Origin of the sequence: Halomonas citrativorans (genome assembly GCF_900163645.1) — a bacterium.
GTDB lineage: Bacteria > Pseudomonadota > Gammaproteobacteria > Pseudomonadales > Halomonadaceae > Vreelandella > Vreelandella citrativorans.
The window spans coordinates 172,474-285,860 of the sequence record NZ_FUKM01000046.1 but is presented as its reverse complement, the minus strand read 5'-3'; the positions used below and the strand labels follow the sequence as shown (position 1 = coordinate 285,860).

Genomic DNA, 113,387 nt, shown 5'->3' with positions numbered 1-113,387 from the left:
CCGATGGTAGTGTGGGGTCTCCCCATGCGAGAGTAGGTCATCGTCAGGCACTTATTGTGAAAAATCCCCCGGGGCTTGCGCCTCGGGGGATTTTTTTTTGCGTGTAAGAAAAGTAGAACCCATCACTATTCAATAGATTTTCTTTCCTAATCCTAAAAAGCTACCAGTATCGGCAGGCGTGAAAGCATTTACGTGCATGAGCGCCTAGATGGGGGGAGGTTACGCAGTTAACCGTTAACAAGCGTGGTGCGGTTGAGGCTAAAAGCCCATTCATTACGGCATGACCGGTGCTGCCGTTGGCCCTGGCAATTGGAGCGGTATAACGTTCGGACAACTGAGCCAGTAATAAAAAGGTAGGCTTTTATTGAAGTTGTAGAAGGGATACTTGTCTAAAGGGGATAAACTAGGCGGATGCGTTGATTCTTCCCGACTGCGCGCTATTACGCCCATCAGGTTTATAGAGTGTTTTTTCCGCAATTTGGCGTATATAGTCCAGCATTTCCTGATTGTGCTTCATGCGTACCGACAGCATTTGACCGGTTAGTTCGTTCATACGCGCAACACGCTCGCTCTTTTCGAGTAGCGTTTCCCAAGCCGTTTGACAGCCAGCATCACGAGCAGCCAAGCGTGCCCCATTGGCGTTGTCTTCATAGCCAAGTCGCTTTTGAACATTGCGGCGTAGCGTTTCAATGCGCTCTATATCGGCCAGCAGCGCTTGTTTACCTTCTGCTGTATCGGTAAGCGCTTTTCCGTCAATGTCACCCTGCGTTAAGAGTGTTTGCTCACTCGATAATAGCGCCACTAGCTCATCAATACGTTGCTGCTGGTCGGAAAGCAAATGGGCAAGGCTCATAATACGCTACCTTATAACTCTGAAAGATTGGCAATCAAGCCATCTGCAATACGGTCAGCTCGAATTTCAAGACGGCCCTCACGAATAGCGTCGCGAATCTCTTGAACTTTTGCCATATCGATATCCTGCGTATCATCGAAATGAGAATGGCTAAGCTGAGTAGATTCACGCGTTTGACCAGCGACTTCAGTCGCCTTGGGGCCGCCCATCTTTTGTGTTTCATCACGTTGCTGCGCTTGGTTCGAGCGTAACAATGAATTGAGGTTATCAATGTTCACGTTGTGTGCCTTATGGTCAACGTCTGTGTATTCGGCGTCAGTGATAACAACTATCGGCCCTGGTGGTTAAAACTTTAGACCAGATCTAAAAATCCACCACTAAAATGCCTTGTTCATTAATTCGTGCCGTTACTATTTCACGGGTATCAAAGCGCACGCGAACCTGGTCTCCTACCCCTCCGCTTTCCAGCACTTCTCCCTCGCGTGAAACGCGAAAAGCATTGCCTTGAGCGATGACCGTAACCCGCTGACCGCGCTCAACAACCGAAGGCGTTTGTAAGAAGTGGGTTAAAAAGGTACTGCCACTTCGAATCTGCCGCTGAGCAACCTTGCCAACAATTTCTTCTTCATTGGTTAGGGCCTGCGACGAAAGCTCCCCCAAATTACCACTTTGCTCAACGAGCATATCAGGGGTAATCAGCGTGCCGCGATTAATATCGTGTTGGGCTACCCAATAGTTGCCAATAACATCAATTTGGGCCTGCAAATAGCGCACTTGCTGATGTGTTTCACCGCAGCGAACACCTACCGAAACACGTCCTAGTGGTGATTGACCCGCATTGGGCAAAAAAGGTTCCGGCTGAACGCAGAGCGGTAAGTGAGGAGAAGGAGGGCGCACATCAATGACCACCTCCTCTCCTAGAGGCTGCGTTTGTTGATACAAAAACTGATGCACTTCCTGCATGAGCGCATCGTCTGCCTGTGCGCTTGAGAAACACGCCAAACAGGCCACCAGTGAAAAATAGCGCGTGAGCAGTGCTGAGAAGCAACGTTTTATGTGCAGCGGATGTGACATGGCGGGGCAGCTCAGCAGGCGGGGGATAACGAGATTTAGTCAGTAAGTGTAGCGAAAAAGAAGTAGATGAAACAGACGAAATGCTGGTGTAAACGCTAGCTGTTCCATGCTTTGGGCTGACAGCCGTAAGCGTATTCTTCACCATCGATAAATTTAATTTTTTTGCCTCCCGGCGAGCGAGGGCGCGGCATGCTTGATCAACTAGAATCTGCCTTTAACTACCACCAGCAGGCATTAGGCTTGCGTCAATCGCGTCATGAAGTGCTGGCCGCTAATATTGCGAATGCCGACACGCCAAATTATAAGGCGCGGGACATTGATTTTGCCAACGAGCTTAAAAAAGCCGTTGACGGTGGCGTTTCACAACAGGGCAGCCAAGGGGGGTTAACGCTCGCTCGGACGTCTGGACAGCATTTGGCCGGTGCCGGGCCTGCTTGGCAAGGCGCCGGTAATGCGGCGTTACTGTACCGAATTCCTTCCCAGCCGAGTCTGGACGGCAATACGGTTGAGATGGATCGCGAGCGTACTCAGTTTGCTGATAATGCCGTGCGTTACCAAGCGGCGCTTACGATCATGAATCGCCGTATCCAGGGTCTAAAAAACGCAATGCAGCCTGAGTAGGCCAGCAAACTGCGTAGGAGATAACTAATGTCGATGTTTTCAGCGTTTGATGTTGCTGGCTCTGCCATGAGTGCTCAATCCCAGCGAATGAACGTCACCGCCAGCAATATGGCCAACGCCGATAGTATTGCCGGGCCTGATGGTGAAACATACCGCGCGAAACACGTGATGTTTGAAGCGCAGGCACAAAACACCCGTTTTGGTATTGGTGGCGTGAGAGTCTCCGATATTGTGGAAGACGACTCACCGCTGCGTCTGGAATACATGCCCAATCATCCCGCAGCTGATGAAGAGGGCTATGTGGCCAAGCCCAATGTAGAGCCTGTGCATGAAATGGTGAATATGATTTCCGCGTCCCGCTCTTATCAGGCGAACGTAGAGGTATTCAATACCACAAAACAGATGATGATGCAGACGCTGTCACTGGGTGAGGGATAAGCATGAGTACTATCGATGCAAATGTCGTTAACGCTGTGAATAGTGGTGGCTCCAACGGTCTATCGGCTCGCCAGTCAGACGAGCTTCGCAATAGCTTTATGACCCTGCTGGTCACCCAGTTACAGAACCAGGATCCGCTGAATCCAATGGAAAACGCGGAAATGACCTCGCAGCTGGCGCAAATCAACACGGTAAGTGGCATTGAAGAGCTGAATAGCACACTTGAAGGTATTACCAGCCAAATGGATGCCAATCAGGCGTTACAGGCCGCAGGATTGATTGATAAGGCTGTATTGGTGCCTGGCAATAACGTGATGGTCAGTGTTGACGAAGAAAGTGGCTCTTACGCGACACCATTTGGTATTGAGCTGGATAGCGCTGCTGAAAATGTTGAGGTAACCGTAGTCAGCAAAGCAGGCGAGGTAGTTTATACCAAGGATCTCGGTGCTGTTGCTGCAGGTGTCGAATCCTTTAGCTGGGGTGGCTTAACCAACGATGGCGTGGCAGTGCCGGAAGGTGCCTACCGCGTTAACTTCAAGGCGATGAATGCAGACGGTGAACTTCTTGAGTCACGAGCGCTTAACTATGCGCTGGTACAAGGGGTATCGCCAGGAGCTGGTGGCAGTGATGTTCGCCTGGATTTGGGAGCTGTTTATGGCCAAGTGGCTCTTGATCAAATTAAACAAATTCTTTGATTATTCGCTAAACAATATCTTTTTCAGGGGAACATCATGAGCTTTTCACAAGCACTTAGTGGTCTGAACGCTCAGCGTGAGAAATTAGGCGCGATCGGTAACAACATTGCTAACTCGCAGACAGTCGGTTTTAAAAGTTCAAATGTACAATTTGCCGACGTATTTGCTGAATCACGCATAGGGCTTGGTGTACGCACATCTGCCGTATTGCAAGATTTTACCCAAGGCAATGTTGAGTCTTCATCACGTAATATGGACTTGGCCATTTCAGGGGAAGGATTCTTCCGCTTTCAGCAGCCCAATGGTGAAGTGGGTTACTCACGTAACGGCCAACTAACCATGACGGCGGACGGACGTTTAGTAAATGCCCAAGGCGCGCAAATCATGGGGTACGCAGCAGACGCTGAAGGCAATGTACAGGCAGGTGGCGCTGTGCAAGCATTGGCAGTAGATGCGGGGAACTTGGCTGCTAATGCGACTACTTCTGCATCTACCTCTCTTAATTTGGATTCACGAGTGCAGGCCGGTACTGGACTACAGCAAGTACAAGTAACTACTGATTTGATGAACCCTGATAATCCAACGAGCCAAGAAGACCTGAGCTATAACTTTAGCTCTAACTTTACCGTCTATGACTCATTGGGTAATCCAAGAAATATGACAGTTTATTACGAAAAGCGCCCAGAAGCTGAAAATAGCTGGTTGGGAAAAGTAGTAATGGATGGGTACTACAGTACGAACTCGGATCCTGTTGGCTTGGCCGCAGGCAGTGTGGTTGAGGGAGTTGTTGATGCTCAAGAAGTTGTTAAAGACTCGTACGATAACCTGCTAAGTAGCATGTCCGATGTTCAAACTGATTTGCAAAGTTTGCAAACAGCCATTGAAAATGCCGCTACCACAGCAAATACTAATGGGGCTACTCAAGAGCAGGTTATTGCAGCTGTAAACAGTGCCGCACAGAGTTTTGCCTCAAGCGCAGGTTTTTCTCTGAGTGAGGTTTTGGATAAATACCTAAATGGTCAGCAAGTAACACCTGGGGCTAATGCTGTCTACGCAGCTTACATTGCTGAAGTTCAAGCGCAGATGGATGGCGCTACCGACGCAGATGGCGTTGTTACTGCAGCAACATCTATTGATCCATTAAATGACCCTTCAACAGTTGGAGCATTTAATAACTTCATTGCAACTCGTCAAACAGCGATTGTAGGTGAAGCGCCTGTGCAGTTGGCTTCTGCAGTTCAGAGTGCAACCGACCTTATTGTTAATGCAGCTACAGGCGGTGATATCGCTGCTCAAAATAACGCAGCTCAAGCGACAGATTTGGAGGCAGACGCAAATACTATTGCGGAGATCCAAGCAGTTGCAAACAATCTCGCACAACAAGCTTTAGTTGGTGTTAATGATCCGGACGTTGCTGACGCTGTGAATAACGTAATAGCCGCTACAGCATCCGCAACAGGGTCAATTTCGGCAGTCGTGCAAGCTGCACAAGCTGCAGATCCGGGAGAAGCTTTTGAGGCCTATGGTGTTAACGATTTTGTTATTGAATTTAATCAAAACGGTACCTTAAAGCGAGTAGGGCAGCCGCAGCTGGCTGACGGTGGTGGTGTAGAGTACGTAGATGTAGCCAATAACCGCCCAAATATTAATTATGCCAGCGACCCTTCTACTCCACTTGGGGGAGCAACTGAAGCGCTTAGCTTTGATATAAACTTGGCGGGTAGCACTCAGTTTGGTAATGCCTCGGTAGCCAATGATGTATCTCAAGATGGGTATGCATCCGGCTCTTTAGTTGGCGTTACTATCCAGGATGATGGCACCATTATGCGCAATTACTCTAATGAGCAATCGCTTGCTGCGGGCCAAGTAGCTATGGCGAGTTTTCGTAATCCAGAAGGGTTGAAGCCAGGCGGCGATAACCTTTGGACGGCCACAGCCTCCTCTGGTCAGGAACTGGTGGGCGCTCCAGGGACAGGAATGCGAGGCTTAATACAAGCTGGCGCCACTGAAACCTCCAACGTTGATATGGCCCAGGAACTGGTGAGTATGATTGTCGCTCAGCGCGCCTATCAAGCCAACTCACAAACCATCAGCACCCAGGATGAGCTCCTGCAAACCATTATTAACCTTTAATAATGGGCTTTTCGTGTAAGGAGTAAATCACTTGGATCGGATGCTATATACCGCCATGAGCGGTGCTAAAAACGCCATGGATCAGCAGTCGGTGGTCAGCAATAACCTAGCGAACGTGACCACCACCGGCTTTCGTGGGCAGCTTCAGGCGGCGCGCTCGGTGCCTGTGCAAGGCGAAGCGTTCTTGGCAACGCGTACGTCTGTCATGACCACTACGCCAGGAAGTGATTTTTCACAAGGCCCGGTTGAGTTTACCGGGCGTGCACTGGATATCGCGATGCAGGGTGATGCCTGGATGGCGGTGTTAGCCGATGACGGTACGGAAACCTACACACGCCGTGGCGACCTGCAACTGGATAGTGATGGCGTCCTGCTAAACGTAGGGCGTCCAGTGATGGGCGATGGTGGTCCTATTGCGGTGCCTCAAGGAGCGCAGGTATCCATCGGCGCTGACGGTACGATCAGCGCTATTCCTGAAGGCGAGGGCCCAGAAGCGCTCGTTGATGTTGGCCGGATCAAATTGGTAACGCCTGACGAGCAGGCTCTGACACGCGGTGACGATGGCTTATTTCGTGCTCCGCTCAATGACGAGGGAGCACCTGGTGTGCTGCCAGCAAACGAGGATGCTCGTTTGGTCAGCGGTGCGCTTGAAGGCAGTAATGTCAGCGCGGTGGATGCCATGGTCGCGATGATTGATGTCGCGCGACGTTACGATATGCAAATGAAAGTGCTCAGCACCGTTGATGAGAATGCTCAGCGGGCCAACAGCATGCTCTCTATTCAGGGCTGATAGCAGCCGCCTAACAAGGGAACACGAACACTCATGATTACTTCTTTGTGGACTGCTAAAACCGGGCTTGAGTCTCAGCAAACGAAATTGGATGTTATATCCAATAACCTGGCCAACGTTAGTACCAATGGCTTTAAGCGTTCGCGCCCCGTGTTTGAAGACTTGCTGTACCAAAATATGCGTCAGCCAGGTGCACAGAACAATATCCAGGACCGACTGCCTTCAGGTATGCAGGTCGGTACCGGCGTTCGCGCCGTGGCCACCGAGCGTTTACATACTCAAGGTGGCCTGGAGCAAACCGAAAACTCGCGTGACCTTGCTATCAACGGCGAAGGTTTTTTCCAAGTGCTGTTGCCTGATGGTACAAGTGGCTATACCCGGGACGGAAGCTTCCAGCTCAACGAAAATGGTCAGATGGTAACGGCGAACGGCTACCCGCTGGAGCCAGCTATTTTTGTGCCGGAAAATGCCTTGGCTGTGACTATCGCTGAAGATGGTACGGTAAGTGTTCGTCAGCCAGGCGTTGCGGTAGACAACGACATTGGCCAAGTTACGCTGACATCGTTTATTAATCCCGCTGGTTTAGAAAGCATAGGTGGAAACCTTTACTTGGAAACCGGTGCCTCCGGTGCTCCCAATGAAAATATACCGGGTATTAACGGTGCCGGGCGCTTGTTCCAAGGCTACGTCGAGACCTCGAACGTGAACGTTGTGGAAGAGATGGTTAGCATGATCCAAACCCAGCGCGCGTATGAGATTAACAGCAAAGCCGTATCTACCAGCGATGAAATGTTGGCACGTTTGAGCCAGCTATAAAGAGCGCGTTGAGGTTTATTGAACCATGCGGGATTTTTACCATGTTAGCCGTCGGCTAAGCGTTATTGCTTTGCTGTTTTTTACCTTACTGGCGGCCGGCTGTGCCCAGATACCCCGCGCCTCAGTAGTGGGTGAACAAGAGCAGATTGAAATTGTGGATCGCCCACCGCCTATTCCCAATGGCTCAATTTACCAAGCCCGGCAAGGCTATCAGCCGCTGTTTGAAGACCGTCGACCAAGAGCAATGGGGGATATCCTCACCATCGTGTTGGATGAGCAGGTAAGCGCCAGCAAAAATGCGCGTACCAATGCGTCGCGTAACGGCAGCGCATCGCTGGATCTTGCCCAGTTGCCTGATGTACTCGACACCCTGGCTGAATATGGTTTCGATATTGCCGGGGCCAGCGATTTTAACGGCGGCGGCGGTGCGCAAGCGAACAACTCGTTTACCGGCACTATTACCGTCTCGGTTTTAGAAGTCATGAATAACGGTAACTTGCGCGTTAGGGGCGAAAAGCAGATCGGTATTAACCAAGGGACCGAGTTCATACGTTTTTCAGGCGTCGTGAATCCACGCACGATTACCACCCAGAATACGGTGCCCTCCACGCAAGTAGCGGATGCGCGCATAGAGTATGTTGGGGATGGCTATATTAATGAAGCTCAGCACATGGGATGGCTGCAACGCTTTTTCTTGAATATTTCGCCCTTCTAATGGTACCTGGAATGGCTAAACAACTTAGTGGCCTAGAGTGATCGTCATGCAGCTAAACGGTTTTCGATTAATTAAAATGCGGCTGGCGCAACTGGGTGCTCTGCTACTTATGTGCCTACTTGCTTTACCCGTTTATGCCGAGCGCGTGATTGAGCTAGCCAGTTTTGCAGGCGTGCGCGATAACCAATTGGTGGGTTATGGTTTGGTGGTCGGGCTGGATAACACGGGTGACCAAACAACCCAGGCCCCCTTTACCAGCCAAAGCCTCTCCAACATGCTGTCTCAGCTCGGCGTGACTATTCCACCAGGCACCAATATGCAGCTACGTAACGTTGCGGCGGTAATGGTGACCGCAGATCTACCGCCTTTTGCGCGACCAGGGCAGCGTGTGGATATTGTGGTTTCATCTATTGCCAACGCGCGTAGCCTACGCGGGGGGACGCTATTGATGACACCGTTAAAAGGTGCGGATGGCGATACCTACGCGATTGCTCAAGGCAATATGCTGGTAGGCGGTGCGGGTGCCCAGGCAGGCGGTAGCAGCGTACAGATTAACCAGCAGGCTGCAGGCCGAATCCCTGGGGGCGCACTGGTTGAGCGTGAAGTAGCACTTAATCTGGGCGGCAACGGCGGGATGCTTGAACTGCAATTAAATGAAGCGGACTTCGGTACCGTGCAGCGTATGGTGACCGCGATTAATAACGAATTTGGCCAATCGGTGGCCTATGCCCGTAATGGACGTGTCATTGCGCTGGATGGTCCTGTCGATGCTAACGCACGGGTCAACTTTATGGCGCGCGTAGAGAACGTTCAGATAACGCCCACTGAAGCGCCGGCCAGAGTGGTATTGAATTCGCGTACTGGTTCCGTGGTAATGAACAGTGCCGTGACGTTACGCCAGGCGGCGGTCGCCCACGGGAGCCTATCAATCACCATTGATAGGAACCTGGGTGTGAGCCAGCCAGGCCCGTTTAGCCAAGGCCAAACCGTTGTGGTGCCAGATACGGATATCGATATTGAGCAGCAGGAAGCATATCTACAAATCGTAGAGGGTGCTCAGCTTACGGACGTGGTTAATGCGCTGAATGCCTTGGGGGCGACACCTCAGGATTTGATGACGATTCTTGAGGCGTTAAAAGCGTCTGGGTCGCTGCGTGCCGAGCTGGAGGTGATTTAATGAGCGTCTCTAATGATATGACCGGCCAGTTTGCGTTAGACGTTCAGGGTTTTCAGCGATTGCAGCATACGGCACGCGTCGACCCGGAAGCGGGGGTAGACTCAGCCGCCCAACAGTTTGAAGCGCTCTTTGTGCATATGATGATGAAGAGTATGCGTGACGCTATTCCCTCTTCAGATCTGATGAGTAGCACGACGACGGATACCTATCAGCAGATGCTGGACCAGCAGTGGTCGCAGGTCATTGCATCCAAAGGAATAGGCCTGGCGGATGTACTGGTCGAGCAGCTTCAGCGCCAAGGTGTGGTGGGCGAAGAAAATGTAGCTGATCAAGAACTACAAGCGCTCATTGCTGGTATTCCACGCGGCACTCCACGTGTGCTGGATGGCGCCATACAGCCGCAAGGAGAGCACCCTTCTAACTCTCCGGGAAGCGGTGGTCGTTTTCTGTCAGAGCTGGATGCGATACGCAAGCGTGCTGACGTTGGTGAGCAGGCATCACTTCGCATGTCTGGCGCTAATAACAACGCGCCAGAGCATGTGCAGCGCTTTCTCGATAAATTGGCGATTCCCGCGCAAGCTGCCAGTAAAGCAAGCGGTGTTCCCGCCGAGTTGATATTAGCCCAGGCAGCCCTGGAAACCGGCTGGGGGCAGCATGAAATAGCCACCCGCCAGGGAGGCAACAGCCATAACCTGTTCGGGATTAAAGCGGGTAGCCATTGGCAGGGTAAAACCACCGATATTGTGACGCATGAATATATTAACGGGCGCCGCACACAGGTGGTTGATACGTTCCGTGTCTATGATTCATTTGAGCATTCGCTTACTGATTATGCCAACCTGATCGGCAAAAATTCGCGTTACGCAGCGGTGGTGCAGGCGCCCAATGCCGAGCAAGCCGCGCATGCGTTGCAGCGAGGCGGCTATGCCACAGACCCGCGCTACGCCCAAAAGCTGATCGCCGTGATGAATACCATGGGGTCGCTAACAACAGAGAGCACCTACCTGGCGGATTCACGCTAGGTAGGGCTCAAGTTTTTTAGGGTGCTGCCGATATATTAGGTATCGGCCTAAGGATATCAACCATGAGCATGTTTTCTGTTGGCTTAAGCGGCCTTAATGCTGCCCAGAATGCCTTAAACACCACCAGTAATAACATCAGCAATGTTTACACGCCGGGCTACAACCGCGAACTCACTCAGCTGGGTGAGGGCAATGTAGGCGGTGGTGTGAAAGTGGATGCCATTGAGCGACAGTTTAATACCTACGTCGCTAATCAGCTTAATAGCGCGAAGACACAATCGAGTGCGCTTGAGACCTATAACAATCAGGTCTCGCAAATCGATAACCTGCTGGCCGACCGAGCCGCTGGCTTGGCGCCGTTGATGCAGGGGTTCTTTTCTTCGCTTGAAGACTTGGCAAGCGCACCGTCTGACCCGGCCGCTCGTCAAGGGGTGCTTGGAACAGCAAGTACATTAAGCGCTCAGTTTCGCTCCTTTGATGGCTATCTGCAGGATATGCAGAGCAATATTAATAGCCAAATCAAGGATGAAGTGACCCAAATTAATAACTCGCTTGAGCAGATTGCGGGGCTGAATAAAGAAATTTCTCTGGCGCGTGCGCGTACGGGTGACGCGCCTAATAGCCTGCTTAACCAGCGCGATCATCTGGTTTCTGAGCTTAACGAGCGAATGGATCTACGCCTGAATATTCAGGACGGTAAAACCTATAACATTAGCCTTCCTAACGGCCAGCCGCTCGTGACGGGTACAGACTCTTTTAAACTGGAGGCTGTACAGGCTGACAACGACCCACAACGCACCATCGTCGGCTATCGTGATGGTAGTGGTAACGTCGTAAAGTTAAATGAGTCAACGATAAAAGGCGGTACGTTGGGTGGGCTAATGTCGTTCCGTTCTGAGACGCTGGATAAAACCCAGAATCAGATTGGTCAGCTGGCTGTTTCGCTCTCGGTTGCTTTTAACGATCAGCATAAAAAGGGCGTGGACCTGGATGGCGAATTGGGTGGGGACTTCTTTGAACTAAGTAAGCCTCTAGGATACAGCTATAAAGGCAATGCCTCTGAAATAGCATCCGTTGAATTCGATACTGATAATATTGATGAGCTACGCGCTACAGACTACACCATCAGTTATCGCAATGACGCGTATAGCGTGACACGTAATGACAGTGGTGACGAGGTGGACTTCACATTGGATGGCGGAGTACTGTCCTTTGGTGGCGTTAATGTTGCCTTTGAGAGTACGCCACAGAATGGCGATAAGTTCGAAATTCAGCCTGTTCGTCGCGCCGGCCAGGATATGAAGGTGGCGATTACGGACGGGGATAAAATAGCCGCAGGTGATGCAGGCTTAGACGGTGAAGAAGGCAGTTCTCTTACTTCATTTAAACACTCGGGTGATTTAGCCGTTGATGACCTGAAGATGTCGCCAGGGGCGTTCTCGGACCATAAAGAGTATACGTTAACGCTGGATTCAGAGGGTGCGCTAAAGGTAGAACCAGCGGGGGCAACGGTCCTCGTTGGTAATCAACCGTTTGGTGTGGATAGTGATCCTTTGGAAGGTGGCGAAACGGTTGAAATTGATGGAATGAGCTTTACGCTTTCTTCACTCCCTACTAACGGAGAGGCGACGTTAACGGTTGCTCAAAACATTATCGCGGCCTCGGGTGATAACCGTAACGCATTAGCCTTGCAAAAGTTGCAGAGTGAGGCTGTAGTAGGAGGCTCAGCCTCGGTCAGTTCTGCTTACGCCTCCATTGTGAGCGATGTCGGTAACCGCGCTAATATTACCCAGGTTAACCTGGACGCGCGTCAAGGACTAACCGATCAGCTGCGCGCGGTGCAGCAGTCTGAGTCTGGTGTAAACCTGGACGAAGAGGCTGCCAATCTGATTCGCTACCAGCAGTACTATATGGCCAATGCGCGTGTCATCGATACGGCGGGCTCTATTATGGACACCATCTTGAACCTGCGCGGTTAATCCAGGAGTCTAGGCTATGCGTATTAGCAGCGTGACGATGTTTGAGCAAAGCACGGCGTCCATGAATCGCCAGCAAAGTGATTTCTTAAAGGTGAGTCAGCAACTTGCCAGTGGTCGCCGAGTGGTCAACCCCTCGGATGACCCGCAGGCGGCCTCACGTGCGGTGGGCGTTGATCAGTCGATCTCTATTACTGAGCAATACGCTGATTCGCGTGTCTCGGCTCGCAACTCAGTAGCACAAACAGAGAGTATCCTCAATAGCGTGAGCGATGCGGTAATCCGCGCAAAAGAGCTGCTCATCCAGGCGTCCAGCGATACGCTTAGCGATGTAGACCGTGAGTCGGTCGCTAGTGAGCTAAAAGGGGTTTACGAAACGCTCATCGGTCAGGCAAATGCGACCGATGGTAATGGGCGTTATCTATTTGGCGGTTACGAGGACAATGCGCCTCCGTTTGCTAAAAATGCAGAAGGCAGCGTTGAATATAATGGTGATGCGAATAGTCGCCAGCAGCAGGTTGATTCCTCCCGGTTAATGCCGGTGACTGAGAATGGTAAAACTATTTTCCAGAGTGTGCCAAGCAGTGCTAGTTATGTGGCGAAAGCAGCGCCGGGAAATGATGGCAGTGTGACTTTTTCGGGCCCTAACATTAAAGATGTCACCAATGATGATTATGGGCAGGCATTCACCATCAAATTCAACGTCGATGATGATAGCGGTGATATTACTTATAATGTAACTGGGACTGATGGCGACATCATCCCCGATGGTCAAACGACACCAGGTCCGTTTGCTTATGCGGGTGATGGACAACAGCTATCGTTTGGCGGCATCAGCATTACCCTTACAGGGGAACCGGCAGACGGCGACGAAATTTCCATGGCCCGCCCAGGAACTCCAGAGCAGCCTGCAGATCTCTTTAAGACCCTGGAAGCGGCGATTGGCGTGCTTGAAAATCCCGCACAAACGGATACTGAAAAAGCAGCTATGCGTAACACCTTAAATAGCTCGATGCGCGAACTGGATAACGCATTGGATAACGTGCTGACCGTGCGTGCCTCTGCAGGCGCACGTCTTAATGAGTTGGACGTTATTGATGCGGTGGGCAGTAACCGCATGATGAACTATACGCAAACGCTGTCGGATCTAGTAGATCTGGATTATGTGGAGGCTATTTCCGAGTATAGCCTGCGCCAAGTGGGCATGCAGGCCGCGCAGAAGACGTTTGTCGATGTGAAGGGGTTATCACTGTTTAACTATATGTAAAAACAGATAAGAGCATGATATTAGCCCTGTCACGGTTATTTACCGTAACAGGGCTTTTTAGTTTAAAGGAGCCATCGCCTCTATCAGATTTTGCATCATTCCCAGCCCTTGGCTAAAGAGGGCCTGTAGAAAACGGTCAATACGCGTCATTAAGACCATCAAGAGCGTTAGCCCGACGGTGAGTGAGGTGGGAAAGCCAATATTGAACACGGTGAGCTGTGGGGCAGAGCGATTAAGAATACCGAGACATAGGTTGATAATCAGTAACGCGCCCACAACGGGTAGTGCTAGCAGCATACCTGCGGCGAAAATAGTGCCTGCGTAGCGGGCCAGAAGATCGAAGGCCCCCGGGTTCAAACCGGCTATCCCGATGGGCAATGTCTCAAAACTCATGATCAGCGTTTCAAGTACCATTAGGTGGCCGTTAAATGCTAAAAACATGAGCAATGTGATCATATATAAAATGCGTGATAGCACCATAATGTTGGTGCCACTAGAAGCATCAAAGAACGTGGCAAACGCGAGCCCCATTTGTAAGCCAATATACTCACCTGCCGCCTGAACAACCGCAAATATAATATGCATGACCAGCCCTATGGCTAGTCCGATCACTATTTGCTCTACCATGATCCCTATGCCTGCCCAGGACATAATGGCGACGTTCGGCATGGCTGGGAGAATCGGTGCAATCACAATGGTCACTAACGCGGCGATTCCCACTTTTGCCTGGTTAGGGATGCTGGAATGTCCCCACAGCGGGGAAACGGCCATAAATGCTGTAATGCGCGCAAAGGGCCATAAAAAGGCTATCAACCAGCCTTGCAACTGAGCAAAGGTGATTTCCACCATGGCACTACATCACCATGTTGGGAATGTTAGTAAACAGTCGTGTCGTAAAATCCGTAATCAAGCTAATCAACCACGGGCCCGCCAAAACCAGAACGGCAAACACCGCCAGGATTTTAGGGATAAAGGTGAGCGTCATTTCGTTAATTTGCGTGGCCGCTTGAAAAAGGCTAACAAGTAAACCGGTAAAAAGCGCCGCCAGCAGTATGGGGCCTGCTAGAAATAGTGTGACGCGCATGCCTTGATACGCCATGCTCATTACCACCTCAGGGGTCATGCTTGCTCCTTGCCGCTGGCGCGGCACCTAGGTAACGTAAAAGCTTTGGGCGAGTGAGCCAACGATTAACTGCCAACCGTCAACCAGTATAAAAAGCATTAATTTGAACGGTAATGAAATTGTCACGGGCGGCACCATCATCATTCCCAACGCCATTAACGTGCTGGCGACCACCAGGTCGATAATCAAAAAGGGAATGAAAATAGTAAAACCGATTTGAAAGGCAGTTTTAAGCTCGCTGGTGACAAAGGCAGGCAATAACACGCGCATGGGGAGCTCTTCAGGACCTTGCAAAGGTCCTACGTCTGCCAAGCGGACGAATAGGGCTAAATCAGGCTCCCGCGTTTGGGCAAGCATAAACTCACGAAACGGTAGCTGGGCACGCAGCAAAAACTCTTCAAAATTAATCGTCTCGTTCGATAGAGGCTGCCAGGCTGTGTCATACACCTGAGAAAGAACGGGTGACATGATAAAAAAGGTTAGGAACAGCGCGATACCCAGCAGCACCTGGTTGGGTGGTGTTGCCTGCGTGCCCATCGCGGTTCGCAGCAGGCTCAGCACAATAATGATCCGTGTAAAGCTGGTCATCATCAGTAGCATCGCTGGCAGGAACGCCAGCGAGCTTAAAAGCAGCAGTGTTTGAAGCGATAGCGACCACTGCTGACCGCCATCCTCAAGCGGTTGAGAGATAATGCCTGGCAATTGTTGTGCATGCACGGGGTTAGTCAACATACAAAGTGCGACAGCAACGCCAAACAGCAGCCAAAGCTGCCAGTAGGACCTAACGGAGTGCATCCTATGCCTCATGGTGTTTGATGTGGGTCGGTATCGGAGCCTTTACGCCGACGCTTTGCCAGCGCCTGAGAAAGCCGTTGTGCAAAAGGCGGCGAATCAGAACGAGGGGAAGGAGCAGGTCTGTCGTCAGGTGCCGGGCGCTCATGCAGCTTGGTGACTCGGCCATTGCCTACTCCAAGAACCAGCCAAGTGTCTTCAATTTCGACGACGACGACACGCTCGCGGTTGCCGACCGCCGTGCTCGTAATGACGCGTAGGTGGGCCCCCAGTTGCGGGCGAGCATTCTGCCAGCGCTTTAAGAGCGCTGTGCAGAGTAGAATCATGGCTATAACCAATGCCAAGGCAGCGGCGGTTTTACCGAACATGGCCATGCCGATAAACGCATCACCGCTGCTGCCTAGCGCATCGATAGTTCCATCTTGCAATGGAGAGGTGTCAGCACTCATCGGTTAAGCTTGTGAATGCGCTCAGAGGGTGTGATGATTTCGGTAATACGAATACCGTATTTGTCTTCGATAACAACGACTTCACCCTGCGCGATCAAGTAGCCGTTAATGAGAATATCCATCGGCTCGCCTGCCAAGCCTTCGAGCTCAATCACTGACCCTTGGGCAAGCTCAAGCAGTTGCTTGATCGTAAGCTTCGTCCGGCCAAGTTCCACGGTCAGTTTTACCGGGATATCCATGACCATTTCAAGGTCGCGTGTCTGCTTGCTTTCGTCAGCGGGACTTAGAGGCCTAAATATTTCATCGCTGGCGGGTTTCGCGGCTGAAGTGTCTGGCGCGGCATCCTCAGGGGGTAGGGCCTCCTCCTCGGCGGCTTCTTGTTCAGCCATTGCGGCTGCCCAGGGATCTTCCTCGCTGGCCGTATCGGCAGTGTTTGTCGTCTCCTCTTGTTCAGCCATTGCTGCTGCCCAAGGATCTTCCTCGCTAGCCGTATCGGCAGCGTTTGGCGTCTCTTCTTGCTCAGACATGGCGTCCGCCCAATCGTCATCGGAGACATTTTGATCGGGTTTATTAGGATCAGTCATGCTTTGGATTCCTTGGCTTGCTGTCGCTTCGAACCTTTAATAAAGTCCAGTGACGATACGTTATTCATAGCGGCATGGTCGATCATATGGAGAACGCGCAGCGCATGCTGCTGGCGCTGGCTACCATACTCGCACTCCATGACCGGGACTCCATCAACACGAGCGGTAATCGTATCGGGAATATCCAGCGGCAATACATCGCCTTTCTTTAGCCCCATTACCTGTGCAATACGGCTAGGTATTTGAGCAAACTCTGCCACCAGCTCTACTTCTGATTGGCGTATCTCGCTGGCCATGCGTCGGGACCAGGTGCCGTCATGGTCCTGATTACTGTCGTTAATAGGATTGGCGAGCAGATCCCGCAGAGGCTCAATCATGGCGTAGGGCATGCAAATCTGGAAATTACTTGAGAGATTGCCCACTTCAATATTGAACTTGGTGTTGACGACAATTTCGTTCGGTGAATTGGTGATATTAGCAAACTTGGCCTGGACTTCAGAGCGCACAAAATTAACGTCGACCGGATACACGACCTTCCATGCTTCCTGGTAGGCATCAATTGCCAAGTTCAGAAGACGGTAAATAATACGCTGTTCTGTATTGGTAAATTCACGGCCGTCTGATTTGGTAACAAAACGGCCATCGCCACCAAACAGGTTGTCTACCACCATAAAAACAAGGTTAGGTGGGAAAACCACCAATGCCGAGCCACGCAGTGGCTTCATTGCTACCAGGTTTAAGTTGGTAGGTACCGGCACGTTACGCGAAAACTCGCTAAAGCTTTGGTAACGGACGGACTCCACCGTGATGTCAGCGCTACGCCGAATCAAGTTAAACAAGCCGTTTCGGAAATAGCGGGCAAATCGCTCATTAATAAAGTCGAATGCATGCAAGCGCTCACGGATGACCCTGTGTTGTGTTGAAGGGTCATAAGGGCGAATGCGCGTCTCGCTAGCTGGCTGCGAAGAGGAGGGCGATGGTTCTTCATCACCACTGACGCCTTTTAGTAAGGCATCAATTTCTTCCTGGGACAGTAGATCGTCCTGCGACATGAACGGCTCCAGTGCCCGGGTTATTGCACAATAAATTCAGTAAACAGCACTTCGCGTAGATCAAGCGGCGGCTGATTTTCCGTCAGGGGTACGCCAAGGCGACTGATAATCGCTTGTGCTAGCTGCTCCTTACCTTCTGTGGAGGTAAGTTCACTGGCTTGCTTGCCTGAGAGTAAAATCAGCAGACGGCTACGCACTTGAGGCATGTGCTCTTCGATAATCGCTTTGCTCTCTTCATTGCCAACACGCAGCGTAATTCCTGTATACAAGAGGCGAGAACCATAGCGATCATCTGCAAGGTTGACCGTAAAAGGATCAATTCGCGTAAATACAGGCGTTTCACGCTCTGCTGGTAGCTGTGATTCGCCATCAGCACTCTGTTCATTACGCTGGTCAAGCACCATATAAATGGCTGCTGCTGCCCCTGCTGAGGAAAGGAGCACCAGAACAATCATTATCCAGAGCAGTTTTTTGGATCCGCCACTTTTTTCAGCCATTAGTCGTTCCGTTCCCATAATCGCCACACACCACTGATTACGCATTATGCCTAATATGGTGGGCGGTGATGAAATGAACAGGCTCGCTTGGCGAGCCTATCTTTTGGTTTTGCGCACCTGGGCGCGTGAGTCGCTACTCGTACAACGAATATTTAAGCGTAAAGATCAACCCGCCCATCAAGGGGGTGTGAAATATTCTCCGCAACGGGCGCTAGCGTGTCCTGATCACTGTCCGTTACGCTACTGCCCACCTGCGCACCAGCGTTATTGCCTTTTTCAGCAAAGGCCTGTTCATTGGAATTATGCTGCTCGCCAACGGAGGTTTCGCCTAACGAAATACCCTGCTCTGCTAGTGCTTCACGGAGCTGAGGAATCGCTTGTTCAACCACTTGGCGAACCTGCATGTGCGACGATAAGAAGTGTGCTTGTGCCCCTTGCTCACTGACTTTCAAGGTAATTGACAGTGGCCCAAGCTCAGCAGGGTGTAGTTGCATCTTAATCTGTTGCTCGCCTCCGCGCTGAGCGAACTGAACCAACTGCTGACCAAGCTGTGAAGACCAGGCAGGACTGCTGACTGGTGTTCCCAGCGAAGCGTGTGAAGATGGCATCGACGAGGACGCTGCTACAGGGGCATTACCGACGGAGGCTGAGTTCGGGAACCCAGCAGCGGCTGGTTGGCCACCACGTAAAAGCGGTTCAAGCTCGTCTGGCGTTGCCAGCGGCGCTGAAGGCGTCAATGGGCCAATTTTTGTCAAAACATCCTGGCTGTTGGCAACGGTTGGTTGGCCGTTAGCGGTGTCCAGCTTTGTCGCAATAGCGTTGGTTATAGAAAGAGTGCTTGAGGCATCGTGACGATAGGCGCCACTGCTCAACGGTTGGCTCTGCGGCCCTTTGTGATTAGCTAATGCCCCAGTACTGCTTTGTGTCGTAGCGGTAAGCATGACACTTAACGCGCTAACAAGCTGACCCGCTTCCTCTTCGCTAAGATGCGAGAGTAATTCAATGGCGTTGTCTGAGTGCTCTAACGCCATACCCGGCTGGGGGTCTATGCCGAGTGCACTGAGCAATTCAGCGGTCTGCTCTTGGCTCAGGTCGAGCTGTTGGAGCAGTGCCTCAAGCTCAGGCGCTACCCCTTGAAGCGCTTCAGCCGGCTCGGCTGGTTCTGCAAAGGAAGCAAGCAGGTTCATGCGGGCAGCAATTTCATCAAGAAACGTTAATGGCTCGCTGTTGGACGGATCAATCGCTAGCTCTGGCGTTAACATATCGCTCGTTGCGACCTCATCAAGAGGCGTTAATGACTCGCTGTTTAATGGATCAACCGGCTGCTGTGACGCTAACGTGTCGCTTGTTGCGAGTGATAACCTGGCCTGTAATGAGGCAAGCTGCTCTTGAGACTCTACTGGCGTTTGGCTGTCTACTTCCGTAGCACGTAATGGCGCATTAGTTGATGGCAAATTAGCTGCTTGAGATAACGCTTGGCGAAAAAGATCCGGCGTGTTTACAGACGCGGAGAGAGGCGAGCTGGCCATTGAGGCAGAACCCTGATTCTGTGCACCTGACAGCAATAGCTGTATGTTCATTTATCGTTCCTCAGTGCCACTAATGCGGTTTTTCATTGTGTTGGCGAGCCAAGCGGCTGGTCACCAAGTCATCATTGGTTTTTTGCTCATGGCGTTCAAGACGACGGTGCTCTTCTGATAGACGGCGGGTGGCCAGTGTATCGTAGGAAGAGAGCTTGCGCTGCTCTTGTTGCCAGTGCTGTTGACTCTGCTGAACGCGCTGCTGTTGAGCGATTAATGCTTGGCGAGCACGACTTAACGCAGCGTCAAGTGAGGCCAGAAACTGCTGATAGTTGTACATGGTAGCGGGGTCAATACCTTCACGCATGGCCTTTTGCAGACGCTCGGCATACTCCGTGCGATACTGGCTAAGCGACTGCAACTGAGCGGCCGTCTGCTGCTCGGTTTGTCGCTCATGTGCAAGCAATTGACCTGCCTGGTCGCGAGCATCCTTGGCTAAACCCGTTAACATTTCTAGCTGTGAATGGCTCATGTTCGACCTCCCACTACGGAATGCAGTGCCTGGCGTGAATCCTCAAGCGTTGCACACTCGCTAATGTTTTGTTGAAGAAAGCGCTCAAGCGCGGGAAAAAGGTTCACCGCTTCGTCAAGCCTTGCGTCGTGGCCTGGGCTATAAGCACCGACGCTAATCAAATCCCGATTACGCTGATAGCGAGAAAACATTTGCTTAAAAGCGCGGGCTTCCTGCAGTTGTTCCGGTGTGGCAATTGCTGTCATCGCACGGCTAATGGAGGCTTCAATATCAATAGCCGGGTAGTGGCCCGCTTCAGCAAGGCTGCGAGATAGCACAATATGGCCATCCAGAATTGCTCGAGCAGAGTCGGCAATCGGGTCTTGCTGATCATCACCTTCGGTAAGCACGGTATAAAATGCGGTAATGGATCCGCCGCCACGCTCAGCATTGCCTGCCCGTTCAACAAGGCCTGGTAGCTTGGCAAATACGGAGGGTGGATACCCTTTGGTTGCTGGTGGCTCACCAATGGCGAGGGCGATTTCACGCTGGGCCATAGCATAACGAGTTAACGAGTCCATAATCAGCAACACATTGCGCCCAGCATCGCGAAACCCTTCGGCCAGCCGTGTCGCATAAGCGGCCCCCTGGAGGCGCTGCAGCGGCGAGGTGTCGGCTGGCGCAGCGACGACTACAGAACGACGTCGGCCCTCCGGCCCTAGAATGTGATCAATAAAATCTTGTACTTCTCGACCACGTTCACCAATTAAGCCCACCACGATAACATCGGCTTGGGTATAGCGAGCCATCATGCCCAGTAGCACCGATTTACCGACACCGGAGCCTGCAAACAGGCCCATTCGCTGGCCTCTACCGACACTTAAAAGCGCATTGATGGCACGAATGCCAACATCAATCTGATCTTCAATCGGCGCGCGGGATAGCGGATTCAGTGGCGCCGAGCTAAGCGTTGCATGGGTTACCTCCTCAACGCTTTCACGATCATCCAAAGGGTTGCCGTTGCCGTCTAAAACGCGGCCCAATAATTCATCTCCGATGGGGAAACGGCGTGCGCTGTGCCCGCTTCCATCGCCAAGTGGAGAGACTCTGGCGCCAGGCATCAGCCCGGAAATTTCTTCCAGCGGCATAAGGAAGAGTTTGTCGCCCGCAAAGCCGACCACTTCGGCTTCTGCATGTTTGTCGCTGTCGGTAAGGCGCCCATCAGGGCCAGGAAGCTCTATACGGCAGGCGCTGCCAACGGCTACGCGCAGCCCAACGACCTCAATCACCATGCCGGTTGCGCGTGTTACGCGGCCGCTACTGCGCTGGTGCGGTAAGCGGCTTATCCGCTGCGTGGTGCGGCGTATTGCTTTATGCCAGCGGTGTTGATGAGGACATGTTGAGTCAGACATGCGCGGTCCGCCTATGAAGACGTAGTATGGGGTAAATGACGCTTACGGGCCTGGGACTGGATCGCCTGCCAGCGGCTTTCAAAGGTGGCATCTAATTCACCTTGAGCGCTGGTGACGCGACAGCCACCTCGCGCCAACTGGTCGTCAGGCTGTAATTTCCAGTTAGCGGCGCTAAGCTCATTACCTAGGTGAGTTTCTACCAGAGTATGGTCTTCAGGGTTTAGCCACAGACGCTGCTGCCCAACCAGCGGTGGCTCCGTATGTAGAAGCTCACGGACAATATTCAGAATTTGTTCGGGTGTTTCTTGCAGGGCTTCCCCAGCTAACTGCTTGCCTGTCGCCAATGACAGCGCCACAAGATCGTGAGCAACGATTTCATCAATACGCTCCAAGGCATCTGCAAACTGTTTAGCCAACGTATGCAAGGGCGTAACCGCTTGATGAATCTGTTCCTGGAGCTCTTCTTTTGCCTGGGCGCGACCCTCTTCCAGACCTTTTGCTAACCCTTCTTCATGACCCTGTTGTAACCCGGCCTGATAGCCCGCCTCTTCAGCCTCCTGGCGAAGACGTTCATAAAGCTCCTCGCGCTCCTGCTGTTCGCGCTGATGTGCCTGTTCGGCTGCTTTTTGTGCAGCCAGCACTTTGCGCTGGTGCGCAGACGGCACCGCAGGCGCCTGGTTGGCCTCTTTGTGTTGCGGGACAAGCTCATCCATTTGCCAGCGTTGCCAGCTACGATGACGGTCAAACTCAGGAGACGACGAATTAGACATATTCGTCATCTCCTCCGGCCAGCACGATCTCACCTGAATCGGCTAAGCGGCGCACCACTTGTAGAATGGCTTTTTGCTCCGTTTCAACTTGTGAAACACGAATGGGTCCGCGTGCTTCCATGTCTTCGCGAACGAGCTCTGAGGCGCGCTGGGACATGTTGCGCAAGAACTTGTCGACCAATGCATCCTGTGCACCTTTGAGCGCCACCACCAGCGAATTGGTTTCGACTTCCTGAAGCACCATTTGGATAGCGCGGTTGTCCAGGTCGAGCAGATTTTCGAACAGAAACATTTCGTCGATAATCTTTTGAGCCAGGTCTTCGTTGTGCGCGCGAACGGTTTCGATGGCTGTCTCTTCCTGAGAAGAGTTCATCAGGTTGAGGATTTCGGCTGCGGTTCTCACGCCGCCCATCTTGCTGCGCTTAAGGTTCTGACCATCCAGCATGCTGGTGAGCACTTCGGTGAGTTCCTGCAGTGCGGCGGGCTGAACACCGCTAAACGTGGCGATCCGCAAGACGACATCGTTACGCAGTTTTTCTTCAAAGTGCTCAAGAATATCTGCCGCTTGATGGCGGTCAAGGTGAACCAGAACCGTCGCGATAATCTGCGGATGCTCATCGCGGATCAGCTCTGCAACCATGGTGGCTTCCATCAGGTTGAGCGCATCAATACCTGAGTTGCCGCCGGTTGTCTCCATGATATCTTCAATCAGGCTGGTCGCGCGTTCGCTACCCAATGCCTTGGTGAGCACAGAACGGATATGTTCGCTGGAGTTAAGATTGAGCGCGACAAACTCTTCTGTCTCTTTGTGGAACGCTTCAAGTACGGCCTTCATATCCTCGTGGGATACTTGATTTAGGCGCGCCATTTCCATACTGATATCTTGTACTTCGCTGGCGCTTAGGTACTTGAACACCTCTGCCGCGCTGTCTTCATCAAGAGCGAGCAGAAGAATGGCGCTTTTGCGAGCGCCGCTCATGTCGGCTAGTTCGCTACTCATTGGCATTCATCCAGCTGCGAATAATCATGGCGATCATGCGTGGGTCATCCTGTGCCATGTCACGCAGGTCATTAAGATTGTGTTCGTATAGCGACGTTTTGCGGTTTCGCTTGGGCTTATTGCTATAGGTGTTGCCTTCCTCATCAAGCGCTTCACCCTCAGCCCCAGCCTCGTCTTCCACATCGCCACCCACGCTGGTCGCAAGCGTTTGTCCTGGAAGGACCGGCGCCACAGCGGGTGTCTGCGTATAACGCTTGATCAAGGGACGTAAAATAAGTAGATAAAGCAATAAGGCAGCAAGCGCGACAAACAGATAGCGCCCCAGGGTGCTGGCAATCGCGAGTGTGCCGGGGTCTTTCCACCAATCGGTTTCAGCCGCATCCTCGCGGGTATCGGCAAAGGGTGAATTCACCACTTCAATTTGATCCCCGCGCACTTCAGAGAAGCCCATTGCCTGGCGTACCAGGCGCTCGATTTGGGCAACCTCAATGTCCGTTAGCGCGACGCGCTCAAGTTCACCTTCGGCATTAACGGTGTCGCGGTAATTAACTACGACGGCCGCAGAAAGCCGCTGAATTTGCCCCAGCCGATGCTGTACATGCTCAACGCTGCGGTCGACTTCATAATTGACCACATCTTCCTGACGCAGACTACGCAGTGCTTCAGGCGGAACGTCATCAGCTTCTTCCTCGTCACCCTCTGCACCTTCTGGCTGGTTAATGGGAGAAGGGGCTGTGCCGGGCGGCGTATTGCTGAGTGCCCCAGGAATGCCGCTTGCCAAGGGGTCGTCACCGTCAAAGGAGAGGCTCAACTGGCGGCTGCGTACGGCCGCTTCATTGGGCGGCTGGTTCGGGCCATAGCGCTCGGAGGTTTGTTCTCGGCTTGAGAAGTCGATTTGTGCGGCGACCTGAGCGCGCACATTGGCCTGGCCCAGGATAGGCGTAAGAATATGCTCGATGCGCTGCTGATAAGAGCGCTCTACTTCCGCGATATACTCAAGCTGGGAGCCGTCAAGATCATTACCTTTCGAGGAATTAGCTGACAGAAGGCGGCCATTTTGATCAACAACCGTGACATCCTCTGCGGCAAGCTCGGGAACACTGCTGGATACCATATGGATAATGGCGCTTACCTGCCCCTCGCCCAGCACGCGGCCGGGTAGCAGCGTCAATATAACGGAGGCCTTGGCCGGTTCGCGGTCACGAATAAACACGGATGGCTTGGCCAGCGAAAGGTGAACGCGAGCCCGCTCAACAGGCCCTAGCGACTCAATTGAGCGGGCCAGCTCACCCTCCAGGCCGCGCTGGTAATTAACCTGTTCAGCAAACTGACTAATACCAAACGCCTGGGTATCCATTAACTCAAGGCCGAGATTGCCGCCCCGAGGCAGCCCTTGCTCGGCAAGCTGCAACCTCAGTGTATATATCTGATCACTTGGTACCAGCAGAGCTTGGCCGCCTTGGCTAAACTGATAGGGCACGGAGCGGCTATCAAGCTCTGCAATAATTTGACCACCATCCGCCTCGGTAAGATTGCTGTATAAAACGCGGTACTCGGGGCTGCTTGCCCACATGAACAGTGCGGCGACAAGAGCAATAGAGGCTGCTCCTGCAATTAGCAGCACTACCAGCGGGCTACCACGTAACTGTTTTAACAGGCGCTCAACCATAGGACTGCTTTTTACATCGCTGTCTGTTGGACCATTGCGGAGAGTGCTTTGTGTCGTGCTGTTTTGACGGCCTGCCGTTGCACCGGTTTCACTCATGCATCCCTCCAAAGGGGTAAGCAAAACAGATGCCGGCCCAGGCGCATCACCAAAGAAGGCATAGGCTATATCCGTCAATCGCGGTTATCCGCCTGGAGGAAAAGGCGGAATTGTGATGGGCGCCATTATCCCGAGGTGTGTCGAGCATAAATGAACGAAAAGCTTGGCTTTTAGTGCGCAATTGTACGTATGAGCGCAGCGACAGCAGTGTTAGGCTTTGCCCATTACTTTATTTAAAGCTGATGAGGCTTATGTATGAGTACGCCGGCAATACAAGCAGCGCTTCAACAAATGCAAGGGCTCGCGACGCAAGCGGCAGCGCAACCGTTAAAAGGTGAGCATGTCTCGACGGCAGTAGGGCAGGGCGGTTTTGGTAGCGAGCTGCAGGCATCAATTCAGCGTATTAATCGTCTTCAAAAAGCGGCTGATGCAAAAGCCATGGCGTTTCAGGCAGGAGAGCCGAACGTTGAGCTAAACGACGTTATGGTGGATATGCAAAAAGCGAGCGTTGCCTTCCAGATGGGGCTCCAGGTGCGTAACCGTGTGGTGACTGCGTATCGCGACGTAATGAATATGCAAGTGTAGTGGCTTGAAGCTTACTTCAAACAAGGCGCCAGAAATAAGTAAGTGTTGCGTTAGCTGGCGCTTGTTTGAAGAAAGCTTTGCCGAGCCTTTATACCTCTAGTGAAATAAGGCGTCCTTGCATTTCTTCCAGACGCTCAGCAATCGCCAGCACTTCTTCTGAAGGGATTTGGCGAATGACATCCCCAGACTCCCGGTCAATAACGCGTGTCACAATGCGTGATGACTCATCGCTAACATCGAACTCTATTCCATGCGCTTGCATTGCCGCGTTAATGCGCTGGATGGGTTCAATCAGCTCGCCTTTTGTTACGGCGGTAGTTCCTGAGGCAGCTCCTGAGCCAGTTTGAGCGCCGCTATTGTCTGTCATTGACAGCTGGGCAAGCGTGCTGTCCAGGCGTTGTTGCGGCGTTAGGCGGGGTGTTGGTGTGGCTGATAGTGTTGTTATGGTATCCGTTAGCGGTGATGTCATGACAGCCGTTCCTTGTAAAGATAAGGGCTAAATAGTAGCGATTCAGTAGTAACAACCCATGGATAAGTCGGTTTGGATAAAGCATCAGCCCTGCCTCTATAGCTGAGCCTCCTTACTATTATCGGCTGATACGCCACAAACTTTATAATGGGTTGGTCAGGTATTCTTTTTGTTGCAAAGAAAGTTGGCTGCGCCATTAAAGTCTGGCGCCATTGCGCCGATATCATTTTATAGATGAGCATGGTGTGCTCGTATTAAATGAGAAAAGGCGGGCGGCGGTTACCGTGTTGTCTGACCAGTAACCGGTATCAATTAGGAGTTCAAGCTAGTGACATACTCTCGCGGCAGTGCTGCCTACGGAAGAGGTGCTAACGCTTATGCGCGCGTTGGTGTCGAAAGTGGCGTGATGTCAGCTGATCCGCATAGGCTTATTGTCTTGTTGTTTGAGGGAGCGCAAACATCTATTCGTGCTGCGCGTATCCACATGCAAAGCGGCAACACGAGTGAGAAAGGCAAAGCAATATCCAAAGCGTTGGATATTATCAATAACGGCCTTGGCGCCGCCCTTGACCAAGAAAAAGGTGGCGATATTGCTGAGCGATTGGCGTCACTTTATGACTACATCGCTCGCTTATTACTCACCGCCAATTTGCGAAATGACGAGGAAAGCTTAAACCAAGCGGAGCAACTGCTTGAAAATATTGCCTCTGCATGGCGTGAAATTGGACAACAGCAAAGCGTATGAGGCCCTCATGGCAGCTTCCATAAATGCCCACGATCACGCACCGCACGTACTGTTAGATGCGTATGAGGGGCTGCTGGTTCATGTTACTCAAATGCATGAGCTGGTCAGCGCCGAGCAGTGGGTAGAACTGATTGAGCAGCGCACCCATTATGTCTTGCTGGTCGAGGAGGTGCGCAAGCTCGATAGCGTGGTGGTGCTGGATGATCCCGCCAAGCAGCGTAAGGCAGAGTTACTTGAGCGCATTTTAGAATATGATGTGGAAATTCGGCGTCGCTTGATGGCAAGGCGAGATGAGTTAGGCAAGCTAATTGGTGTTTCTCAGCGTCAGCGAGATCTTCATCGTGCCTACGCACCCCAGCAGGGCGCTTCTTTTAGTGCCTTGGGCTCTGACGATGGAGAAGCGGCCAAGTGAGTGGTATCACACCGTTGATTGATACGCTTATGCATCAAGTGCTGGGTCGACAGGGGGAGGTGTCGTTAAAGCATGCGCTGAGCGAACCTGTTAAGCCGATTCCTCCTGGTGAGGGGCCGCGCGCTCTACAGGGCGATTCACGCCTTGATGGACGTACTGAACCGGCATTGCTGAATGATTTAAAGCGCGCGCCGGGGTCACTTAACGGTGACAGGCTATTGGCGCGAGGTGATACGCAGGGTGCGCCGCCGGGGTCAACACAGACCCATTTCAGTCCAGCAGCGCGCAGTATTGCGGATGTGTTACTGCGCTTCCCTGCGCCACCTGCCGTCATTCGGCCACCCGCGCCCTTGTTGGCTGCGCAAGAGGCGCCAGCGGCGACGGTTGTTGCGGAACGTTTGGAGTCCAGCATACGCGATAGCGGGCTGTTTTATGAGTCCCATTTAAAGCGTTGGTTTCAAGGCGATATGGCACGTCAGCAACTGCTACGAGAGCCGCAAATGCAGCCCGGCCCTCGCCCACTCGCACTGCCCTCAGGCGCTGCGCTACAGCCTAGTGCATCACTGCCAAGTGTACCGCTGCAGCTCCATGCGCCGTTACAGCCCGCCGAGCCGTTATCGCCTAATGTGCCGTTTTTATTAAAGGCGTCTTTTTCCGAGTCGCCTTTGACCAAAGCAATAGTGCCCGGCAGCGCTTTGCAGTATGTATCCAACGATCAGACTGCCGCCACGCGTGCAGCCCCAATGCCGAATACAGCAGCTTTTACGCAAAGTGCGCCGCCCAGTATGGAGGATAATGCCAGGTTGACGCGCGATGCCATGGCCTATGAGCGCGGCATGGAAGCTCTCAGCAGTCGTGGGCACCGTGAAGTGGTCCATGAAAGTTTGCAAAGTATCGTACGTCAGCAGTTGGACATGCTGGTCATGCCTGTGGTTCGTTGGGAGGGTGACGTTTGGGCAGGCATTTTTATGGCACTTGTGATCCATCTGCCTGCTCAAGAAAAAAATGGGGGCGGTGAGGGTGATAATAAGGAGGAGGATGGGTGGCGCTCTGAGATGCAGTTGGATGTGCCTAATTTAGGAGCCTTTAGCGTCTCATTGTGGTTTTATCGAGCGGTGTTAAGTATTGATTTAACAACGGCCGATAAAGCCACGCATCAGTATCTTGAGCAAGGTATCCCTACTTTAGAGCAGCGTTTGAATGCGCTGGATTTGGACAAAGTGCAGGTGCGTGCGCGGTATATACCGCTGGAGAGTAGTGATGTCCGTGCCGAATGAGCGTAACCGCCAGGCGGTTGCGCTTGCTTACCAGGAAAGCGAACGCGCACCACGTGTTGTCGCAAAGGGATATGGCGAGCTTGCCGAGCGCATTATGGCGGAAGCCCACCGGCAAGGGATTTATGTGCATGATGCACCTGAGATCGTAGCACTTTTAATGCAGCTGGATTTAGACGCAGAGATACCCCCGCGCCTCTATCAAGTAGTGGCAGAGCTGCTGGTGTGGGTATTTGAGCTGTCAGACGAGGGCCTAAAACGCCATGATTGAGCCAAGTAGCCAATATATAGATAGTGTGCAACCATGGCGAAGGGGCAGAAAAGTCATCAAGGCGTCCGCATAACGGTTACAAGATAGCGCCTGTGTCATTTGATGGAACACTATGAGTCACACCAACTATCTCGATGAAATTGAAGAAATTAATTTAGCCTATTTGCTTCTCGCGCAGCGCCTGTTAAGTGAAGACCGCGAAACAGCACTATTTCGTTTAAAAATAGATAATGACGTTGCTGAACTGCTGTCTTCGCTGAGTGCTCGCCAATTGACGAAATTGGCGCGTACTAACCAGCTGATATGTCGATTCAGTCAGCCGAGTGCTCAGCGGCTACGTCAGATCACTGAGAATCCGCGCGATCAGGGGCTCGCTGGTCTACACGCTTCGCTACTGTTAGCTGGCGATACATTTGAGTCATTATCAGGAGATAAGGGGTGACCCAGAAAAGCCTGGTGGATGAAATGCACCAAGTGCAGCTGGCAATTGAGCTGATTGAGCTAGGCGCACGCTTGCAGGTGCTGGAAACGGAAACCGAATTAAGCCGTACGCGACTGATCAAGCTTTATAAAGAAGTCTGTGGAATGTCGCCGCCTAAGGGCATGCTGCCGTTTTCGACCGATTGGTTTATTACCTGGCTGCCCAATGTTCATTCATCGCTTTTTTACAATATCTACGCCAGCCTGCTGCGAGACACCTGCTGCGAGAGGATCGAGGCGTTTGTAAAAGCCTATCGACTTTACAATGAGCAGATGATGTTGGAGGGCGCCGAGCCCGTATTGGGTTTGACGCGTGCCTGGACGTTAGTGCGCTTTTTTGAAAGCGACCTGCTTGAGTTTAGCCGTTGCACGCGCTGTGGTGGGCAGTTTGTGGCTCATGCTCATAGTCCGTCTCACGACTATATCTGTGGTATTTGTCAGCCGCCATCGCGGGCAGGCAAAACCCGTAAGGCGCAGCAAGCCAAGGAAGATAGCCACGGCATCAGTGAAGGGTAAAAGAATTATCAAATGCGCCTTTAACGAATAGATAGCGTTAAAAGGCGGCGTTACTTTTTAATTAGACTGTACATTAGCCCTGGTATGATAAAGCTAATTTGTACTTGAGCCGGAACGCCACTCAACCATCTGAACAGATGGCTAAGTTTTGGTTCCCTACTTAATACTGAAACACCGCAAGGACCCTGCTTGTGCTGATACTTTTAGGCTATGTAGTCGTTTTGTTATGTGTATTTGGTGGCTATGTGCTGGCAGGTGGCAGTCTAGGCCCTATGTACCAACCACTTGAGCTAGTCATTATCGGCGGTGCTGGTGTTGGCTCATTTATCGCTGCCAACAACATCAAAGCGATTAAAGCCACCTTCAAGCTACTGCCCAGGCTCAGGGGAGCAAAAAAATATAACAAAGTATTTTACATGGAAGTGATGGCAATGCAGTACAAGCTATTGTCAAAAATCCGCCGTGAAGGAATGCTGGGCATAGAGCGAGATATTGATAACCCTCAAGAAAGTCCCCTTTTTCAAGAACATCCTGCTGTATTAGCTGATCCGCATGTCATGACGTTCTTGACGGACTACCTGCGCTTGATGGTGAGTGGCGGCATGGAGCCTATGGAAATTGATGAGCTGATGCTGCACGAAATCGAAGTATTTGAACAAGAGGCTCATGTCCCCGTCGATGCGATTGCAAAAGTGGGCGATGCCATGCCCGCCTTCGGCATCGTGGCGGCAGTAATGGGGGTCATCAAGGCATTGACCTATGCGGATGCCACTGCGCAACAGATGGGTGAAATGATTGCCCACGCGCTGGTGGGAACCTTCCTGGGTATTTTGTTGGGTTACGGCTTTATTAACCCCATTGCCAGCTTCGCCGGTCGGCAAGCCCAGGAAGCAGAAAAGATGATGCAATGCATTCGGATAACATTATTGGCAAGTTTGCACGGCTACGCACCTCAGCTGGCCGTTGAGTTTGGCCGTAAAGCGCTGTATACCGCCGAGCGTCCAACTTTTTTCGAGCTTGAAGAGTATGTGAAAAATGCCAAGAAGAGCGGTACTGCATGAGTAAGGGCGGTGAAAAGCGCCCGATTATCATCCGGCGTAAAAAGGTGGTGCATGCGCATCACGGCGGCGCCTGGAAAATTGCTCTAGCGGATTTCATGACCGCACTGATGGCGCTGTTCCTGGTAATGTGGATTTTAAGTGTCTCCAGTGAAGAAACGCGGCGCGGCGTGGCAGAATATTTCAGTACGCCTCTGGTGACGGCGATCACTGGTGGTGATCAATCAGGCAGTACCAGAGTTATCCCTGGCGGTGGCCCAGACCCGACACACAGTGATGGTGAAAGAGCGCGCATCGATACCATGCAGCAGACCCGGCCAAGCATGCAGGAGCGACGTTTCTTTACCGATCTACAGGAGCGCATCGAACGCGCAATTGAGGCAGACCCCGAGCTGCGTCAGCTACGCAGGCAAATGCGCTTTGATTTAACCCGTGAAGGGCTTCGTATCCAACTGCTGGATACCGAGCAACGCCCAATGTTTGAGTTGGGCAGTGATCAGGTGGCCCCGTATATGCGCAATTTACTGCGCACGATTGCGCCGTTGCTTAACGAATTGCCTAACGATCTTAGTATTAGTGGACATACCGATAACGTGCCCTATGCCGGAGGATATCGGGGCTATAGCAACTGGGAGCTCTCTAATGATCGTGCCAATGCCTCGCGCCGCGAGCTGGTGACCGGGGGGCTTGACCCTGATCAACTGCTGCGCGTATCAGGCTTTGCTAACCGTGTCGTGTTACCCGATACGGATCCTCGAGATCCGGTTAATCGCCGTATTGAACTTGTCGTCTTGCTACCCGAAATCGCAGAGGCGATTCGCAACCCGGGAACGATGAGTTCTGATGCCACGCTGCCTGCTTCTGCGGATGACCTGGTCGAAGACTTAACGCAAGAGCCCCTGCCGACAAATGCGTCGGATTAGCGTTGGCTTGTGACAAAAATATGACGTTAGAGTGGAGTGGTGCATGGATATAGCGGATTTTTTTGACACCTTTTTTGAAGAGGCTGAAGAGTTGCTTGCTGATATGGAGCAGCACTTGCTGGAGCTTAATGTCGATAATCCCGACATTGAGCAGCTAAACGCTATTTTCCGCGCGGCGCACTCGATCAAAGGTGGAGCAGGTACCTTCGGCTTTAGCGTGCTACAAAAGACAACGCATATACTCGAAAATCTGCTGGATCATGCACGTAAAGGGGAGCTTGTACTGCGTGCCGAGCTCGTGGATACCTTTTTAGAGGCTAAAGACATCATGCATGAGCAACTCGATGCCTATCGCAACGAGGAAGCGCCCAATCAAGAGGCGTACGAAAGAATTTGCCAAGTATTACAGCAGATAGCCCTGGAAGAAATTGGTCAAACATTGGATGCGCCGGTGGAGGCAGCGGCACCGGTCGTCCAGGCTGAAGAACCAGCGAAAGCCTCAGTCGGTCAAAACCAGCTGATTGTCGCCCTGCTTAATGTGGTTGAAAAAGAGCGTACGTTGCTGGTTGAAGAGCTTGAGCAGCTGGGCGATGTTCAGTCGCAGTCTGGCGATGAGAAATGTTACGAAGTCATACTGAGTGGCGATGTCAGCGCTGACGATATTGAAGCCGTCATGTGTTTCATCATTGAACCAGAGCAGATTGAGATTCGTGTAGCGAGTGGTGCCCCTGCAACTGCACAAGAGGAGGCTAAAAGCACGCCGCCGCCTGCTCCTGCTCCAGTAACACCGGAGCCTACAACGCCTGCACCAGAAGCTGCGCGCCCACCTGCAGAGGCCAAAAAGACGCCCGATAGCAGTGCTAAGTCGAAAAAGGCGGCCGCCGAGTCCTCTTCCATTCGCGTTTCGGTGGATAAAGTCGACCAGATTATCAATCTGGTGGGCGAGCTAATCATTACCCAATCGATGCTTGATCAAACGGTTAGCGATTTGGACGATCAGTCGGTGGGCAACAGCTCGCTTCAAAATGGCATGAGCCTTTTGCAGCGTAATGCCCGAGACTTGCAAGAAGCGGTCATGTCGATCCGCATGATTCCCATGGAATTCGTGTTTAGCCGTTTTCCGCGTGTTGTACGCGATACCGCGGGCAAGCTGGGTAAAGAGATAGAGCTTGTGACCGAGGGTAAGTCCACGGAGCTTGATAAGAGTTTGGTTGAGCGGATTACCGATCCCTTAACTCACCTGGTGCGTAATAGCCTTGATCACGGCATTGAAATGCCGGATAAGCGCGAAGCGCTTGGCAAGCCCCGTATTGGCAAGCTCGTACTTTCTGCTCGCCATCAGGGCGGTAACATCCTGATTGAGGTGCGCGATGATGGCGCCGGAATGGATCGTGAGCGACTGCTAGCCAAGGCACGTGAAAATGGCCTTAGCGTCTCTGACACCATGAGCGACGAAGACGTTTACCAACTTATTTTTGCGCCAGGCTTTTCAACCGCTGAGGCCGTGACCGATGTCTCCGGACGTGGTGTGGGCATGGATGTGGTTAAACGTAATATTCAGGGAATGGGCGGTCGTGTTGAGATCCAGTCCAAAAAAGGCGAAGGCACCAACACGCGGATAGTGCTGCCGTTAACGCTTGCGATACTGGATGGCATGTCGATTAAGGTCGGTGGGGAGACGTTTATTCTGCCGCTTTCTACCGTGCTTGAATCGTTACAGCCAACCAAGGGCGAGATGTACGCGATGGCCGGAGACGACGTTGTCTTAAAGGTACGCGACGAGTATTTGCCTGTTATTGCGATTCATGAAGTTCTGGATGTGGAAAACGCCATTACGGATCCTACCCAGAGTATCGCGGTCATCGTGCAGGGCGAAGGACGCCGTTATGCCATGCTGGTTGATGAACTGGTTGGGCAGCAGCAGGTAGTGGTGAAAAACCTTGAAGACAATTACCGCAAGGTGCCGGGGATTTCGGCGGCAACCATCCTGGGGGATGGCAGCGTAGCGCTAATTTTGGATATCACAGGACTGCATCGCTTGAGCAGGGTCAAGAAAGAAGCGAGCAAAGTGATTAATAATCAACCTATCTCTTTTTATAAGGAGGCTGAGCCGTCATGAGTCAAGCAAATAATGAGGCGGTTCTCGCCGCGGATGAAGCTGAAAACCGTGAGTTTTTAGTATTTTCATTAGGCGAAGAAGAGTACGCCATTGATATTTTGAAGGTACAGGAGATTCGCGGTTACGAAAATGTAACGCGTATTGCTAATGCGCCTGACTTTATTAAAGGGGTTACCAATCTGCGCGGCGTGATTGTGCCGATTGTCGATCTGCGTATCAAATTCCATCTTGAAAACGTGGAGTACGGCGGCCAGACCGTGGTGATTGTGGTTAACGTTGCCGATCGCGTCGTGGGTATCGTGGTCGACGGCGTTTCTGACGTCATGACGTTAAACCCTGAGCAAATTAAACCGGCGCCTGAATTTGGTGTCACCCTGTCTTCTGATTTCCTGAGCGGTCTTGGCAGCCTGGATGACCGCATGCTGGTACTTGTCGATATCGATAAGCTGCTTACCAGTGAAGAGATGGCATTGGTGGATAGCACCAGCAATCGTTAAGGCGACTGCCGCTACTTTGTACTAAAAAGGCCACACGGAACGTGTCTTCCCAAGTTGAACGGCCCCTCTAGCGCCAAGGAATGCGCCTGCGAGTGACGTTGTGTTTGGAGAAAACATTGTGACACAGCTAATGCGGCAGATGTTGGGAAACATGACCGTGCGGCTCAGTTGGGGGCTGGTGCTTGCTTCCTTTTCGTTACTGGTGATTGTGGCCTGTGGCATCGGTTTTTATGCTCTTCAGCATGGGGCAGCCATCATGCAGGCCGCCAGTGATGGCAGCGTTCAACAGGCTGAATTCTCGGACTTTACCGGCCGCATTCGCTGGGCGCTTATCGCCATTGTGGTGATCACAGTGACGACCGTCGTGGTGGTGATTTGGGGCGTGACGGTCAATGTACTTAAGCCACTGGATCGTTTGGTTGGCTATTTCGAACGCATGGCTCAGGGCGATTTAAGCCAGCAGATCTCGGCACCGGGCAATAATGAAATAGGTCGGCTATACGTTGCGATGGCGCATATGCAGGCTTCTTTATCAGAAACAGTGAGCGTTGTGCGTGGCAGTGGGTCGTCCATTTATGCGCGCTCTCAACAGATTGCCAGCGGTAATAACGACCTCTCCTCGCGTACTGAACAGCAGGCCTCTTCGCTTGAAGAGACCGCCTCCAGTATGGAACAGCTTGCCTCAACGGTGGGCCACAATGCCGATAACGCACGTCAGGCTAGCCAGCTTGCGCAAAATGCTACGTTAACAGCGAGGCGAAGCGGTGAAGAAGTGAGCGGCATTGTTGAAACCATGCAGGATATCAATGCCAGCTCTCATCAAGTGGCCGATATCATCACGTTGATTGATAATATTGCGTTTCAAACCAATATCCTGGCGCTTAACGCATCGGTAGAGGCTGCCCGTGCGGGTGAGCATGGCAAGGGGTTTGCTGTGGTCGCTCAGGAAGTGCGTAGCCTGGCCAGTCGCAGCGCTAACGCGGCGAAGGAGATTCGTACGCTCATTGATACCTCGTTGGGTAAAGTAGAGACCGGCACGCAGCGGGTCAATCAGGCAGGTGAGACCATGCAAGCGCTGGTTGATGCAGTGCAGCGGGTCAACGATATCATGGATGAAATTGCTGCAGCCTCCGAAGAGCAGAGCAACGGTATTGCTCAGGTTAATCAAGCGGTTGCACAAATGGACCAAGTGGTTCAGCAAAATGCCCAGCTTGTTCAGCATGCCGCTCATAACGCCAATGAGCTTGAAGATGAAGCGGCGCGGTTAAGAAATACCGTTGAGCGTTTTCAGGTTGCTCATAACCCAACGCCTGTATCCGCCTCATCCACGGCGGGGCCTGTCGAGTCCGTCACTTCCAAGCCTCTTTCTATCGGCACTGCTTCAAGAAAGGTGGAAACAGAAGCCTGGGAAGCATTTTAATAGCAAACGCTATAAACAACGATAGTTTAAGAACTGAACAATAAGGCCCCTAAATGCGCAATAACCAACCCATTTCGCAGCGTGAAGTCGAGCTAAAAGAAGACGATTTTCTGGTCTCACGGACGGATTTAAAAGGTCGTATTACGTACACGAACCCGACATTTATTGAGATAAGTGGCTACACGCATGACGAGTTGATAGGTGCTCCGCATAATCTGGTTCGCCATCCGGATATGCCGCCTGCCGCGTTTGATAATTTGTGGAAAACCGTACAGAACGGGGATACCTGGCGTGGGTTGGTTAAAAATCGCTGTAAAAATGGTGATCACTACTGGGTGGACGCCAGCGTAACGCCAATCATTGAAAATGAGCAGGTGGTGGGTTACGCCTCGGTGCGCGTTCAAGCCTCACGTGAGGCCATAAAGCATGCTGAACAGGCTTATGCTGAGATACGGGAAGGACGTAACAAGCATTTCTACCTGGATAAAGGGCGTCTACGACAGCGTGGTGTCGGCCAGTGGCTGAAAAGGATTCAGTTGAATACCATCCGCGCCAAACTGGTTGGCATGATTGTGGTCGCTGCGGCGTTGCTGTTGATTAGCGGGGGCTTGGGTCTTTACGGTCTTAACGCGTCAAGTGAGCGGCTTGAGAGGCTTAATAGCGATGGTTTGCGCGACGTCGTCAGGCTGCAACAAATTGACCAAATGATCGCCAATACGCGCCAGGGAATGATTGAACCAGAGCGTATGGAGTTGATTAATCAGCGTTTTGAAATAGGTGAAACCATTGAGCAGCGTGCTGAAGAAGTAGCCACCGTATGGCAAGGCTATTACACCCGTGCGATCAATAATACGCCGCTCGCCAGTGCGTTTAGCGATCAACTTCAGGCCTTTCTAGAGGAGGGAATGGGTCAGGCGGCTCGCGTGCTGCAAGCCGAAGAGACCTATCAGGCGTTTACCGGGCTGGATGCCGTCATCAGCGTCATGTCTGATGAGGGGCGGGCGCTTTCTGAAAGTGTGAGTCAGCTCATTGGGCAAAAACAGCAAGCGGCTGAACAAATGGCGGCTGATGCCCAGCAAGCGCAGAACACTATTATCGCAACGCAAGCGGTGGTGTTGGGAGTTGGGTTGGCGCTGCTGATAGTGATTGGTTGGTTAACCTTCCGCGCAATTATACGTCCCCTAAAGGGCGCATCACGTTTTACGCTGCAAATCGCGGGCGGTAACCTGGCGGCTTCCGCGCCCAAGCGTCAGCACGATGAAGTGGGCCAGCTACTTGATGGGCTTAATGCCATGCGTAAAAGCTTAAGCAGCATTATTGGCGACGTAAAAGGCGGGATAGATATCGTAACGCCTGCCGCACAAGATATTGCAACAGGTAATGAAGCGCTCTCTTCACGTACCGAGCAACAGGCTGCTTCGCTACAGCAAACGGCCTCCAGCATGGAGGAGATGACGGCTACCGTACGCCAGAATAGCGACAACGCTCAAGAAGCCCGCCGACTCGCCGATAATAACTCTACTCGGGTTTCTCAAACGGGTGAGCTAATGACGCAGTTGGTAGACAATATGCAACGCATTACCCAAAGCTCTCAAAAGATGGCCGATATCATCAATACCATCGACTCGATAGCTTTCCAAACCAACATCTTGGCGCTGAATGCCTCGGTGGAGGCGGCGCGCGCCGGCGAACATGGGCGTGGCTTTGCCGTGGTTGCCGAAGAAGTGCGTAATTTAGCCGGACGAAGCGCTGGCGCTGCCCAGGAAATTCGAGGGTTGATTGACGGTTCTAACAAGGAAGTCAATGCGGGCGCTGGGCTGGTTGAAAAAGCAGAAACCGCGATCAGTGAGGTCGCTGAGGCGGCACGCAGTATTACCAATATCATGCACGAAATTTCGGCAGCGTCTGAAGAGCAAAGCAGTGGTATTGCGGAGGTAAACCAGGCAGTCGCCGAAATGGATCAAGCAACGCAGCAAAATGCTGTTCGAGTCCAGGAGACCGCCCGCGCGGCTGCCGCGTTAGAGCAACAAGCAAGCCTGCTGGCGTTATCGGTTGAAGCCGTTCGGCTTAACCAGAAGAGCCCAGAACGCCCTCTTGCCTTGGCGAACACGTTACCTGCTAAACAAGCAACAACGCTTGCCAGCCCCACAGCGCGCAACAAAGTAGCCGCGCCTGCTGTGCAGCGACAAGCGACACCTGTAGAGGAATGGGAAGAATTTTGAGCGAACAACGCGAACCAGGTGTCGACGCCAATCAGTGGGCGTCTAGTCATCAGATTGAACGAGATCTGATGCTCACGGATGCGGATTTCTTACGAATACGAGAGCTTATTTACCAGCGTGCTGGCATCGTGTTGGCCGAGCACAAACGCGAGATGGTTTATAGCCGGTTAGCCAAGCGTCTTCGACATCATGGTTTGACACGTTTTAGCGATTACTTATTGCGCCTGGAGCGTCAGCCTGATGCAAAAGAGTGGGAGGCGTTTACCAATGCGCTGACCACTAATCTGACCGCGTTTTTTCGTGAGGCGCACCATTTTCCCCTATTGGCAGAGCATCTTCGCCATAAACAGAGCCCGGTCACTATTTGGTGTTCGGCCGCTTCAACGGGCGAAGAGCCCTATTCACTGGCCATGACGCTTTTGGAAACCCTGGGGCCCAAAGCGGCGCAGGCGAAAATCGTTGCCACCGATATCGATACCGATGCCCTAAGCCGCGCGCGCGCCGGTATTTATCCACAAGAGCAGGTGCGCAAGTTAGATGAAGCCCGTGTGAAACGCTTTTTTCAGAAGGGTACAGGGCAGCAACAGGGTCTCGCTCGTGTGCGCCCGGAAGTTTCCGAGCTGGTTGAGTTTATGCCACTTAATCTGCTGTCGACACAGTGGCCGATTAAAGGCCCGTTTGATGCCATTTTTTGTCGAAATATCATGATCTATTTCGATAAAGAGACGCAGGCAAAGATTCTTAAGCGGTTTGCGCCCCTTATGAAGCCGGATGGCCTGCTGTTTGCCGGTCACTCTGAAAACTTTTCGTATATTAGTGATGCGTTCAAGCTGCGGGGCCAGACGGTATACACGCGGGCTTAATGGAACCATTTTCGTGTTTTTATACGCCTAATGCGTGGTTATCCGTGCAAACAAGGCAGTATACCCGGCATTAACTGCAAAGGAGGCGTGCATTGAGCGCTGCCAAGATCAAAGTATTGTGTGTCGATGACTCGGCGCTGATTCGTGATTTGTTAACTGAAATTATCAACTCGCAGCCGGACATGGAAGTGGTTGCCGTGGCGCCTGATCCACTGGTTGCCAGGGATTTAATTAAGCAACACAACCCTGATGTGCTCACGCTTGACGTTGAAATGCCGCGCATGGATGGGCTCGATTTTCTGGAACGCCTGATGCGCCTGCGGCCCATGCCGGTCTTGATGGTGTCATCGCTCACGCAAAGCGGTTCGGAAATTACGCTGCGTGCACTTGAGCTTGGCGCGCTGGACTTTGTGGCCAAACCAAGCCTGGGTATTCGGCATGGCATGATGGAGTACGCCAATGAAATCGCCGAAAAGCTGCGTGCGGCCGCACGTTCACGGCCGCGTCAGGCGCGCCATAAAAATGCTCCACCGCCTGCACAGTTAAAAGCGCCGTTAGTCTCAAGCGAAAAACTGATTATCATCGGAGCATCCACGGGCGGCACGGAAGCCATCCGTGCGGTATTAGAGCCGTTGCCTGCCAACTCCCCTGCCATTTTGATCACCCAGCATATGCCGGGGGGGTTTACGCGCTCGTTTGCCGAGCGCCTGGATCGGTTGTGTCGAATAACCGTCAAAGAGGCGACCGATGGTGAACGTGTGCTGCCGGGCCACGCCTACATTGCCCCTGGCGACCAGCACTTAAAGCTCGTACGCAGCGGAGCAAACTATGTGGCACGCCTGGACAGCGGGCCGCCGGTCAACCGGCACCGGCCATCCGTCGATGTACTGTTTCATTCCGCCGCTGAACAGGCTGGGCGTAACGCCATCGGGGTGATCCTGACCGGCATGGGCAAAGATGGGGCTGCGGGGCTTTTGGAAATGCGCCAAGCAGGCGCGCCTACCGTTGCCCAAAACGAGGCGACGTGTGTGGTCTTTGGTATGCCGCGTGAAGCGATAGCCATGGGTGGCGCTGTCGAAGTTGCCGCACTCGATGATATTCCCGCCCGTTTGATGGCAATGGTAGCTGCCTCCGGTCGCTCCCAGCGGGTATAAACCGTTTTACTATAAAAAATGCTTGGTCAAGGGGATGATCTAATGATGCGTTTACTACGTAACCTGAGTATCCATGCAGCCGTAGTGGCTGCATTGGTGTGTTTTGCTGTGCTGATTATCATGCTGGCGAGCATCAGCTTTCTATCGGAGAGCCGGTCAGAGGAAAACCTGGCGACTTACGGTCGTATCAGTAGCGACCAGCTTAATCAGATTAATCGCGCCGATTCGCTACTCAACCAGGCCATGTTGGCCATGGAGGTCGCCTCGAATCACCTAATGGTCGGCCAGATGAGCCGAGCCAACGAGCAGTTGGAGATTGCCTCCGACCTTATTGAGCGTTCCGAGATCCGTTTTGAGAACTTTGTGGCGACTCCTCGTACAACCCAAGGCGAAGTGTTAGGAAGTGAGTTAATCGACAACTTCCGTGCCGTGATGACGCTAGTAAAACAGCAGCACGAAAGCTTTGCACAGATGGATATCAATACCTATAACGACCTGCGCGAAGCGTTAAGTGAACCGCTGATGAGTCTTGCCGCTAGCACGACGGCGTTCGTTGAATATGGCTTTCAGCGAGTTAACAATATCGCCGAAGAAGCGCACGCCCAAGGCAACCTTTTTAAACTGGTTAGCGCCATTGCATTGGGTATAGCGTTGCTGGTTACGCTTGCCATTTATATTGGCTTACGCCGCACCGTGACGACGCCCTTAAACGATGCGGTTAAACGGTTAAATAAAATTGCCGAAGCGGATCTTACCCAACCACTACCTGAGGCGGGCAATAACGAGATTGGTCGCCTGTTTTCGGCGATGGCCACCATGCAGCAAAACCTGACGGGGATTGTTGCTCGGGTCCGAGAGGGCAGTTCTGAAATCCACTATGGCACGCGGGAAATCGCTAGCGGCAATGCCGACCTTTCCTCACGTACGGAGCAGCAAGCGGCGGCCATTGAGGAAACCGCAGCCAGCATGGAAGAGATGACGGCCACCGTGAAGCAGAACGCAGATAACTCGCGTCAAGCCAGCACGCTGGCGGCAGATGCCTCGACAACTGCTGAGCACGGTGGCCAAGTGGTCAGCCAAGTGGTTCAAACGATGCATGGTATATCGACAAGTTCGCAAAAAGTGGCCGATATCACCAGTGTTATTGACTCCATTGCGTTTCAAACCAATATCCTCGCACTGAATGCCTCGGTGGAGGCTGCACGTGCCGGTGAACAGGGTCGTGGCTTTGCGGTGGTGGCGGGTGAAGTGCGCAATCTTGCTAGTCGTAGTGCCGATGCTGCCAAGGAAATCAGAACGCTAATTGATGCCTCGGTGAGCCAGATTAAGCAAGGCTCAACGCTCGTGGAGCAAGCGGGCTCTACCATGTCAGACGTTGTCACTGCCGTGCGCCGTGTGACTGACATCATGGATGAGATATCGGCCGCTTCACAGGAGCAAAGCGATGGCATTGAGCAGGTGAGCCATGCGGTTGGGCAGATGGATCAGGTCACCCAGCAAAACGCTGCCCTTGTCCAGGAAGCTTCCTCGGCTGCCGCCTCATTGGAAGAGCAGGCCAATCAGTTAGAGCAGGCGGTTGCCGTATTTAAGTTGCTAGGATCTCAGACGCCTCAGCGTACTTCATTGCCACCGCGCACTTCACTGCCTAAGCAAGCGAGCTCTACGCCGCCTCGTGCTGCAGAAAAAAGTTTACCGGCGGCCTCCGCGCCACGATCAACGCCAACCCACAGCGACCACGCAGAGTGGGAAGCTTTTTAACCCTGACTATATAACTCGTCATCAAGACGTGAATTGATAAGAGGATGAACAATGGCCGACAAGAACATGAGCTTTTTGGTAGTCGACGACTTTCCTACCATGCGCCGGATTGTACGTAGCCTGCTTAAAGAGCTGGGTTTTACCAATGTCGATGAAGCAGAAGATGGTCAGGACGCGCTTAATAAGCTGCGTGCAGGTGATTTTGAATTTGTTGTTTCTGACTGGAATATGCCTAACCTGGACGGTTTGGAAATGCTCAAGGAGATTCGTGAGGATGACGGCTTGAAGCATTTGCCGGTATTGATGGTAACGGCAGAAGCCAAGAAAGAAAATATTATCGCAGCCGCTCAAGCGGGTGCTAACGGCTACGTCGTTAAGCCATTTACCGCGGCTACCCTTGAAGAGAAGCTTAATAAAATCTTCGAAAAAATGGGTAAATAAAGCGGCTGGGCCGAAGGGCCTGGTGAGCGAGGAGATAATACCATGAGTCAGAATGAGCAGGTCGACTCTAACCCGCTATCCGAGGAAGGCGCTGAAGAGCTAATTCATCGCATCGGCAAGCTTACTCGCATGCTGCGCGATAATATGCGCGAGCTGGGATTGGATAAAGAGATCGAAAAAGCGGCTGAAGCCATTCCTGATGCGCGAGATCGGCTGCACTATGTTGCCACGATGACCGAGCAGGCAGCCGACCGCGCATTGAATGCGATTGATCGTGCTCAGCCACTTCAGGATGAACTCTCTGAGCGTGCTGAAGGGCTTGATAAGCAGTGGGCTGAGTGGTTTGAAGCGCCCAAGGATCTGGAAGATGCCAAGGCGCTCGTTAAGGATACGCGCAGCTACTTAAGCGATGTGCCTACGATGACGGCGGCGACGAGTAAAGAGCTTCTTGAAATCATGATGGCTCAGGACTTCCAGGATCTGACCGGCCAGGTGATCAAGAAAATGATGGACGTGATCCGTGAGATCGAACATCAGCTTGTTCAGGTGCTGATCGACAACGTACCGGGTGCTCAGGTACGCGAATCGATGCAGCGCAAGGCCGAAGATCAGTGGAAAAACGACAGTGCACGACGTAAAGAGGATTTGTTGAACGGCCCGCAAATCAAGGAGAGTGCGCCCGATATCGTCACTGGTCAGGATCAGGTGGACGACTTATTGGACGAATTGGGCTTTTAATGCCGCGTTATTAGAGCATTGTAAAAAGCCGTATCTGGCAATATAAGCGTTTTGTTCAGCCGTCCCTTGGGGCGGCTGACTTTATGGTGCGCCACGCACGCTAAGCCGGATGTAGCATGGCAGATAACGATAGCGATCAGGAAAAGACCGAAGAGGCCACGCCCAGGCGCAAAAGCAAAGCGCGTGAAGAGGGGCAGGTGCCTCGATCGCGTGAGCTAACCACGTTTTTGCTGCTGCTGGGCGGTGTCGGTGGGTTATGGGGCATGGGGCAGATTTTTTATGACCAGTTGGGAATGGTCATGGAGCAGGCTTTCATGTTTGACCGGCGCCAGGCCATGGAAGAGATGCCCATGCTGGTCAATGCGCTAAACCTGGGGCAGCGGACGCTGTTTACCATGATGCCGCTATTTCTACTGCTGGCGGTCATTGCGTTAACGGCTCCTGCCTTACTGGGGGGATGGCTGATATCCGCAAAGTCCATGCAGCCCAAGCTCTCCAAGCTAAACCCTATCGCAGGGGTTAAGCGGATATTTTCGACCCAAGCGTTGATTGAGCTGGCGAAAGCGATTGCCAAGTCGGTGCTGGTGGGTAGCGTGGCCGGGACGTTTTTGTATCTCAACCTGGGTAAGTTTTTAGCGCTAATGGATCAGCCCGTGCATCAAGCACTGGTCAGTGCGCTTAATATGGCGGCCCAGGCGGCTGGTTTGGTCGTATTGTCGCTAATGATCGTCATTCTTATCGATGTGCCTTTTCAGCTGTGGAGTAACGCCAAGAAGCTGCGCATGAGTAAAGAAGAGGTGAAGCGCGAGCATAAAGAGTCAGAAGGTGACCCCCATGTTAAAGGGCGCATTCGTCAACAGCAGCAGACGATGGCTCGGGGTAGAATGATGAGCAAGGTGCCAGAGGCCGACGTTATTATTACCAACCCAACGCATTATGCCGTGGCCTTGATGTATCAAGAGGGCAGCATGGGAGCACCGCGACTGGTGGCCAAAGGGGCGGATGCCGTTGCGGCAAAAATACGCGAGCTGGGCATAGAGGCAGGCGTTCCTCGCTTGGAGGCTGCACCGCTGGCGCGCGCCCTTTATCATCATGTGGATCTAGAGGCCGAAGTGCCTGCCGAGCTTTATACAGCGGTGGCAGAAGTGATGGCGTGGGCTTACCGCTTAAAGCATGTTGGACAACAAGGAGGCGAGGTGCCCCCAACTCCCGATAATCTGCCGGTACCCCCGGAAATGCAAACCCCTGGCCGTCAGGCCAGTGGCAATGAGGCACCGCCATGAAAGGTTTAAACCAACTGGTCTCTCAGCGTGGCTGGATGGGCGAGGTACGCATGAAGCTGCTTGCCGGGCCGGTGCTGATTTTAATGATTTTGGGCATGATGATCCTGCCCTTGCCGCCCTTTGCGCTGGATATGCTGTTCACCTTTAACATCGCCTTGGCCATCATGGTGTTGTTGGTCAGCATGTTTGCCGAAAAGCCTTTGGATTTTGCTGCGTTTCCTGCTGTTTTGCTATTTACCACGCTACTGCGTCTTTCGCTTAACGTCGCCTCAACGCGGGTAGTATTGATGGATGGCTACGCGGGCGGCGCATCGGCCGGTAAGGTCATCGAAGCGTTTGGTACCTTTCTGGTAGGGGGTAATTTTGCCGTTGGCCTAGTGGTCTTCTTGATACTGGTCATTATCAATTTCATGGTGATCACCAAGGGCGCTGGGCGAATTGCCGAGGTCGGGGCACGTTTTACGCTGGATGCAATGCCTGGCAAGCAGATGGCCATTGATGCCGATTTAAATGCTGGCTTGATTGGTGAAGAAGAAGCCAAAAAGCGTCGTTCAGAAGTCGCCCAGGAAGCCGACTTTTATGGCTCTATGGACGGTGCCAGTAAATTTGTACGCGGTGATGCCATGGCGGGCCTGGTCATCATGGTGGTTAACATTATCGGTGGCCTGTTGATTGGTATGATGCAGCACGATATGAGCTTCGCCGATGCGGGCCGTACGTATACGCTGCTAACGATTGGCGACGGCCTGGTTGCCCAGATTCCGGCGCTGGTCATTTCCACTGCGGCTGGTGTAACGGTATCGCGCGTTAATACCGAGCAGGATGTTGGTCAGCAAATGATCAGCCAGCTGTTCGTGAACCCTCAGGTGATGGTTCTGGCAGCTGCGGTTATGGGCCTGCTGGGTCTGGTGCCGGGCATGCCGAACTTTGTCTTTCTGTTTTTTACCGCACTGCTGGGCGGTTTGGCTTGGCTCTTGATGCTTCACAAGCAGAAAGCCCAAGTGCAAGAGGAGATCGCTACAGAAGCACCTGTTACCCAGGAAACTCCTGAGGCCAGCTGGGAAGATGTCCATCTGGTCGATACCCTTGGACTTGAAGTGGGCCATCGTTTAATCCCACTGGTCGATGCCCGCCAAAAAGGCGAGCTTCTGGGGCGTATTAAAAGCGTGCGTAAAAAGTTTGCTCAGGAGGTCGGTTTCCTGCCACCGGTGGTGCATATCCGCGACAACCTGGAACTGCCGCCTAATACCTACGTGCTCTCCATGAAAGGCGCTGAAATAGGTCGCGCCGAAGCGCAGACAGGCAAGTGGCTCGCCATTGACCCGGGGCAGGTCTCTGGGGAACTGCAAGGGACTGCCACTCACGACCCTGCCTTTGGTCTACCCGCGGTTTGGATCGACACCAATCAGCGTGAGCACGCCCAGGTGTATGGCTATACTGTGGTCGATGCCAGTACCGTTATTGCGACTCACCTTAATCATTTGCTACATCGACATTCACCCGAAATGCTGGGCCGCCAGGAGGTCCAGAAGCTGCTCGACAAGCTGGGCGAAGAGCAGAAATCACTGGTAGAAGAAGTGGTGCCCAAGGCAATTTCTCTGACCATTCTGCAACGTATTTTGCAGAATCTGCTGGAAGAGGATGTGTCTATTCGTGACATGCGCACGATTCTGGACACCCTGGCAGAGCATGCCGGTCATCAAAAAGATCCTAATGAGCTTACCGCGCTGGTGCGTATTGCATTAGGCCGGGCCATTACGCAGCAGTGGTTTGCCGGACAGGAAACCCTCAATGTGATGGGGCTGGATGCCCAACTGGAGCAGGTACTGATACAGGCGATGAACGGGAATGGCGCGATGGAGCCAGGCCTGGCTGAAACCTTGATGGATCAGGCGCAGCAGGCTCTGGAGCAGCATGAAAGTAGCGGGGAAGCACCGGTATTGGTGGTTCAGCACTCGCTGCGTGGCGTGTTATCACGCTTTTTGCGCCGTCGTTTGCGCCATCTTGTGGTCATGTCACAAGCAGAAATTCCGGATGACCGCACGCTGCGTGTGACCACCACAGTGGGTGGCCGCTAACCATGACCGCAAGCAGCGAACGTGTCAGCTATGTGTACAAACAAAAGGTAAGACATGAGCGTTAGGCGTTTTACGGGAGCAAACAGTCGTGATGTCATGCGCCAGGTGCGTGAAACGCTGGGAGATGATGCGCTAATTTTGGCGAACCGCCGTACTGATGACGGCGTTGAAATCATGGCGATGGCCGATGAGGCTGTCGAGCCTGTCGACGCCGCGTTAGAGGTAACCGCAAGTACGGTAGAACCCGCTACAGCGACGGACCCTCTTCAGGCCATGAGTGAGCGCCTACTGCGTGAAATGCAAGATATGCGCGCGCTTTTAACTAACCAACAGGTAACGAGCCAACAGGTGCCTCGGCCCACCGGGACGGTGCAACAAGCCGCCGACACGCACGCACGGCTTTCTCAGTTGTTGACGCGTGTTGGCTTTAGCGCCGAGCTTGGTGATGAAGTGCTCGCGGGTCTGCCAGCGTCATTGAAAGCGCTTGGCCCTGAAAGTGAGCAACCGCTTGATTGGCTGCGCCAGCAGCTGACAAGCAGGCTTCATGTGTTAAATGACGAGGCCAGTTTTTTTGACCAAACGGGCATCGTCGCCTTGGTCGGTCCTACCGGAATAGGCAAAACCACGACCACCGCAAAGCTTGCGGCGCGCTTTGTAATGCGGCATGGCACACGCCCCGTCGCGCTGGTCACCACGGATAGCTTTCGTATCGGCGCCCATGAGCAGCTCAGGATTTACGCACGCCTGTTGGATACCCCCATGTACGCCCTTGATGCTGAGCAACCGGTCGATGATCTGTTGGGCCGCCTTCACGGCAAGCAGTGGGTCATGATTGATACGGTTGGGATGAGCCAGCGTGACCAGCGTGTGATTGATCAAATTGCGCATTTGCAGGACGGAAGTTCCACGGTAAGACTGGTACTGCTGTTGAACGCGGCTAGCCAGCCAGAAACCCTGGAAGAAGTCGTGCTGCGTTATCGTCAGGCCGCGCGGGCGGCAGGCGCTGAGCTTGATGACTGTATTATTACCAAGCAGGATGAAGCTGGCCGACTAGCCCCCGTGCTGGATATTGTTATCCGTCATGGTATGCGCGTGCTGTTTAGCTCTCATGGGCAGCAAGTACCCGAAGATATGAGCGTGGCGCTGCCGGATGCGCTGATCAACCAGGCGTTGGAAAGCCAGGCGAAAGCAGCGCCGCAGCCTGGCTTCACGGCACCGGCTAGCATGCCTCGCTGGTCGCGAGATGTGCTTGGCCAAGGGCGGAGGCTGTCACTACTACTGACGCGGCTGCGCCAGCGTTTGGCAGGCTTCGCCACGCTGGAAGCCATGTGGGATGTTAGCGCTTTGCCGAGCGAGCTACAGAGCGCGCAGCTTACTCGTCTGTTGCCGCACGCGTTACCCACCCCCGGTGTGGTATGGGCGGCACGCCGTAACGAGCGTGGCTGTGATTGGTCGATGCCGGATATCAGCATGGACGAACGGGGCGCTTGGCATGCCGTCCCCATGCTTCAACATCGCCAACCTGCGGGTTGGCAGGCCAGGCTTGAGACACGAATGGAGGCGGGCGCCACGGTGCATCTATTGCCCGTGCTGCCTCCGGCAGAAACCGTGCAGTGGCTGAATGAGCAACAGCTGACTTGGGTCAGCCTTGTGACATCTGCACAGCGCGTATACTTTCATGGCGAGCGTTCTGCGCTACGTGGACTATTTGAACAAAGCACGCTCAGCCATCATGTCAGCGTGCGGTTTCGTGGCCAGTCCATGCAGTTATGGACCGCCTATGCCGAAGTGCAAAATGAGGCGGGCAGTGTACTGCTTGCGTGGTATGGGGAGGTTCGTGACCCCGAAAGTGCCAAGGTCGTTGCCCGGCGCTACTGGTTGACGCCGGCTCGTTTAGGCGCCGATGTACTTTTCCAACTGGTCATTCAGCTGCAAAGTGAGGGCTTGGCAGCGCTCACCAAACGCGTGTTGCAGCAGTTTAAAGAGGCCGATAGCGGGGACGTGGATCCAGAAGTACGTCTACTGTTAGCCAGCGGCGTCGCGTCAGTGGTCGGGCATTTGGATAACGCGGATGATGATGAGGCGTCCAGTCTGCGTAGCGATCTACTCAGCCTGTTGGGCACGCGCCGAAAACGCCGCGATACGGCCATGCTGGATGCGTTGATGTACGCCTTTATGGCGCGCGACGCCATTCGCCAATTGGGCAGCGTTAGCCGAGAGGTGAATGTATGAGTCAGGATCAGGCGGCGGGCTTGCGCCAATGGGCCGACAGCCAGCGTCAGAAGCAGGCACCCAGCCAGCTTGATGCGCCGTTAGCAAGTGATACGGAGGTGATGAGCGAAACACCAGCGCCCGCGCTAGGTGCAGTTTCGCCCACCCCCACGATTGACGAGCAGCCGGTCGCGAAAGCCCCTTCGCGACCTAAAAAGCCCTTGTATATTATTGGTTTGCCCGGACAGGGCGCGCAGGCTGTCAAACAGGCTCAACATCGCCTGGCTCAATGGTCTGCGCTGGGCCGTCACTGGGCAGGATCACCTGACGATTGGGATATACAGGCGGTTAGCGTTAATGCGCCTGATCTGGCTCAGCTAAGTGCTCGGCATGCGCGTTGGGCGCTCTGGGTTAACAGCGATGCGGACGCATTTGCCGAGATGTACCGGCTACTTCGCCAGGCGCGTGACAATGGCGGGCCGCGCCGATTATTGGCACTGCACGAGCCCTCTTTGTCGCGCCAAGGCTTGCTGGAAAACCTGCGTGAAGCCGCTAGCCACTATTTGGCCACCGACCTTCTGGTGTTGGCGCGCTGATAAGGAAATATTCGACATGTTAAGCAAGCTATTCAAGATGATGGGTGTTTGCGGGTTGATAGGTCTCATCAGTAGCGCTCAGGCGGCGGGCAGCTGGAGTACCTCGGTGCCGGGCGTGATGGTGGCCATGAGTGACCGGGAAACCCGTAGCCAGTCAATGACGCCACCCGATTCTGTACAGGTGCACAATCGTGTGATTGATCGGATACACTGGCAGCTTGAGGCGCCGCCGGGCAGCGCTATCAACGCATGGCTATGCCATCCGGAGCAGTGTGTGGCTCTCTCGGGAGGGCGCGGAACGGTCACCGAGCTGGCGGGAAGGCAGGTAAGTGCTCCTTTGCAGTTTCGTTTTAAGTTACTGCCTGGACAGCGGCCAGTTCGCGTTCAGGGTCTGCAAGTCATTGTGAACTATCAGTAAAAGTTGTATAGCCGCGAGGCAAAAAGATGTACACAGCACAAGGCAGAATCAAGCAAGGCGAGCTATTCACACAATACATGCCACTGGTAAGACGTCATGCCTTAACACTGCAGGTCAGGTTGCCAGCCAGCATTGAACTTGATGATCTTATTCAGGCGGGCACGGTAGGGCTTTTAGAAGCACTGGGCCGTTTTGATGCCGCTCATGGGGCCAGCTTTGCGACGTTTGCCAGCCAGCGTATCCGTGGGGCGATGGTCGATGAACTGCGTACGCGAGATTGGTTGCCACGCAGCGTGCGCCGCGCTGCGCGCGCTGTGGACGACGCGATCCGGCGGCTAGAGCAGCAGCTCGGGCGCTCGCCGGAAGAGAGTGAAATTGCCTTGGCGCTTGAGATGCCGCTGGGTGATTACCAACAACTGCTCAACGACACCAATAGCGGTCAGCTATTGCCGTTTGAAGAGTTGGTTGCCGATGGTGGTGAGCCGGTAAGTTTTGATGTGAGCAACTTGCCGTTTGAAAAGCTGCTGGATGAGCAGCAGCGCCAAACATTGGTTGCTGCCATTGAGGCGTTGCCAGAGCGCGAGAAACTGCTCATGGCACTTTATTACCAGGAAGAGCTGAATTTAAAAGAAGTGGGCGCCGTGCTGGGCGTGACCGAGTCGCGTGTGTCTCAGTTGCATAGCCAAGCCATTAGCCGTCTGCGTGCCCGGTTGCATGATTCAGCCTAAACAACCGATACGTTAACTCACAATAACCGGCGAGGAGCCGTTGATGAACCCGTCCACGTTGATAGGTATATTCGCCAGTATGCTGCTGCTAGTCAGTGTGCTGTTCTTTACTGCGGAGTCCCCTGAAAGTTTTATCAATCTGCCGGGCCTGGCGATTGTTATAACCGGTACGCTGGCCGCTACTTTTATAAGCTATCCGCTAAAAGAGGTGTTACGCGTTGTACGCCTGGTAGGGCTTGTCTTTCGGCGTGAAAATACCTATATACGCGACGATATCAACGAGCTGGTCGCCATGTCCCGGCTATGGTTTAAAGGCGATGTGCGTGCAGTCGAACAAGAGTTGGAGCATACGCGCAATCCGTTTTTACGTACCGGTATTCAGTTAGTCATTGCCAATACCAAAGAAGATGAGATCTTCGACATGCTGCGTTGGCGGATTGCCCGGCTCAAGGCTCGCGAGCACGCAGAAGCTCAGATTTTTCGCACCATGGCGACCTATGCGCCAGCGTTTGGCATGATTGGCACGCTGGTGGGATTGGTTAATATGCTGGAAGTCATGGATGCCGGTGACCTGGATGTCATTGGCCCCCGTATGGCGGTGGCGCTGCTCACCACCTTCTACGGTATTTTGCTGGCGAATCTGGTGTTTAAACCCATCGCGGTGAAGCTAGAACGACGTACGGAAGAGCGCCTGATTACCATGAACATGGTGCTGGAAGGTATTTCACTGATCACCAAGCGCCGCCTGCCCTCTTTTATTGAGGAAACGCTAAATTCATTTATCGCCAACTATAACGATGAGATTCGCGATGCCACTATAAAGCCCCGGCCTGATACACCAAGCGCGACGGCAAAGGGCTAAGGCGATGCTGGATAGCAATACGCGCCATGCGCTGGAGCTTCCCGCCGGGCAGGGTGAAAGCGATGAGAGCTGGCTGACCAGTTATCTGGACGTGCTCACCCTGCTGATTACGCTGTTTGTTTTGTTGCTGGCTTTGGCTCCCCCCGGTGGTAATGAAGCACTTGAGGGGGAGGAAGCGTCCATGGCCAGCGTGATTAGCTCTCTGCCCCTGGCAACGCTTGCCACCGGCATTCACCCGCGCCATAGCGGGTTGCAGCCCCAAATGGCGGCATTGGATATTCCCGGTGTCAGCGTATCGCAGGGCCAGGAGGGCGTAAGGCTACGCATTGATGATAGCCTTTTATTTTCCAGTGGTGAGGCAGTGCTAACCTCTCTAGGCCAGGAGGTGATAGAAAGCCTTATTGATGTGTTCGCGGCCTTTGATGGTCAGGTTTCCGTTGAAGGACACACTGACAATCTTCCTATTGCGACCACTCGCTTCCCTTCCAACTGGGAACTCTCCGCCGGACGTGCGATTGCTGTTATGCGCCACCTGGAAGGTCAGGGCATCGCGATTTCTCGCATGCGGGCCGTTGGTTATGCGGATACTCAACCTATGGAGAGCAACGCAACACCTGAAGGGCGAGCTGCTAACCGGCGCGTTGAACTGTTGTTACGACAACAGCCAGAAGGGTGAGTGGACTACTCAAGGCTGGGGTTGTGTCTAAGCATTCCCTTCTGCTGCAGTCGTATGCTGCCCTGTTGGTGCTTAATGTCGATCGTCGGCGCATCCAGGCGACCAGTACAAACCTGGCCGCGCTGATGGGACTCTCACGCCAATCGGTAACGTTAACCCAATTGCTGGGGACGCGTTTAATCCAGCGGCTTTCAGGGCGACGCGGTTTCACATAGCGTTTGCATGCGCTCAATCGCTTGATCGGCGCCTTCAAGCTGAAACGTCATGTACCAGGGGGGCTGTTCGCCTCGATCAAACCCCAGGAAAAGTTGCTCGCCTTGTTCCATCTGATGCATTAGCGTCTGCATATCAGCAAGATAAAAGTGTACGTAAAAGCCGTTATCGCCTCGCTCGGTGATGAATTCTGCCATGGTATCTACCGCGGGCTGCTCGTCGATACGCAGCCGGGTCGGCACCAGGTTGACGGTTTTACTTTCGCCTTGCTGCTCCTCCAGCGTGACACGCACTTCAAGCCACGGTAAATCACACACGTTTTGGGTGGCATTCAGGCTGAGTGTCGCGTCGGAATAACTATGGGGTTCAACGGCGCGAAAGTGGTGCTCATTACCCAGCGTTAACGCCATTGATTGCCACTGGCCGTGCGACTGTATGTCCTCCATATTAAAGTTCGCCGCCTGTGTTAACGGGGCAATAAGTAGAAGGGTGGCGCTTGCCAAGGCTGTTGAATAGGGTGTCATATCAGCACATCAAGGTTGGGTAAGAAAAGCCCAGCGTTTATGACGGGTTTGCCCGCAGCAAAGGCGCCGGGTGCTTTCTATAAACCACTACCGTCCGTAGGCAGCACGTGGTAATGGTAGTGGTCACTAGGCAGAAAGTTCGAATAATGGCCTAACGTCGTCATTAAGATAACAGTCATCAAACTCGCCGACTGCCGCCAGTGCTTGAAGATCAGGAATCGTAACGTTGTGACGATCACGAAATACCAGACCTTCTTCGCTCAGCAAGCTAAAGGTGCGGCTAACATGTACAGGGCTTAAGCCCAGAATGTCAGCCAGCTGCTCTTGGGAGAGCGGGAGTCGAAGCTGCCCGTCGGTATGGCGATTGGTCTGGCGCAGTCTCAAATACATTTCGTACAGGAAGTGCGCTGTTTTTTGCCGAGCACTGCGTCGGGCAAGCGTTACTAATCGTTCGGTGAGCAGTGCCTGGTGACGGCTGGTGATCGCAAATACCACCGAGGTTAGTGGCACCGACTGACGAAATACGTCAAGCAGGCGTTTGTGCGGAAAATGACAGATTACGCCATCGGTAATCATGCGAACACTTTCCAGACGTTGCGAAAACGCGAACTCACGCAGGCCAATAATATCGCCAGGCAAATAAATTTCCAGAATCTGTCGATCACCGTTTTCAAGGTGGCGATAGGAGTAGGCCCAGCCACTTTTCAAGGTACAAAATTCGCCAGCCGGATCACCGAGTTCCCATAGCAGTGAGCCCGCTGTGATATCCGTAGGGCTCTCTTCCAGGGACGCTAACAGGGCTTTATCTGCCGTGCTTAATGAGCAGTAGTGGCTAAAGTGGTGAAGAATGCAGCTTTGATCTTCGCTCACAGCTTGATCTCCATGAGTATTGCCTAACAAATATCAAGTTATTTGGCGAATGACGATAAGCAATTAATCGCGCACTGCACTGCCCGATGACCTTGATACAGGGGCGAATCGGCTAAATTATGGCATAAAATCACGTTCAGGGTGGGCGCATGCCCACCCTGAAACGCCCGATTACGAAGCGGCGCGGTTGCCGCGTTCAAGTAGCGGAGAGAGAAAGCGTCCGGTATGTGAAGCGTGCTGCTTGACGATCTGTTCCGGGGTGCCTTCGGCGATGATTTGCCCGCCGCCGGAGCCGCCTTCCGGGCCCAGGTCGACAATCCAGTCAGCCGTCTTGATCACATCCAGGTTGTGCTCGATGACCACGATGGTATTGCCGTGGTCGCGCAAACGATGCAATACGGTCAGTAGCTGACGAATATCTTCAAAATGAAGCCCGGTTGTAGGTTCATCCAGGATATACAGCGTCTTGCCGGTGTCACGTTTGGCAAGCTCACGAGCAAGTTTGACCCGCTGCGCCTCGCCACCTGACAGTGTGGTGGCGCTCTGGCCCAAGCGGATGTAGGAAAGCCCTACATCCAGTAACGTTTGCAGGCGGCGCGCGATCGCTGGTACCGGGCTAAAGAACTCAAGCGCATCCTCAACCGTCATCTCCAACACTTCGTGGATCGTTTTACCCTTGTAGTGGATATCCAGTGTCTCGCGGTTATAGCGCTTGCCTTTACAAACGTCACACGGCACATAGATATCCGGTAAGAAGTGCATCTCGACCTTGATCATGCCTTCGCCCTGGCACGCCTCGCAGCGGCCACCCTTAACGTTGAAGCTAAAGCGGCCTGGCTTGTAGCCACGCGAGCGAGCTTCCTGGGTACCGGCAAACAGCTCACGGATAGGTGTGAAAATGCCGGTATAGGTGGCGGGGTTGGAGCGTGGTGTGCGGCCAATTGGGCTTTGATCAATATCGATCACTTTATCAAGCTGATCGAGTCCTTCGATTTTCTCGTAAGGCGCCGCCGTCAACGTTGTTGCGCGATTAAGCTCCCGCGCGGCAATCGGCATTAGCGTGCCGTTGATCAGTGTGGATTTACCCGACCCTGACACGCCGGTAATTGCAATGAACAGCCCCAGTGGCAGGCTGAGCGTTACATCCTGCAGGTTATTGCCAGTGGCACCACGTAGCACCAGCTGTTTTTCGGGGTTGCCGGGAATGCGGTAGGGCGGCACGCTGATCTCGCGGGTCCCCGTCAGGTACTGGCCGGTCAGCGAGTTGGGGTTGTCCATAACGTCCTGAGGCGTGCCTTGGGCGACAATCTCTCCACCGTGCACACCGGCGCCTGGGCCAATGTCCAGTACGTGGTCAGCGGCGCGAATGGCATCTTCGTCATGCTCTACCACAATCACGGTATTGCCCAAGTCGCGCAGGCGCTCCAGGGTTTTCAATAGCCGGTCGTTGTCGCGCTGGTGTAAGCCTATTGAGGGTTCATCAAGAATGTACATGACGCCCACCAACCCCGCGCCAATCTGGCTTGCCAAGCGAATCCGCTGGGCTTCGCCGCCGGAAAGGGTGTCGGCGCTACGCTCAAGATTCAGGTAATCAAGCCCCACGTTAACCAGAAACTCCAGGCGGACCTGGATCTCGTTAACAATCTTGTCGGCAATTTCGCCTTTGCGGCCAGGCAGGCTAAGCGTTGCAAAGTAGCGCTGCGCCTCGCCAATCGGTGTGCGCACTACGTCGGCGATATTTCGGTCATCCACAAACACATGACGCGACTCTTTGCGCAGGCGCGTACCGTTACACGTGGCGCAGGGCTGCATGGCAATGTACTTGGCCAGGTCTTCGCGCACCATGTTGGACTCGGTTTCCCGATAACGGCGCTGCATATTGGGCAGAACACCCTCAAAGGCATGCTCGCGAGTGACCTTGCGCCCTCGGTCGCCTACATAGGCAAAGGGAATCTGTTCATCACCGCTGCCGCTAAGAATGATGTCACGTTCGTGACGCGCCAAATCTTTCCAGGGCGTTTCCAGCTCAAACTGATAGTGCTTGGCGAGCGCTTGTAACTGAGTGAAATAATAAATATTGCGCCGATCCCAGCCTTTAATGACGCCTTCTGCTAACGAGAGCTCAGGATGGCTAATCAGCTTTTCAGGGTCGAAATACTGCTGTATGCCTAAACCATCACAGGTCGGACAGGCACCTGCGGGGTTATTGAACGAGAACATGCGAGGTTCAAGTTCTGACAAGGAATAGCCGCAGACCGGGCAGGCAAAGCGTGATGAGAACGTCATGTCTTCCTGCTCGCCGTCCATAAAATGAATCATGGCGGTGCCATCGGCGAGATTGATGGCCGTCTCAAAAGATTCTGCTAGGCGCTGGGCGATATCGTCGCGCACTTTAAAACGATCAACCACGACGCTGATATCGTGTTTTTTACGTTTATCCAGCGGTGCGATATCGTCAAGTTCCAGCACTTGGCCGTCGATTAACGCACGCACAAACCCTTGGGCACGTAGCTCGGCAAGCAGCTGTAAGTGTTCTCCCTTGCGGCCTTTTACCACAGGCGCCAACAGCATCAGCTTGGTACCCTCGGCCAGATTCATTACCTGGTCGACCATCTGCGAAATGGTTTGGGCTTCAAGCTCTTCGCCGTGCTCCGGGCAGCGTGGGGTGCCCGCGCGGGCAAACAGCAAGCGCAGGTAGTCGTAAATTTCGGTGATGGTGCCCACGGTTGAGCGCGGGTTGTGAGAGGTGGATTTCTGCTCAATGGAGATAGCAGGCGAAAGCCCCTCGATGTGATCCACATCGGGCTTTTCCATTATCGACAGGAACTGGCGCGCATAGGTAGAGAGCGACTCCACATAGCGCCGCTGCCCTTCGGCATAAAGCGTATCGAACGCTAGCGACGATTTTCCCGAACCTGATAGGCCGGTAATCACAATCAGCTTGTCGCGGGGCAGTTCCACATCGATCTGCTTGAGGTTGTGGGTGCGTGCACCCCTGACCAGAATGCTGTCCATCAACACCTCGACTCGCGCGGCAAAAAAGTAATTATACGTTTGCCACCCCCTCTCGGCAAAAGCGCTTTGTTATCCGTTAACGCAGGACGGCGTTTCCAGCGTGGTTGCAAACCGCTAGAATGGGGGGTTATCCGAGAAAATTACCTTATCCACCATACACAAGGGCATTATGCGCAAGGTTTCTGCACTGCTAATGGCCTCTGAGCGTCGTGCAATCAGCGGCTTGGCTGGGCTTTATGCGTCTCGTATGTTGGGGCTTTTCATGGTGTTGCCGGTACTGGCACTCTATGCCGATGCGCTTGAAGGGTCGACACCCTTGCTGGTGGGCTTTGCATTAGGTGTTTACGGGCTTACCCAAGCTGTACTGCAAATCCCCTTTGGTTTGCTGTCAGACCGCATTGGGCGTAAACGGGTTATCGCCTTTGGGCTGCTTGTTTTCGCCATAGGCAGTGTGGTGGCCGCGATGGCCGACTCCATCGGTGGGGTTATTATTGGGCGAGCCTTGCAGGGCGGCGGCGCGGTGGCGGCGGCCATCATGGCACTGCTTGCCGACCAAACGCGCGAACAGGTTCGTACGGCGGCAATGGCAATCATCGGGCTGTCGATTGGCGTCTCGTTTGGAATTGCCATGGTCGTGGGGCCTTGGCTTGCTTCTTGGGCGGGGCTTTCCGGCGTGTTCTGGTTTACGGCGCTGCTAACGCTTTTAGGGCTAGTAGTTCTGTGGCGCTGGGTGCCGCCCGCTCCTCGGCGGCTGCGCCACCGAGATGTGGGGATGGATCGTCAGCAGGTTAAAAGCGTGATCACGCGCCCTGATCTGTGGCGTCTGGATCTGTCGATTTTTACACTACATCTGGTGCTGATGGCTATTTTTGTCGCGGTGCCCTTTCGGTTGCAGGAAGCCGGCATACCGCTGGCGCGCCACGGTTTGGCGTACTTGGGCATTATGGGGCTTTCATTTGTCGCCATGGTGCCGCTCATGATAGTGGCCGAGAAAAAGCAGCAGATTAAAGTCGTATGCCTGTTGGCTATTGGCGCCATTACGGTAAGCCTGGGCGGGCTTGGGTCGCCGTTCTCCCATGGCCACTGGCTGTTTGTTGGGCTGTTTGTTTTCTTTACCGGTTTTAATCTGCTGGAGGCGACGCTGCCATCAATGCTCAGTAAGCTTGCTCCCGCTGGCGCTAAAGGCACCGCCATGGGCGTGTACTCTACAAGCCAGTTTTTGGGGGCTTTTCTGGGCGGTACGCTGGGAGGGCTATTGGCGAATGTGTGGGGCCTTGATGCCGTTTTTATCGGCTGTGCGGCACTGGCTCTGCTATGGTGGCTTGCGATGTGGAAAATGCCCTCACCACCGCCGCTCTCCAGCGAGGTGGTGGACTTAAATGATGCGCCGCCGGATACGCTGGATGTATTGATGGAGCGGCTGGCAGATGTTGTGGGCGTCGAAGATGTCATGGTGGTGCCCGAAGAACATCTGGTCTATTTAAAAGTGAATCGTCAGCAGCTTGATAGGGCGGCACTGGCCAGGCTGATTCCCCCCAAATCCTAGTGCGGCTGGCTGCCAGCCGTAGGCAATAATCAGTGACATCGGCAATGTAGGCATGATCGCGTCGATGCTTATCTATACGTAACACAATGGAAGGAGCGCCTTATGGCTCGCGGTATCAACAAAGTGATTCTGATCGGTAACCTCGGGCAAGACCCTGAGATGCGCTTTACGCCCAGCGGTACGGCAGTGGCCAACTTGAATCTGGCCACCTCTGATACGTGGATGGACCGCCAAAGCGGCCAGCGCCAAGAGCGTACGGAGTGGCACCGAATCGTGCTGTTTAATAAAACGGCTGAAATTGCCCAGCAGTATCTGAAAAAAGGCTCCAAGGTCTATATCGAAGGGCGCTTGCAAACCCGTAAATGGCAGGATCAAAACGGCCAGGACCGTTACAGCACTGAAATCGTTGCCAACGATATGCAGATGCTGGATGGGCGTACTGGCGACTTCCAAGGCGGCAGCGCACCGCAGAATAATTACGCTGGCAACCAGGGCGGTATGGCTCAAGGCGCGGCGCCTCAAGGGGGATACCCCCAGCAAGGCGGTGCTCCACAGGGCAATAACTTTGGTGGCCAAGGGAGTGGCAATAACAACCCGGGCAACCTGGGACAGGGCAACCCCCAGCAGGGCGGCCAGCCGGCTCCTCGCCCCCAACCTGCGCCGCAGCAGGGCCAGCCGCCCGCCCACCAGGGAAATGCTGCCCCTCAGCAAGGCCAACAGAACAGCAACTATGGCGCGCCTGATCCGGGCAGCTTTGACGATTTCGACGACGAAATCCCGTTCTAAAGCGGCCGATCAAGCCCATTACGCTATGTTCGTTGATAGAAGGGGTCTGTCTTGAAACTGCTAATACTGAATTCCGGGCACTGCTTAAGTTTGGCACTGGCCCGGGAAGTAAGCCGTCGTGCGGATATGGAGCTGGTGATTGAGCAGGACACCACCATAACGGCGGCGCAGTTACACGAGATTGCCCCGGATGCGGTGGTTATTCCACCGCTGGCGCAGCCGCTGAACATGACACCCGCCGAGGTAGGCGCACATGCCGATGCGGTTGACCGCTGCCTGGAGGCATGTCTTGCGCAGTCGGTGCCGCTGGTGTGGTGTGTTTCAGACCAGCTCTATGAGGATGGCTTTGATGAGCCTATCGACGAGCACGTAGTACCTACTCCGCGTGATGAGTGTTTGCGGCGCCTGGTTGCCACTGGTGACCGTATTCGGGCAGCGCACCAGCGCCATCTGATCATTCGTCTGGGCCCCTTGTTTGCGCTTGAAGGTAGCCACGCCTGGTTGAATGAAATGCTGGATAGCCTGGTGACAGGGCAAAGTGTGCGGGCCGCAGAAGATATCGTGTGCTGCCCAACGTCAGTCGATGCGGTCGCTATGGCACTGGTAGGTATGCTTCAGCAGCAGGCGTGTGGCGCCAACGCGTGGGGTGCCTACCATTTGGCAGGCACTGAACCTGTCAGTGTGTTTACGTTTAGCTCCATGGTGCGTACTCAGTTGGCAACGCATCTGGAAGGCCGCGGTGAGCAAATTGAGCTTGGCGAAGTCACGGCCCTTAATCATCATCACGATGCAAAACTGCGGCGTGTTTTAAATTGTCGCCGGGTATTGGATGTCTTTGGTGTGCATCAAAAGCCGTGGCGGTTAGAGGTGGGGCGTATGCTGGATGCCTGGTGTTTAACGCGTGATGGCCAGCAAGACGCTAGTACAGGAGAGTCCGTTTGACCAATGTGGTTCGTAGCCTGGTGTTTTATGCCGGGTACTTTCTTGCCATGCTGATTATTGGCGTGCTGTTTCTACCCATCGCCCCTTTTTTACCGTTGGCAGGCCGATACCGGCTGTTGAACCTGTATAACCACTTTTTAGTGGCCTGGTTTCAACTAGCCTGTGGGGTTCGCTACGATATTCAGGGGCGCGAGCGCATTCCGGATGGGCCTTGTGTGATTCAGGCGAACCATCAGTGCGAGTGGGAAACGGTTTTTCTTCAAGTCATGAAACCGCCGGTATGCACGGTGCTTAAGCAAGAGCTTCTGCATATCCCGATTTTTGGCTGGGGGCTGCGTCTGCTAAAACCGATTAGCCTGGACCGCTCCAAACCCGCGCGTGCCTTGAAACAGGTGCTAACTCAAGGTGTGGAGCGGCTAGGAACGGGTCTTTCAGTGCTGATTTTCCCGGAAGGAACGCGAGTCGACCCCGGTGTGCGTAAGCGCTATAACAAGAGCGGCAGCGTGGTGGCTTGCCGCGCAGGCGTGCCGGTGCTACCGATCGCACATAATGCAGGCGAACGCTGGCCAGGGCGCCACTGGGTGAAGCAGCCTGGGGTACTGCGGGTACGCATTGGTCCGCCAATTGAGACCGAGGGGCGTACACCCGATGAGGTGCTGGCCGACGTTGAAGCCTGGATAGAGGCGCAGTTGCAGGAGATTTCAGAGGTGCCGCGCCCGTCGACTAGCCAAAGATCCTGAGCCGATACAGGGCGGATAGCTCGCAATGAATAACGGCAAACGCTAACAGCAAAAACGGCGCCTTGACAAGGCGCCGTTTTTATTACTACTACAACGACTCAGCCGTTATAGCGCTGGAATACCAGGCAGGCGTTAGTGCCGCCAAAACCAAAGCTATTCGACAGGATGCGTTCAAGCGTCACATCGTCACGCCGTGTTGTCACAATGTCAAAACCGTCTGCCTGCTCGTCGAGGTGTTCAACATTGGCAGAGGCGGCAACAAAGTTGTGTTGCATCATCAGCAGTGAATAGATGGCTTCCTGAACACCGGTAGCGCCCAGTGAGTGGCCCGTAAGCGACTTGGTTGAGCTCATCGCAGGCGTGGAGTTACCAAACACGGTACGTACCGCTTTTAGCTCAGCTACATCGCCAACAGGCGTTGAGGTGCCGTGAGTGTTGATATAGTCAATATCCCCACTGACCGTGGCCATTGCCTGATGCATGCAGCGTACCGCGCCTTCGCCGGAAGGAGCGACCATGTCATGGCCGTCAGAGGTGGCGCCATAGCCTACTAACTCACCATATATTTTAGCGCCGCGGGCCTTGGCATGCTCCAGCTCTTCTAATACCAGCATGCCGCCGCCGCCAGCGATAACAAAGCCGTCGCGTGCCTGATCGTAGGGGCGTGAGGCTTTTTCAGGCGTATCATTGTAATGGGTAGAGAGCGCTCCCATGGCATCAAACAGGCACGAGAGGGTCCAGTGCTCCTCTTCACCGCCGCCGGCAAAAACCACGTCTTGCTTACCGAGCTGAATCTGCTCCATCGCGCTGCCGATACAGTGTGCCGAGGTGGCACAGGCAGATGAGATTGAGTAGTTCACGCCTTTTATTTTAAACGGAGTAGCTAAACAGGCTGAGACCGTGCTGCCCATTGTGCGGGTAACGCGATAAGGGCCAACGCGGCGCAAGCCTTTCTCGCGCATGGCGTCAGCAGCTTCGACCTGATTAGCGCTAGAGGCGCCGCCAGAGCCTGCAATAAGGCCGGTACGCTCGTTGGAGACCTGTTCTTCGGAAAGCCCTGAGTCTTCAATGGCCTGGGCCATGGACACATAGGCATACGCCGCAGCATCGCCCATAAAGCGGCGCAGTTTACGGTCGATAAGGGTGTCAAGATCGATATCGACACTGCCCGCGACATGGCTACGAAAGCCACGCTCAGCGTACTCATCCTTGAAACGAATACCGCTGCGCCCGTTTTGGAGCGAGTCCAGGACCTGTTGCTGGTCGTTGCCTAAGCACGACACAATGCCAAGGCCGGTGACTACCACTCGTCGCATGGGAGCCTCCTGTTAGAAATTCGCAGTAGAGGTGAATAGGCCAACGCGTAAATCATTAGCCTGATATATATCGCGTCCGTCGACCGAAACGGTGCCGTCAGCAATGCCCAAAATAAGTCGACGGGTAATAATACGCTTTATATTAATACGGTAAGTTACTTTTTTCGCATTTGGCATGATCTGGCCACTGAATTTTACCTCGCCACAGCCAAGCGCGCGCCCACGCCCCGGGTGACCCAGCCAACCCAGGTAGAAACCCACTAACTGCCACATGGCATCCAGGCCCAGGCAGCCGGGCATCACCGGATCACCTGGAAAGTGGCAGTCAAAAAACCACAGGTCAGGAGAGATATCCAGCTCGGCGATCAGCTCGCCTTTGCCGTACTCACCGCCTTCTTCATGAATGTGTGCGATACGGTCGAGCATTAGCATGTTGGGAGCTGGCAGCTGCGCATTACCAGGTCCAAATAGCTCGCCGCGTGAGCAGGCCAGCAGTTCTTCGCGATCAAAGGAATGTTGCTTGGTCACTGAATCGTTCCGAGTTTCAAAATGATTGTTGGCCGCGTGCGGCACCTATAGCCGAGTCGTAGCACCGGAGCATAGCACGGAAGTGCAGTGTCGAGACACGGCCCGCAAGGCCTAGCTAGTCTACTTCCCGAAACAGACGAATGCACGTAAGTCACTACTTATCACGTACATCGAACGTTTTTTTATTAAGTAATAGAGGTTTTAAGGTAAGCTTTTACGTCCCATCGGCATCAGTGAGTTGGTTTGGATAAACGGCTTATTAACGTTATATGCGTTATTCAAGCATTTGGCCCAGGGGCATAATGGGTATGCTGCTAGAAAATTATATTTATTTAATTAGTGTTAGTTTCCAGTGACAGGATATAGCGAATCGCCATGTGGCTACCAATTTCTCTTAATCGACCGTTGGTTTGGGTAGCATTAGCGGCGCTGCCAGCTTGTATCTGGTTGACCGATGCGATGTTACGCATGGTAGCTGTGAGCCTGGTTATTTTTGGGCTGTGGGATGTATGGCGGCAGGTGCGCCAGCAGCGCCAGCGTTATCGACTGTCCCAAAGCGCGATTAACCTGGCAAGCGATGCAATAGTGGTCTGTGATGCCGATAACCGGGTCATGGCCGTTAATCCAGCCTTTACAGAAATTACCGGCTACAACAGCCAGGAAATAGTTGGCCGCAAGCTGGAAACACTGGCGGCTCCTCGTCACGATAAAGCGTTTTATCAAAACTTCTGGAGTACTCTAAAAGCGACAGGGTGCTGGGAAGGGGAAATGTGGAATCGCCGCAAGCACGGTGATGAGTATCCTGAATGGTTAAAAGTACGCGCGATTACCGATAAGCAGGGCAATATTAGTCACTTTATTAGCCTGTTCACCGATATCTCGGTGCAAAAAGCCCGCGAACATGATTTGCGGCGCATCGGATACGAAGACCCGCTAACGGGCTTGCCCAACCGTCGCCGTCTTCACGACTTAATGACATCTCGCTTGCGCCATTTACGCGCAGGCGAGAGTCTGGATATTGCCTTGATTGATATCGATGGTTTGAAGTCGGTTAACGACAGCCTGGGTGTCGAGCAAGGCGACCGCCTGCTGGCGCGTTTTGCCCAGCGGCTTGCAGGCTATGTCGCGGGTAGCGTGGTCGGGCGTTTGGGTGGTGATGAATTCATGGTTATCCGTACCACCACGTTTGATGATCACGACCCATGGATTGCATCACTGCGTGAGCATATGTGTCGGCCTTTTGAAGTGAGTGATCACCTGCTGCGTTTGGGCATTACCATTGGAAGCTGTCGTGCTCCAGAAGATGGGTGTGATTCGGGGGTACTTTTTCAGCGTTTGGAGTCGGCGCTTTATAGCGCCAAACGATTAGGCCGTAACCATAGCCTGCGTTTCCGGCCGGCGCTGGATAAGCAGGATAATCCGCAGCTTGCTCTGGTCAGCGACCTGCGTGCCGCGCTGATATCTGGTGATCAACTTGAGCTACATTATCAAACCCAGCACCACCCCGGCACCGGTGAGTTATTGGGTATGGAAGCGCTATTACGCTGGCGACATCCCTTGGATGGCATGATTTCACCGGGCGACTTTATCCCATTGGCCGAACGCCATGGGTTAATGGCGGAACTAGGTAGTTGGGTGATTGAAAAGGCCTGCGCCCAGCAGGCTCATTGGCAGCACGGGGGTATGCCAAAACTGATCGTCTGGATCAATATTTCAGCGCTGCAGCTTTTCCAGGGTGATTTGGAAACGCAGCTAAACACGTGCTTAAAGCGCTACCAGCTGAAGCCTTCACAGATTGGTTTGGAGCTAACCGAATCGGTGCTGCTGGATGAACGTGCAGGCGATATGGGGCCCCGATTAAAAGCTCTAAGTGATCAGGGCTACGCCATTGCCATCGATGACTTCGGAACCGGCTACTCGTCGCTTGGTTATCTTAAGCGGCTGCCGGTCGATAAAATCAAGCTGGATCGTGCGTTTATCCGAGAACTGCCCAATAGCAAAGCGGACGCCGCTATCGTCAAAGCGGTTCTCGCGATGGCCGCAGGTATGGGGCTTGAAGTCGTCGCCGAAGGGGTCGAAACCTTAGAGCAGTGCCTGTTTCTGGTGAATGCGGGCTGCACGATCGTACAAGGCTTCTATTTCGCTAGGCCGTTGCCTGCCGCTGAGCTGGAACAGCGCTGGGCACCGCCTCTCCTTGCAGCGGCAGCGGTCTAGCTATTTGGAAAGGGCTTTAAAGGCATCTAACGCCCGCTGACGGGCTGCCTTATGATCAACGATGGGCTCAGGGTAATCCAGCTGGGTAAGCATATCGTGCGGCGGCGCATGACGCGCCTTGGCAGGCAATTTGCCAAGCTCAGGGAGCCAGTGAGCAATAAACTCCCCGTCTGGGTCAAAGCGTTTGGATTGGGTGGTAGGGTTAAAAATTCGAAAATAAGGCGCCGAGTCGGTGCCTGTTGACGCCGCCCATTGCCAGCCACCGTTATTAGCGCAAAACTCACCATCTACCAGGTGGCGCATAAAAAACGCCTCGCCGCGTCGCCAATCGATCAGCAAATGCTTACTTAAGAACATCGCTGCCACCATGCGTAGCCGGTTATGCATCCATCCCGTGGCGACCAACTGGCGCATCGCGGCATCCACCAGCGGGTAGCCTGTGCGCCCTTCACACCAGGCGTTAAAACCTTCGCCATCATCGCGCCAGGCAAGCTTTAGGGTATGCTCCTGGAACGGTTGATGGCGGCATACCTCGGGAAAGCCTACCGCAACGTGCTGATAAAACTCGCGCCAGATAAGCTCGTTGACCCATGTGGTAAGCCCGGCATCGCCATCGGCCAAGTGCCCGCTGTTCTCGCTCATCACCGCTTGCATGCACTGGCGGTACGAAATTATCCCCAGCGCGAGGTAAGGTGAAAGCTCGCTGGTACCGCGTACGCTTGGAAGGTCGCGTTGCTGGCGGTAGTGGCGGCCACGAAAACGTAAAAACCGTGCCAGGTAGTCACCCGCTATCTCCGATCCAGCAGGCCATTCTTGATGATCGACCGGTGTGTCATCGAGCCTAGGGAGACCCGGTAATGTATCGCTTTTAATCGATAAACGCTGTTGAGGTTCTGGCGTATCGCGCAAGGCCAGCTGTTCAGCACGGATCTGCTTATGCCACGCCCTGGAAAAAGGCGTAAAAACACCGTAATAGTCGCCTTTGCCGGTTAGCAGCGTGCCGGGTGCGAACGCCACGCTATCATGATACCCATGAGCCGTAATACCGGCTTCTTTAAAGGCGCCCAACACCGCGTTATCGCGCTGCTGTTCGTTTAACGGGTATTGGTAGTTAAAGTGCAGCTGTTTAACCGAGTGCTCGTGGGCAATGTCGAGGAGCGCCTTGGGCGCCTCTCGATAGTGGTCGATGTCGCGATGCAAGAGAGGAATGTTAAGCCCGTTAAGGGCATCTTTAATGGCCGCTACACCGCGCGCCCAAAAGTCGATCTTGTTAGCACCATGATCGTGGGATTGCCACTGGGCCACGCTGCGAAGAAAGACGGCAATCACCGGGCCTTTAGCCGCTGCAGCAGCCAAGGCTGTGTTGTCATGAATGCGCAGGTCGCTACGTAACCAAACTAATTGAACGTCCATGTTGCCTCCGGCGCGGTGAAAGCCCATCTCAAAAACCATCTCCGTGCGGCCATTCATCTAACGACATTTAAAGTCCATCGCTGGCACGAGGTGTTAAATGGTCTATAAAACGCCAGACTCACGTAGCAATGGGCGCAGTCGTGCAATGGCTTGGGGGAGCTCGTCACCTAGCGTATGCACGGGGCTGTCACGCAGCTCGCTATCACGCAGCCGAGCGACTTCACCGCATATACCCAGTGGAACGCTAAGCGCCTCGGCTGCATTGGGTAGCGCCGTATGAATATAACTATCGCTTTCTCGTTGGCCGCTCGTTAGCAGCACCATTGAGGCATGTAGCCGTGTCACCGCTTGGGGCAATGCTTCAAGAGGCAGCGTGTGATCAAACATCTGTATACGGTAACCCTGTTCACTGGCCATCAAGGCGACCATTAATACCCATAGAGGGCCTTGATCGTCGGGCATGGCAGTCAGCAGCAATAAAGGCCCACGCGTGGCCTGGTTCGCGTAATGAAGGCGTGTGCCCACTTGACTACGTAAAAAGGCTTCAAGTGTCCGCCGTGCCAAAATGTCTGGCTGAATCGTCCACTTGGTTTCCAGTGCCAGGATGACCGGCTGCCAAAGCTCGCTAACTGCTGTGCTTAGCGGGTACAGGGCCAGGCTCTGATAATAAAGCGTCTCCAGCTTGGGTAAGTCGATTGCTTCTATCGCCAACTGCAGCTGCTGACGCTGGCTAATCCAGTCGCCAGCATTGGGCGTGGGGGCTTCTACCGTTTCTGGCTGGTCAAGCAGGTCAACGACTTGGCTAACGGGAACGCCACGGTTGAGCCACTGCAAAATACGTTCAATGCGGGTGATATCATCCTGGGCGTATAAGCGATGCCCTTTAGGTGTACGTTTCGGGCGAATCAAACCGTAGCGACGCTCCCAAGCGCGCAGGGTGACCGAATTCACACCCGTTAAACGGGAGACTTCCCGGATCGGATAGAGCGGGGTATCGGGTGGGTGGGTCGCCTTGATACTCATGGGCGCCTGTGCCTCTTGGTCGTCTGAAGCCGCAGGATACAAAAGGCTATTTGCATTCTCTGGGGCAAAAATGATTCACAATCCATGTTGTGTCGCTTGAATAAACATAAAAATAACGCGCTATCGTAGCTCTCTTTGTACAACTTGTCGCTATCAGGTACAACCTTTGTCTTTACAGGAGGTCTTGGTGAAACGTCAAGTCGGGCCTAAGTGTATGATGTTACTGGGCTGGCTGACTTATTATGTTCCTATAACCAAGGGTTATATTGCTGTCAACTTCTACATAGATACTACCAAAGCTATCCTTGAGAATGTTTAAGTGCGGTTAGTGTATAGGTAGTGTGCTTAACGCTACATTAGTGAGTAGTAAGCCAGCCTGAATGTTTGCCGTGCTGGGAATGGCCTGCTATGCCTGATGAAGAAGCAAGCGCGTGGCTAGCGCGTATTTGCGCGGCGTCACAATAGGAGCAACACCATGCGTATATTAGTCACCGGAGGCAGCGGTTTTGTCGGGAAACGCCTTTGTGAAACGTTGCAAGGCCAAGGACATACCGTACAAGTGGTATCAAGAGACCCGCAGAAAGCGCGTAAGCAGCTGCCTCGCGAGTGCGATATTCGCGACAGCGTGCTTGACTTTTTAGAGGCGCCGCCCGAGGCAATCGTTAACCTGGCCGGTGAGTCGATTGCTGCCAAACGGTGGAGTGATGCGCAAAAAGAGACGCTTATTCAGTCACGCACCCATATGACTCACCAGCTCGTTACGCTATGTGAAGAGCTTCAGGCCAATGGGCAGGCTGTGCCCAACGTCATGGTAAGTGGCTCGGCCATGGGGTACTACGGTGATCAAGGTAAGAGTGTCGTTACCGAAGACACCGCAGCGCACGATGAATTTGCCCACCGGCTATGCGTTAAGTGGGAGGCGGCCGCAAAGCCTGTTGAAGCGCTCGGCGTACGTTTGGCGCTTCTACGAACGGGGCTGGTGCTGGATGTAGGAGGTGGAGCACTCCAGAAAATGCTGCCGCCGTTTAAGCTAGGGTTAGGCGGACGTTTTGGCAGTGGCGAGCAGTATATGCCCTGGATTCATCGCGAGGATCTGGTGGATGCGATTGTGTTCCTGCTGGAAAAAGAGGACCTTAATGGCGCCTTTAACGGCAGTGCGCCGCACCCAGCCACTAATGCCGAGTTTTCCAAAACGCTAGCCAAACGGCTTAACCGCCCGGCCATATTCCCCGTGCCTGCTTTTGTCTTAAAAGCAGGCCTGGGGGAAATGTCTCGGCTGCTGCTAACCGGGGCTGACATGCGCCCGGCGCGCCTTATCGAGGCGGGGTTTGAATTTCAGTACCCAACACTCGATAAGGCGCTGGCAGACATATTAAGGCGAGATTGAGCGCTTAGGCGTTGGGGTCAACGGTAATCACGACCCGAACGGAGTCCAGCCGCAGGCGAGTATTTTCTATGGCCTCGCTCAGCGCCTGGCGCTCCTGCTTCAGGGCATCCAGCTCTTCAGCGCGTACCGAGGGGTTATGCTCGGCTAGCGCTGTTAGGCGGGCAAGCTCGGCATCCAGCTGGGCGCGCATGCGCGTTTCAGCGGCCTCTACAATGCTGGGCAGCTCACGTTCTGCCTCGCCTTCGCCCTGAATAAGCAGCTCACGTAACTGGTCGTGGCGGCTTTTAATTAGATCCCGCGCTAGCGATTTATTCACCTTTTGCAGGTTTTTTCCAAGCCCCGTGAACGAGATTTTGCTGGTCAGGTTAGCACCTGATTCATCCAGCAGAACGCGTACGGCGGTGGGCGGCAAGAAGCGGTTAAGGTGCAGTGACTTCGGCGCCGGGCAGTGGGTACGGAAGACAAGCTCCGCCATTAATCGCCCGCTAGGGATAGCCGTGTGACGCAGCAGTGCCAGGGCCGTGTTGCCCATGGTGCCGTCCAGAATGCGCTCCATCATTTCGCGCAGCAACGGATGCTCCCACGAAAGGCGTTGAATATCATCCCGCGCAAGCGCTTGGGCACGGCTATAGGTCGCAGTAAAGCCCTCTTCGCCTTTCACCAGACCAGGCAATCCGTCCAGCATATGCTGGCTAGGCTGCAAGTGAAGAAGTCCTTTGCCGATCTCCTGGCTGTCCACGCCAAATACATCCAGCGCCCGCTCTACATAACGTGGGAGTGCGGTATCTTCATCCAACTCGCGTACAGCGGTAATCACCTCTTGTGCGCGTGCTGGCCTACAGGCGTTAAGTTCCAGCAAGCGGTTGCGCCCGGCATCACGTTCGGCCAGCTTGGCGGTAAACATTTCCCGTGTTTCAACGATGATTTCATCCAGCGTTTCATCGTCGAGAAGCGCATCGGCAAGCGCGTCGCCAAAGGCCTCGTATAGGTCGCTGCCGATGCCATGGGGGGCGCTGAACGCATCCATGCCTTCGTTATACCAGCGCAGCAGCCGCTCGCCGGGGCTGCCAATAAAGCTGGGCACGTGTAGCTCAATGGCGTGCTTCTGGCCGATACGGTCCAGACGGCCAATGCGCTGCTCCAGTTGGTCAGGGTGCTGGGGCATATCGAACATGACCAAGTGGCGGCAGAACTGGAAGTTGCGTCCCTCTGAGCCAATCTCCGAGCAGACGAGTACCTGCACGCCCTCTTCTTCATCGGCAAAAGCGGCGGCGGCGCGGTCACGCTCAACCAGCGATAGCCCTTCATGAAAGACCGGCGCCTGATAGCCGCCCAATATGCGTAGCCCTTCGGCCAAGCCTTCGGCGGTTTCACGGTGGTGGGCAATGACCAATACTTTGTCGTTGGCAAAGCCTGTTTCGCTATCGTCGCTGAGTTTATCCAGCAGCCAGTTAACCCGTGGGTCGATATGCCACCAGGCTTCACCGTTGAGCGGATCGTTGCGGAGTTCACGGTACATGGCATCCGGGTAGATCAATACATCCGGGTGATCCATGCCGGTTTCAATCAGCAGCTCGTCCAGGTAGTCGTCATCACGCTCCAGGCGGCGCAGCACGCGGCGATACGCGGAGGGTAGTTCAAGCGAGGAAAGGTGCAGGCGGCGCTCGGGAAAGCCGCCGACATGGCGGCGGCTATTGCGAAACATCACCCGCCCCGTACCGTGGCGATCAAGCAAAGCGTCGCGCAGTTGATGGCGGGCCGCATCTTGCTGCTCTGTGCTAGCTTCAGCGTTGCACAGCGTTGCCAGCAGCGCCTGGCTGTCGCGGTCGTCGGCGACGGCATCTACCGGGGCACGGGCGTCCGGCGTGGCAGGCAGCGCATCCAGGGCATCGATGGCGCTTGCTACAGCGGTGTAGTGGCGCTCTTCGTCTTTGAAGCGCTGTAGATCGTGATAGCGTTCGGCATCCAGCAGGCGCAGGCGGGCAAAGTGGCTTTCAATGCCCATCTGTTCAGGCGTCGCTGTAAGCAGCAGTAGGCCGGGGATTTCTGCGGCGAGCTGCTCAACACATTGATAGCCTGGGCCGCTACCCTCGGCGCTCCAGTCCAAGTGGTGGGCTTCATCGACAATCAGCAGATCAAACCGGCTGGCCAGCGCCTGGTCCTGGCGATGAATATTGGCAAACAGCCAGCCTTGGCTTGCCAGCACCAGTTGGGCGCTCTCAAACGGGTTGGCGCTGCCGTGGGCCTGGCTTTGATGCTCATCAAGCAGGCTGACATTCAGCGAGAAGCGGCGAAGGAGCTCCACCAGCCACTGGTGGGTCAGGCTGTCAGGCACCAATATAAGCGCCCGCTCAATGCGGCCGGTCAGCAGCAGACGGTGCAGAATCAGCCCGGCTTCGATGGTTTTTCCCAGACCTACTTCATCCGCCAGAAGCACGCGCGGCGCATGACGACGAGCCACTTCGTCGGCGATATACAGCTGGTGCGGGATCAAATCGATGCGCGGCCCAGCAAAGCCCAGGGCGCTGTGCTGCTCGATGCGCTGGTGATGGTGCAGCGTCCGAAAGCGTAGATCAAACCAGTCGTTGCGGTCTACCTGGCCTGTCAACAGGCGATCACGCGCCTGATCAAACTGCATGGTGTCGGCAAGCTTGGCTTCAGGGAGCTCGCGCGGCGTGCCTTCGCTGTCCTCACCGATATAGGTAATCAGGCCGTGAGACTCTTTGCTGTCATCAACGGTCATCTGCCAGCCATCGGCCGACAGCACCCGATCGCCGCTGCCGAACATCACGCGGGTCAACGGCGCCTGGCGCGTGTTATAGGTTCGGGTTTCCTGGCTGGCACTGAACAAGATGGTAACGCTACGGAAGTCGCAGTTAAGCACGGTGCCAAGCCCAAGCTCGGCTTCTCCGTCGCTAATCCAGCGCTGGCCGGGTGAAAAATCGCTCATGATGCCTCGGGGAAGTCTACAAAAACGGGTCATACGCTGCCGAGGGCACGCCATCAGCAGCGGTAGGGCGGGGGATTCTAACGCAAAGGCGCCGGGGGATTAAGGTGTATCGGCGTCAATCTTCCAACCAGCGTTCAATATGGGCGCGGGTAAGCTCGCCAACGTGAATGTCTAAGGTATTGCCTTGGCCATCAAAAAGCACCGTGGTGGGTAGTCCGGGCGCTTCAAACAGGGCCATCAGCGTTTGGCCTGGGTCGCGCAGTGCATGGGTAAAATCCAATCCTTCTGCGTCCAAATAACGCACGATAGGCAACAAATCTTCGCCCTGGTTGACTACTGCGACGCTCACGCCTTCGCGCTGGGCAGCCTCTTCGAGTAACGGCATTTCGCGTCGGCAGGGCGGGCACCAGGTGGCCCATAGGTTAACAATCACCCGGCCGCTGCCCTCCGCCAGGTCGGGCAGATACACCTCGGTGCCGTCTACGTTTTCCAAGCGAGTCTCGGGTAATTGGCTCACGGCAGATGCGCTACCCAAGGGCGACAGGGATACCAGCATAAGCCATAGACCCGAGGCGCTGAGCAGAATGACGGTGCCCCCGAGTAACGCTGAAAGCCGCTTGCGAAGCGTCCAGGCTGTCCATAGCAAGCCGGTCAATAATCCGCCGATGCCGTGGTACCCCGGTTGCCAGACTTTAAGCGCATCAAGCGGATTGGCACTATAGCTCTCCAGGTGAAGCGTAATGTGCGCGATACGCGCCCCGATTAACCAGGCAAGGATTAGCCCGGTGAACCAGCGATTTAAAAGCGGCGGTGGTAGGCGCAGTAAGTAACGTGCCGACAGTAACACCAGCAGCGCACAGCCGATGGCGTATAACCTGGGTAATGAAATCAATAGCGGCCCAAGGGCGATGGCATTCATGGTCTTTCCGATAAGCAGGTACACTACGAGACCATACCACGTGAGTTGAAAATTACGGAGACTGACTATGTCACAACCCGCCTTTGACGTGCTGCGCGCGCTGGCTATTGGTTCTCAGGCGTTGGGCCTGATCGTTATCATCACGCTAGAGACGCTATTGGAAAGTGCGGCACGGCCCTGGCAAGGACTCACCTTGGGCTTCATGTTAGCAGCGGCGCTAAGTATTGCACTGGTGCGCGTGTACCGCCGGAATCGACAGCGTAAACAACAAAATCAGCGGCTTGGTAATAGCCGCCATGAGTAAAGGATGCAGGCGGTGGCTGGGTTGGCTAATGCTGTGCGTACTGCTCTTACAGATGGCGGTGCTTTAATGCCTGTAACGCTGGTTGTAGATACAGCGCGTCGTCGATAAACATCAAAGTAGCGTTAGAAAGCGTTGCTTGTGTTTTCAACGTTGTGGTTCCAGATTAGAGGAAGTTTCTGCGCGCTAGCGCAGGACGGGTTATCTCACTGGGAGCGACAAATAATATGATCAATAAGCGCGCATTAGCCACTGCCGTTGCGGCCTCTGCATTTGCCATAACGGGTGTGGCCCAGGCAGAAGTGAAAATTGGCTTCCTTGGTGGTTTTACCGGGGGAATAGAAAGTCTTACGCCGCCTATCTTTGAAGGGGCGAAGCTTGCCGTCCAACAGGTTAACGAACAGGGCGGCATTCTGGATGGCCAAATGCTGGTAATGCCTTCGGGCGATACCACCTGCGCTGATGCCTCGGCGGCCTCGAACGCGGCTGACCGCATGGTCAACTCTGAGCAGGTCACCGCGATTGTGGGGGCGCTTTGCACCGGGGCGACGATTGCTGCGGCCAATAACGCGGCGATCCCGGGTGGCGTGGTAATGATTTCACCTGCCTCGACGGCGCCTGCAGTTTCCGAGCTGGATGACAACGATTTGGTCTTCCGTACGGTGCCTTCTGACGCGTTCCAGGGCGAGATACTGGCCAAGCTGCTGCTTGATAAAGGTATCGACTACGTGGCGGTGACCTATGTCAATAACGACTACGGGCGCGGGCTTTCTGATGCGTTCAGCGTAGCGTTTGAAGCCGGTGGCGGCGAGATTGCCGAAAATCTTGCCCATGAAGATAACCGCGCTGATTACCGTTCTGAGTTGGGCTCGCTCTCTGCCGGTGGCGCCGATACGCTGGTGGTGCTGGCCTATGCTGACACCTCTGGTCAAACCGTGCTTCGCCAGGCGTATGAAAGCGGCATGTTTACCCAGTATGTGGGCGCTGACGGCATGGTCGGCGATAGCCTGGTCGAGGCGATAGGTGCAGACGTGCTGGACGGCATGATAGCCACGCGCCCAGGCAGCCCGGACCTTCCCGGTACGCCTATTTTCAACGAGGCCGCTGAAACCGCAGGCTTTGACCCCAGCGCGGTGTTTGCCGCTCAGGCGTATGATGCCGCTTTCTTGCTGGCGCTGGCTATTGAGCAAAACGGCAGCGCCGAGCGCGAAGGGCTGGTCGATGCGCTGCGCAGCGTTTCCAGTGCGCCGGGCGAAGTGATTCTACCGGGTGAGTGGGAGAAGGCCGTCGAGCTAATCGCAGCGGGCACCGAGATCAATTACGAAGGTGCCTCAGGCGCCCACGATTTTGATGAATACGGTGATGTGCCTGGCGTCGTCGTGGAAATGGTGATTGAAGATGGCCAATTTACCAGCAAAGGGCAGGTAGATTTATAAGCGCTTTAGCGAGGCCGTTTAATCAGGATCGATACGTCATTTAAGCCCCGGTGTTTTGCACCGGGGCTTTTTCCTAGGCAGGTTTTTAAGAAGGTCCTTGGGGCAGCCCTTGTGACAGCCTTTTGGACAGTTTGCCATCAACCGTGATGGGTGATTTTTTCGGGCAGCAACCCTTTAGGCGCAAAGCGCAGCACCAGGGTTATCAACATGCCGATTACCAACACCCGTGCCTGCAGAGCGCGGCTATCCATATTGTTCGGTGCATCCCAGCCAAACGTGCTTTCACCTACGCTGACGATCAACTGCATCAAAAAGAGCGCCAACGGCTCCGACATAATCCAGATAATATACACCGCGACGGCACCGAAAATAGTGCCCAGGTTATTACCCGGCCCGCCCAATATCACCATCACCAACACCAAAAATGTGTGGTTAAGCGGCAGATAGCCTTGAGGGTCAAACAGGCTGTTAAATGTCCCCAGTATGCCACCACCAAGACCCATCAAAATGCATCCCAGTACAAAAATCTCCAGGCGGCGCTTGTTGATGTCCTTGCCCATGGCGGCCGCCGAGACTTCGTTATCGCGTATCGCTCGAATCATGCGCCCCCAGGGCGCGTGATAGGCCCGGTGAAGTAGAAAGAAAATCACCGCAATCACCACGGCCGTGATCGACAGGTACAGTGCTCTTGAGAGCGTAAAGCCAAGCTCTGCCGGCCCGGGCGTTGGCCAAGGGAGCGGTGATACCGTGGCGGTGCCGCGTGTCAGCCAGTCGGAGTTTTTCAAAAACGCTTTAATAATTTCCGCAATGCCCAGCGTGGCAATCGCCAGGTAGTCGCTGCGCAGGCCTAAGCAGACATGCCCAATCAGGTAGCCTACGCCGCCTGCCAAGGCGCCACCTACGATCCAGCCGGTCCAGGCAGGCAGGCCAAAACCGCCCACAAACCCGGCCTGCGCTTGAATTTGGCTGGTAACATCGCGCAGTAGGCTAATCACCACCAGATACAGCACGACCGCGAGCACAACAGCAATCAGGGTACGCAGCTTTTTGGGAACGCCCAGCCGGTCAAGCCGAGTGGCGCCTACCACCACCAGTGTGGCTGCCAGGCCATAGAGCAGCACACGGCCAAGCTCGCCTGGCAGTTCGGTGCCCCAAAAGGCATCGTTGACGGGCACGCTAAACAGCATGGCGCAGAAACCGCCCAGCGCCACAAAGCCCATCACCCCGGCATTGAATTGCCCGGCATAGCCCCACTGAATGGTCAGGCCCAAGGCAAGAATGGCGTAACAGGCCGCCTCAACCAGCATGCGCGTACTGTAGGCGGCGCCCATTAAGCCATAAACCGCCAAAATGGCGACCAGGAGCGTACCAAACAGCACCACTTCGCGGACAGGAAAGCGCCGCTCAGGTGTCGCGTCTTTAGGTGTATAAGCGGGGTTGCGGGTGTTGGTTGAATCGCTCATTAGATCACCTTGCCTTTAAAGAGGCCGGTAGGACGCCACACCAGAATGGCCACCAGAATGAAAAACGGGACCACAATTTTGTACTCGGTACCCACAAACGCCAGGTTAGAGGGAAGTTCCAGCCAGGCAGGGAAGCTGTCCTGGAAGGGGCGCAGCAGCACGTTCCAGTTAAACACGGCCAGGGTTTCTGCAAAGCCGACCACAAACCCGCCTGCAATTGCGCCGTAGGGGTGGCCGACCCCGCCGACAATGGCGGCAGCGAAGATAGGCAGCAGCAGGAAAAAGCTTAAATCGGGCTTGAATGTTACATCCAGGGCAAGCAGTGTGCCGGCAATCGCCGCCAGGCTGCCTGCAATGACCCAAGTGACGGCCACAATCGTATTGGTATTGATACCCGAGGCCTGGGCAAGCTCCGGGTTATCCGACATTGCGCGCATCGCTTTGCCCAGCCGTGAGCGGTTTAAAAACAGATGCAGGGCAACGACGGCCACCAGGGTAATGACAAACAGGTAAATTTGCGGTTCGGTGATCACAATCGGCGCGCGCACTCCTTCAAACGGCACGGCGATGCGGAAAATTTCCTTGCGATCATCCACGTACAAACTCTGGCCGCCGGTGCCTGCAAACAGGCGAATAAGCCCCTGGAGCATCAGCGTGACGCCAAGAGAGCCAATGACCAACACGATGGGTTTAACGCCATGCGCGCGCAGTGGTTTGTAAAATGCCTTATCGATACCTACCGCCAGTAGCGCCGTCAGCAGCATGGCAACAGGTAGCATCAAAAGTGCGGTAGGGATGCCCATGCTGGCGCCAGCGGCAGGAAATAGCGTGGTCAGCAAAAGCACCATAAAGGCACCAAAGGTCATCATGTCGGCATGCGCGAAGTGGGCAAAGCGCATGATGCTAAAAATCAGTGTTACGCCAATCGCGCCAATTGCGTAAATCGAGCCGGTAACGCTACCTGCGATCACCACGTTATTAATAAAAAAGATCAGTTCGTTCATCGTATTCCCTCGGGCTAGCCGCCCAAAAAGCTCTTGGCCACGTCTGGGTCGGCAAGCAGGGCTGCCCCGGTGTCAGTAAAGCGGTTTTGGCCTGCTGCCAAGACAAAGCCCTTGTCGGCAATGGCAAGCGCCTGCCTGGCGTTCTGCTCGACCATTAAAATTCCTACGCCCGCCGCGTTGATCTGCTTAACCCGGTCGAAAATTTCGTTCATATAGAGCGGTGAAAGCCCGGCGGTGGGTTCATCGAGTAGCAGCAGGCTCGGCTCTGCCATAAGGGCTCGGCCCATAGCGACCATCTGACGCTGGCCGCCCGATAGCTCTCCGGCTGGCTGGTGGCGTTTCTCTACCAGTGGCGGGAAAAACGCGTATACCTGCTCCAGCATGCGTTTGACGTTGTGAGGCTTGAGATAGGCGCCCATCTCCAGGTTTTCCTTAACGGTAAGGCTTGGGAAAACGTTTTTCTCCTGAGGAACAAAGCCCATTCCGCGCTCAACAAGTTTATTGGAGGCCAGGTTATGAATGGGCTCACCGTTAAGCAAAATGTCGCCCTGATTAACGTTTAACAGTCCAAATATGGCTTTGAGCATGGTCGACTTGCCGGCGCCGTTGGGTCCGACTATAACGCCTACTTCATGCGCATAAAGCGACATGTCCACCCCGTTAAGAATGTTCATGGCGCCATAACCACCGTGCACATTGCGTGCCTCAAGCAGTGGCGTCGTTGATGTTGTTAATGACATGATAAAAGTGTCTCGCTGCATCGCTTTTAAGCGGCTTGTTGTTGTTTATACGGAGCATTTGATCAGGCAGCGTCGGTGCCAAAATATGCTTCAATCACCGCAGGGTTATTTTGAATATCCTGAATATGCCCCTCGACCATCACGCTCCCCTGTGCCAGCACAATCACTGGGTCGCATAGCCGGGCAATCATGTCCATGTCGTGTTCGATCACTAAAAAGGTGTAACCCAACTCGCGATTCAAACGCTCAATATTGCTGATCAAGTCGCCCAGCAGGGTACGGTTAACGCCTGCGGCAATTTCATCAAGCAGCACGACCTTGGCATCCGTCATCATGGTGCGGCCAAGCTCCAACAGCTTTTTTTGCCCGCCAGATAGGTTGCCCGCCAGCTCATTGCGTACATGGTGCAGGCCGACAAACTCGATGACCTCAAGCGCACGTTTTTGGACCGCCGCTTCCTCTTCGCGCACCCGTGCCGGTTTAAACCACGTGTTGAATAAGCTTTCTCCCGCCTGATGAGGCGGCACCATCATCAGATTTTCCAGCGCACTCATTTGGCTAAATTCATGGGCAATCTGAAAGGTGCGCAAAAGCCCCTTGTGGAAGCGTTGGTTGGCGCTGAGCGCGGTAATATCGTCACCGTCGAGAAACACATGGCCGCTATCCGGCGTCAGGGAGCCGGCGATCAGGTTAAACAGGGTCGATTTACCTGCCCCATTAGGGCCGATCATGCCGGTGATTGAGCCTTTCTCGACGCGAATGGAGCAGTTGTTAATCACCTGTAATCCACCAAACGCCTTGTTCACCTGCTGTACTTCAATAAGAGGATGCATAGTGCCCTCATGTAGTAGGCGACCATTCGGTCGTCTGTGTTGTTATCTTATTGTAGGGCGCTGATCAGCGCGGTTTTTGGCGCCGTTGGCTAAGCGCAAAGAGGCTGACCAGTAGCAGTGCGCCAAGCGCAGGAATCATATAGCCCTCAACCTGGGAAATAGTGCGTAAAAAGACAAATGCCACCGCGGTAGGGGCAACAAAACGGACTAGAAACCGCCAGCTAATAAACCAGGCATGGGTAGTATCCAGCTCTTTCATCACTTCGCTTTGGGTGAGCACCCAGCCCGCGAATAGCGCAATCATCAGGCCACCCAGCGGCATAAAGATATTGGTCAACAGTTCGATAACATCAAAGGCGCTGCGGCCAAATAGATGGTGGAAAATGCTGTCTTCTGCGCCGATGTTAAAGCTTGCGACGGTGAGCAGTCCCATTGCCCAAGCCGCCACCACCACGATGACGACTGCTTGGGGCCGGGTGAGGTTGAATCGCTCGACCAGAAAAGCGGCAACGGGCTCGATAAGCGAGATGGAGGAACTAATCGCAGCCCCCAGCACTAAAATAAAGAAGACGCCGCCTATCAGCGCCCCCAGCGGCATTTCAGCGAAGGCAAGTGGCAATGTCACAAACATCAGTCCTGGGCCCTGGCCGGTTTCAAGCCCTGCCCCAAATACCAGCGCGAAAATCGCCAGCCCTGCCACCATGGCAATCGCCGTATCCACTACGGCCACGCCAATGGCGGTGCGCGTAAGAGAGGCATCGCCGGGCATATAGGCGCCGTAGGCCATAATAGCGCCCATCCCCAGGCTTAGCGTAAAGAAGGACTGCCCCACGGCCTGTAGCCAGCCCTCAAGGCTCAGGTCCGCGATGTTAAAGGTCAACAGAAAGCGCGCCGCCGCATGTATATCGCCATTCATCACGCTGTAAGCAAGCACTACCGTCAGAATAATGAACAGCGCAGGCATCATAATGCGCAGGCCCGTCTCAATTCCTCGATGAACGCCCATGCTGACAATTAGTGCAGACGCCGCAATGAACAGCGTGTGGTACAGCGTCATAAGGGAAGGTGACGCCAGCAGTGCGTCAAAACTCGCCGCCATCGTTTGCGCGTCGGCACCAACAAGCGAGCCGGTCAGCATGAGCCCGGTGTAGTGCAGTGCCCAGCCAGCGATGACCGAGTAAAAGCTTAAAATCAAAAAAGCCGAAGCCGCGCCCAGCCAGCCGATTAACTCCCAGACGCGCGAGGCTTTGTGCGTTTTGGTTAAGTGCCGCATGCCCATAATAGGGCTCTGACGGCTGGTGCGGCCCAGCATGGTCTCTGCGATCAGGATAGGGATGCCGACGGCCAAAATGGTGACGGCATACACCAGGATAAACGCCCCGCCACCGTTTTCACCGGTTAAATACGGGAAACGCCAAAGATTGCCCAAGCCCACGGCGGAGCCTACCGCTGCCAGTAGAAAAGTACCCTTGTGCGTCCAGACGTTGTGTCCACTCATGTAAAGAGTGTTCCTGTGCAAGTGATTGGCAAAGATCGGTATCCAAACGCCTGTATGAATTGTAGTTTGGCAGAAAGCCCTGGCGTCGCCAGTTGCAAGCTACTGTGCGGTAGAATGCGTGCGCTTTCCAGCGTCCAGGCGTTTAGGCTGCGTTTACTGGTGCACTTGGCGGGGCTTTAAAAAAGAGTAGCGGCGGGACAATGGATGGCGCAAACGCCTGAAAAGAGCGCCCCCAGATACAAGAAAGCCCGCACGGAGGCGGGCTTTCGGTCTTGCTTTAGAGCGCGTTGAGCGCTTGCTCTGCTGACTTATTTCTTGCCAGCGCGCTTACGCTCATTTTCGGTCAGGTGCTTCTTGCGCAGACGGATGTGGCTCGGCGTTACTTCCACCAGCTCATCGGAATCCAGGAACTCGATGGCCTGCTCAAGCGTGAACCTGATGGGCGGCGTCAGTACGATGTTTTCATCGTTACCGGTGGAGCGCATGTTATCGAGCTTTTTACCCTTGGTCGGGTTAACCACCATGTCGTTGGCACGGTTGTTAATACCGATCAGCATGCCTTCGTAGACTTCGGTGGCGTGGTCGATGATCAGCTTGCCGCGCTCTTGCAGCGCGTAAAGGGCATAGGCCAGCGCCTTGCCGCCCACCATGGAAACCAGAACGCCGTTACGACGCTCAATAGATGCATCGGGCTTCAGCGGGCCGTAGTGGTCAAAGCGGCTGGTCAGGATGCCGGTGCCGGACGTCAGGGTTAGGAACTGACCACGGAAACCGATCAAACCACGTGCAGGAATGATGAAGTCCAAACGAACACGGCCTTTACCATCCGGATTCATGTTGGTCAGTTCACCCTTACGGTAGCCAAGTTCTTCCATGATCGAGCCTTGGTGCTGCTCTTCACAGTCGATGATGACTTCTTCGTAGGGCTCCTGCTTCACGCCGTCGATTTCTTTGATGATAACTTCCGGGCGGCCAACGGCAAGCTCGAAGCCTTCACGACGCATGGTTTCGATCAGTACCGACAGGTGAAGCTCGCCGCGTCCGGAGACCTTGAATTTTTCAGGGGTATCGCCCTGTTCAACGCGCAGTGCCACGTTGTGAATCAGCTCTTGATCAAGACGGTCCTTGATATTACGGCTGGTGACGTACTTGCCTTCTTTACCGGCGAACGGCGAGTCATTGACCTGGAAGGTCATGGACACGGTCGGCTCATCAACGGAAAGCGGTGGCAGAGCTTCAATGGCACTGTTGTCGCACAGCGTATCGGAAATCGCCAGATCTTCGATGCCGGTGATACAAACGATGTCACCGGCGGTCGCTTCGGTCGTTTGTACGCGCTCCAGCCCCATGTGCGTCATGACCTGGCCGACTTTACCTTTGCGGGTAGCGCCTTCCTTGGTGATCACGGTGATCTGCTGGCCCGGCTTGACACTGCCGCGCTTGATGCGGCCAAGACCGATAACACCCACGTAGCTGTTGTAATCCAGTGCGGAAATCTGCATCTGGAAGGGACCGTCGACTTCAACTTGCGGTGGCTTAACGATATCTACAATCGCCTGGAACATGGGGTCCATGTTCTCGGCAAGCGCTTCAGGGTCCATGCCAGCAATACCGTTGAGCGCCGAGCAGTAGATGATCGGGAAGTCGAGCTGCTCGTCAGTGGCACCCAGGTTGTCAAACAGATCGAAAATCTGGTCGATAACCCAATCAGGGCGTGCGCCAGGGCGGTCAATCTTGTTCACCACGACGATCGGCTGGAGGCCTTGAGAGAACGCTTTTTGAGTCACAAAGCGGGTTTGCGGCATTGGGCCATCAACCGCGTCAACCAGCAGTAGCACTGAATCCACCATGGACATAACGCGCTCTACTTCACCACCGAAGTCAGCGTGCCCTGGGGTGTCAACGATATTGATGTGGTAGTCCGTACCATTGCCATCTTGCCACTGAATGGCCGTGTTTTTGGCCAGGATCGTAATGCCGCGCTCTTTCTCCTGGTCATTGGAGTCCATAACCCGCTCTTGGCCTTCGGCCTTGCGGTCTAGTGTGCCCGATTGACTTAACAGCTTGTCTACCAAGGTAGTTTTGCCGTGGTCAACGTGGGCGATGATGGCAATGTTACGAAGATTCTCGATCACGACGCGATCCTGCTGGGAAAATAGGGCGGCATTATAGGGTCTCGGCATGGTCGACTACCAGCCTTGTCTCAAATAAAGCGTTAAGTCAATAACCCAAACGCGGCAGTTTTCGCCTCCTACGTGCATCCGTTAAGATAGGCGTTTTCCCAGTTGGGGCAAGCACATGACCATCGGTAACCTGGTGCGTTTGTTGAGCGATGGCAATGTTCACTCTGGTGAACAATTAGGCGAAACGCTGGGCGTTTCGCGGGCTGCTGTATGGAAACAGCTAAAAAAATTGGAGGCCTTGGGCGTGGAATTGGTGGCGGTCAAGGGGAGAGGCTATCGACTAGCCCACCGCCTTGAGCCATTGGAGGGCGCCAGGATTGTTGAGCACTTACCTGCTCAGGCACGCCATTTGTTGACGCGATTATTTGTCGAAGACCAGTTGCCTTCAAGCAACGAGTATCTGCGTCAGCGATTTAATCAGGGTGCGGGGCATGGCGAAGTGTGCCTTGTTGAACTCCAAACCGCCGGTCGTGGTCGCCGTGGGCGAGTATGGACGACCCCGTGGGGGCAAAGTCTGATGCTCTCGTTAGGCTGGCGCTTTGATGCGGGGGTAGCCTCGCTTGAAGGGTTAAGCCTTGCGGTAGGCGTGGTTGTGTCTCAGGTGCTTGAGCAACTGGGTGCTGCGCCCAAGCTAAAATGGCCCAATGATATTCTGATGGTGGATGCAGGCGATGAGCTGAGCAAGCTGGCAGGTATATTGATTGAGGTGACGGGCGATGCGGCGGGGCCTTGTGAGGTCGTGATTGGCATGGGCATGAACCTGTCGTTAACCGAGTCTCAGCGCGCCGCCATTGACCAGCCGGTAGCCGCGCTGTTTGATGTGCATGCCGGGCATACGCGAAATCAGTTGGCGTCAGATGTTGTGGCGGGGCTTCTGAGTATGTTGGCAGATTTTGAACACATCGGTTTTGCCGCATGGCGCGATGAGTGGAATGCGCGCCATGCGTATGCAGGCGCGCCGGTGCGCATCATTCAAGGGGAGCGCGTCAGCGATGCGATCGCAGGCGACGTCGATAACAGCGGTAACTTATGGGTTACTGAAAACGGGCACTCGCGGCGCTTGGCAGGCGGTGAGATCAGCGTACGCAGGCGCTTATGATTCTGGATTTGGATATCGGTAATACCTTGTCGAAATGGCGGCTCAAGGATGCCGAAAGTAGTGAGATACGCTCGCGCGGTGCTGTCTGGACGCGCGAAGAGTGGCGCCCGGGGGCGGACATTCCAGACCTTGATGTAGTTGAGGCCGTACGTATTTCAAGCGTTGCCCGGGCCGCTGTATTGGAGGAGACGGTTACGCTGCTGCGCCACAAGGTGCGCCATGTCTATGTGGCGCACTCAACACCTGAAGCGTTGGGCGTTGTTAACGGCTATGAGGAGCCCTCTCGTTTGGGGGTCGATCGATGGATGGGAGCGCTTGCCGGATATCAACTGGCCGGAGGCTGCTGTGCGGTCGACTGTGGTAGTGCGATTACCATTGATTTTGTGCTGCCTGGCGGTGTGCACCTTGGGGGCTTTATTATCCCAGGGCTGCGGCTAATGAAAGAGAGCTTAAAGCTGGGTACCCGCAATGTCGCGATTGATCCTGAAAGCGAGGCGGACGCATTGCTGGAGCCTGGGCGTCGCACCGTCGATGCGGTTAATCACGGGATTTACATGGCGGCTGTTAGCGCGATTAACCGCATTTATAGCGAAGTGTGCGATCAGCAGGGCATTGCGCTACCCGTGCTGCTGACAGGTGGCGATGCACGCGTGGTTTCTCGAGGCGTACAGGTGCCTCACGCGGTATGGCCTGATATGGTGTATGGGGGGCTTGAGGCCAGTTTTCCGCTTACCTTCACTGAACGAGCAGGAAAGATGTCCGGTGCGCCGCGTGTGCCTGAGCCTGTATCGTTAGAAAAAATTCGTGCAGGGCTTGCATTCTCTATGCTGCTTTGACAGAATGCAGCGCGTTCCAAGGCAGCTAGCATCGCAAGCTACGATAAATTAAGTAAATATCTAGCTTGACAGTGTTTTGGAGGCTGGCATAATGTGCCGCCAGCGCTGGAGAGATTCCCGAGTGGCCAAAGGGAGCAGACTGTAAATCTGCCGCGTAAGCTTCGAAGGTTCGAATCCTTCTCTCTCCACCAGATTTAAGCAGCAGCGGCGTTTGCCGGTGTTGTAGGATGAAAGCCGGTAGTGGGCATTGTCTATCGTTCGGCGTGCAGCGGCTTGTAATCCTGGCAGCGGTTACGCGGGCGTAGTTCAAAGGTAGAACCTCAGCCTTCCAAGCTGATGGTGCGGGTTCGATTCCCGCCGCCCGCTCCAGTTGATGTGATTTGGCTCATGTAGCTCAGGGGTAGAGCACACCCTTGGTAAGGGTGAGGTCGACGGTTCAATTCCGTCCATGAGCTCCATATTTCGAGAAAAGCGAGCGAAGCTCGCTTTTTTTGTTTCTGAGTTCGTCTCTGCTGTAGAGCGCTGCATATTTTGAGCGTTCGATGCAGGGTGGGGTTGTCAGGTGGTTGTTTCTCCGCTATCATGGCGCCCGCTGTTGTGTAGGCTTTTTGTTTGTCTGTGCAGCGATGATAGGCCAGTGGCTCAATTGGCAGAGCAGCGGTCTCCAAAACCGCAGGTTGGGGGTTCGAGTCCCTCCTGGCCTGCCAACCTTCCCCAGGTTGGCATGTTTTTTTCAGAATTCCTTTATTGTAGCCGCACCCCAAGGAGTCTCGTTTTATGAAGCCTGGTTCTGTAAAGCACGGTAACGAGGTGCAGCAGGCACGCCATGACGGGCTCAAGTGGGCAGTGGTTACAGCGCTGCTTGTCGTTGCTGTCGTTGGTAATACCTATTTCGCCAATATTGGCTTGCTCTACCGCGTATTGGGCGTGGTGGTGTTGTGTGTGCTTGCAGGTTTTATCGCACTTGCCACTACTAAAGGTCGCGACTTAACAGAGCTTGCCGTAAGCGCCAAGAAAGAGATTCAGCGCGTTGTATGGCCGACCCGTCCCGAGACTATTCAAACCACTGCGATTGTTCTGGTGGCGGTTCTCGTGGTGGGGTTGATGCTGTGGTTGATTGACACTCTTCTTGGCTGGGCAATGTCCGGCGTCATTGGTTAGGAGTTTTCATGTCCAAACGTTGGTACGTCGTCCACGCCTATTCCGGTTTTGAGAAGCATGTTATGCGCTCACTGATTGAGCGCGTAAAAATGCACGGTATGGAGGATCGTTTTGGCGAGATTCTGGTGCCGACGGAAGAAGTCGTTGAGATGCGCGACGGTAAGCGCCGCAAGAGTGAGCGTAAATTCTATCCCGGCTACGTACTGGTCGAGATGGAAATGGCCGACGAAACATGGCATCTCGTTAATGAAACCCCGCGTGTAATGGGCTTCATTGGCGGAACAAAAGAGAAACCGGCTGCGATCACGACCCGTGAAGCGGACGCTATTTTGCGTCGCGTTAAAGACGGAACTGATAAGCCACGGCCCAAGACAATGTTTGAGCCGGGTCAGTCGGTGCGTGTTGTCGATGGTCCTTTCGCCGACTTCAACGGTGTGGTTGAGGAAGTCAACTACGACAAGAGCCGTTTGCAGGTCAGTGTATTGATCTTTGGGCGTGCCACGCCTGTCGAACTTGAGTTTTCTCAGGTCGAGAAAGAGTAGGGCGCAGGTTAAGAAAACGTCGTAAATTCGTAAGAGGCAGCCGTTGGCTGTCTCGCTAGTCCCGGGGAGCCGCAAGGCGCTATTACCCAATTGGAGTATTTACCATGGCCAAGAAAGTCCAGGCTTATATCAAACTGCAGGTAGCTGCAGGTAAAGCCAATCCAAGTCCGCCCGTAGGCCCAGCACTGGGTCAGCACGGTGTGAACATCATGGAATTTTGTAAGGCGTTTAACGCAGCGACTCAAGAGATTGAGCCGGGTCTGCCGACGCCTGTCGTGATCACTGTCTACTCTGACCGTAGCTTCACGTTCGTTACCAAAACACCGCCTGCTGCCGTGCTGCTGAAAAAAGCCGCTGGTATCAAGTCGGGTTCTGGTGAGCCGAACAAGAAGAAGGTCGGCACCGTGACTCGCGAGCAGCTTGAAGAGATCGCCAAGACTAAAGAGCCGGATCTGACGGCTTCTGATCTCGATGCCGCCGTACGTACTATTGCAGGCAGCGCTCGTAGCATGGGCCTTAACGTGGAGGGTCTCTGATCATGGCTAAACTGTCTAAGCGCGCGAAGGTAATTCGCGAGAAAGTAGATGCCAACAAGGCGTACTCTCTGGAAGAAGCGGTTGCACTGCTTTCTGAGCTGTCTACTGTTAAGTTCAATGAGTCTGTTGATGTCGCGATCAACCTGGGTGTTGATCCGCGTAAATCTGACCAGGTCGTTCGTGGCGCAACCGTCATGCCTAACGGTACTGGTAAAGACGTACGCGTTGCGGTCTTCACTCAAGGTGCTAACGCCGATGCTGCTAAAGAAGCAGGCGCTGACATCGTGGGTATGGATGAGCTGGCCGAGCAAGTGAAGAAAGGCGTGATGGATTTTGACGTCGTTATCGCTTCTCCGGACGCTATGCGTGTTGTTGGTCAGCTGGGCCAGATTCTTGGTCCGCGCGGCCTGATGCCGAACCCGAAAGTCGGCACCGTAACGCCTGACGTTGCAACCGCAGTTAAGAACGCCAAAGCCGGTCAGGTACGTTTCCGTACTGACAAAAACGGTATTATCCACACGACGCTGGGTAAAGTGACGTTTGATGCTGCGTCTGTTCAAGGCAACCTGGAAGCGCTGGTTGCTGACCTTAAGAGGCTCAAGCCGAGTTCCTCTAAAGGTATTTACTTTAAGAAAGTCACCCTGTCCACTACCATGGGCCCAGGTCTGACTATCGACCACTCTGAGTTTGTATAAGCAGACGTCGACAGGTTTAAGTAAGAACCGAGCAAGAACTTTGCGGTCCTCTAGTTAGGTAAGCCTACTGGAGCACCGTCAAAGACCGCAGGTGCCGCGCTGGATGTTTTTATCTCACGCGGCTTAATTGCCTAAAGCGCCTGCGCAGATGGTGTGGCCGCCAGTTGGTTGAAGCTTTTTAGCGACATTGCTTTCTGGTGAGCACCATCCCCTAAGGCTTCCAGTGCTGGTTAGAGCAGGCTTGGAAGAGATGGTAACCTCCGGCGCCTTAAAAAGGCTCCGGCACGAAGGAGTGATCACTGTGCCACTAGCACTTGAAGGCAAGAAAGCGATTGTTGCCGAGGTCAGTGAAGCGGCCAAGGGCGCACTCTCCGTCGTAGTTGCCGATTCTCGCGGTGTAACGGTCGGTAAAATGACCGATCTGCGCAAGCAGGCACGTGAGAATGGTGTAGAGCTTCGTGTTGTTCGTAACACGCTGGCTCGCCGCGCCCTCGAGGGCACTCAGTGGGAGTGTCTGAACGAGAGCTTTGTTGGTCCGACTCTGTTGGCTTTCTCTACCGATCATCCGGGCGCTGCCGCTCGTTTGTTCAAAGAGTTCGCTAAAACTGAGCAGAACTTCGAAGTGAAGGCGTTGGCCTACGAAGGCGAACTGATCCCGGCTGCTGACATCGACCGTCTGGCAACCCTACCGACTTACAACGAAGCAATTGCCAAGTTGATGTCGGTAATGAAAGAAGCCTCCGCTGGCAAGCTGGTTCGTACCCTGGCCGCTCTGCGCGATCAGAAGCAAGAAGAAGCTGCGTAAGCAGACCTTTTTGCAGGCGGCGTGAACGCTATGCCGATTGCGTTGCCTGAACCGAGCAATGAATCCTGAGTCCTCGGCCGACCGAGGCTCCCGCAAAGTTAGGAATGAAAAATGGCACTGTCTAAAGACGATATCATCAATGCTGTAGCCGACATGTCCGTAATGGAAGTTGTTGAGCTGATCGAAGCAATGGAAGAGAAATTCGGCGTATCAGCTGCTGCAGCTGTTATGGCTGGCCCGGCTGCTGGCGGCGAAGCTGCTGCAGAAGAGCAAACCGAGTTTGACCTGGTTCTGACTGCTGCTGGTGACAAGAAAGTTAACGTCATCAAAGCCGTTCGTGAAATCACTGGTCTTGGCCTGAAAGAAGCTAAAGGCGCTGTTGACGGCGCTCCGGCAACGATCAAAGAAGCCATGTCCAAAGACGACGCAGAAGCAGCAAAAGCGAAGCTGGAAGAAGCGGGCGCAAGCGTCGAGCTCAAGTAATTCTTGTGCTGACGGCTTTACGCGCTGCGTAAGCTTCCACGGCTGGCGGCGGGTTTTCCCGCTGCCGGCCTTTTTCTGTTGCAACGTTTAGGTTGCAGCAGAAACACAGTAATACCGTTGTTGTAATACTGTTATCGATCAAGATTTTCGACGGCGAGCTACCGGTTTAGGAGCTTGCTGTCTGCGTCTGACACGCCCGCGCAGGGCAGCGATGACCACGCATCGGTCACCCATGGTGAACAAGCTGGGGAATACAGATGGCTTACTCATATACTGAGAAAAAACGCATCCGCAAGGATTTCGGCAAACTGCCCCAAGTGATGGATGTGCCTTACTTGCTGGCCATCCAGCTTGATTCCTATTACGACTTTCTCCAGCAAGATCGTTCGCCTGACGAGCGTCACGAAGTTGGCCTGCATGCGGCGTTCAAGTCCGTTTTCCCGATCGAGAGTTTCTCGGGCAACGCGGCACTTGAGTACGTTAGCTATCGCTTTGGTACGCCGGCGTTCGATGTTAAGGAGTGTCAGCTGCGTGGCGTGACCTATTCCGCCCCGCTGCGCGTCAAGGTTCGCTTGATCATTTATGATCGCGATTCCTCGAACAAGGCAATCAAGGATATTAAAGAGCAAGAAGTCTACATGGGGGAAATCCCCCTGATGACTGAGAACGGTACCTTTGTTATCAATGGTACTGAGCGGGTTATCGTTTCCCAGCTCCACCGCTCGCCCGGTGTGTTCTTCGATCACGACAAGGGCAAGAGCCACTCTTCTGGTAAGTTGCTCTACTCTGCTCGCGTAATTCCTTACCGTGGTTCCTGGTTGGACTTCGAGTTCGACCCTAAAGACAACGTGTTTGTACGTATTGACCGTCGCCGCAAACTGCCGGCCTCGGTGCTGATGCGTGCGCTAGGCATGAGTACTGAAGAAATCCTCGGTGAGTTCTTCGAAACCAGCGTTTTCCACATCGAGAAGTCTGGCTTCTCCGTGGAGTTGGTGCCCTCGCGTCTGCGCGGCGAGACCGCCACCTTTGATATCAAGGATGGCAACGGCGACATTATTGTTGAAGAAGGTCGTCGGATTACTCAGAAGCACATTCGTCAGCTTGAAAAAGCCGGCCTTGAGCGTCTGGAAGTACCGATGGAATACCTGTTCGGTAAAACGCTGGCCAAGGATCAGATTGACACCAAAACCGGTGAGCTGATCTGCCCGTGCAACACCGAAATTACGCCTGAAGTGCTTGAGCGCATGGCGCAAGGCAGCATCAAGCGCATTGAAACGCTTTACACCAACGACCTCGACTGCGGCTCGTTCATTTCCGACACCTTAAAGTTGGATACGACTGGCTCAGCACTTGAAGCGCTCGTTGAAATTTATCGCATGATGCGTCCCGGCGAGCCGCCCACAAAAGAGTCTGCCGAGACGTTGTTTAACAACCTGTTCTTCTCTGAGGACCGCTACGACCTGTCGGGCGTTGGCCGCATGAAGTTCAACCGCCGCCTGCGTCGTGAGTCTGACACGGGTTCCGGCGTACTGGATCGCAAGGACATCCTCGATGTGCTGCGCGAGCTGATCAATATCCGTAACGGCTTTGGTGACGTTGATGATATCGATCACCTGGGTAACCGTCGTATTCGCTGTGTTGGCGAAATGGCCGAGAACCAGTTCCGTGTAGGCTTGGTACGCGTTGAGCGTGCGGTTAAAGAGCGTCTTTCCATGGCGGAAAGCGAAGGCCTGATGCCTCAGGATTTGATCAACGCCAAACCGGTTGCGGCGGCGGTGAAAGAGTTCTTCGGTTCAAGCCAGCTGTCCCAGTTTATGGACCAGAACAACCCGCTTTCGGAAGTTACCCACAAGCGTCGTGTGTCTGCACTCGGCCCGGGTGGTTTGACCCGTGAGCGCGCTGGCTTTGAAGTACGTGACGTACATGCCACGCACTACGGCCGTCTGTGCCCGATCGAAACACCTGAAGGACCGAACATCGGTCTGATCAACTCGCTGGCCACCTACAGCCACACCAACAGCTACGGCTTCCTCGAAACGCCGTACCGTAAGGTGAATGCGGGTCAGGTAACTGACGATATCGTGCATCTCTCTGCTATTGAAGAGGGCGACTACATCATCGCTCAGGCTTCTGCAACGGTAGATGAGTCCAATAAGCTTTCTGACGACCTGGTTCAGGTGCGTCACCGTGGTGAAACCACCTTTATGCGTCCTGAGCAAGTGACGCTGATGGACGTTTCTCCTCGCCAAGTCGTGTCGGTAGCGGCTGCCCTGATTCCGTTCCTGGAACACGATGATGCTAACCGCGCCTTGATGGGTGCGAACATGCAGCGTCAGGCCGTTCCTACCCTGCGTGCTGACAAGCCGCTTGTAGGTACCGGCATGGAGCGCTTCGTGGCGCGTGACTCCGGCGTATGTGCTGTGGCGCGTCGTGGCGGTGTGATCGACTCCGTCGATGCGCGTCGTGTGGTGGTGCGGGTTAGTGAAGATGAGATCATCGGTGGTGAAGCCGGCGTTGATATCTACAATCTGACCAAGTACACCCGCTCGAACCAGAACACCTGTATGAACCAGCGCCCCATTGTGCGTCCTGGCGACAGCGTTGCACGTGGCGATATTCTGGCTGATGGCCCGTCTGTTGACATGGGTGACCTGGCACTGGGTCAGAACATGCGCATCGCATTCATGCCCTGGAATGGTTACAACTTCGAGGACTCCATCCTGCTGTCTGAGCGGGTCGTTCAAGAAGACCGTTTCACCACGATCCATATCCAGGAACTGACCTGTGTGTCTCGCGACACCAAGCTAGGACCGGAAGAGATCACCTCTGATATTCCCAACGTCGGTGAGTCCGCGCTGGGTAAATTGGACGAGGCGGGCGTTGTTTACATCGGTGCTGAAGTCGGCCCCGGCGACATTCTGGTGGGTAAAGTAACGCCGAAGGGCGAAACCCAGCTGACACCAGAAGAGAAGCTGCTACGTGCGATCTTCGGTGAGAAGGCCTCTGACGTAAAAGATACCTCCCTGCGTGCCCCGACCGGCATGAAAGGTACGGTTATTGACGTTCAGGTCTTCACCCGTGACGGCGTCGAAAAAGATTCCCGTGCCCTTGCCATTGAGCAAATGCAGCTGGATGAAGTACGTAAAGACCTGCAGGAAACCTACCGTATTGCCGAAGACGCAACGTTTGAGCGTCTGCAGCGTACGCTAGATGGCCAAGCGGTTAACGGCGGCCCGAACCTTAAGAAAGGTGACGTGCTGGACGAGGCGTATCTTGATGAATTGCCGCGTCAGCAGTGGTTCAAGCTGCGTATGCAGGATGAGGCTTACAACGAGCTTCTGGCCCAGGCCGATGAGCAGTTGGAAAACCGTCGTAAAGAGATGGACGAGCGTTTTGAAGACAAGAAACGCAAGCTGACTCAGGGCGATGACCTGGCGCCTGGCGTGCTTAAAATCGTCAAGGTTTACATGGCGGTCAAGCGCCGTATCCAGCCAGGCGACAAGATGGCTGGCCGTCACGGTAACAAGGGTGTTATCTCCGCGATTATGCCGATCGAAGACATGCCGTTCGATGAGAAGGGCGAGCCGGTCGATGTGGTACTTAACCCCTTGGGTGTACCGTCGCGTATGAACGTGGGTCAGATTCTTGAAACTCACCTGGGGATGGCTGCGCGTGGTTTGGGTGTCAAAATCGATGCCATGCTACGTGATGCGCGCGGCCAGCAGGTTGCCGAGATCCGTGACTTCCTCGGCCAGGTATACAACACGCCGGGTGCGCGCCTTGAAGATCTGGATTCGCTCAGTGATGACGAAGTTATCGCGCTGGCGAAAAACCTGAAAGGCGGTGTACCCATGGCTACGCCGGTATTTGATGGTGCCAAAGAGCACGAAATCAAACACTTGCTGAAGCTTGCTGACATTCCTGAGTCTGGCCAGATGGTACTGCACGATGGCCGTACCGGTGACGCGTTTGATCGCTCGGTAACCGTCGGCTACATGTACATGCTGAAACTGAACCACTTGGTAGACGACAAGATGCACGCTCGTTCTACCGGCTCTTACTCGCTGGTTACCCAGCAGCCCTTGGGTGGTAAAGCACAGTTCGGTGGTCAGCGCTTTGGTGAGATGGAAGTGTGGGCGCTGGAAGCCTATGGCGCGGCCTACACCCTGCAAGAGATGCTCACCGTCAAATCGGACGACGTCGAAGGCCGCACCAAGATGTATAAGAACATCGTGGATGGCGACCACACCATGCAGGCAGGCATGCCGGAATCCTTCAATGTACTCGTGAAGGAAATCCGCTCGCTGGGCATCGATATCGAGTTAGAGAGCTAGGAGCCGTGCTATGAAAGATTTGGTGAAAGTACTCAAATCGCAATCTCAGTCCGAAGAGTTTGACGCGATCAAGATTACTCTGGCGTCGCCGGACATGATTCGCTCCTGGTCGTTTGGCGAGGTGAAGAAGCCTGAGACCATTAACTACCGTACCTTTAAACCGGAGCGGGACGGTCTGTTCTGCGCCAAGATTTTTGGCCCGGTAAAGGATTACGAGTGCTTGTGCGGTAAGTACAAGCGCATGAAGCACCGCGGCATCATTTGTGAAAAGTGTGGCGTTGAAGTCACCAAGGCAGCCGTGCGCCGTGAGCGCATGGGGCACATCGAACTGGCCTCGCCGGTTGCTCACATCTGGTTTTTGAAATCATTGCCGTCACGTATCGGCATGTTCCTCGATATGACCCTACGTGATATCGAACGCGTGCTGTACTTTGAGTCCTTCGTTGTTATCGATCCAGGCATGACCACGCTTGAGCGTGGTCAGCTGATGAACGATGAGCAGTACTTTGAAGCCCTTGAAGAGTTCGGCGATGACTTCGATGCCCGCATGGGTGCCGAAGCGGTGCAAGAGCTGCTCAAAGATATTGATCTTGAGGAAGAGATTAATACCCTGCGTGAAGAGATTCCGCAGACCAACTCTGAGACCAAGATCAAGAAGCTTTCCAAACGTTTGAAGCTGCTGGAAGCGTTTTACCACTCCGGCAATGCGCCGGCGTGGATGGTCATGGAAGTGCTGCCTGTCCTGCCGCCGGACCTGCGTCCGCTGGTGCCGCTGGACGGTGGCCGCTTCGCGACCTCCGATCTTAACGACCTTTACCGTCGTGTGATCAACCGTAACAACCGCCTGAAGCGTCTGCTCGACCTTAATGCGCCGGACATTATCGTGCGCAACGAGAAGCGTATGCTTCAGGAAGCGGTCGATGCATTGTTGGATAACGGTCGTCGTGGCCGCGCGATCACGGGCTCCAACAAGCGCCCGCTGAAATCGCTCGCCGACATGATCAAAGGTAAGCAGGGTCGTTTCCGTCAGAACTTGTTGGGTAAGCGCGTCGATTACTCGGGCCGTTCGGTTATTACCGTTGGTCCTACCCTGCGCCTGCATCAGTGTGGTCTGCCGAAGAAAATGGCGCTTGAGCTGTTCAAGCCGTTTATCTACTCCAAGCTTCAGTCGCTAGGCTTCGCCTCAACGATTAAAGCGGCGAAGAAAATGGTTGAGCGCGAGCTGCCAGAAGTGTGGGACATCCTTGCTGATGTTATCCGCGAACACCCGGTACTGCTTAACCGTGCACCGACGCTTCACCGTCTGGGTATCCAGGCGTTTGAGCCGCTGCTGATCGAAGGTAAAGCAATCCAGCTGCACCCGTTGGTGTGTGCGGCCTACAACGCCGACTTCGACGGTGACCAGATGGCGGTACACGTACCGCTGACCCTGGAAGCCCAGCTCGAAGCCCGTGCGCTGATGATGGCGACCAACAACGTGCTGTCGCCCGCCAACGGCGAGCCGATCATTGTACCGTCGCAGGACGTTGTTCTGGGTCTTTACTACATGACCCGTGAAAAGATCAACGCCAAGGGCGAAGGCATGGTGTTCTCTGACCTCAACGAGGTTGAGCGCGCCTTCGGTACCCAGTCGGTATCGCTGCACGCCCGTGTCAAGGTGCGTCTGGACGAGGTCGACATCGAAGAAGAGACCGGCGAGAAGTCCTTCCATCGCCGCCTGTACGAAACCACGGTTGGCCGTGCGCTGCTGTTCCGCATTCTGCCTGAAGGCGTGCCGTTTGCGCTGATCGACCAGCCGATGAAGAAGAAGGCGATTTCTGGCCTGATCAACGAAGTGTATCGCCGCTCCGGCCTCAAGCCGACGGTCATCTTCGCTGACCAACTGATGTACACCGGTTTTCGCTTGGCAACCTGGTCGGGTGCATCCATCGGTGTTAACGACTTCGTTATCCCGGATGCCAAGACCGAAATCGTTGATGCAGCTGAAGCAGAAGTTAAAGAGATCGAAGACCAGTTCTCTTCTGGCCTGGTAACCGCCGGCGAGAAGTACAACAAGGTTATCGATATCTGGTCCAAGGCCAACGATAAAGTCGCCAAGGCGATGATGGTAGGTATCTCCAAAGAAACCGTTATTGATCGTGATGGCAACGAGGTTGAGCAGGATTCGTTCAACAGCGTCTTCATCATGGCCGACTCCGGTGCGCGGGGTTCTGCTGCTCAGATCCGTCAGCTTGCCGGTATGCGTGGCCTGATGGCCAAGCCGGATGGCTCGATCATCGAAACACCGATCGTGGCCAACTTCCGTGAAGGTCTGAACGTACTTCAGTACTTCATCTCGACCCACGGTGCACGTAAAGGTCTGGCGGATACGGCTCTGAAAACGGCTAACTCCGGTTACCTGACGCGTCGACTGGTCGACGTGGCCCAGGATCTGGTCATCACCGAGGTTGACTGTGGTACCGAAAAGGGCCTGACGTTGCACCCGATCATCGAGGGTGGCGACATCATCGTACCGCTATCGCAGCGCGTATTAGGTCGTGTGGTTGCGCTGGATGTGGTTGATCCGAGTACTGAAGAGATCCTGATCCCGCGTAACACGCTGCTTGACGAGAAGTGGTGTGCTGAGCTCGACACCATGGGTGTGGATGAGATTATCGTACGCTCAACCATTACCTGTGACACGCCGCACGGCGTATGTTCGTCCTGTTACGGACGCGATCTGGCGCGTGGTCACCAAGTCAATATTGGTGAGTCTGTCGGTGTTATTGCCGCACAGTCTATCGGTGAACCGGGTACCCAGCTGACCATGCGTACGTTCCACATCGGTGGCGCGGCATCGCGCTCATCGGCTGTCGATAGCGTACAGGTCAAGCACGGCGGTAAGGTTCGTCTGCACAACATTAAGCACGTAGAGCGTGCCGACGGCAAACTGGTAGTAGTCTCGCGTTCTAGCGCCCTGGCGGTTGCTGACGATCACGGTCGTGAGCGTGAGTACTACAAGCTGCCCTACGGTGCTGAGCTTTCCGTACGTGACGGCGATGTAGTCGACGCCGGTGCGATGGTCGCCAAGTGGGATCCGCACACCCACCCGATCATTGCTGAAGTAGAGGGTAAGGCGCAGTTCATCGATCTCGACGAAGGTGTCACCATGCACCGCAGCGTCGACGAGATGACCGGCCTTTCCTCTATCGAAGTCATTGAGTCCGCCGCCCGCCCGATGGCTGGCCGCGACAAGCGTCCGATGGTCATGCTGCAAGATGCAGCCGGTGAGTACGTATCGGTTTCCGGCTCGAACACGCCAGTGCAATATCTGCTGCCGGGCAATTCGATTATCTCTGTAGATGATGGTTCCACTATCGGTGTGGGTGAGGTTGTTGCCCGTATTCCGGTTGAAGCATCGGGTAACAAGGATATCACCGGTGGTCTGCCACGCGTTGCCGACCTGTTCGAAGCGCGTAAGCCGAAAGAGTCGGCGATCCTGGCTGAAATCAGCGGTGTTATCAGCTTTGGTAAAGAGACCAAGGGTAAGCGTCGCCTGACGATTACTCCGGAATCTGGCGATCCGTTTGAAGCGCTGATCCCGAAATGGCGTCAAATCGCCGTCTTCGAAGGTGAAGCGGTTGAGAAGGGAGAGGTCATTTCCGATGGCCCGAGCAATCCGCACGATATTCTGCGTTTGCTCGGCGTAGCGGAGCTTGCCAAGTACATTACGGCCGAAGTGCAAGACGTTTACCGTCTGCAGGGCGTAGGTATCAACGACAAGCACATCGAAGTCATTGTGCGTCAGATGCTGCGTAAGGTCGAAATTGCCGATTCAGGCGATTCTGACTTCATCACCGGCGACCAGGCTGAGCTTGTGCGCGTGCTGGAGCAGAATGCTCGTCTCGAAAAAGAAGGTAAATTCCCGGCGAAGTATCAGCGCTTGTTGCTGGGTATCACCAAGGCCAGCCTTGCGACCGAGTCGTTCATTTCCGCGGCCTCCTTCCAGGAGACAACCCGCGTACTGACCGAAGCGGCCGTTACCGGCAAGCGCGATTATCTGCGCGGTCTGAAAGAAAACGTGGTAGTTGGGCGTCTGATTCCGGCAGGTACCGGTCTGACTCACCACGCTGAACGTCGCCGCAAACGCGAAGACGTTGAGCGCCTGTTCAATCCCTCAGCGACTGAGGTAGAGCAGGAGCTTGGAGCACAGTTGACAGCACTTGATTCTGACGACGAGCTCTAAAAAACGAGTAGTGAAAAATGAGCATCTGACCCTGGAAGCGCTATCTTGCCGGTTAAACCGCCGGCAAGACTTGACGTCGACTAGGGTCAGCCTTTAGAATGCGCAGCCTTTAACAGTGGGGTGGGTGCGCCCGCATCCGCTGCCCGTATTTGTTGAAGGCTAGGCAACCATTGGAGTCAGCTAAACACCATGGCAACGATTAATCAGCTAGTGCGTAAGCCGCGCAAGCGCCCCGTTACTAAAAGTGACGTGCCCGCGCTTCAGGCTTGTCCGCAAAAGCGCGGCGTATGTACGCGCGTATACACCACTACTCCTAAGAAGCCGAACTCGGCCCTGCGTAAGGTTTGCCGTGTGCGCCTGACCAACGGTTTCGAGGTTTCTTCTTACATTGGTGGTGAAGGTCACAACCTGCAAGAGCACTCTGTTGTTCTGATTCGCGGCGGCCGTGTAAAGGATTTGCCAGGTGTGCGTTATCACACCGTTCGTGGCGCCCTTGATACGTCTGGCGTACAGAACCGTAAGCAGGGTCGTTCTAAGTACGGTACTAAGCGTCCGAAGTCTTAAGAACGCTTACCGTCGCGCTGCGTTTTGCAGCGTAAGCAACGTAATGTTCAATAGAATATGACGGTCTGATAAGAGTAAGGTCGGGCAAAGCAGGGTATAAAATACCTAGTGAGAGTCCCGGGTTTACCTGAAGGATCCTTAATTGAGGGCTTATCATGCCTAGAAGAAGAGTTGTAGCTAAGCGCGAAATCCTGCCGGATCCCAAGTTCGGAAGTGAGCGTCTGGCGAAGTTCATGAACCACCTGATGGTCAGCGGCAAGAAGTCCATAGCTGAGCGTATCGTTTATGGTGCGTTGGACAAGGTTGCCGAGCGTAGTAGTGAAGAGCCGCTGGAAATCTTCGACAAAGCGCTGGAAACCATCCAGCCGATGGTCGAGGTGAAGTCGCGCCGCGTTGGTGGTGCGACCTATCAGGTGCCGGTTGAAGTTCGTCCGTCTCGCCGCCAAGCGCTCGCTATGCGCTGGCTGGTAGACGCGGCGCGTCGTCGCGGTGAGAAAACGATGGTTCAGCGTCTGGCAGGCGAAATGCTGGATGCGGCAGAAGGTAAGGGCTCAGCCGTTAAGAAGCGCGAAGACGTGCATCGTATGGCCGAAGCCAACAAGGCTTTCTCGCACTATCGTTTCTAAGAGCGTCGTTTCTAAGAATGGCGTTTTTAAGTACGGCGTTTGTAAGCGCAGTGTTTGTAGAGTTCGCGTTTATATATGCACGTTGTTTCAGCAGGGCGTCGTTGAAAGTGGTAAGTCGAGTCGCTTTGTTGCAACACCCCGCCGTTATCATCCTGTGATAGCGGCGGTAGCGTAAGGCTCACTTTTGCCACTGCTAAATTAACGAGCATCGCCAACTAACGGGAGTTTCACCGTGGCACGAAAGACACCACTTAATCGTTATCGCAATATTGGTATCGTAGCGCACGTTGATGCGGGTAAAACCACAACGACCGAGCGGGTACTGTTCTATACCGGCTTGAATCACAAGTTGGGTGAAACGCATGAGGGTGCCTCAACGACTGACTGGATGGAGCAGGAGCAGGAGCGTGGTATTACGATCACCTCTGCAGCTGTCACCACCTTCTGGCAAGGCATGGCCAAGCAGTTTGATGAGCACCGTATCAACATCATCGATACGCCTGGGCACGTTGACTTCACCATCGAAGTTGAGCGTTCATTACGCGTTCTTGATGGTGCGGTTGTCGTACTGTGTGGTTCTTCCGGCGTTCAGCCGCAGACCGAAACGGTATGGCGTCAGGCCGATAAGTACGAAGTACCACGTATGGTCTTTGTTAACAAGATGGACCGTACCGGCGCTGATTTCTTCATGGTTGTTGACCAGTTGAAAGAGCGCTTGGGTGCGAATGCTGTGCCGATCCAGATTAACTGGGGTACGGAAGAAGACTTTAAGGGCGTTATCGATCTGATTCAGATGAAGGCTATCCTGTGGGATGAGGCTAGCCTGGGCATGAATTTCGAACTCGTGGATATTCCGGCTGAGCTGCAAGAGACTGCCGAAAAATATCGCGAGCAGATGGTTGAAGCGGCTGCCGAAGGCTCTGACGAGCTAATGGAGAAGTACCTGGAAGGCGTTGAGCTGACGATCGAAGAGATCAAGGCTGGTCTTCGCGCGCGTACGCTGGCCAACGATATTGTTCTGGTTACCTGTGGTTCTGCCTTTAAGAACAAGGGTGTTCAGGCGGTGCTGGACGGTGTTATCGAGTACATGCCTTCGCCAACTGAAGTTAAGGCGATCGAAGGTGAGCTGGACGATAAAGACGGCACCATCGCTACGCGTGAAGCCGATGACAACGCGCCGTTTGCGGCGTTGGCATTCAAGATCGCGACCGACCCCTTCGTTGGTACGCTGACCTTTATCCGCGTCTACTCGGGTATTCTGAAATCTGGTGACGGCGTATACAACTCTGTTAAGCAGAAGAAAGAGCGCGTTGGTCGTATCGTTCAGATGCACGCCAATTCACGTGAAGAGATCAAGGAAGTACTCGCTGGCGATATCGCTGCGTGTATCGGTCTGAAAGATGTCACCACGGGTGACACCCTGTGCGATATCGATAACAAGATTGTTCTCGAGCGCATGGAGTTCCCGGATCCGGTTATCTCAGTAGCCGTTGAGCCGAAGTCCAAGGCTGACCAAGAGAAAATGGGTATTGCACTGGGCAAGCTGGCTCAGGAAGATCCTTCTTTCCAGGTTAAAACCGACGAAGAAACCGGCCAAACCATCATCTCTGGTATGGGCGAGCTGCACCTGGATATCCTCGTTGACCGTATGCGTCGCGAGTTCAAGGTTGAAGCTAACATCGGTAAGCCGCAGGTAGCGTACCGCGAAACTATTCGTGGCAGCATTGAGCAGGAAGGTAAGTTTGTACGTCAGTCCGGTGGTCGTGGTCAGTACGGTCACGTTTGGCTGCGTATTGAGCCGCTGACTGCTGAAGACAAGGGTGAAGGCGAAGATGAGATTTTCTTCAAGTTCAACTCTGAGATCGTAGGTGGTACGGTTCCCAAGGAATACGTCCCCGCGGTTGAGAAAGGCGCTTACGAGCAGCTTAAAAACGGTGTCATCGCGGGTTACCCGATGATCGACGTTAAAGTGACGCTGTTCGACGGCTCCTTCCACGACGTAGACTCTAACGAGACTGCGTTCAAGATTGCTTCTTCTATGGCAGTGAAGGAAGGTGCCAGGAAGGCCAAGGCCGTGCTGCTGGAGCCGGTGATGAAGGTCGAAATCGTGACTCCCGAAGAATTTATGGGTGACGTCATGGGCGACCTGAGCCGTCGTCGCGGTCTGGTGCAGGGTATGGATGACTCTTCTTCTGGTAAAGTCATTCGTGCAACGGTGCCGCTGGGTGAGATGTTCGGTTACGCAACCGACTTGCGCTCACAAACCCAGGGCCGTGCGAGCTACTCTATGGAGTTCTCGAAGTACGACGAGGCGCCCTCCAGCGTCGTTGAAGCCGTCATCAATCAAAACGGTTAACCGTTAGCTAACGTAAAGAGGTTATAGCAGTGGCTAAGGAAAAATTCGAACGTTCCAAACCGCACGTCAACGTCGGCACCATCGGTCACGTCGACCACGGTAAAACGACTCTGACTGCGGCCCTGACCCGCGTGTCTGCTGAGGTTTTCGGCGGCGATTGGCGTGAATTTGATACTATCGATAACGCTCCTGAAGAGCGCGAGCGTGGTATCACTATCGCGACTTCCCACGTGGAATATCAGTCTGAAGAGCGTCACTACGCGCACGTTGACTGCCCAGGACACGCTGACTACGTCAAGAACATGATCACCGGTGCTGCGCAGATGGACGGCGCGATCCTGGTATGTTCTGCTGCTGACGGCCCGATGCCGCAGACGCGTGAGCACATCCTGCTGTCTCGCCAGGTTGGTGTTCCGTACATCGTTGTGTTCCTGAATAAAGCGGACATGGTCGATGACGAAGAGCTGCTTGAGCTGGTTGAGATGGAAGTTCGTGAGCTCCTCGACGAGTACGACTTCCCGGGCGATGACACGCCGATCATCACTGGTTCAGCGCTGATGGCTCTTAACGGTGAAGATGAGAACGGTATGGGTACTACCGCCGTTGCTAATCTGATCAAAGCTCTGGATGCTTACATTCCTGAGCCGGAGCGTGCTATTGATCAGCCGTTCCTGATGCCGATCGAAGACGTCTTCTCTATCTCTGGCCGTGGTACTGTTGTTACTGGTCGTGTAGAGCGCGGTATCGTTAAGTCCGGTGAAGAAGTGGAAATCGTAGGTATTCGCGACACCACTAAAACCATCGTTACCGGTGTTGAAATGTTCCGTAAGCTGCTCGACGAAGGTCGTGCAGGTGAGAACGTTGGCGCCCTGCTGCGTGGTACTAAGCGTGATGACGTCGAGCGTGGTCAGGTTCTGGCCAAGCCGGGCACCATTCACCCGCACACTACCTTCGAAGCAGAAGTTTACGTACTGTCCAAAGAAGAGGGTGGTCGTCACACTCCTTTCTTCAAGGGCTACCGTCCTCAGTTCTACTTCCGTACCACTGACGTAACGGGTACTTGTGAACTGCCGGAAGGTGTTGAGATGGTAATGCCGGGCGACAACGTGCAAATGGTTGTTACTCTGATCGCTCCGATCGCTATGGACGACGGTCTGCGCTTCGCAATTCGCGAAGGTGGTCGTACCGTTGGTGCTGGCGTTGTGGCAAAAATCGTTAAGTAAGCTATTTACTTGAACGATGAAGGGGGCTCTCACGAGCCCCCTTTTCTGCGCACCAATAGCAAATGTTTGACATGGGCTTTTGGCGTGCCTATAATGCGCATCCTTTGAATGCGTGGGTAGACGGCTCGCGCCGTCGACATCCATTGGAGTTTAGGGCAAATGCAGAACCAAAAGATTCGCATTCGGTTGAAAGCGTTCGACCATCGCCTGATCGATCAGTCCACAGCGGAGATTGTTGAAACCGCTAAGCGTACTGGTGCTCAGGTTCGTGGGCCGATCCCGCTGCCGACCAACCGCGAGCGTTATACCATCCTGGTTTCACCGCACGTCAATAAGGATGCGCGTGATCAGTATGAGATTCGTACGCACAAGCGTGTGCTCGACATCGTTGAGCCAACTGAAAAGACGGTTGATGCGTTGATGAAGCTTGATCTCGCCGCTGGCGTAGACGTGCAAATCAAGCTCAACTAATTACACTAGACACTTGCGGCCCAGCGTTCATCACTTTTATCGCATGAACAGCAGCCGCCGCGCCGTGAGGCGCCACACAATGTGCTAGTGGAATGCTCTGGAAAGGGCAGCCATAGCGGGTGATAGCCCCGTACACTATAGGAGACTGAGTATGACTATCGGTTTAGTCGGTAAAAAGGCCGGGATGACCCGTGTCTTTACCGAAGATGGCGCATCCGTGCCCGTGACCGTTATTGAAGTTGATCCTAATCGTGTGACGCGCGTTAAGACCATTGAGTCTGACGGCTACGCAGCGATTCAGATCACTACAGGTTCTCGTAAAGCCAAACACCTCACCAAAGCGCAGGCTGGTCAGTTTGCCAAGGCGGGTGTTGAGGCTGGTCGTTCACTGATGGAATTCCGCCTTGCAGAAGGCGAGGAAGCTCCTGAAGTGGGTGGCGAACTCACCGTATCCCTCTTCGAAGCTGGTCAAATGATCGACGTGACCGGCACCTCTAAGGGTAAAGGCTTCCAGGGTGCTGTTAAGCGCTGGAACTTCCGTACCCAAGACAACAGCCACGGTAACTCCCTGTCGCACCGCGCACCGGGTTCTATCGGCATGTGTCAAACACCTGGTCGCGTATTTAAAGGCAAGAAAATGGCCGGTCAAATGGGTAATGCCCGTTGTACCGTACAGAGCCTTGAGATCGTCCGTGTTGACGCCGAGCGTAACCTGCTGCTGATCAAGGGCGCCGTACCGGGAGCACCCGGCAGCGACGTTATCGTTCGCAGCGCCGTGAAAGCTGGCTGAAGGGGATAATTACCAATGAATCTGAATCTTGCTGCAGGCACGGGTACCGTTGAAGTAGCCGACGCCACTTTTGGCAAAGAATTCAACGAAGCGCTAGTTCACCAGGTTGTTACCGCCTATTTGGCTGGTGGTCGTCAAGGTACTAGCGCTCAAAAGAGCCGTTCCGATGTTCGCGGTGGTGGTAAAAAACCGTGGCGTCAGAAAGGTACCGGTCGTGCACGTGCTGGTACCATCCGTTCTCCGCTGTGGCGCAGTGGCGGCGTAACCTTCGCGGCACGTCCGCAAGACTATACCCAGAAGGTTAACCGCAAAATGTACCGCGCGGCGATGCGCTCCATCCTTTCTGAGCTAGTACGTCAAGATCGTCTGATCGCGATTGAAGAGTTCAGCGTGGATGCGCCCAAGACCAAGCAGGTAGCTGCCAAGCTGAAAGAGCTCAACCTTGAGAAAGTGTTGATCGTCACTGAAGAAATGGACGAAACGCTCTATCTAGCCGCACGCAACCTTCCCCACGTTGACGTGGTGGATGTCGCGGCAGCTGACCCGGTGAGCCTGGTTGCCTTTGATAAGGTCCTGGTCACCGTCTCCGCCCTGCGTAAATTCGAGGAGAAGCTGGCATGAACCAGGAACGCGTATTCAAGGTTCTGCTTGGACCGCACGTGACCGAAAAGGCCGCGATGGCTGCAGAGCGCAACCAGTACGTTTTCAAGGTGGCATCTGATGCTACCAAGCCCGAGATCAAGAAAGCCGTTGAAATACTGTTCGGCAAACAGGTCGGCAGCGTTCAAGTGTTGAACGTTAAGGGTAAAACCAAGCGTACTGCACACGGCGTTGGTCTGCGTAAGGGTTACCGCAAAGCGTATGTGACCCTGGCTGCGGGTGAAACGCTCGAAGACTTCTCTGGCGCCGAATAAGGGCAGGAGTACGGATAATGGCAATCGTCAAGACCAAACCCACATCCGCCGGTCGTCGCCACGTCGTCAAGATCGTTGGCGAGGAACTGTACAAAGGCCGTGCTTATGCACCGCTTTTGGAAAAACAGTCCAAGTCCGGTGGCCGTAATAATAACGGTCGCATCACCACCCGCCACGTGGGCGGTGGTCACCGTCAGCACTATCGTTTGATCGACTTCAAGCGCACCAAAGATGGCATTCCAGCCACTGTTGAGCGTCTTGAGCACGATCCGAACCGTAGCGCGCATATTGCACTATTGAAATATGCAGATGGCGAGCGTCGTTACATCATTGCACCGAAAGGTGTCAGCGCGGGTGACGTGCTGGAATCTGGTGTAAACGCGCCCATCAAAAAAGGCAATGCCTTGCCGCTGCGCAACATTCCGCTTGGTTCTACCGTTCACGGTATCGAACTTAAGCCGGGTAAAGGCGCGCAGATTGCTCGCAGTGCCGGTACTAGCGCTCAGCTGGTTGCTCGTGAAGGTAACTACGCCACCTTGCGTCTTCGCTCTGGCGAAATGCGTAAGATCCTGGCTGAGTGCCGCGCAACACTGGGCGAAGTGAGCAACTCCGAGCACAGCCTGCGTCAACTTGGCAAGGCCGGTGCGAAGCGCTGGAGAGGCGTGCGTCCGACTGTTCGCGGTGTCGCGATGAACCCGGTAGATCACCCGCATGGTGGTGGTGAAGGCCGCACCAGTGGTGGTCGTCACCCGGTATCCCCGTGGGGTATACCGACTAAGGGTCACAAGACGCGTAAGAACAAGCGCACCGACAAGCTGATTATCCGTCGTCGTAACAAGACGCGTTAATCGAAATTGCCAAGAACTTAAGAGGTAACGGCTGTGCCACGTTCACTAAAGAAAGGTCCCTTCATTGACCTTCATCTTTTGAAGAAGGTAGAGGCTGCAGTGGAGAAGAACGACCGTAAACCGATCAAGACCTGGTCGCGTCGTTCGATGATCCTGCCCAACATGGTAGGTCTGACTATTGCGGTCCATAACGGACGCCAGCATGTCCCGGTGCACGTCTCCGAGGAAATGGTGGGTCATAAACTTGGCGAATTCGCTGCTACTCGCACATATCGCGGGCATGCTGCGGACAAGAAAGCCAAACGGTAAGCCAGAGAGGATTTAGAGATGGAAGTCACAGCTAAGCTGAGTGGCGCTGCTTTATCCGCACAGAAGGCCCGTTTGGTGGCTGACCAGGTGCGCGGTAAACCGGTCGCCGAAGCTATTGACCTGCTGACCTTCTCACCGAAGAAGGCTGCCAAGCTGGTCAAGAAAGTGCTTCAGTCCGCCATCGCGAATGCGGAAGAAAATAACGGCATGGATATCGATGAGCTGCGTGTCTCGACCATCTGCGTCGATGAGGGCATGACGCTCAAGCGTATCAAGCCGCGCGCCAAAGGGCGTGCGGATCGTATCTTGAAGCGCACCTGCCACATCACCGTCAAGGTAGCCGAGAAGTAGGAGTCGACCAGATGGGTCAGAAAGTCAATCCAACAGGCATTCGACTGGGCATCGTCAAAGACCATGCTTCTGTCTGGTATGCCGAGCGCGGCGCCTATGCCGATAAGCTCAATAACGATCTCGAAGTGCGCAGCTTCCTGGAAGAGCGTCTTAAAAGCGCTTCCGTAAGCCGCATTCACATCGAGCGTCCGGCTAACAACGCCCGCATCACCATTCACACTGCCCGTCCGGGTATTGTGATCGGTAAAAAAGGTGAAGATGTCGACCGTCTGCGTCGCGATCTTACCGAAATGATGGGCGTTCCGGTTCATGTGAACATCGAAGAAGTTCGCAAGCCAGAGCTGGATGCCAAGCTAGTCGCTGCTAACGTAGCGGGTCAGCTTGAGCGTCGCGTCATGTTCCGTCGTGCCATGAAGCGCGCGGTACAGAACGCAATGCGTCTTGGCGCTGGCGGCATCAAGATTCAGCTGTCAGGTCGTCTTGGTGGTGCCGAAATCGCACGTACCGAATGGTACCGCGAAGGTCGCGTTCCGCTGCACACTCTGCGTGCGGACATCGACTACGCCACTTACGAAGCTCACACCACCTATGGCGTCATCGGCGTTAAAGTGTGGATCTTCAAGGGCGAAATCCTCGGCGGTATCGAGGAAGTACGTGCCAAGGCTAAGCAACAGCAGCCTGCCGGCAACGCGCCCAAGAAGAAAGGTTCCAGGTAAGGGGAGAGCGAGTCGATGTTACAGCCCAAGCGTATGAAATTCCGCAAGATGATGAAAGGCCGCAACCGTGGCCTGGCGCATCGCGGAAGCAAGATCAGCTTCGGGGAGTACGGTCTGAAAGCTACTGGTCGCGGCCGCATCACTGCGCGTCAGATCGAAGCCGGCCGTCGTGCGATCACACGTCACGTTAAGCGTGGCGGTAAAATCTGGATCCGCGTTTTCCCTGATAAGCCGATTTCCAAGAAGCCGCTCGAAGTTCGTATGGGTAAAGGTAAAGGTTCTGTTGAGTACTGGGTAGCCCAGATCCAACCGGGTCGGGTCCTGTACGAAATTGAAGGCGTATCCGAAGAGCTGGCCCGTGAAGCATTTGAACTGGCCGCCCAGAAGATGCCCTTATCCACCACCTTTGCGAAACGGACGGTGATGTGATGAAAGCCCAGGAAATTCGTGAAAAGTCAGCAGGAGAGCTCAAAGAGCAGCTCCTCGAGCTACTCCGCGAGCAGTTTAACCTGCGCATGCAGAAGGCCACTGGCCAACTGAGCCAGACTCATCTGCTCAAGCAGGTCCGTCGGGATATCGCCCGCGTTAAGACTGTGCTCAACGAGAAGGCAGGTGATTGAGATGGCCGAAGAGAAAAAAACTCGTACGCTCACCGGCAAGGTGGTGAGCGACAAGATGGATAAATCCATCGTCGTTATGATCGAGCGTCGTGAACGTCACCCGATCTACGGAAAATACGTTAAGCGCTCCACCAAGCTGCACGCCCATGATGAGGCGAACCAGGCTAAGGCAGGCGATACGGTTTCCATTCAGGAGTGCCGTCCGCTTTCCAAAAAGAAAGCCTGGACGCTGGTCGAGGTGGTTGAGCAGGCTAAGGGTTAATACCTAAAGCCTGCCGATCAGTGCAGTCAGATTAGGTTTGGAGAAAACCGATGATTCAGACTCAGACAATGCTGGATGTCGCCGACAACAGCGGAGCGCGCCGGGTGCAGTGCATCAAGGTGCTAGGCGGTTCACACCGTCGCTACGCTCACGTTGGTGACGTCATTAAGGTAACGGTGAAAGAAGCTATTCCGCGTGGCAAGGTCAAAAAAGGCCAAGTCTTAAAAGCGGTAGTCGTTCGCACCCGTAGTGGCGTCCGTCGTAGTGACGGTTCGCTGATCCGTTTCGATGGAAATGCGGCGGTTTTGTTGAATAACACCAACGAACAGCCGATCGGCACGCGCATCTTCGGGCCGGTTACTCGTGAGCTTCGTAATGAGAAGTTCATGAAGATCATTTCCCTAGCGCCTGAAGTGCTGTAAGGAGCGAGGCGGATATGCAAAAGATCAAACGTGACGATGAAGTCATCGTCATCGCCGGGAAGGATAAAGGCAAACGTGGTACCGTTAAGCGGGTATTAGAAAGCCGCTTCGTGGTATCTGGTGTGAACATGATTAAACGTCACACCAAGCCGAATCCCATGGCGGGAAATCAGGGCGGTATCGTCGAGCGTGAGGCTCCGATTCACGCGTCCAACGTAGCCATCTTCAATTCGGAGACCGGTAAGGCGGATCGCGTCGGCTTCCAAGTTAAGGAAGACGGTACCAAGGTACGTATCTACAAGTCGACGCAGACGCAGATCGACGCCTAACGCGAGTCGGGTAGCAAAATGGCGAACTTGAAAGAACGTTATCAAAACGAGGTCGTAGCTCAACTCAAAGAGCAGTTCAGCTACAACAACGTTATGCAGGTACCCCGGATCACGAAAGTGACTCTGAACATGGGTATCGGTGAAGCGGTTAGTGATAAAAAACTGATCGACAATGCCGTCGGTGACCTGGAGAAATTGTCCGGTCAAAAGCCGCTGGTGACCAAAGCACGTAAGTCCATCGCGGGCTTCAAGGTGCGCGAAGGTTGGCCGATTGGTGTCAAGGTAACACTGCGCGGTGAGCGTATGTGGGACTTCTTGAACCGTCTGGTTAACATTGCGATTCCTCGCGTGCGTGACTTCCGTGGTCTTAACCCGAAGTCTTTTGACGGTCGCGGCAACTACTCCATGGGTGTGCGTGAGCAGATCATCTTCCCGGAGATCGAGTATGATAAAATCGATCGCATTCGGGGGCTGGATGTCACTATCACTACTACTGCCAACACCGACGAGGAAGGTCGTGCGCTGCTAGCGTCACTGAACTTCCCGTTTAAGAAATAAGGGTTGGATCATGGCTAAGAAAAGTATGATAGAGCGTGAGCTCAAGCGTACGCAGCTGGTCGAGAAGTATGCGGCCAAGCGTACTGAGCTCAAGGCAATCATCTCAAACGTGAATACGTCTGAGGAAGAGCGCTTCGAGGCGACGCTGAAGCTGCAGCAACTGCCGCGCGACTCAAGCCCGGTACGCCAGCGTAACCGCTGCCGCATCACGGGCCGTCCGCACGGTTTTTACAACAAGTTCGGCCTTGGCCGCAACAAGCTGCGTGAAGCCGCCATGCGTGGCGACGTCCCTGGTCTGAAAAAGTCCAGTTGGTAACGCCACGTAGAATCATCAGGAGCGCACATTAAATGAGCATGCAAGACACTCTGGCGGATATGTTCACCCGTATCCGCAATGCGCAGATGGCCACCAAGGAGACGGCAGTCATGCCGTCTTCCAAGTTGAAAGTGGAAGTGGCCCGCGTGCTAAAGGAAGAAGGCTACATTACCGACTTTACGGTTGCTGAAGGCGTTAAGCCTGCACTAACCGTAACTCTCAAGTACTTTGAGGGTAAGCCGGTCATTGAGCACATTCAGCGGGTTTCCAAGCCGTCTTTGCGTCAGTACAAGGGCAAGGACAACCTGCCCAAGGTTGCCGATGGTCTGGGCATCGCGATTGTCACCACCTCTAATGGTGTCATGACCGATCGTGCCGCACGCCAGGCGGGTGTAGGTGGCGAAGTCATCTGCACCGTATTCTAGGAGGCTGGAATGTCCCGCATAGCGAAATATCCGGTTAAAGTGCCTGCTGGTGTCGAGATCAAAATCGATGCTAGCCAGCTGACCGCCAAAGGCGGCCAAGGCACGCTGTCACTGCCCATTCACCAGGACGTGGTGATTGGTCAAGAAGATGGCCAGCTGACCTTCGCCCCGAGCGAATCTGCCAAGAGCTGGGCAATGGCCGGTACTACCCGCGCCTTGGTTCAGAACCTGGTAACGGGCGTATCCGAGGGTTTCACAAAAACTCTCGAAATTGTTGGCGTCGGTTATCGTGCCCAAGCTAAGGGCCAGACGCTCAATCTTTCACTGGGCTTCTCGCACCCGGTCGACTACGAACTGCCGAAAGGTGTCTCAGCGGAAACGCCGAAAAACACCGTGATCGTGCTGAAAAGCGCGGATAAGCAGATGCTCGGTCAGTGCGCCGCGGAAATCCGCGCTTTCCGTCCGCCTGAGCCGTATAAAGGCAAGGGTGTTCGGTACGCCGACGAGCAGGTGCGTCGCAAAGAAGCCAAGAAGAAGTAAGGCAGGGTTATGAACGCGAAGAAAGAATCTCGTCTCCGTCGTGCCCGCCGTGCTCGCGCCAAGATCCGCGAGCTGGGCGTGTATCGCCTGTGCGTCAACCGTACCCCGCGTCACATCTACGCGCAGATTATCTCGCCGGATGGTGGCAAAGTGTTGGCCAGCGCTTCAACGCTGGACAAAGCACTGCGCGAGGGTGCGACCGGTAACTCAGATGCGGCCTCCAAGGTCGGTGCTCTGATTGCTGAACGCGCTAAAGAAGCAGGCATCACCCAGGTGGCCTTCGACCGTGCTGGCTTTAAGTATCACGGTCGCGTGAAGGCTCTGGCCGACGCCGCTCGTGAAGGCGGCCTGGAATTCTAAAGGGTTTTACGATGGCGAAGAACGAACAGCAAAACGGTGATCTGCAAGAGAAGTTAGTGCAGGTTAACCGCGTCGCCAAGGTGGTCAAGGGTGGTCGTATTTTCGGCTTCACCGCGCTGACCGTCGTGGGTGATGGTAAAGGTCGTGTTGGTTTCGGTCGTGGCAAGGCGCGTGAAGTGCCGGTCGCAATTCAGAAAGCAATGGACCAGGCTCGTCGCAACATGGTCAAGGTTAACCTTGCAGGCAGCACGCTGCAGTACCCTGTAAAAGCCCGTCACGGTGCTTCCAAGGTCTTCATGCAGCCAGCCTCCGAAGGTACCGGTATCATCGCCGGTGGTGCTATGCGCTCTGTATTAGAGCTTGCTGGCGTCCACGATGTACTGGCCAAGTGCTACGGTTCCACCAACCCGGTTAACGTGGTACGAGCGACTGTTAAAGGTCTCTCTGCTATGCAAGCACCGGAAGACATTGCCGCCAAGCGCGGTCTGTCTGTCGACGCGATCACGGGGTAAGGCACCATGGCAGCAACGATCAAGGTTACCCAGATCCGCAGCACCATCGGCGTTTTGCCCAAGCACAAGGCTACTATGAAAGGCTTGGGCCTGCGTCGCATCGGTCACTCGGTTGAACTGGAAGACACCCCTGCCGTTCGCGGCATGATCCACAAGGTTAATTACCTTGTGCGTGTTGAGGGAGAGTAATCCATGAAGCTTAATACCTTAAGCCCGGCCCCGGGCTCCAAACCCGCTGCAAAGCGTGTTGGTCGTGGTATCGGTTCCGGTCTTGGTAAGACCGGTGGCCGTGGCCACAAAGGTCAGAAATCACGCAGTGGCGGCAGCGTCAAGCCTGGTTTCGAAGGCGGTCAGATGCCAATGCAGCGTCGTTTGCCGAAATTCGGTTTTACGTCTGCTAAATCATTGGTCTCTGAAGAAGTACGCCTGGCTGAACTTGCCAAGGTTGCTGGTGACGAAGTCACTATGGAAACGCTGAAGCAAGCCAACGTGCTGAAGGATGCAACGCTACACGCGAAAATCATCCTTTCAGGCGAACTGAACAAGGCAGTTACCGTTCGTGGTATCAAGGTCACCAAAGGTGCCCGTGAAGCGATCGAAGCTGCTGGCGGCAAGGTAGAGGACTAAATGGCCAAGTCAGGAAATATGCCGGCGATGGGCAGCGGTCTGAGTGAACTGTGGGCGCGTTTGCGCTTCGTGCTCCTCGCCATCGTGGTGTACCGTATCGGTGCCCACATTCCCGTTCCCGGTATCAATCCTGACCAGCTTGCTGCCTTGTTTAGGGAGCAACAGGGCACCATCCTGGGCATGTTTAACATGTTCTCGGGTGGCGCCCTGGAGCGCATGAGCGTCCTCGCTTTGGGCATAATGCCTTATATTTCTGCGTCGATTATCATGCAGCTGATGACTGCGGTCTCACCCCATCTTGAACAACTCAAGAAGGAAGGTGAGTCCGGCCGCCGCAAGATTAGCCAGTACACCCGCTACGGCACGGTGATACTGGCTCTTGTCCAGGCTACCGGCATGTCGGTCGGTCTGGCTAGCCAAGGCATCGCTTACAGCGCTGACTTCAGCTTCTATTTCACCGCCGTGATTACGTTTGTGTCAGGCGCGGTGTTTATGATGTGGCTAGGTGAGCAGATTACCGAGAAGGGCATTGGCAACGGTATTTCGTTGCTGATCTTCGCTGGTATCGTCGCTGGGCTGCCCAGTGCCGTGGGGCAAGCGTTTGAACTTGCTCGTAACGAAGGGGCCTGGAATGTCCTTCCGCTGTTAGCGCTGTCAGTGCTAGGTATTGCCACCGTGGCATTCGTAGTGTTCATTGAGCGCGGCCAACGCCGCTTGAAAGTGAACTACCCACGTCGCCAGGTTGGCAACAAGATGTATGCAGGCCAAAGCAGCTACCTGCCTTTGAAAGTGAACATGGCGGGTGTTATTCCTGCGATCTTCGCGTCCAGTATTCTACTCTTCCCGGCTTCTATTGGTCAGTGGGTAGGTGCAGGTGAAGGTATGGAGTGGTTGCAGCGTGCATCACAAGCATTAGCCCCTGGGCAACCGCTTTACATCTTGCTTTTCGCGGCGGCAGTGGTATTCTTCTGCTTCTTTTACACAGCGCTGGTCTTCAATCCGAAGGATGTAGCTGACAATCTGAAAAAGTCAGGTGCGTTCCTGCCGGGCATTCGCCCCGGCGAGCAGACCGCTCGCTATATCGATAAAGTCATGACTCGTCTGACTTTGTTCGGTGCCCTGTATATCACTGCGGTTTCCTTGATGCCCCAGTTCCTGATCGTTGCTTGGAATGTGCCATTCTTTTTTGGCGGCACCTCGCTCCTGATCGTGGTAGTGGTCATCATGGACTTCATGGCTCAGGTGCAGTCACACCTCATGTCGCATCAGTATGACTCGGTGATGAAGAAGTCCAACCTGAAAGGCTACGGTAGCGGCGGCATCATGCGCTGAGGCGCCGCCTTACGATTGGCGCGCCGCGAGCCGTTTTTGGAGAAAGAACGATGAAAGTTCGAGCTTCCGTAAAGAAAATGTGCCGTAACTGTAAGATCATTCGTCGCAATGGCGCTGTTCGCGTCATCTGCATCGAACCACGGCACAAGCAGCGTCAGGGTTAATTCCTACGCTGTTTTAAGTGGGTGTTCGGCATACCCCTTGCCTTAGGGCATTTAAAGGGGTATGCTGTTGCGCCTTTTGTAGATGAATAAACGAGCAAGCCGCTCAAATTTCGGAGTAAGCTGATGGCCCGTATTGCAGGCGTCAATATCCCGGACAACAAGCATGCGGCGATCGCGCTGACCTATATCTTCGGGATTGGCCGTACTCGCGCGCAGCATATCTGTGCTGCTGCCAGTATCGCGCTGACTACCAAGATCCAGGAGCTATCTGGCGAAGAGCTGGATACCCTGCGTTCTGAAGTTGGTAAGTACACCGTAGAAGGCGACCTTCGTCGTGATGTTACGCTGAACATTAAGCGTCTCATGGACTTAGGTTGCTACCGTGGTCTGCGTCATCGTCGTAGTCTTCCGCTGCGTGGTCAGCGGACTAAGACTAACGCGCGCACCCGTAAGGGCCCGCGTAAGCCGATCCGCAAATAACACGCACGTTCTGGCGTAAAGACAGGAATAGACATCAACATGGCTAACCCGCGTAGTAACCGTAAAAAGGTTAAAAAGCAGGTAGTGGACGCCGTTGCGCATATCCATGCCTCTTTTAACAACACGATCGTGACGATCACAGACCGCCAGGGCAATGCTCTTTCTTGGGCAACTGCCGGTGGTTCGGGTTTTCGTGGTTCTCGCAAGAGCACCCCGTTCGCTGCTCAAGTAGCAAGCGAGCGTGCAGCGACTGCTGCAGCCGAGTATGGTGTGAAAAACGTAGACGTACTGGTTAAAGGCCCAGGTCCCGGTCGTGAATCCGCCGTGCGCGCACTCAATGCCGCAGGCTTCCGCGTGCAAAGCATCGTAGACGCGACGCCCATTCCCCATAATGGCTGCCGTCCGCCTAAGAAACGCCGCGTTTAAGGAGACAGATTCATGGCTCGTTATATTGGACCGAAGTGCAAACTGTCTCGTCGTGAAGGCACCGATCTCTTTTTGAAGAGTGGCGTGACTCCCTTCGAGAAAAAGTGTAAATCCGAGCAAATCCCGGGTGTACACGGCCAGCGTCGTCAGCGTCTTTCAGACTACGGCTTGCAGCTTCGTGAGAAGCAAAAAGTACGTCGCATGTATGGCGTACTCGAAAAACAGTTCCGTAACTACTACAAAGAAGCTGCTCGCCTGAAAGGTGCGACCGGTGAAGTATTGTTGCAGTTGCTTGAATCCCGACTGGATAACGTCGTCTACCGTATGGGTTTCGGCTCGACTCGCTCTGAAGCGCGTCAGCTCGTTAGCCACAAGGCGATTTCCGTGAACGGCCGCACCGTTAACGTTGCTTCCTACCAAGTGAAGCCGGGTGACGT

119 protein-coding genes and 4 tRNA genes (1 of these 123 running past the window's edge) are annotated in these 113,387 nt (G+C 54.2%); 90 read left to right on the top strand and 33 right to left on the bottom strand.

Annotated features, from left to right (window positions below):
* Positions 1-403: 403 nt before the first annotated feature.
* The 3 genes from CZ787_RS11170 to flgA form a co-directional block, all read right to left on the bottom strand.
* The gene (locus tag CZ787_RS11170) at positions 404-853 is read right to left on the bottom strand and encodes a flagella synthesis protein FlgN (protein ID WP_087109128.1); all 450 of its coding nucleotides are present in this window, start codon (positions 851-853) and stop codon (positions 404-406) included.
* An 11-nt stretch (positions 854-864) separates the two neighbouring features.
* Positions 865-1,131 (bottom strand): flagellar biosynthesis anti-sigma factor FlgM, encoded by a 267-nt coding sequence (flgM, locus tag CZ787_RS11165; RefSeq protein ID WP_087109125.1) that lies wholly within the window; start codon positions 1,129-1,131, stop codon positions 865-867.
* Between the two features lie 85 nt (positions 1,132-1,216).
* Positions 1,217-1,816, bottom strand: coding sequence for a flagellar basal body P-ring formation chaperone FlgA (gene flgA, locus CZ787_RS11160; protein WP_406565427.1), 600 nt, complete (start codon positions 1,814-1,816; stop codon positions 1,217-1,219).
* A gap of 300 nt (positions 1,817-2,116) precedes the next feature.
* Here flgA and flgB point away from each other — a divergent pair, with 300 nt between their 5' ends.
* The 11 genes from flgB (at position 2,117) to flgL (ending at position 13,577) form a co-directional block, all read left to right on the top strand.
* Positions 2,117-2,548: a flagellar basal body rod protein FlgB gene (flgB, locus tag CZ787_RS11155; RefSeq protein WP_087109121.1), complete on the top strand. Its 432-nt coding sequence runs from the start codon at positions 2,117-2,119 to the stop codon at positions 2,546-2,548.
* Between the two features lie 27 nt (positions 2,549-2,575).
* Entirely contained in the window at positions 2,576-2,986 is a 411-nt protein-coding gene (flgC, locus tag CZ787_RS11150) for a flagellar basal body rod protein FlgC (protein ID WP_087109119.1), read from the top strand.
* A gap of 2 nt (positions 2,987-2,988) precedes the next feature.
* On the top strand, positions 2,989-3,681 hold the full coding sequence (locus tag CZ787_RS11145) for a flagellar hook assembly protein FlgD (protein ID WP_087109117.1): 693 nt from the start codon (positions 2,989-2,991) through the stop codon (positions 3,679-3,681).
* A gap of 36 nt (positions 3,682-3,717) precedes the next feature.
* The gene (locus CZ787_RS11140) at positions 3,718-5,814 is read left to right on the top strand and encodes a flagellar hook-basal body complex protein (protein ID WP_087109115.1); all 2,097 of its coding nucleotides are present in this window, start codon (positions 3,718-3,720) and stop codon (positions 5,812-5,814) included.
* A gap of 31 nt (positions 5,815-5,845) precedes the next feature.
* Positions 5,846-6,604 carry a flagellar basal-body rod protein FlgF gene (flgF, locus tag CZ787_RS11135; RefSeq protein ID WP_087109113.1) on the top strand — a complete coding sequence of 253 codons (759 nt, stop codon included), beginning with the start codon at positions 5,846-5,848 and terminating at the stop codon, positions 6,602-6,604.
* Positions 6,605-6,637: 33 nt separating this feature from the next.
* Complete coding sequence (gene flgG / locus CZ787_RS11130) at positions 6,638-7,420, top strand: flagellar basal-body rod protein FlgG (protein WP_087109111.1); 783 nt, start codon at positions 6,638-6,640, stop codon at positions 7,418-7,420.
* 25 nt (positions 7,421-7,445) lie between these two features.
* On the top strand, positions 7,446-8,135 hold the full coding sequence (locus tag CZ787_RS11125) for a flagellar basal body L-ring protein FlgH (protein ID WP_087109109.1): 690 nt from the start codon (positions 7,446-7,448) through the stop codon (positions 8,133-8,135).
* A gap of 46 nt (positions 8,136-8,181) precedes the next feature.
* Positions 8,182-9,312 (top strand): flagellar basal body P-ring protein FlgI, encoded by a 1,131-nt coding sequence (locus tag CZ787_RS11120; RefSeq protein WP_087109107.1) that lies wholly within the window; start codon positions 8,182-8,184, stop codon positions 9,310-9,312.
* Positions 9,312-10,334 (top strand): flagellar assembly peptidoglycan hydrolase FlgJ, encoded by a 1,023-nt coding sequence (gene flgJ / locus CZ787_RS11115; protein ID WP_087109105.1) that lies wholly within the window; start codon positions 9,312-9,314, stop codon positions 10,332-10,334. Before CZ787_RS11120 ends, flgJ begins: the two co-directional genes overlap by 1 nt.
* Before the next feature lie 62 nt (positions 10,335-10,396).
* Positions 10,397-12,313, top strand: a complete 1,917-nt coding sequence (gene flgK, locus CZ787_RS11110) for a flagellar hook-associated protein FlgK (protein WP_087109103.1) — start codon at positions 10,397-10,399, stop codon at positions 12,311-12,313.
* A gap of 16 nt (positions 12,314-12,329) precedes the next feature.
* Complete coding sequence (flgL, locus tag CZ787_RS11105; RefSeq protein ID WP_087109101.1) at positions 12,330-13,577, top strand: flagellar hook-associated protein FlgL; 1,248 nt, start codon at positions 12,330-12,332, stop codon at positions 13,575-13,577.
* 57 nt (positions 13,578-13,634) lie between these two features.
* Here the strand turns inward: flgL and fliR are convergent, their stop codons facing one another.
* The 13 genes from fliR to fliF form a co-directional block, all read right to left on the bottom strand.
* Positions 13,635-14,426, bottom strand: a complete 792-nt coding sequence (gene fliR / locus CZ787_RS11100; protein ID WP_087109099.1) for a flagellar biosynthetic protein FliR — start codon at positions 14,424-14,426, stop codon at positions 13,635-13,637.
* A 4-nt stretch (positions 14,427-14,430) separates the two neighbouring features.
* Entirely contained in the window at positions 14,431-14,700 is a 270-nt protein-coding gene (gene fliQ, locus CZ787_RS11095) for a flagellar biosynthesis protein FliQ (protein ID WP_087109097.1), read from the bottom strand.
* Between the two features lie 27 nt (positions 14,701-14,727).
* Positions 14,728-15,495 (bottom strand): flagellar type III secretion system pore protein FliP, encoded by a 768-nt coding sequence (fliP, locus tag CZ787_RS11090; RefSeq protein WP_140398986.1) that lies wholly within the window; start codon positions 15,493-15,495, stop codon positions 14,728-14,730.
* An 8-nt stretch (positions 15,496-15,503) separates the two neighbouring features.
* Positions 15,504-15,941, bottom strand: coding sequence for a flagellar biosynthetic protein FliO (fliO, locus tag CZ787_RS11085; RefSeq protein ID WP_087109095.1), 438 nt, complete (start codon positions 15,939-15,941; stop codon positions 15,504-15,506).
* Entirely contained in the window at positions 15,938-16,525 is a 588-nt protein-coding gene (gene fliN, locus CZ787_RS11080; RefSeq protein WP_087109093.1) for a flagellar motor switch protein FliN, read from the bottom strand. The genes fliO and fliN overlap by 4 nt, the downstream gene beginning before the upstream one ends.
* On the bottom strand, positions 16,522-17,577 hold the full coding sequence (gene fliM / locus CZ787_RS11075) for a flagellar motor switch protein FliM (RefSeq protein ID WP_087109091.1): 1,056 nt from the start codon (positions 17,575-17,577) through the stop codon (positions 16,522-16,524). The genes fliN and fliM overlap by 4 nt, the downstream gene beginning before the upstream one ends.
* A 20-nt stretch (positions 17,578-17,597) precedes the next feature.
* The gene (gene fliL, locus CZ787_RS11070; RefSeq protein ID WP_087109089.1) at positions 17,598-18,074 is read right to left on the bottom strand and encodes a flagellar basal body-associated protein FliL; all 477 of its coding nucleotides are present in this window, start codon (positions 18,072-18,074) and stop codon (positions 17,598-17,600) included.
* Between the two features lie 152 nt (positions 18,075-18,226).
* Complete coding sequence (locus CZ787_RS11065; RefSeq protein ID WP_087109087.1) at positions 18,227-19,654, bottom strand: flagellar hook-length control protein FliK; 1,428 nt, start codon at positions 19,652-19,654, stop codon at positions 18,227-18,229.
* Positions 19,655-19,673: 19 nt separating this feature from the next.
* A complete protein-coding gene (gene fliJ, locus CZ787_RS11060) occupies positions 19,674-20,126 on the bottom strand; it encodes a flagellar export protein FliJ (RefSeq protein WP_087109085.1) in 453 nt (150 codons plus the stop codon).
* Positions 20,123-21,517, bottom strand: a complete 1,395-nt coding sequence (fliI, locus tag CZ787_RS11055) for a flagellar protein export ATPase FliI (RefSeq protein WP_087109083.1) — start codon at positions 21,515-21,517, stop codon at positions 20,123-20,125. The genes fliJ and fliI overlap by 4 nt, the downstream gene beginning before the upstream one ends.
* A gap of 11 nt (positions 21,518-21,528) precedes the next feature.
* The gene (gene fliH / locus CZ787_RS11050) at positions 21,529-22,287 is read right to left on the bottom strand and encodes a flagellar assembly protein FliH (protein ID WP_087109081.1); all 759 of its coding nucleotides are present in this window, start codon (positions 22,285-22,287) and stop codon (positions 21,529-21,531) included.
* Complete coding sequence (gene fliG / locus CZ787_RS11045; RefSeq protein WP_087109079.1) at positions 22,280-23,287, bottom strand: flagellar motor switch protein FliG; 1,008 nt, start codon at positions 23,285-23,287, stop codon at positions 22,280-22,282. The genes fliH and fliG overlap by 8 nt, the downstream gene beginning before the upstream one ends.
* Positions 23,280-25,052, bottom strand: coding sequence for a flagellar basal-body MS-ring/collar protein FliF (gene fliF, locus CZ787_RS11040; RefSeq protein WP_087109077.1), 1,773 nt, complete (start codon positions 25,050-25,052; stop codon positions 23,280-23,282). Before fliF ends, fliG begins: the two co-directional genes overlap by 8 nt.
* A 255-nt stretch (positions 25,053-25,307) precedes the next feature.
* On the opposite strand from fliF, the gene fliE reads away from it, so the two are divergent.
* Positions 25,308-25,637, top strand: coding sequence for a flagellar hook-basal body complex protein FliE (gene fliE, locus CZ787_RS11035; protein ID WP_087109075.1), 330 nt, complete (start codon positions 25,308-25,310; stop codon positions 25,635-25,637).
* An 88-nt stretch (positions 25,638-25,725) separates the two neighbouring features.
* On the opposite strand, the gene CZ787_RS11030 is transcribed toward fliE, so the two are convergent.
* Positions 25,726-26,106 carry a flagellar protein FlaG gene (locus tag CZ787_RS11030; protein WP_087109073.1) on the bottom strand — a complete coding sequence of 127 codons (381 nt, stop codon included), beginning with the start codon at positions 26,104-26,106 and terminating at the stop codon, positions 25,726-25,728.
* Between the two features lie 328 nt (positions 26,107-26,434).
* Here CZ787_RS11030 and fliS point away from each other — a divergent pair, with 328 nt between their 5' ends.
* The 26 genes from fliS to CZ787_RS18705 all read left to right on the top strand — a co-directional run bounded on the left by fliS (position 26,435) and on the right by CZ787_RS18705 (position 52,064).
* Positions 26,435-26,851, top strand: coding sequence for a flagellar export chaperone FliS (gene fliS / locus CZ787_RS11020; protein WP_087109068.1), 417 nt, complete (start codon positions 26,435-26,437; stop codon positions 26,849-26,851).
* A gap of 7 nt (positions 26,852-26,858) precedes the next feature.
* Positions 26,859-27,263, top strand: a complete 405-nt coding sequence (gene fliT / locus CZ787_RS11015) for a flagellar protein FliT (protein ID WP_087109066.1) — start codon at positions 26,859-26,861, stop codon at positions 27,261-27,263.
* Positions 27,260-28,540 (top strand): flagellar hook-length control protein FliK, encoded by a 1,281-nt coding sequence (locus CZ787_RS11010; protein ID WP_087109064.1) that lies wholly within the window; start codon positions 27,260-27,262, stop codon positions 28,538-28,540. Before fliT ends, CZ787_RS11010 begins: the two co-directional genes overlap by 4 nt.
* Positions 28,524-28,808: an EscU/YscU/HrcU family type III secretion system export apparatus switch protein gene (locus CZ787_RS11005; protein WP_087109063.1), complete on the top strand. Its 285-nt coding sequence runs from the start codon at positions 28,524-28,526 to the stop codon at positions 28,806-28,808. The genes CZ787_RS11010 and CZ787_RS11005 overlap by 17 nt, the downstream gene beginning before the upstream one ends.
* 112 nt (positions 28,809-28,920) lie before the next feature.
* Positions 28,921-29,250 (top strand): flagellar transcriptional regulator FlhD, encoded by a 330-nt coding sequence (flhD, locus tag CZ787_RS11000; protein ID WP_087109062.1) that lies wholly within the window; start codon positions 28,921-28,923, stop codon positions 29,248-29,250.
* Entirely contained in the window at positions 29,247-29,804 is a 558-nt protein-coding gene (gene flhC, locus CZ787_RS10995; RefSeq protein WP_087109060.1) for a flagellar transcriptional regulator FlhC, read from the top strand. Before flhD ends, flhC begins: the two co-directional genes overlap by 4 nt.
* Before the next feature lie 191 nt (positions 29,805-29,995).
* Positions 29,996-30,865, top strand: a complete 870-nt coding sequence (motA, locus tag CZ787_RS10990) for a flagellar motor stator protein MotA (RefSeq protein ID WP_087109058.1) — start codon at positions 29,996-29,998, stop codon at positions 30,863-30,865.
* Positions 30,862-31,785 (top strand): flagellar motor protein MotB, encoded by a 924-nt coding sequence (gene motB / locus CZ787_RS10985; protein ID WP_087109056.1) that lies wholly within the window; start codon positions 30,862-30,864, stop codon positions 31,783-31,785. The genes motA and motB overlap by 4 nt, the downstream gene beginning before the upstream one ends.
* Positions 31,786-31,828: 43 nt before the next feature.
* On the top strand, positions 31,829-33,904 hold the full coding sequence (cheA, locus tag CZ787_RS10980; protein WP_087109054.1) for a chemotaxis protein CheA: 2,076 nt from the start codon (positions 31,829-31,831) through the stop codon (positions 33,902-33,904).
* The gene (cheW, locus tag CZ787_RS10975) at positions 33,901-34,401 is read left to right on the top strand and encodes a chemotaxis protein CheW (RefSeq protein ID WP_087109052.1); all 501 of its coding nucleotides are present in this window, start codon (positions 33,901-33,903) and stop codon (positions 34,399-34,401) included. Before cheA ends, cheW begins: the two co-directional genes overlap by 4 nt.
* Before the next feature lie 130 nt (positions 34,402-34,531).
* Positions 34,532-35,821 carry a methyl-accepting chemotaxis protein gene (locus CZ787_RS10970; protein WP_176372208.1) on the top strand — a complete coding sequence of 430 codons (1,290 nt, stop codon included), beginning with the start codon at positions 34,532-34,534 and terminating at the stop codon, positions 35,819-35,821.
* 53 nt (positions 35,822-35,874) lie between these two features.
* Complete coding sequence (locus CZ787_RS10965) at positions 35,875-38,043, top strand: PAS domain-containing methyl-accepting chemotaxis protein (RefSeq protein ID WP_087109050.1); 2,169 nt, start codon at positions 35,875-35,877, stop codon at positions 38,041-38,043.
* On the top strand, positions 38,040-38,906 hold the full coding sequence (locus CZ787_RS10960; protein ID WP_087109048.1) for a CheR family methyltransferase: 867 nt from the start codon (positions 38,040-38,042) through the stop codon (positions 38,904-38,906). Before CZ787_RS10965 ends, CZ787_RS10960 begins: the two co-directional genes overlap by 4 nt.
* A 92-nt stretch (positions 38,907-38,998) precedes the next feature.
* Entirely contained in the window at positions 38,999-40,060 is a 1,062-nt protein-coding gene (locus CZ787_RS10955) for a protein-glutamate methylesterase/protein-glutamine glutaminase (protein ID WP_087109046.1), read from the top strand.
* Positions 40,061-40,102: 42 nt separating this feature from the next.
* Positions 40,103-41,818, top strand: coding sequence for a methyl-accepting chemotaxis protein (locus tag CZ787_RS10950; RefSeq protein ID WP_087109044.1), 1,716 nt, complete (start codon positions 40,103-40,105; stop codon positions 41,816-41,818).
* 51 nt (positions 41,819-41,869) lie between these two features.
* Positions 41,870-42,259: a chemotaxis response regulator CheY gene (gene cheY / locus CZ787_RS10945; protein WP_087109043.1), complete on the top strand. Its 390-nt coding sequence runs from the start codon at positions 41,870-41,872 to the stop codon at positions 42,257-42,259.
* 42 nt (positions 42,260-42,301) lie between these two features.
* Positions 42,302-42,997, top strand: coding sequence for a protein phosphatase CheZ (gene cheZ / locus CZ787_RS10940; RefSeq protein ID WP_087109041.1), 696 nt, complete (start codon positions 42,302-42,304; stop codon positions 42,995-42,997).
* 116 nt (positions 42,998-43,113) lie between these two features.
* Positions 43,114-44,280 (top strand): flagellar biosynthesis protein FlhB, encoded by a 1,167-nt coding sequence (gene flhB / locus CZ787_RS10935; RefSeq protein ID WP_087109039.1) that lies wholly within the window; start codon positions 43,114-43,116, stop codon positions 44,278-44,280.
* Complete coding sequence (gene flhA, locus CZ787_RS10930) at positions 44,277-46,358, top strand: flagellar biosynthesis protein FlhA (RefSeq protein WP_087109037.1); 2,082 nt, start codon at positions 44,277-44,279, stop codon at positions 46,356-46,358. Before flhB ends, flhA begins: the two co-directional genes overlap by 4 nt.
* Positions 46,359-46,412: 54 nt before the next feature.
* Complete coding sequence (flhF, locus tag CZ787_RS10925) at positions 46,413-48,590, top strand: flagellar biosynthesis protein FlhF (RefSeq protein ID WP_087109035.1); 2,178 nt, start codon at positions 46,413-46,415, stop codon at positions 48,588-48,590.
* Entirely contained in the window at positions 48,587-49,165 is a 579-nt protein-coding gene (locus CZ787_RS10920; RefSeq protein ID WP_087109033.1) for a hypothetical protein, read from the top strand. Before flhF ends, CZ787_RS10920 begins: the two co-directional genes overlap by 4 nt.
* A gap of 16 nt (positions 49,166-49,181) precedes the next feature.
* On the top strand, positions 49,182-49,583 hold the full coding sequence (locus CZ787_RS10915) for a flagellar protein FlhE (RefSeq protein WP_087109032.1): 402 nt from the start codon (positions 49,182-49,184) through the stop codon (positions 49,581-49,583).
* Positions 49,584-49,609: 26 nt separating this feature from the next.
* Positions 49,610-50,311, top strand: a complete 702-nt coding sequence (locus CZ787_RS10910; protein WP_087109031.1) for an RNA polymerase sigma factor FliA — start codon at positions 49,610-49,612, stop codon at positions 50,309-50,311.
* 43 nt (positions 50,312-50,354) lie between these two features.
* Entirely contained in the window at positions 50,355-51,173 is an 819-nt protein-coding gene (locus CZ787_RS10905) for a motility protein A (protein WP_087109028.1), read from the top strand.
* Positions 51,174-51,177: 4 nt separating this feature from the next.
* The gene (locus tag CZ787_RS10900; RefSeq protein ID WP_087109026.1) at positions 51,178-51,849 is read left to right on the top strand and encodes an OmpA/MotB family protein; all 672 of its coding nucleotides are present in this window, start codon (positions 51,178-51,180) and stop codon (positions 51,847-51,849) included.
* 23 nt (positions 51,850-51,872) lie between these two features.
* The gene (locus CZ787_RS18705) at positions 51,873-52,064 is read left to right on the top strand and encodes a hypothetical protein (protein WP_140398985.1); all 192 of its coding nucleotides are present in this window, start codon (positions 51,873-51,875) and stop codon (positions 52,062-52,064) included.
* On the opposite strand, the gene CZ787_RS10895 is transcribed toward CZ787_RS18705, so the two are convergent.
* The 3 genes from CZ787_RS10895 to uvrA form a co-directional block, all read right to left on the bottom strand.
* Positions 52,041-52,586 (bottom strand): hypothetical protein, encoded by a 546-nt coding sequence (locus CZ787_RS10895; protein WP_087109023.1) that lies wholly within the window; start codon positions 52,584-52,586, stop codon positions 52,041-52,043. The two genes, CZ787_RS18705 and CZ787_RS10895, sit on opposite strands and share 24 nt — an antisense overlap.
* Before the next feature lie 126 nt (positions 52,587-52,712).
* A complete protein-coding gene (locus CZ787_RS10890) occupies positions 52,713-53,456 on the bottom strand; it encodes a Crp/Fnr family transcriptional regulator (RefSeq protein WP_087109021.1) in 744 nt (247 codons plus the stop codon).
* Positions 53,457-53,627: 171 nt separating this feature from the next.
* Positions 53,628-56,471, bottom strand: a complete 2,844-nt coding sequence (gene uvrA, locus CZ787_RS10885) for an excinuclease ABC subunit UvrA (protein ID WP_087109019.1) — start codon at positions 56,469-56,471, stop codon at positions 53,628-53,630.
* 169 nt (positions 56,472-56,640) lie between these two features.
* Here uvrA and CZ787_RS10880 point away from each other — a divergent pair, with 169 nt between their 5' ends.
* The 4 genes from CZ787_RS10880 to CZ787_RS10865 all read left to right on the top strand — a co-directional run bounded on the left by CZ787_RS10880 (position 56,641) and on the right by CZ787_RS10865 (position 60,485).
* Complete coding sequence (locus tag CZ787_RS10880; protein ID WP_087109017.1) at positions 56,641-58,017, top strand: MFS transporter; 1,377 nt, start codon at positions 56,641-56,643, stop codon at positions 58,015-58,017.
* A 102-nt stretch (positions 58,018-58,119) separates the two neighbouring features.
* Complete coding sequence (locus CZ787_RS10875; protein ID WP_087109015.1) at positions 58,120-58,803, top strand: single-stranded DNA-binding protein; 684 nt, start codon at positions 58,120-58,122, stop codon at positions 58,801-58,803.
* 51 nt (positions 58,804-58,854) lie between these two features.
* A complete protein-coding gene (locus CZ787_RS10870; RefSeq protein ID WP_087109013.1) occupies positions 58,855-59,745 on the top strand; it encodes a sugar nucleotide-binding protein in 891 nt (296 codons plus the stop codon).
* Positions 59,742-60,485, top strand: coding sequence for a lysophospholipid acyltransferase family protein (locus tag CZ787_RS10865; RefSeq protein WP_087109011.1), 744 nt, complete (start codon positions 59,742-59,744; stop codon positions 60,483-60,485). The genes CZ787_RS10870 and CZ787_RS10865 overlap by 4 nt, the downstream gene beginning before the upstream one ends.
* A gap of 98 nt (positions 60,486-60,583) precedes the next feature.
* Here CZ787_RS10865 and fabB read toward each other — a convergent pair whose 3' ends face one another.
* The 3 genes from fabB to CZ787_RS19105 form a co-directional block, all read right to left on the bottom strand.
* Positions 60,584-61,801: a beta-ketoacyl-ACP synthase I gene (fabB, locus tag CZ787_RS10860; protein WP_087109009.1), complete on the bottom strand. Its 1,218-nt coding sequence runs from the start codon at positions 61,799-61,801 to the stop codon at positions 60,584-60,586.
* A gap of 12 nt (positions 61,802-61,813) precedes the next feature.
* A complete protein-coding gene (gene fabA / locus CZ787_RS10855; protein WP_087109007.1) occupies positions 61,814-62,329 on the bottom strand; it encodes a 3-hydroxyacyl-[acyl-carrier-protein] dehydratase FabA in 516 nt (171 codons plus the stop codon).
* A 332-nt stretch (positions 62,330-62,661) separates the two neighbouring features.
* A complete protein-coding gene (locus tag CZ787_RS19105) occupies positions 62,662-62,799 on the bottom strand; it encodes a hypothetical protein (protein ID WP_225733774.1) in 138 nt (45 codons plus the stop codon).
* On the opposite strand from CZ787_RS19105, the gene CZ787_RS10850 reads away from it, so the two are divergent.
* Positions 62,798-64,543, top strand: a complete 1,746-nt coding sequence (locus CZ787_RS10850; RefSeq protein WP_254908611.1) for a putative bifunctional diguanylate cyclase/phosphodiesterase — start codon at positions 62,798-62,800, stop codon at positions 64,541-64,543. The two genes, CZ787_RS19105 and CZ787_RS10850, sit on opposite strands and share 2 nt — an antisense overlap.
* Here the strand turns inward: CZ787_RS10850 and phrB are convergent, their stop codons facing one another.
* Positions 64,544-65,956, bottom strand: a complete 1,413-nt coding sequence (gene phrB, locus CZ787_RS10845; RefSeq protein ID WP_087109155.1) for a deoxyribodipyrimidine photo-lyase — start codon at positions 65,954-65,956, stop codon at positions 64,544-64,546.
* 102 nt (positions 65,957-66,058) lie between these two features.
* Positions 66,059-66,979 (bottom strand): MerR family transcriptional regulator, encoded by a 921-nt coding sequence (locus tag CZ787_RS10840; RefSeq protein ID WP_087109003.1) that lies wholly within the window; start codon positions 66,977-66,979, stop codon positions 66,059-66,061.
* 475 nt (positions 66,980-67,454) lie between these two features.
* On the opposite strand from CZ787_RS10840, the gene CZ787_RS10835 reads away from it, so the two are divergent.
* Positions 67,455-68,366, top strand: a complete 912-nt coding sequence (locus CZ787_RS10835) for a TIGR01777 family oxidoreductase (protein ID WP_087109001.1) — start codon at positions 67,455-67,457, stop codon at positions 68,364-68,366.
* A 4-nt stretch (positions 68,367-68,370) separates the two neighbouring features.
* On the opposite strand, the gene rapA is transcribed toward CZ787_RS10835, so the two are convergent.
* Positions 68,371-71,316: an RNA polymerase-associated protein RapA gene (rapA, locus tag CZ787_RS10830; protein WP_087108999.1), complete on the bottom strand. Its 2,946-nt coding sequence runs from the start codon at positions 71,314-71,316 to the stop codon at positions 68,371-68,373.
* 115 nt (positions 71,317-71,431) lie between these two features.
* The gene (locus tag CZ787_RS10825; protein WP_087108997.1) at positions 71,432-72,235 is read right to left on the bottom strand and encodes a TlpA disulfide reductase family protein; all 804 of its coding nucleotides are present in this window, start codon (positions 72,233-72,235) and stop codon (positions 71,432-71,434) included.
* A gap of 67 nt (positions 72,236-72,302) precedes the next feature.
* Here CZ787_RS10825 and CZ787_RS10820 point away from each other — a divergent pair, with 67 nt between their 5' ends.
* Positions 72,303-72,539, top strand: coding sequence for a hypothetical protein (locus tag CZ787_RS10820; RefSeq protein WP_087108995.1), 237 nt, complete (start codon positions 72,303-72,305; stop codon positions 72,537-72,539).
* Between the two features lie 224 nt (positions 72,540-72,763).
* The gene (locus CZ787_RS10815) at positions 72,764-73,972 is read left to right on the top strand and encodes an ABC transporter substrate-binding protein (protein ID WP_087108992.1); all 1,209 of its coding nucleotides are present in this window, start codon (positions 72,764-72,766) and stop codon (positions 73,970-73,972) included.
* A gap of 137 nt (positions 73,973-74,109) precedes the next feature.
* Here CZ787_RS10815 and CZ787_RS10810 read toward each other — a convergent pair whose 3' ends face one another.
* The 6 genes from CZ787_RS10810 to typA form a co-directional block, all read right to left on the bottom strand.
* Positions 74,110-75,435, bottom strand: a complete 1,326-nt coding sequence (locus tag CZ787_RS10810; RefSeq protein WP_087108990.1) for a branched-chain amino acid ABC transporter permease — start codon at positions 75,433-75,435, stop codon at positions 74,110-74,112.
* On the bottom strand, positions 75,435-76,439 hold the full coding sequence (locus CZ787_RS10805; protein WP_087108988.1) for a branched-chain amino acid ABC transporter permease: 1,005 nt from the start codon (positions 76,437-76,439) through the stop codon (positions 75,435-75,437). The genes CZ787_RS10810 and CZ787_RS10805 overlap by 1 nt, the downstream gene beginning before the upstream one ends.
* A gap of 14 nt (positions 76,440-76,453) precedes the next feature.
* Positions 76,454-77,179 carry an ABC transporter ATP-binding protein gene (locus CZ787_RS10800; protein WP_087108986.1) on the bottom strand — a complete coding sequence of 242 codons (726 nt, stop codon included), beginning with the start codon at positions 77,177-77,179 and terminating at the stop codon, positions 76,454-76,456.
* 62 nt (positions 77,180-77,241) lie between these two features.
* Entirely contained in the window at positions 77,242-78,012 is a 771-nt protein-coding gene (locus CZ787_RS10795; protein WP_087108984.1) for an ABC transporter ATP-binding protein, read from the bottom strand.
* A 64-nt stretch (positions 78,013-78,076) separates the two neighbouring features.
* Entirely contained in the window at positions 78,077-79,510 is a 1,434-nt protein-coding gene (locus tag CZ787_RS10790; RefSeq protein ID WP_087108982.1) for a sodium-dependent transporter, read from the bottom strand.
* Positions 79,511-79,818: 308 nt separating this feature from the next.
* Entirely contained in the window at positions 79,819-81,693 is a 1,875-nt protein-coding gene (gene typA, locus CZ787_RS10785) for a translational GTPase TypA (protein WP_225733776.1), read from the bottom strand.
* 115 nt (positions 81,694-81,808) lie between these two features.
* On the opposite strand from typA, the gene CZ787_RS10780 reads away from it, so the two are divergent.
* From CZ787_RS10780 to rpsD, 44 genes are all read left to right on the top strand, one after another.
* Positions 81,809-82,792 carry a biotin--[acetyl-CoA-carboxylase] ligase gene (locus CZ787_RS10780; protein ID WP_087108978.1) on the top strand — a complete coding sequence of 328 codons (984 nt, stop codon included), beginning with the start codon at positions 81,809-81,811 and terminating at the stop codon, positions 82,790-82,792.
* The gene (locus CZ787_RS10775) at positions 82,789-83,628 is read left to right on the top strand and encodes a type III pantothenate kinase (protein ID WP_087108975.1); all 840 of its coding nucleotides are present in this window, start codon (positions 82,789-82,791) and stop codon (positions 83,626-83,628) included. Before CZ787_RS10780 ends, CZ787_RS10775 begins: the two co-directional genes overlap by 4 nt.
* A 107-nt stretch (positions 83,629-83,735) precedes the next feature.
* Positions 83,736-83,819 (top strand) — tRNA-Tyr (locus tag CZ787_RS10770).
* 104 nt (positions 83,820-83,923) lie between these two features.
* Positions 83,924-83,997: transfer RNA gene (locus tag CZ787_RS10765), tRNA-Gly, on the top strand.
* A 14-nt stretch (positions 83,998-84,011) separates the two neighbouring features.
* Positions 84,012-84,086: transfer RNA gene (locus CZ787_RS10760), tRNA-Thr, on the top strand.
* Positions 84,087-84,259: 173 nt separating this feature from the next.
* A tRNA-Trp gene (locus tag CZ787_RS10755) sits at positions 84,260-84,335 on the top strand.
* A 70-nt stretch (positions 84,336-84,405) separates the two neighbouring features.
* A complete protein-coding gene (gene secE / locus CZ787_RS10750; protein ID WP_087108973.1) occupies positions 84,406-84,789 on the top strand; it encodes a preprotein translocase subunit SecE in 384 nt (127 codons plus the stop codon).
* A gap of 8 nt (positions 84,790-84,797) precedes the next feature.
* Positions 84,798-85,331 carry a transcription termination/antitermination protein NusG gene (gene nusG, locus CZ787_RS10745; protein WP_087108970.1) on the top strand — a complete coding sequence of 178 codons (534 nt, stop codon included), beginning with the start codon at positions 84,798-84,800 and terminating at the stop codon, positions 85,329-85,331.
* A gap of 104 nt (positions 85,332-85,435) precedes the next feature.
* Positions 85,436-85,867 (top strand): 50S ribosomal protein L11, encoded by a 432-nt coding sequence (gene rplK / locus CZ787_RS10740; RefSeq protein ID WP_018917744.1) that lies wholly within the window; start codon positions 85,436-85,438, stop codon positions 85,865-85,867.
* Positions 85,868-85,869: 2 nt separating this feature from the next.
* Entirely contained in the window at positions 85,870-86,562 is a 693-nt protein-coding gene (gene rplA, locus CZ787_RS10735; protein ID WP_087108968.1) for a 50S ribosomal protein L1, read from the top strand.
* Between the two features lie 301 nt (positions 86,563-86,863).
* A complete protein-coding gene (gene rplJ / locus CZ787_RS10730) occupies positions 86,864-87,367 on the top strand; it encodes a 50S ribosomal protein L10 (protein ID WP_018917742.1) in 504 nt (167 codons plus the stop codon).
* A gap of 111 nt (positions 87,368-87,478) precedes the next feature.
* Positions 87,479-87,850, top strand: a complete 372-nt coding sequence (gene rplL / locus CZ787_RS10725; RefSeq protein ID WP_087108966.1) for a 50S ribosomal protein L7/L12 — start codon at positions 87,479-87,481, stop codon at positions 87,848-87,850.
* Positions 87,851-88,107: 257 nt separating this feature from the next.
* Positions 88,108-92,184, top strand: coding sequence for a DNA-directed RNA polymerase subunit beta (gene rpoB, locus CZ787_RS10720; RefSeq protein WP_087108964.1), 4,077 nt, complete (start codon positions 88,108-88,110; stop codon positions 92,182-92,184).
* A gap of 10 nt (positions 92,185-92,194) precedes the next feature.
* On the top strand, positions 92,195-96,409 hold the full coding sequence (gene rpoC, locus CZ787_RS10715; protein WP_087108962.1) for a DNA-directed RNA polymerase subunit beta': 4,215 nt from the start codon (positions 92,195-92,197) through the stop codon (positions 96,407-96,409).
* A gap of 189 nt (positions 96,410-96,598) precedes the next feature.
* Positions 96,599-96,973, top strand: a complete 375-nt coding sequence (gene rpsL, locus CZ787_RS10710) for a 30S ribosomal protein S12 (protein WP_009098973.1) — start codon at positions 96,599-96,601, stop codon at positions 96,971-96,973.
* A gap of 155 nt (positions 96,974-97,128) precedes the next feature.
* Positions 97,129-97,599 carry a 30S ribosomal protein S7 gene (gene rpsG / locus CZ787_RS10705; RefSeq protein ID WP_018917738.1) on the top strand — a complete coding sequence of 157 codons (471 nt, stop codon included), beginning with the start codon at positions 97,129-97,131 and terminating at the stop codon, positions 97,597-97,599.
* 232 nt (positions 97,600-97,831) lie between these two features.
* Positions 97,832-99,955, top strand: coding sequence for an elongation factor G (gene fusA, locus CZ787_RS10700; protein ID WP_087108960.1), 2,124 nt, complete (start codon positions 97,832-97,834; stop codon positions 99,953-99,955).
* Positions 99,956-99,984: 29 nt separating this feature from the next.
* Entirely contained in the window at positions 99,985-101,178 is a 1,194-nt protein-coding gene (gene tuf / locus CZ787_RS10695; protein WP_087108958.1) for an elongation factor Tu, read from the top strand.
* Between the two features lie 159 nt (positions 101,179-101,337).
* Positions 101,338-101,649: a 30S ribosomal protein S10 gene (gene rpsJ, locus CZ787_RS10690; RefSeq protein ID WP_087108956.1), complete on the top strand. Its 312-nt coding sequence runs from the start codon at positions 101,338-101,340 to the stop codon at positions 101,647-101,649.
* A 151-nt stretch (positions 101,650-101,800) separates the two neighbouring features.
* The gene (gene rplC, locus CZ787_RS10685; RefSeq protein ID WP_087108954.1) at positions 101,801-102,439 is read left to right on the top strand and encodes a 50S ribosomal protein L3; all 639 of its coding nucleotides are present in this window, start codon (positions 101,801-101,803) and stop codon (positions 102,437-102,439) included.
* A gap of 15 nt (positions 102,440-102,454) precedes the next feature.
* Positions 102,455-103,060, top strand: coding sequence for a 50S ribosomal protein L4 (rplD, locus tag CZ787_RS10680; RefSeq protein WP_087108952.1), 606 nt, complete (start codon positions 102,455-102,457; stop codon positions 103,058-103,060).
* The gene (gene rplW / locus CZ787_RS10675; protein ID WP_087108950.1) at positions 103,057-103,353 is read left to right on the top strand and encodes a 50S ribosomal protein L23; all 297 of its coding nucleotides are present in this window, start codon (positions 103,057-103,059) and stop codon (positions 103,351-103,353) included. The genes rplD and rplW overlap by 4 nt, the downstream gene beginning before the upstream one ends.
* Positions 103,354-103,370: 17 nt before the next feature.
* Positions 103,371-104,201, top strand: coding sequence for a 50S ribosomal protein L2 (rplB, locus tag CZ787_RS10670; RefSeq protein ID WP_087108948.1), 831 nt, complete (start codon positions 103,371-103,373; stop codon positions 104,199-104,201).
* A gap of 33 nt (positions 104,202-104,234) precedes the next feature.
* On the top strand, positions 104,235-104,510 hold the full coding sequence (gene rpsS / locus CZ787_RS10665; RefSeq protein ID WP_009098993.1) for a 30S ribosomal protein S19: 276 nt from the start codon (positions 104,235-104,237) through the stop codon (positions 104,508-104,510).
* Between the two features lie 18 nt (positions 104,511-104,528).
* The gene (gene rplV / locus CZ787_RS10660; RefSeq protein ID WP_009723900.1) at positions 104,529-104,861 is read left to right on the top strand and encodes a 50S ribosomal protein L22; all 333 of its coding nucleotides are present in this window, start codon (positions 104,529-104,531) and stop codon (positions 104,859-104,861) included.
* Positions 104,862-104,872: 11 nt separating this feature from the next.
* Positions 104,873-105,577 (top strand): 30S ribosomal protein S3, encoded by a 705-nt coding sequence (gene rpsC, locus CZ787_RS10655; protein ID WP_087108946.1) that lies wholly within the window; start codon positions 104,873-104,875, stop codon positions 105,575-105,577.
* A 15-nt stretch (positions 105,578-105,592) separates the two neighbouring features.
* Positions 105,593-106,006 (top strand): 50S ribosomal protein L16, encoded by a 414-nt coding sequence (gene rplP / locus CZ787_RS10650; protein WP_007112000.1) that lies wholly within the window; start codon positions 105,593-105,595, stop codon positions 106,004-106,006.
* Positions 106,006-106,197, top strand: a complete 192-nt coding sequence (gene rpmC, locus CZ787_RS10645) for a 50S ribosomal protein L29 (RefSeq protein ID WP_027337514.1) — start codon at positions 106,006-106,008, stop codon at positions 106,195-106,197. Before rplP ends, rpmC begins: the two co-directional genes overlap by 1 nt.
* A gap of 1 nt (position 106,198) precedes the next feature.
* The gene (rpsQ, locus tag CZ787_RS10640) at positions 106,199-106,459 is read left to right on the top strand and encodes a 30S ribosomal protein S17 (RefSeq protein WP_009723897.1); all 261 of its coding nucleotides are present in this window, start codon (positions 106,199-106,201) and stop codon (positions 106,457-106,459) included.
* A gap of 50 nt (positions 106,460-106,509) precedes the next feature.
* A complete protein-coding gene (rplN, locus tag CZ787_RS10635) occupies positions 106,510-106,881 on the top strand; it encodes a 50S ribosomal protein L14 (RefSeq protein ID WP_087108944.1) in 372 nt (123 codons plus the stop codon).
* A gap of 14 nt (positions 106,882-106,895) precedes the next feature.
* A complete protein-coding gene (gene rplX, locus CZ787_RS10630) occupies positions 106,896-107,210 on the top strand; it encodes a 50S ribosomal protein L24 (RefSeq protein ID WP_018917729.1) in 315 nt (104 codons plus the stop codon).
* Positions 107,211-107,228: 18 nt separating this feature from the next.
* A complete protein-coding gene (rplE, locus tag CZ787_RS10625) occupies positions 107,229-107,768 on the top strand; it encodes a 50S ribosomal protein L5 (RefSeq protein WP_087108941.1) in 540 nt (179 codons plus the stop codon).
* 10 nt (positions 107,769-107,778) lie between these two features.
* Positions 107,779-108,084, top strand: a complete 306-nt coding sequence (rpsN, locus tag CZ787_RS10620; RefSeq protein WP_018917727.1) for a 30S ribosomal protein S14 — start codon at positions 107,779-107,781, stop codon at positions 108,082-108,084.
* A 32-nt stretch (positions 108,085-108,116) separates the two neighbouring features.
* Entirely contained in the window at positions 108,117-108,509 is a 393-nt protein-coding gene (rpsH, locus tag CZ787_RS10615) for a 30S ribosomal protein S8 (RefSeq protein WP_087108939.1), read from the top strand.
* 9 nt (positions 108,510-108,518) lie between these two features.
* Positions 108,519-109,049 carry a 50S ribosomal protein L6 gene (gene rplF, locus CZ787_RS10610; RefSeq protein WP_087108937.1) on the top strand — a complete coding sequence of 177 codons (531 nt, stop codon included), beginning with the start codon at positions 108,519-108,521 and terminating at the stop codon, positions 109,047-109,049.
* 9 nt (positions 109,050-109,058) lie between these two features.
* Complete coding sequence (rplR, locus tag CZ787_RS10605) at positions 109,059-109,409, top strand: 50S ribosomal protein L18 (protein WP_008959159.1); 351 nt, start codon at positions 109,059-109,061, stop codon at positions 109,407-109,409.
* Between the two features lie 11 nt (positions 109,410-109,420).
* The gene (gene rpsE / locus CZ787_RS10600) at positions 109,421-109,921 is read left to right on the top strand and encodes a 30S ribosomal protein S5 (protein WP_087108935.1); all 501 of its coding nucleotides are present in this window, start codon (positions 109,421-109,423) and stop codon (positions 109,919-109,921) included.
* A 6-nt stretch (positions 109,922-109,927) separates the two neighbouring features.
* Positions 109,928-110,110 carry a 50S ribosomal protein L30 gene (rpmD, locus tag CZ787_RS10595; RefSeq protein ID WP_087108933.1) on the top strand — a complete coding sequence of 61 codons (183 nt, stop codon included), beginning with the start codon at positions 109,928-109,930 and terminating at the stop codon, positions 110,108-110,110.
* Between the two features lie 3 nt (positions 110,111-110,113).
* The gene (gene rplO / locus CZ787_RS10590) at positions 110,114-110,548 is read left to right on the top strand and encodes a 50S ribosomal protein L15 (protein WP_087108931.1); all 435 of its coding nucleotides are present in this window, start codon (positions 110,114-110,116) and stop codon (positions 110,546-110,548) included.
* Entirely contained in the window at positions 110,549-111,880 is a 1,332-nt protein-coding gene (gene secY, locus CZ787_RS10585; protein ID WP_087108929.1) for a preprotein translocase subunit SecY, read from the top strand.
* Between the two features lie 50 nt (positions 111,881-111,930).
* Entirely contained in the window at positions 111,931-112,044 is a 114-nt protein-coding gene (rpmJ, locus tag CZ787_RS10580; protein ID WP_009099023.1) for a 50S ribosomal protein L36, read from the top strand.
* A 123-nt stretch (positions 112,045-112,167) separates the two neighbouring features.
* Entirely contained in the window at positions 112,168-112,524 is a 357-nt protein-coding gene (gene rpsM, locus CZ787_RS10575; RefSeq protein ID WP_087108927.1) for a 30S ribosomal protein S13, read from the top strand.
* Between the two features lie 39 nt (positions 112,525-112,563).
* A complete protein-coding gene (gene rpsK, locus CZ787_RS10570) occupies positions 112,564-112,950 on the top strand; it encodes a 30S ribosomal protein S11 (protein ID WP_009099028.1) in 387 nt (128 codons plus the stop codon).
* Between the two features lie 12 nt (positions 112,951-112,962).
* On the top strand, positions 112,963-113,387 hold the 5' portion of the coding sequence (rpsD, locus tag CZ787_RS10565) for a 30S ribosomal protein S4 (protein WP_087108925.1). The gene runs 196 nt beyond the window's last position; only the first 425 of its 621 coding nucleotides appear in the window; its start codon is at positions 112,963-112,965; its stop codon lies off the right edge, out of view.

Excerpts from the sequence above, each read along its gene's own strand:
- CZ787_RS11170 (WP_087109128.1), bottom strand. The coding sequence starts at position 853 with ATGAGCCTTGCCCATTTGCTTTCCGACCAGCAGCAACGTATTGATGAG.
- flgA (WP_406565427.1), bottom strand. The coding sequence starts at position 1,816 with ATGCAGGAAGTGCATCAGTTTTTGTATCAACAAACGCAGCCTCTAGGA.
- flgB (WP_087109121.1), top strand. The coding sequence starts at position 2,117 with ATGCTTGATCAACTAGAATCTGCCTTTAACTACCACCAGCAGGCATTA.
- flgC (WP_087109119.1), top strand. The coding sequence starts at position 2,576 with ATGTCGATGTTTTCAGCGTTTGATGTTGCTGGCTCTGCCATGAGTGCT.
- CZ787_RS11145 (WP_087109117.1), top strand. The coding sequence starts at position 2,989 with ATGAGTACTATCGATGCAAATGTCGTTAACGCTGTGAATAGTGGTGGC.
- CZ787_RS11140 (WP_087109115.1), top strand. The coding sequence starts at position 3,718 with ATGAGCTTTTCACAAGCACTTAGTGGTCTGAACGCTCAGCGTGAGAAA.
- flgG (WP_087109111.1), top strand. The coding sequence starts at position 6,638 with ATGATTACTTCTTTGTGGACTGCTAAAACCGGGCTTGAGTCTCAGCAA.
- CZ787_RS11125 (WP_087109109.1), top strand. The coding sequence starts at position 7,446 with ATGCGGGATTTTTACCATGTTAGCCGTCGGCTAAGCGTTATTGCTTTG.
- CZ787_RS11120 (WP_087109107.1), top strand. The coding sequence starts at position 8,182 with ATGCAGCTAAACGGTTTTCGATTAATTAAAATGCGGCTGGCGCAACTG.
- flgJ (WP_087109105.1), top strand. The coding sequence starts at position 9,312 with ATGAGCGTCTCTAATGATATGACCGGCCAGTTTGCGTTAGACGTTCAG.
- flgK (WP_087109103.1), top strand. The coding sequence starts at position 10,397 with ATGAGCATGTTTTCTGTTGGCTTAAGCGGCCTTAATGCTGCCCAGAAT.
- flgL (WP_087109101.1), top strand. The coding sequence starts at position 12,330 with ATGCGTATTAGCAGCGTGACGATGTTTGAGCAAAGCACGGCGTCCATG.
- fliR (WP_087109099.1), bottom strand. The coding sequence starts at position 14,426 with ATGGTGGAAATCACCTTTGCTCAGTTGCAAGGCTGGTTGATAGCCTTT.
- fliQ (WP_087109097.1), bottom strand. The coding sequence starts at position 14,700 with ATGACCCCTGAGGTGGTAATGAGCATGGCGTATCAAGGCATGCGCGTC.
- fliP (WP_140398986.1), bottom strand. The coding sequence starts at position 15,495 with ATGCACTCCGTTAGGTCCTACTGGCAGCTTTGGCTGCTGTTTGGCGTT.
- fliO (WP_087109095.1), bottom strand. The coding sequence starts at position 15,941 with ATGAGTGCTGACACCTCTCCATTGCAAGATGGAACTATCGATGCGCTA.
- fliN (WP_087109093.1), bottom strand. The coding sequence starts at position 16,525 with ATGACTGATCCTAATAAACCCGATCAAAATGTCTCCGATGACGATTGG.
- fliM (WP_087109091.1), bottom strand. The coding sequence starts at position 17,577 with ATGTCGCAGGACGATCTACTGTCCCAGGAAGAAATTGATGCCTTACTA.
- fliL (WP_087109089.1), bottom strand. The coding sequence starts at position 18,074 with ATGGCTGAAAAAAGTGGCGGATCCAAAAAACTGCTCTGGATAATGATT.
- CZ787_RS11065 (WP_087109087.1), bottom strand. The coding sequence starts at position 19,654 with ATGAACATACAGCTATTGCTGTCAGGTGCACAGAATCAGGGTTCTGCC.
- fliJ (WP_087109085.1), bottom strand. The coding sequence starts at position 20,126 with ATGAGCCATTCACAGCTAGAAATGTTAACGGGTTTAGCCAAGGATGCT.
- fliI (WP_087109083.1), bottom strand. The coding sequence starts at position 21,517 with ATGTCTGACTCAACATGTCCTCATCAACACCGCTGGCATAAAGCAATA.
- fliH (WP_087109081.1), bottom strand. The coding sequence starts at position 22,287 with ATGTCTAATTCGTCGTCTCCTGAGTTTGACCGTCATCGTAGCTGGCAA.
- fliG (WP_087109079.1), bottom strand. The coding sequence starts at position 23,287 with ATGAGTAGCGAACTAGCCGACATGAGCGGCGCTCGCAAAAGCGCCATT.
- fliF (WP_087109077.1), bottom strand. The coding sequence starts at position 25,052 with ATGAGTGAAACCGGTGCAACGGCAGGCCGTCAAAACAGCACGACACAA.
- fliE (WP_087109075.1), top strand. The coding sequence starts at position 25,308 with ATGAGTACGCCGGCAATACAAGCAGCGCTTCAACAAATGCAAGGGCTC.
- CZ787_RS11030 (WP_087109073.1), bottom strand. The coding sequence starts at position 26,106 with ATGACATCACCGCTAACGGATACCATAACAACACTATCAGCCACACCA.
- fliT (WP_087109066.1), top strand. The coding sequence starts at position 26,859 with ATGGCAGCTTCCATAAATGCCCACGATCACGCACCGCACGTACTGTTA.
- CZ787_RS11005 (WP_087109063.1), top strand. The coding sequence starts at position 28,524 with ATGTCCGTGCCGAATGAGCGTAACCGCCAGGCGGTTGCGCTTGCTTAC.
- flhD (WP_087109062.1), top strand. The coding sequence starts at position 28,921 with ATGAGTCACACCAACTATCTCGATGAAATTGAAGAAATTAATTTAGCC.
- motB (WP_087109056.1), top strand. The coding sequence starts at position 30,862 with ATGAGTAAGGGCGGTGAAAAGCGCCCGATTATCATCCGGCGTAAAAAG.
- cheA (WP_087109054.1), top strand. The coding sequence starts at position 31,829 with ATGGATATAGCGGATTTTTTTGACACCTTTTTTGAAGAGGCTGAAGAG.
- cheW (WP_087109052.1), top strand. The coding sequence starts at position 33,901 with ATGAGTCAAGCAAATAATGAGGCGGTTCTCGCCGCGGATGAAGCTGAA.
- CZ787_RS10970 (WP_176372208.1), top strand. The coding sequence starts at position 34,532 with ATGCGGCAGATGTTGGGAAACATGACCGTGCGGCTCAGTTGGGGGCTG.
- CZ787_RS10965 (WP_087109050.1), top strand. The coding sequence starts at position 35,875 with ATGCGCAATAACCAACCCATTTCGCAGCGTGAAGTCGAGCTAAAAGAA.
- CZ787_RS10950 (WP_087109044.1), top strand. The coding sequence starts at position 40,103 with ATGATGCGTTTACTACGTAACCTGAGTATCCATGCAGCCGTAGTGGCT.
- cheY (WP_087109043.1), top strand. The coding sequence starts at position 41,870 with ATGGCCGACAAGAACATGAGCTTTTTGGTAGTCGACGACTTTCCTACC.
- cheZ (WP_087109041.1), top strand. The coding sequence starts at position 42,302 with ATGAGTCAGAATGAGCAGGTCGACTCTAACCCGCTATCCGAGGAAGGC.
- flhB (WP_087109039.1), top strand. The coding sequence starts at position 43,114 with ATGGCAGATAACGATAGCGATCAGGAAAAGACCGAAGAGGCCACGCCC.
- flhA (WP_087109037.1), top strand. The coding sequence starts at position 44,277 with ATGAAAGGTTTAAACCAACTGGTCTCTCAGCGTGGCTGGATGGGCGAG.
- flhF (WP_087109035.1), top strand. The coding sequence starts at position 46,413 with ATGAGCGTTAGGCGTTTTACGGGAGCAAACAGTCGTGATGTCATGCGC.
- CZ787_RS10920 (WP_087109033.1), top strand. The coding sequence starts at position 48,587 with ATGAGTCAGGATCAGGCGGCGGGCTTGCGCCAATGGGCCGACAGCCAG.
- CZ787_RS10915 (WP_087109032.1), top strand. The coding sequence starts at position 49,182 with ATGTTAAGCAAGCTATTCAAGATGATGGGTGTTTGCGGGTTGATAGGT.
- CZ787_RS10910 (WP_087109031.1), top strand. The coding sequence starts at position 49,610 with ATGTACACAGCACAAGGCAGAATCAAGCAAGGCGAGCTATTCACACAA.
- CZ787_RS10905 (WP_087109028.1), top strand. The coding sequence starts at position 50,355 with ATGAACCCGTCCACGTTGATAGGTATATTCGCCAGTATGCTGCTGCTA.
- CZ787_RS10900 (WP_087109026.1), top strand. The coding sequence starts at position 51,178 with ATGCTGGATAGCAATACGCGCCATGCGCTGGAGCTTCCCGCCGGGCAG.
- CZ787_RS10895 (WP_087109023.1), bottom strand. The coding sequence starts at position 52,586 with ATGACACCCTATTCAACAGCCTTGGCAAGCGCCACCCTTCTACTTATT.
- uvrA (WP_087109019.1), bottom strand. The coding sequence starts at position 56,471 with ATGGACAGCATTCTGGTCAGGGGTGCACGCACCCACAACCTCAAGCAG.
- CZ787_RS10880 (WP_087109017.1), top strand. The coding sequence starts at position 56,641 with ATGCGCAAGGTTTCTGCACTGCTAATGGCCTCTGAGCGTCGTGCAATC.
- CZ787_RS10875 (WP_087109015.1), top strand. The coding sequence starts at position 58,120 with ATGGCTCGCGGTATCAACAAAGTGATTCTGATCGGTAACCTCGGGCAA.
- fabB (WP_087109009.1), bottom strand. The coding sequence starts at position 61,801 with ATGCGACGAGTGGTAGTCACCGGCCTTGGCATTGTGTCGTGCTTAGGC.
- CZ787_RS10850 (WP_254908611.1), top strand. The coding sequence starts at position 62,798 with ATGGTAGCTGTGAGCCTGGTTATTTTTGGGCTGTGGGATGTATGGCGG.
- CZ787_RS19105 (WP_225733774.1), bottom strand. The coding sequence starts at position 62,799 with ATGCGTAACATCGCATCGGTCAACCAGATACAAGCTGGCAGCGCCGCT.
- phrB (WP_087109155.1), bottom strand. The coding sequence starts at position 65,956 with ATGGACGTTCAATTAGTTTGGTTACGTAGCGACCTGCGCATTCATGAC.
- CZ787_RS10840 (WP_087109003.1), bottom strand. The coding sequence starts at position 66,979 with ATGAGTATCAAGGCGACCCACCCACCCGATACCCCGCTCTATCCGATC.
- CZ787_RS10835 (WP_087109001.1), top strand. The coding sequence starts at position 67,455 with ATGCGTATATTAGTCACCGGAGGCAGCGGTTTTGTCGGGAAACGCCTT.
- rapA (WP_087108999.1), bottom strand. The coding sequence starts at position 71,316 with ATGAGCGATTTTTCACCCGGCCAGCGCTGGATTAGCGACGGAGAAGCC.
- CZ787_RS10825 (WP_087108997.1), bottom strand. The coding sequence starts at position 72,235 with ATGAATGCCATCGCCCTTGGGCCGCTATTGATTTCATTACCCAGGTTA.
- CZ787_RS10820 (WP_087108995.1), top strand. The coding sequence starts at position 72,303 with ATGTCACAACCCGCCTTTGACGTGCTGCGCGCGCTGGCTATTGGTTCT.
- CZ787_RS10815 (WP_087108992.1), top strand. The coding sequence starts at position 72,764 with ATGATCAATAAGCGCGCATTAGCCACTGCCGTTGCGGCCTCTGCATTT.
- CZ787_RS10810 (WP_087108990.1), bottom strand. The coding sequence starts at position 75,435 with ATGAGCGATTCAACCAACACCCGCAACCCCGCTTATACACCTAAAGAC.
- CZ787_RS10805 (WP_087108988.1), bottom strand. The coding sequence starts at position 76,439 with ATGAACGAACTGATCTTTTTTATTAATAACGTGGTGATCGCAGGTAGC.
- CZ787_RS10800 (WP_087108986.1), bottom strand. The coding sequence starts at position 77,179 with ATGTCATTAACAACATCAACGACGCCACTGCTTGAGGCACGCAATGTG.
- CZ787_RS10795 (WP_087108984.1), bottom strand. The coding sequence starts at position 78,012 with ATGCATCCTCTTATTGAAGTACAGCAGGTGAACAAGGCGTTTGGTGGA.
- CZ787_RS10790 (WP_087108982.1), bottom strand. The coding sequence starts at position 79,510 with ATGAGTGGACACAACGTCTGGACGCACAAGGGTACTTTTCTACTGGCA.
- typA (WP_225733776.1), bottom strand. The coding sequence starts at position 81,693 with ATGCCGAGACCCTATAATGCCGCCCTATTTTCCCAGCAGGATCGCGTC.
- CZ787_RS10780 (WP_087108978.1), top strand. The coding sequence starts at position 81,809 with ATGACCATCGGTAACCTGGTGCGTTTGTTGAGCGATGGCAATGTTCAC.
- CZ787_RS10775 (WP_087108975.1), top strand. The coding sequence starts at position 82,789 with ATGATTCTGGATTTGGATATCGGTAATACCTTGTCGAAATGGCGGCTC.
- secE (WP_087108973.1), top strand. The coding sequence starts at position 84,406 with ATGAAGCCTGGTTCTGTAAAGCACGGTAACGAGGTGCAGCAGGCACGC.
- nusG (WP_087108970.1), top strand. The coding sequence starts at position 84,798 with ATGTCCAAACGTTGGTACGTCGTCCACGCCTATTCCGGTTTTGAGAAG.
- rplK (WP_018917744.1), top strand. The coding sequence starts at position 85,436 with ATGGCCAAGAAAGTCCAGGCTTATATCAAACTGCAGGTAGCTGCAGGT.
- rplA (WP_087108968.1), top strand. The coding sequence starts at position 85,870 with ATGGCTAAACTGTCTAAGCGCGCGAAGGTAATTCGCGAGAAAGTAGAT.
- rplL (WP_087108966.1), top strand. The coding sequence starts at position 87,479 with ATGGCACTGTCTAAAGACGATATCATCAATGCTGTAGCCGACATGTCC.
- rpoB (WP_087108964.1), top strand. The coding sequence starts at position 88,108 with ATGGCTTACTCATATACTGAGAAAAAACGCATCCGCAAGGATTTCGGC.
- rpoC (WP_087108962.1), top strand. The coding sequence starts at position 92,195 with ATGAAAGATTTGGTGAAAGTACTCAAATCGCAATCTCAGTCCGAAGAG.
- rpsL (WP_009098973.1), top strand. The coding sequence starts at position 96,599 with ATGGCAACGATTAATCAGCTAGTGCGTAAGCCGCGCAAGCGCCCCGTT.
- rpsG (WP_018917738.1), top strand. The coding sequence starts at position 97,129 with ATGCCTAGAAGAAGAGTTGTAGCTAAGCGCGAAATCCTGCCGGATCCC.
- rpsJ (WP_087108956.1), top strand. The coding sequence starts at position 101,338 with ATGCAGAACCAAAAGATTCGCATTCGGTTGAAAGCGTTCGACCATCGC.
- rplC (WP_087108954.1), top strand. The coding sequence starts at position 101,801 with ATGACTATCGGTTTAGTCGGTAAAAAGGCCGGGATGACCCGTGTCTTT.
- rplD (WP_087108952.1), top strand. The coding sequence starts at position 102,455 with ATGAATCTGAATCTTGCTGCAGGCACGGGTACCGTTGAAGTAGCCGAC.
- rplW (WP_087108950.1), top strand. The coding sequence starts at position 103,057 with ATGAACCAGGAACGCGTATTCAAGGTTCTGCTTGGACCGCACGTGACC.
- rplB (WP_087108948.1), top strand. The coding sequence starts at position 103,371 with ATGGCAATCGTCAAGACCAAACCCACATCCGCCGGTCGTCGCCACGTC.
- rplV (WP_009723900.1), top strand. The coding sequence starts at position 104,529 with ATGGAAGTCACAGCTAAGCTGAGTGGCGCTGCTTTATCCGCACAGAAG.
- rpsC (WP_087108946.1), top strand. The coding sequence starts at position 104,873 with ATGGGTCAGAAAGTCAATCCAACAGGCATTCGACTGGGCATCGTCAAA.
- rplP (WP_007112000.1), top strand. The coding sequence starts at position 105,593 with ATGTTACAGCCCAAGCGTATGAAATTCCGCAAGATGATGAAAGGCCGC.
- rpmC (WP_027337514.1), top strand. The coding sequence starts at position 106,006 with ATGAAAGCCCAGGAAATTCGTGAAAAGTCAGCAGGAGAGCTCAAAGAG.
- rpsQ (WP_009723897.1), top strand. The coding sequence starts at position 106,199 with ATGGCCGAAGAGAAAAAAACTCGTACGCTCACCGGCAAGGTGGTGAGC.
- rplN (WP_087108944.1), top strand. The coding sequence starts at position 106,510 with ATGATTCAGACTCAGACAATGCTGGATGTCGCCGACAACAGCGGAGCG.
- rplX (WP_018917729.1), top strand. The coding sequence starts at position 106,896 with ATGCAAAAGATCAAACGTGACGATGAAGTCATCGTCATCGCCGGGAAG.
- rplE (WP_087108941.1), top strand. The coding sequence starts at position 107,229 with ATGGCGAACTTGAAAGAACGTTATCAAAACGAGGTCGTAGCTCAACTC.
- rpsN (WP_018917727.1), top strand. The coding sequence starts at position 107,779 with ATGGCTAAGAAAAGTATGATAGAGCGTGAGCTCAAGCGTACGCAGCTG.
- rpsH (WP_087108939.1), top strand. The coding sequence starts at position 108,117 with ATGAGCATGCAAGACACTCTGGCGGATATGTTCACCCGTATCCGCAAT.
- rplF (WP_087108937.1), top strand. The coding sequence starts at position 108,519 with ATGTCCCGCATAGCGAAATATCCGGTTAAAGTGCCTGCTGGTGTCGAG.
- rplR (WP_008959159.1), top strand. The coding sequence starts at position 109,059 with ATGAACGCGAAGAAAGAATCTCGTCTCCGTCGTGCCCGCCGTGCTCGC.
- rpsE (WP_087108935.1), top strand. The coding sequence starts at position 109,421 with ATGGCGAAGAACGAACAGCAAAACGGTGATCTGCAAGAGAAGTTAGTG.
- rpmD (WP_087108933.1), top strand. The coding sequence starts at position 109,928 with ATGGCAGCAACGATCAAGGTTACCCAGATCCGCAGCACCATCGGCGTT.
- rplO (WP_087108931.1), top strand. The coding sequence starts at position 110,114 with ATGAAGCTTAATACCTTAAGCCCGGCCCCGGGCTCCAAACCCGCTGCA.
- secY (WP_087108929.1), top strand. The coding sequence starts at position 110,549 with ATGGCCAAGTCAGGAAATATGCCGGCGATGGGCAGCGGTCTGAGTGAA.
- rpmJ (WP_009099023.1), top strand. The coding sequence starts at position 111,931 with ATGAAAGTTCGAGCTTCCGTAAAGAAAATGTGCCGTAACTGTAAGATC.
- rpsM (WP_087108927.1), top strand. The coding sequence starts at position 112,168 with ATGGCCCGTATTGCAGGCGTCAATATCCCGGACAACAAGCATGCGGCG.
- rpsK (WP_009099028.1), top strand. The coding sequence starts at position 112,564 with ATGGCTAACCCGCGTAGTAACCGTAAAAAGGTTAAAAAGCAGGTAGTG.